Below are 113,046 nucleotides of genomic sequence, written 5' to 3'. Positions count from 1 at the left end.
GAGCCAGATCCTGCACCGCGAGGTCCACCGCGACGGACGGGCCTACGTCCGGCTGTCCACGCAGGTCAACGACCGCGCGTACCCCACCGACGGCCGGATCCACGAGGTGCGCGAAGGCGACCGGACCACCCCGCTCGTCCTCGCCGTGGGGCCCATGCTCGACGTCGTCCTCGCCGCGACCCGCGACCTGCCCGTGCGCGTGGCCGGCACGAGCACGCCCCACCCGCTGGACACCGCCGGGCTGCGGGCGCTCCTCGGACCCGCCGACGCGCTCGTCGTCGTCGAGCCGTACCTTGCCGGGACCAGCGCGGCAGCCGTCGCCGCGGCGCTCGCGGACCGGGCGGTGCGCGTGGCGCACGTCGGGGTGCCACGAGAGGCGGAGCTGCGCCGGTACGGGACGCCCCGCGACCATGCGGCGGCGCACGGGCTGGACGCGGCCGGCGTCCGGCGGCGCGTGGTCGCGTTGCTCGACCAGTGCCATTCGTCCGGCGGTGGCCGTGCCGGATTCCCGCCTCGGCTGCGATGATGGGCGGGTGCGTACCATCCGGCAGAGCCACAAGCTTCGGGACGTCCGATACGACGTCCGCGGTCCCATCCTGGCCGAGGCCCAGCGCCTCGAGGCCGAGGGGCACCGCATCCTCAAGCTGAACATCGGCAACACGGCACCGTTCGGCTTCGAGGCGCCGGAGGCCATCGTCGCCTCGATGACGCACCACCTCACCGACGCGCAGGGCTACAGCGACTCCCGGGGCATCTACCCGGCCCGCACCGCGGTCGCGCAGTACTACCAGTCGCGGGGGCTCAAGGACACGGCCGTCGAGGACGTCTTCATCGGCAACGGCGTCTCCGAGCTCATCTCGATGGTGCTGCAGGCGTTCGTCGACGAGGGCAACGAGATCCTCGTGCCCGCCCCGGACTACCCGCTGTGGACCGGCGCGGTGTCGCTCACCGGCGGCACCCCGGTCCACTACCGGTGCGACGAGGAGAACGGCTGGATGCCGGACCTGGCGGACATCGAGTCGAAGATCACCGAGAACACCCACGCGATGGTGATCATCAACCCGAACAACCCCACCGGCGCGGTGTACAGCAAGGAGATGGTGGCCTCGCTGGTCGACATCGCCCGGCGTCACGACCTGGTGATCTTCACCGACGAGATCTACGAGAAGATCGTCTTCGACGACGCCGTGCACCACCACGCCGCCAAGGCGGCGGGCGACGACGTGCTGTGCCTGACGTTCAGCGGCCTGTCCAAGGCGTACCGGGTGTGCGGCTACCGGGCCGGCTGGGTGATGATCTCCGGACCCAAGGAGCGGGCGACGGAGTTCATCGAGGGACTGACGCTGCTGGCCAACATGCGCATGTGCGCGAACGTGCCGGGGCAGCACGCCATCCAGACGGCGCTCGGGGGCTACCAGTCGATCGACGAGCTCATCGTGCCCGGTGGCCGGTTCTACGAGCAGGCGATGCTCGCCGACAAGCTGCTCAACGAGATCCCCGGCGTGACGTCCGTGCGCCCGCGCGGCGCGCTCTACTGCTTCCCGCGCCTCGACCCCGAGATGTACAGGATCGACGACGACGAGGCGTTCGTCATCGACCTGCTGCGGTCCAAGAAGATCCTCGTCACGCACGGCACCGGGTTCAACTGGTTCGAGCCGGACCACTTCCGGCTCGTCACCCTGCCCGACGTCGAGGTGCTGGAGGAGGCCATCGGCCGGATCGCGGAGTTCCTGGCCCAGCGGCGGTAGCCCCGGCAGCCCCTGGTTGCCCGCGGTAGCTCCCCGTTGCCCACGGCAGCCCCGTCTGCGTGACGTCGCAGGTCGCGGAACACTTCGTCCATGGACAACGTGGACTACGACCAGTTCGTCAACGACTACGGCTGGCTCTTCGGCGGGGCAGCGATCGCCGTGTACCTCGTGTTCCTGGTCTTCGCGTTCGCGCAGTGGCCGGTGCTGCGGGAGCGGGACGCGCTGCGCAGCGGTCACGGCGGCGGGTACGCACCCCCGCGCTGACCCGTCCGGCCCCGGAGGGCGGCCCGGAGCGTGCTCCGGGCCGCCCTCGTGCTGTGCCAGGTGGCGGCCACGGGTTGGAGGGTTCCTCCAAAACGGCTCGCGCGACATTGGCACCGCCACCAGGGGGTCCTCCCCGGGGTCCACAACCTACGCTGGCGTAGGCTACGAAGGCGTAGGTTTCTCGTCCGTCGCACCGCGAACGGCGAGGAACCTCGTGCGCAGCCGGAGCAGATCAGCCCTGCCAGGGCCGCCAGCGAAGGAGACCACGTGCCGCACCGTGCCACCGACGGGGCCGACGACGCCCCTGTCGACGTCGTCCCGCTCGTCCAGCTCGTCACCCCCACGGGTGAGCGTGTCACCGAACCCGACAACTCCGGTCCGGGTTCCGCACCCGTCGACCATGCCGCCTACGCGGCGCGCGTCGCCCACCTCACCGGTGACGACCTGCGCGCCATGTACCGCGACATGGTCCTCACCCGCCGTTTCGACGACGAGGCCACGGCGCTGCAGCGTCAGGGCGAGCTCGGGCTCTACGCGCAGTCGACCGGCCAGGAGGCCGCCCAGGTCGGCCCCGCCCACGCCCTGTCCCCGCAGGACGTGATCTTCCCGTCCTACCGCGAGCACGGGATGCTGCACGTGCGCGGCGTCGACCCCGTGGACCGGCTGCGCCTCTACCGCGGCACGGACCACGGCGGCTGGGACCCGGCGGCGCACAACGTCAACGTGTACACCCTCGTCATCGGCTCGCAGACGCTGCACGCCACCGGCTACGCGATGGGCGTCCAGCGCGACGGCGCGGTCGGCACCGGCGACCCCGCGCGGGACACCGCCGTCGTCGCGTGCTTCGGGGACGGCGCGACCAGCCAGGGCGACGTCAACGAGGCGCTCGTGTTCGCCGCCGTCAACGACGCCCCCGTGGTGTTCTGGTGCCAGAACAACCAGTGGGCCATCTCGGAGCCCACCAGCCGCCAGACCCGCGTGCCGCTGTACCGCCGCGGCGAGGGCTTCGGCATCCCCAGCGTCCGGGTCGACGGCAACGACGTGCTCGCGTGCTACGCCGTGATGGCCGAGGCCGTCGAGCGGGCGCACGCCGGCCACGGCCCCACGTTCGTCGAGGCGTTCACCTACCGCATGGGCGCCCACACCACCTCGGACGACCCGACCCGCTACCGCGAGCGCGCCGAGGAGGAGTACTGGCGCCAGCGCGACCCCGTCGACCGGCTGGAGGCGCTGCTGCGCGCCGAGGGTCACTGGGACGACGCGTGGGCCGCGACGGTCGAGGCGGACGCCGACGAGCTCGGCGAGACGCTGCGCACCGGCGTCCGCGAGCTCGGCGCTCCGGCGCCCGGGACGATGTTCGACCACGTGTACGCCACCCCGCACACCCAGGTCGACGCCGAGCGCGAGTGGTTCGAACGGTACGAGTCCGAGACGGCGCAGTCCGTCGGCGCCGAGGAGGTCGCCCGATGAGCACCCAGACGATGCCGCTGGCCAAGGCGCTCACCGCCGGCCTGCGCTCCGCCCTGGAGGGCGACGACAAGGTCCTGGTCATGGGGGAGGACGTCGGCCGGCTCGGCGGCGTGTTCCGGGTGACGGACGGGCTGCAGAAGGACTTCGGCGAGCACCGGGTCGTGGACACCCCCCTCGCGGAGGCCGGGATCGTCGGGACCGCGATCGGGCTCGCGATGCGCGGCTACCGGCCGGTCTGCGAGATCCAGTTCGACGGGTTCGTGTTCCCCGCGTTCGACCAGATCACCACCCAGCTCGCCAAGCTGCACTACCGCACCGGCGGCAAGGTCCAGGTTCCCGTGGTCATCCGCATCCCCTACGGCGGTGCGATCGGTGCGATCGAGCACCACTCGGAGTCGCCGGAGGCGCTGTTCGCCCACACCCCCGGGCTGCGGGTGGTCACCCCGGCGACGTCGCAGGACGCGTACGACATGATCCGTGCCGCCGTCACCTCGCCCGACCCGGTGATCTTCTTCGAGCCCAAGGGCAAGTACTGGTCCAAGGGCGAGGTCGACCTCGCGGCTCCCGTCTCCGCGGACGTGCTCCAGAAGGCGCGCGTCGCACGGGCGGGCACCGACGTCACGCTGGTGGCCTACGGCCCGACGGTCGCCACCGCCATGGAGGCCGCCGACGCGATGGCGGCGGAGGGATCGAGCGCCGAGGTGATCGACCTGCGCTCCATCTCCCCGATGGACGTGCCCACCGTGGCCGAGTCGGTGCGCCGCACCGGGCGCTGCGTCGTCGTGCACGAGGCCCCGACCTACTTCGGCTCGGGCGCCGAGCTGGCCGCCCGCGTGTCCGAGGAGTGCTTCTACTCGCTGGAGGCGCCGGTGCTGCGCGTCGGCGGTTTCCACACGCCGTACCCCGTGGCCAAGATCGAGCACGACTACCTGCCCAGCGTCGACCGCGTCCTGGACGCCGTCGACCGCGTGCTGGCGCACTGAGACGGCGGAGACGAGACATGAGCACGCAGCGCTTCCCCCTGCCGGACGTCGGCGAAGGCCTCACCGAGGCGGAGATCGTCGAGTGGAAGGTGGCCGTCGGTGACACGGTCGCGGTCAACCAGGTGATCGTCGAGATCGAGACCGCCAAGTCGCTCGTCGAGCTGCCGTCGCCCTGGGCGGGCACCGTGACGGCGCTGCTCGCCGACGAGGGCACCACGGTCGACGTCGGACGACCCATCATCGAGATCGGTGCCGGCACGTCGGGCGCGCCTGCGGACGGCGCTGCTGTGGGCGGTGCTGCTGCAGATGGTGCGACGGCGGACGGTGCTGCTGCGGCCGACGCCGGGTCGGGTGCGGTGCTCGTCGGGTACGGGACGGGAGCGGCCGGGGGCGGACGACGCCGTCGCCGTCGCACGTCCGCCACCCAGGACGCGGCTCCGGCCGCCACCCACGGCGCGGGGCCCGCCGCGCCGGTCGCTCCGGCTCCCGCTCCCGCTCGTCCCGTGGCCGCGGTCCCGGCCCCGGCGGCGGCCCCGACCGGCCCGGCGACCCCGACCGGCCCGGAGGCGCCGGGCCCCGGCATCGTCAAGCCGATGGTGAGCGTGCCCGCTGCGGACTCCGCGACGGACGGGCCGTCGTCGACCCGCCCGCGCGTGCTCGCCAAGCCGCCGGTGCGCAAGCTCGCCAAGGACCTCGGCGTCGACCTCGCCTCGGTGCACCCGACGGGACCGGGCGGCATCGTCACGCGGGAGGACGTCGTCGCGCACGCCGAGGCGGCCGAGCCGCGCCGGCTGGCCACGTACCCCGACGACGACGCGCCGTGGGCGGCGTCGACCAACGTCTCGGACGACGGCCGCACCACCCGGGTACCCGTCAAGAGCGTGCGCAAGCGGACGGCGGAGGCGATGGTCGCCAGCGCGTTCACCGCCCCGCACGTGACGGTGTTCCACACGGTCGACGTCACCCGGACGATGAAGCTGGTGGAGAAGCTCAAGTCCGACCGCGACTTCTCCGAGGTGCGGGTCACCCCGCTGCTGATCGCCGCCAAGGCGGCGCTGCTCGCGATCAAGCGTCACCCGGAGATCAACGCGAGCTGGGACGACGCCGCCCAGGAGATCGTCTACAAGCACTACGTGAACCTGGGGATCGCGGCCGCGACGCCGCGGGGTCTGGTCGTGCCGAACGTCAAGGACGCCCATCGTCTCGAGCTGCTCGGGCTCGCCGAGGCGCTCGGTGAGCTCACGGCGACGGCGCGGGCCGGGCGGACGTCGCCGGCCGACATGGCGGGGGGCACGTTCACCCTGACGAACGTGGGCGTCTTCGGCATCGACACCGGCACCCCGATCCTCAACCCGGGCGAGGCGGGCATCCTCGCGTTCGGGGCGATCCGGCAGCAGCCGTGGGTGCACAAGGGCAAGATCAAGCCGCGCTGGGTCACCCAGCTCGCGCTGAGCTTCGACCACCGGCTGGTGGACGGCGAGCTCGGCTCGCGCTTCCTGTCCGACGTCGCGCGCGTGCTGGAGGACCCGGCCCGCGGGCTCGTCTGGGGCTGACCCCCACCGGACGGGCGGACGTCACACGGGCGTCGTCCGGGCGTGGCCCGGGGCGCGCCTAGGCTGGAGGGCATGACAGCCACGGCGACCACCTCTCGTCGCGCCCCGGCCACGGCGCGCCCGTGGTGGCTCATCGCTGCCGGGCCGGGCGCCGTCGTCGTCGCGCTGGTGGCCCTGCTGCTGGCCGGCTCGTACACCGACGCGTTCGCCCCGCTGGGCACCTTCCGCGACCCGGGCGCGGCCGTGCGGTTCGGGCTGCCCGTCGTGGGGGTGGCCACCGAGCTCGGTGTCGCGGTGACGCTCGGCGGCCTGTTCGCGGCCGCGTTCCTGCTCCCTCCGGGCCGCGCCACGGAGCGGGTGCTGTCCGTCGCCGGGTGGGCGTCGAGCGTCTGGGCCGTCGCCGCCGTCGCCCAGCTCGTCCTGGAGTACTCCTACGTCTCCACGATCTCGCTGGCGGACCAGTCGTTCGGCCAGGGGCTGTGGCAGTTCGTGCGGGACGTCGAGCTGGGGCAGATCCGGATGTGGACGATCGTCCTGGCCGCGGTGACCTCGGCGCTGGCACTGGGCGTACGCGGCCCGGTGGGTGCCCTGTGGACGGCGGCGCTGCCGATGACGGCCCTGGCGCTGCAGTCGATCACGGGCCACGCGGCCGGGGCCGTGAACCACGACCTGGCCGTCAACGCGATGCTGCTGCACCTGGTCGGCGCCGCCCTGTGGGTCGGCGGGCTGGCGGCGCTGCTCGTCGTGGTGCTCACCCCGGGCGAGGGCGGCAAGGACGACGGGCGCCTCGCCGCGACGGCGGTGACCCGGTTCTCGCCCGTGGCCGCGTGGTGCTTCGTGCTCGTCGGTGTCTCCGGGGTGCTCAGCGCCCTGATCCGCATCGAGGAGCCCGCCGACCTGTTCACGCGGTACGGCGTCCTGCTGCAGGTCAAGGCGTTGCTGCTGGTCGCCCTGGGTGGGTTCGGCTGGGCGCACCGCCGGTGGATCGTGGGCCGGCTCGACCGGGACCCGACCCGGGTGCGGCGGCTGTACTGGCAGCTCCTCGCCGGTGAGCTCGCCACCATCGGTGCGGTCTCCGGGGTGGCCGTCGCGCTGGGTTCGTCCGCGCCGCCCGTGCCGGACGCCGTGCCCGTCGACGCCTCGCCCGCCTACCAGCTGACCGGCTACGCGCTGCCCCCCGAGGCGACGGTGTCCCGCTACTTCACCGAGTGGTCGTTCGACCCGCTGTTCGCGGTGGCGTGCGTCGCGGGGGCCGTCGTCTACGTCCGGTGGGCGCTGCGGCTGCGTCGGCGCGGCGACGCCTGGCCGCTCGGCCGCACCGTCTTGTGGGTCGCGGGCATGGTCGTCATGGCGTGGGTCACCAACGGCGGCCCCGCGGTGTACGGGCACGTCATCTTCAGCGGTCACATGACCCAGCACATGATGCTCGCCATGGTGGTGCCGCTGCTGCTCGTGCTCGCGGCGCCGGTGACGCTGCTGCTGCGCGCCGTGCCGGTGCGCAAGGACGGCTCCCGCGGCCCGCGCGAGTGGGTGCTGGCGCTGGTGCACTCCCGGGTCGGGGAGTTCATGGCCAAGCCCGTCGTCGCGGCGGTGCTGTTCGCCGGCGGCATGATCGCGTTCTACTTCACGCCCGTGTTCGAGTGGGCGCTGACCAACCACGCCGGGCACGTGTGGATGGTCCTGCACTTCACGCTCGCCGGGTACCTGTTCGCCAACGCCCTGATCGGCATCGACCCCGGTCCGCAGCGTCCGCCGTACCCGCAGCGCCTGCTGCTGCTGTTCGCCACGATGGTGTTCCACGCGTTCTTCGGCGTGGTGCTCACCACGGGCACGTCGTTGCTGGTGGCCGACTGGTTCGGGAACATGGGGCGCCCCTGGGGCGAGCCCGCCATCGACGACCAGCAGCTCGGCGGGGCGATCGCCTGGGGCATCGGGGAGCTGCCCACCGTGGTGCTGGCCGTCGCGGTGGCCATCCAGTGGACCCGTTCCGACGAGCGCGAGGCCCGCCGGTCGGACCGCAAGGCCGCGCGCGACGGCGACGCCGAGCTCCACGCCTACAACGCGATGCTCGCCCAGATGGCGGAGCGCGACGAGGGGTCGGACGCCGACCGGCGATGAGTTCGGTGCAGAGCGCCCGCGTCTGACCAGGGTGCGGCCGCACGGGGCGGCGCTCTGGCTCGACGGCGCGGCCACCAGGCCCACGTGATCCCTGCCCGAGCGATCCCGGTCCGTCGGACGTGCGCGAGGTAGCACGCGCCGGTGCTTCAGGCGGCCGGCCCGGCCTGCGGGACAGCCGGTGCACGTGGTCCGGCACCGGCCCGACGGCGTCCGGCGCGGGGACGGGCGCGTCGACGACCCGCCGCACCGGCACGTGCCCGGCCCAGCCGCCGGCCGCGACGTCCGCCGGCTCGTCGACCGGCCCACCGGCCCGCACCTTCATCGAGGCCTCGCGCAGCGGGACGGCGACGACGGCGGTCGCGGCGAGCTCCTTGCGCGTCGCCGGGCGCAGGGTCGCCGACCGTCCTGGGCTCATCTGGTCGACGATCGCGTCCAGCGCACGCCGACGCTCGGTGTCGTCGACGACGAGCCGGGCCGTGCCGACGACGACGGCGGACCGGTAGTTCATCGAGTGGTGGAAGCCGGAGCGGGCCAGCACCAGGCCGTCCAGCTCGGTGACGGTGACGCAGACGGTGGCGTCCGTCGCGGTGGTCAGCCACCGTGCCGCGACAGACCCGTGCAGGTAGAGGCTCCCGCCGTCGTCCGGCCCGGCGAGGTCGACGCCGTACGCGCAGGGCAGCACCACGGGATGGTCGCCGACGACGACGCCGAGGTGGGCGACCAGGGCGTCGGCGAGCAGGGAGTGCAGGGCGTCACGGTCCGTGACCGCACGGTTGCGGCCGCGGCGGACGGTGGTGCGGGCGGTGGGGGAGAGCGTCGTCATGGCCCTACCCTGGACCGGAGGTGGCCTGCTCGGTAGGGCCACTCGACGCCGATTCGAACAGGACACTTCGTGCCGCTGCCCGTCCACCTCGACCGCAGGTCGCCCGACCCGCTGCCCGCCCAGCTCGCCCAGCAGGTGCGCCGGCTGCTGGCCCGCGGGAGCCTGCGCACCGGCGACCGCGTCCCCAGCACCCGGGCGCTCGCCGTCGAGCTCGGCGTCTCCCGGGCGGTCACCGAGCAGGCCTACGACCAGCTCGTCGCCGAGGGCTGGCTGGAGGCCCGCCGCGGCTCCGGCACGTTCGTCGCCTCGCACGCCTCGCACGCCCCGCACGCCCGGCTCGCCGGGAGCACCGCACACCCCGCGCGCCGCGCCATGCCGTCGTCCCCCGCCCTGGTGCCGCTCAGCACCGGCGAACCGTGGATCGACCCCCGCCACGCCGCCGCCTGGCGGCGGGCCTGGCGCGAGGTGTCCGCCACGACGCCACCGCGCGGCTACGGTGACGCCGCGGGCCTCGGCGACCTGCGGGCCGCGCTCGCCGCCCGGCTCGGCGCCACGCGCGGCCTGCTCGTCGACGCCGACGTCGTCCTCGTCACGGCCGGGACGACGGCGGCGCTGCGCGAGGTGCTCGCCGTGCTGCCGCCGGGTGCCGTCGGCATCGAGGACCCGGGCTACCGGGCAGCGGTGGCCGTCGCCCGCGACGCCGGTCGCAGCGTCGTCGACCTGCCCGCCGAGCGCCGGCACCACGCCGCCGACCTCGCCGGGCTGCGTGCCGTCTACGTGACGCCGGCGCACCAGCACCCGCTCGGCCGGGTCATGCCCGCCGCCGACCGCCTCGCCCTGCTCGACGCCGCCCGTGCCACGGACGCCGTCGTCGTCGAGGACGACTACGACTCCGAGCTGCGCTACGACGTCGCCCCCGTGCCGGCGCTCGCCGCCCTGGACCGGGATCGCGTGGCCTACCTCGGCACCGCCGCCAAGTCCGCGCCACCGGGGCTGCGGGTCGGGTGGGCGGTGCTGCCGCCCGGGCTGCACGAGGCCGTGCTGCGCCGTCGTGCCGTGCAGCACGCCGACGCGTCCTGGCCCTCGCAGCGCGCGATGCTGGCGCTGCTGCGCGACGGCTGGCTGGACGTCACCGTGCGCACTGCCCGCGGGGTGTACGCCGAGCGGGCGCGGCAGGTCGCGTCGCGTCTGGCCCCGTACGCGACGCCCGCGGCGACCTCCGCGGGCATGTACTCGACCTGGCTGACGTCCCGCGCCGCCGCGCACCGGGCCCGGGCGGCCGCCGCCGACGCGGGGTTCGCGCTGACGCTCCTGGAGGACCTGTGCCGCAGCGCGGCCCTGACCGGGGTGGTCGTGGGGTTCGGCGGCGTCACGGACGACGAGCTGGCCCGGGCGCTGGACGCCGTCGCGGCGGGTCTCGCGGGGCGGTCCACCGGTCGGTAGGGTCGTGAGCGCTCACACCGACGACGAAGAGGTTTCATGACGCGCAGAGCACTGGTGGTCCGCGGCGGCTGGGAGGGGCACTCGCCCCGCGAGACCACGGACCTGTTCATCCCGTTCCTGCAGGCCCAGGGCTTCGCGGTGCGCGTCGAGGAGGACGTCGAGGTCTACGCCGACGCCGCCACGATGGACGCCACCGACCTGGTGCTGCAGTGCGTCACGATGTCGCAGATCAGCGGCGACGCGCTCGCGGGGCTGCGGGCCGCGGTGGTCGCCGGCACCGGTCTGGCCGGCTGGCACGGCGGCATCGCCGACTCGTTCCGCGCCAGCTCCGACTACCTGCAGCTCGTGGGCGGGCAGTTCGCGAGCCACCCCGGCAAGCCCGAGGCCGAGCGTGCCGGGGACGCGTCGGACAACTTCCTGCCGCACACCATCGAGCTCACCGATCTCGGCCGCGAGCACGAGATCACCCGTGGCACCGACACCTTCGAGCTCACCACGGAGCAGTACTGGGTGCTGCACGACGACCTCGTGGACGTGCTGGCCACCACCACGCACCCGGCCCCCGACCACCAGCCCTGGCACCGCCCGGTGACGTCCCCGGCGGTGTGGACGCGGCAGTGGGGTGCCGGGCGCGTGTTCGTCGCGACACCGGGGCACTCGGTGGACGTCCTGCAGCACCCGAGCGTGCGCACCCTGGTGGAGAGGGGGCTGCTGTGGGCGAGCCGCACGGCGTAGGGATCGTCGGTCTCGGGGTCATCTCGGGCCAGTACCTGACCACGCTCGCCGACCACCCGGGGGTGCGGGTCGCCGCGGTCACCGACCTCGACCCCGGCCGCGCCGAGCAGGTCGCCGCCGGGCTGCCCGGCGCGCGCGTCGCGGCCGACCTCGACGACCTCCTGGCCGACGACGACGTCAGCACCGTCCTGGACCTCACCACACCGGGCGTGCACGCCGCCGTCGCGCTGGCCTGCGCGGCCGCCGGCAAGGACCGCTACGGGGAGAAGCCGCTCGCCGCCGACCTCGACGCGTCCCGTCAGGTCGTGGCGGCGGCCGCCCGGGCGGGCACCCGCGTGGGCTGCGCCCCCGACACGGTGCTGGGCACGGGCGTGCAGACGGCGCGGGCCGCCGTGGAGTCCGGGCTCGTGGGGACGCCGACGGCGGCCACGGCCACCTGGGTGTCGGCGGGCCACGAGCACTGGCACCCGCACCCGGACTTCTACTACGCCGTCGGCGGCGGGCCGCTGCTCGACATGGGGCCGTACTACCTGACGAGCCTGGTGCACCTGCTCGGGCCCGTCGCCTGGGTGCAGGGCGCGGCGTCGAGGTCGCGGGACACCCGCACGATCGCCTCGGGCCCGCGTGCCGGGCAGGCCGTCCCGGTGGACGTCGCCACGCACGTCACCGGCGTGCTCGGCCACGCCGACGGGGCGCTGTCCACGGTGACGGTGAGCTTCGACGCGGTCGCCTCGCACGCACGCCCCCTCGAGGTGCACGGCACGCAGGGGTCGCTCGTCGTGCCGGACCCCAACCGGTTCGCCGGCGACGTGGAGCTGAACCGTCTCGGCGGCGACGGCTGGGAGGTCCTGCCGCCCGGCGCGGGGTTCGTCGACGCCGGACGCGGCATCGGGCTGCTGGAGATGGTGGGTGCGGCCGGGTCCCCGGCGTCCGGTCCGGGATCCCGTCCGGCGCCGCGTGCGAGCGGCGACGTCGGCCTGCACGTCATGGAGGTCATGTCCGGCCTGCTGGCCTCGTCGGAGAGCGGTCACCGGGTCGAGGTGACCACGCAGCCCGCCGTGCCCCCGCTGGTGCCGCTCACGCCGCCCGGGGTGTGGAGGGGCTGACCTGCCCGACCGGCTCCGGACGGAGTCCTAGAACAGCGCGTCGAGCACCTTCGGGGCCAGGCCGAGCGCCGTCGTCGTGGCGAGCCCGTCCGTCACGGTGACGGTGCGCACCCCGGGCAGTGGCTCGGTGACGACGAACGGGTCGCGCGAGGTGGCGTCGGCGAGCGCGACCTCCGGCGCCGACCAGCGGGAGACCACCGTCAGGCGGTCCACCCCCAGCAGCTCGGCCGCCTCCTGCAGGAGCAGCTCGTCCACGGCCTCGGACCGGCCCGGACCGGCGGCGGGCACCCGCCCGTCCCCGAGCACCAGGGAGCCGTCCGGCTGCGCCGTCACCGTCAGGTGGACGTCGTGCTCCAGCAGGGCGGGGCGCGTCCCGCGCAGCCGCTCGCGCACCTGCCCGAGCGCCCGCGAGTGCTGGTAGGCGCTGTCGCGCAGCATCGTCGTCGCCCCCACCACGACGGGCCCGCCGGTCAGGCGGGCTCCCGCACCGGCGTCGTCCGGCACCGGCGGCGCGACCCGCAGGAGCTGGCGCCGCAGCCGGTCCAGGCGGGAGCCGATCTGCCAGAAGAGCTGACCGACGTCGTGCCCGACGGCGACGACGACCCGCTTGGCGACGACCTCCCCCGGGAGGTGCGCACGAGCGTGCAGCCGCTGCCGGCGTCGAAGGTCTGTGCCGCGGTGCCCCAGGCGACGTGCGCCTGCGGGTGGGTGTCGAGCCAGTCCGCGACGGCGGTGAGCGCCGCCGCCGGGTCGACGCGCAGGTCCAGGGGCAGGAACGCGCCGCCGAGGGCGTCGGGCACGGAGGTGCGGTCGGCGACGCTGCGGGAGTCGAGCAGGACGGCGTCGCCCGCGCGGGACGCGACGAGGTCGTCCAGGACGGCGAGCTCGTCGTCGTGCCGGGCGACGACGACGGCGCCGCACTCGCGCACCCCGAACCCGGCGTCGCGACCGAGCTTCAGCCAGCGTTCCCGCGAGGCGAGCGCGCACGACAGCGCGACGGTGTCCTGGGTGGTGACGGCGACGTGCCCGCCTCGGCGGGCAGTGGCGCCCGTGGGCCGGGCGGAGGCGTCGAGCACGAGCACGGAGTGCCCGCGGGCGTGTCCCTCGACGGCGTGGGCGAGCCCGACGGCCCCGGCACCGACCACCACGAGATCGACCTTCGCAGGGAGCGGGGGCAGGGTGCTGTCGCGGTTCACGCAGAGAATCTGCCTGAGCCGGCAGGCCTTCTCAAGCCGTCGGTGACGAACCGAGGAGGTGTTCGGCCACTGTTCACCTCGGGTTCGGCAGCCCGTTCCCCGAGGGTCGAGAACCCTGCCGGGACGGGGTCCGCGCCGGGTGCCGGCTCGGGGTGATGAGCAGGTCGACGAGCTCTTCGAGACGGCTCGGCGACTGCTGCGACGCCGCGGCGGTGGCGAGGATGGCGGCGCGGGATCCGCACACCTCGGCGTCGAGGAGCAGGTCGACGGCGGTGGGCGTCGGGACGGTGAACCGGAGCCCGAAGTGGTCGAGGAGGCGGTCCAGCACGGCCCCGACCTCGGTGCGCAGCTGCTGCTGGTTGGCCGCGTAGGAGGCCGCGACGTCGGGCTCGCGCATCGCCAGGAGCTCGAACTCGGCGTTCATGAGGCACCAGTGGCGGTGGGCGGGCTCGTCGAGCTCGAAGGACGACAGCACCCGCCGGACGGTCTCCCGGAAGCCCTCGGGGGTGGCGACGGAGTCCGCGTCGACGGTGGAGGTCATCGCGTCGAGGGCCTGGAGGTGCTCGCGCGCCTTGCGTGTGAACAGTGCGCTGAAGAGCTCCTCCTTCGAGGCGAAGTTGGAGTAGAAGGCGCCGCGCGTGAACCCGGCGGCCTCGCAGACCGTCTCGATCGACGCGGCCTGCACCCCGACCTCGGCGAACACCGTGAAGGCAGCGTCGAGCAGTCGGTCGCGGGTGCGCTCGCGGCGGGCGGAGCGCACGCTGGTGGCGTGCTCGAGGGTCACGGGCGGCCTCCTTCAGGGCTGACTGCGGACCAACTGTAGTCAATACATCGGTGTATCTGATACACCTGCGTATCGGATACAGTGCCGTATCGAACCTCCGACCGCATCACGTCGTCCTGGGAGTCCCTGTGTCCTCAGCCCTCTACTCGCTCGGCCGCTGGGCCGCTGAAGCGCGACGGCTCGTCGTCGTCGCGTGGATCGGGATCCTCGTGGTCGTCGGTGGCGGCGGCGCCCTGGTCTTCCAGGGCTTCGACAACTCGATCACCATCCCCGGGACCGAGTCCCAGGAGGCGCTCGACCAGCTCGCCGCGACGTTCCCCGAGGTCAGCGGCGTCTCCGCGCAGATCGTGGTGGTCGCGCCCGACGGCGTGAGCATCTCCGACGACGCGATCCGCGAACCCGTCGAGGACGCCGCCGACGAGATCGCCGACCTCGACGAGGTCCAGGTCGTCTCCACCCCGTACGAGGAGCAGACCGGCGCCCCCGTCAGCGACGACGACGGCGCGACCATCCTGCAGGTCCAGCTCGAGGGTGACGCCCTCTCCGTCACCGACGCCACCAAGGACTCCCTGGCCGACATCACCGACGAGCTCGCCGCCGCGCTTCCCGACGGCAGCGACGCGGCGCTCGGCGGTGAGCTGTTCTCCACCGAGCTCCCCTCCCTGAGCATCGTCGAGGCGATCGGCGTCGTCGTCGCGCTCATCGTCCTGATCTTCACGCTCGGCTCGTTCGTCGCCGCGGGGCTGCCGCTCATCAACGCGTTCGTCGGCGTCGGCGTGTCGATGCTGCTCCTGCTCGTCGCCACCGCGTTCGGGCCCATCCTGTCCGTCACCCCCATGCTCGGGCTCATGCTGGGCCTCGCGGTCGGGATCGACTACGCGCTGTTCATCGTGTCCCGCCACCAGGAGCTCCTGCGCGACGGCGTCGACGTGCGCGAGTCGATCGCGCGCTCCACGGGCACGGCGGGCTCCGCCGTGGTGTTCGCGGGCCTCACCGTGATGATCGCGCTCGTCGGCCTCGGCGTCGCCGGCATCCCCTTCCTGTCCGTCATGGGCATCGCGGCCGCCGTCGCCGTCGGGTTCGCCGTGCTCGTCTCGCTCACCCTGCTGCCCGCCCTCCTCGCCATCGCCGGCACCCGGCTGACCCCCAAGCCGAAGAAGGCGCGCAAGAACGCCAAGGGCCGCCGTCAGGCAGCGTCCACCGGCCACGAGAACCGGTTCTTCGCCGGATGGGTCAAGGCCGTCACCAAGGTGCCCGTCGCGACCATCCTGATCGTCGTCGTCGCGCTCGGCGCGCTCGCGCTGCCCGCCATGAACCTGCGGCTCGCCCTGCCCGACGCCGGCTCGCTCCCAGAGGACAACGAGGCCCGGCACACGTACGACCTCGTCGCCGAGAACTTCGGCGACGGCTTCAACGGCCCGCTCGTGGTCACCGGGTCGATCATCGAGAGCACCGACCCGCTCGGCCTCATGGAGGACCTGGCGGACGAGATGCGGGCGCTGCCCGGCGTCGCCGACGTGCCCCTGTCCACCCCGAACCAGACGGCCGACACCGGCATCATCCAGGTGGTCCCCACCGGTGCCCCGGACTCCGAGGAGACCAAGGCCCTCGTCACGGCGATCCGGGACAACCACGACTACTACCTCGACGAGTACGGCGTCGACCTGTCCGTCACCGGCTTCACGGCCGTCGGCATCGACGTCTCGGACAAGCTGGGCGCCGCGCTGCTGCCGTTCGCCCTCGTCGTCGTCGGGCTGTCGCTGCTGCTCCTGACGATGGTGTTCCGCTCGATCTGGGTCCCGGTGAAGGCGACGCTCGGCTACCTGCTCAGCGTCGGTGCCGCGTTCGGCGCCGTCACGCTCGTGTTCGAGAACGGGGTGTTCGCCGACGCCCTGCACGTCACCAAGCTCGGCCCCGTCATCTCGTTCATGCCCATCATCCTCATGGGCGTGCTGTTCGGCCTCGCGATGGACTACGAGGTGTTCCTCGTGTCCCGCATGCGCGAGGACTTCGTGCACAACGGTCGGCGTGCGCGCCTCGCCATCACCACCGGGTTCCAGGGTGCGGCGAAGGTGGTCACCGCCGCCGCGATCATCATGTTCTCCGTGTTCGTGGCGTTCGTGCCCGAGGGCGACATGACCCTGAAACCGATCGCGCTCGGCCTCGCCGTGGGCGTCGCCGTCGACGCGTTCGTCGTGCGCATGGTGCTGGTGCCGGCCGTCATGGCCCTGCTCGGCGACAAGGCGTGGTGGATCCCGCGCTGGCTCGACCGCGCGCTGCCCACGTTCGACGTCGAGGGCGAGGGCGTCGCCAAGGAGCTGCGCCTCGCGTCCTGGCCCGGCGCGCGGGCCGACGGCCGGGCCGACGCCGTCGTCGCCAGCGACCTCGAGGTCGCCGGGCCGCGCGGCCCCGGCCTGGGCGAGCCGCCGCTCGTCGGCCCCGTCAGCGTGCGCGTGCCCGACGGCGGCACCCTCGCCGTGTACGGCGACGCCACCAGCCCCGTGACCGCGTTCCTCCTCGCGGTGGCCGGACGGCTGCCCGTCGACGGGGGCGTGGTGAAGGTGGCCGACCTGGTGCTGCCCGAGCGTGCCGCCACGGTGCGGTCCCGCGTCGCCCTCGTCGACGCCGCGACCGAGGACGGCGCCCCCGCCGGCGCGGTGACCTCCGCGGTGCGCGACGGCGCCACCATCGTCGTCGTCGACCGGTCCGAGGTCGTCTCCGACCGCGCGGACCGCGAAGAGCTCGCCCGGGCGCTCGCCGGGGCGCGTGCCAACGGCGTCACCCTGCTGGTCGGGTCCACCGGCGTGTCCGTCGCCGACCTGCTGCCCGACGGCGCCGCCGCCCTCGACGTCGGCGCCGGCTGGGGAGCGCCCGCCGCGCTCACCGGCGGCGAGGTGCCACCGCCACCCCCGCGCGAGAGCCACGACGGCCACGATAGCCACGACGGCCACGAGAGCCACGACGGCCACGACGACGAAGCCCTCGGTGACGAGGCGGACGGCTCGCCGTCCGAGAACCCGAACTCGACCCCTGCGGAGGTGCGGGCATGAACCGCGTACGCCAGAACCCGTGGGCGATCGCCGCGGTCGTCCTGCTGCCCGTGCTCGTGCTCGGCATCCTGCTCGCCGCGCTGTGGAACCCCGTGGACCGGCTCGACACGGTCCAGGCGGCGATCGTCAACAACGACGAACCCGTCGAGGTGGACGGCCAGACCGCCCCGCTGGGACGGCAGCTCGCCGCCGGCCTCGTCGGCGGGTCCGAGGACTCCGACGTCAACTACGACTGGACGCTCACCGACGCCGAGCACGCCGCAGACGGCCTCGCCGACGGCACCTTCGCGGCCGTCGTGACCATCCCCGAGGACTTCTCGGCCGCCGCCACGTCGTTCGGTTCCGAGGACGCCGGCGACGCCCGCCAGGCCACCATCGACATCTCCACCCCGCCCGGTGGCCGGGTCGTGGACGACGCGCTCGCGCGGATCGTCGGCACCACCGCGACGTCCGTCATGGGCTCGACGCTCACCGAGACGTACGTCGACAACGTGCTCATCGGCTTCGGCGACCTCGCCGAGGGCATCGGCGAGGCCGCCGACGGCGCGCACCAGCTCGCCGACGGCGCCGGTGAGGCCGCGGACGGCGCGGACGACCTGGCCGACGGCGCCGGGCAGCTCGCCGACGGCGCCGACGAGTACGCCGACGGTGTCGGCCAGGCGGCGGACGGCGCCGACCAGCTCGCCGACGGCGTGAACCAGTACGCCGCCGGCGTGGGCGCGGCCGCCGACGGTGGTGTCGACCTGGCCGACGGGGCGAACCAGTTCGCCGCCGGGGTCGGGGCGGCTGCCGACGGCACCGGACCGCTGGTCGACGGCGCGGCGCAGGTCGCCGGAGGTGTGGCCGGGATCGCCGAGGGCGCCGGCCCGCTGGCCGACGGCACCCAGCAGGTCGCCGACAGAGTCACGGCGATCTCCGGGGGGATCCGCGAGAGCGCGGACGGCGCCGACGACCTCGCCGACGGCGGCTACGACCTCGCCGACGGTGCCGACGAGGTCGCGGCCGGGGTGCGGGGCCTTGCGGACCAGGCGGACCAGATCGACGCCGAGCTCCCCTCGGAAGGCGAGATCCAGGCGGGGCTCGACGACATCTCGGCAGGCTACGAGGCGAACGCCGACCAGGTCGCCGAGGCTCTGGCGCAGGCGTCCACGGCGCTGGGTTGTGACGCGGACCCGACCAGCGACGCCTGCGTGCAGCTCGCGGCCGTCGAGGAGAGCCTGACCAGCCTGTCGGACGACGTCACGGGCGACTTCGACGAGTTCTCCGACGGTCTGCTGGCGGCCCGCGGTCAGGTGACCGCGCTCGCGGACGGCACCGGGAAGCTCGCCACCGGCGCGGAAGGTGTCGCCACCGGGACGCGCGGCATCGCCGACGGCAACGCCGACCTCGCCTCCGGCCTGCGCACGCTCGCGTCCGGCAACGACCAGGTCGCCGACGGCGCGGGCGACCTGGCCGACGGCGCGGGCGATCTGGCCGACGGTGCCTCGCAGCTGGCACCCGGCGCGGCCGGGGTCGCGGGCGGCGTCGCGCAGCTCGCCGACGGGATCGGAGCGCTCGACTCCGGGGCGCAGGAGCTCGCGACCGGCGTGTCCGGCTTCGCCGACGGGATCGGCCAGCTCGACACCGGTGCGCAGGGTCTGGCGACCGGTGCGAACGGGCTGGCGTCCGGGTTCGGCCCGCTGCAGACCGGGGCGTCCGAGCTGGCGACGGGGATGTCCGGGGTGGCCGACGGCACGGACGGTCTGGCCGACGGTGTCGGCGACCTCGCCTCGGGCACGGACGACCTGGCCGGGGGCCTGGACGAGGCGGCCGACGGTATCCCGACCTACTCCGAGGACGACCGGCAGAACCTGTCGTCCGTGGTCGCGGACCCGGTGACCGCACCCGGGGTGAACGACCTGTCGACCGGGGCCACCGGACCGCTGTTCGCCGTGATGGCGCTGTGGCTCGGGGCGCTCGCCCTGCTGACGATCTTCCCGCCGGTGGTGGCGCACGCGCTCGGCTCGACGCGGTCGGCGCTGCGGCTGACGTTCGCGGCGGCCGCCGCCCCGGCGGCGATCGGTGCCGGCACGGGTGCGCTCGTCGGCATCATCCTCGCCGCCGTGGAGGGCCTCTCCCTGCTCGGCTGGGTCGGGGCGATCCTCGTGGGCGCCCTGGTGTCGGTGACGTTCGTGGCCGTGCACCTGGGCTTCCTGGCCTGGCTGGGGAACGTCGGGCGCGCGATCAGCCTGCTCATCGCGGTGATGCTCATCGGCACCGGGGTGGTCGCGACCGTCCCGGCCGTGCTGACCTCGATCGTGGACTTCCTGCCGACGGGTGCCGGGCGTGACGCCCTCAGCGCCGTCGTGGTCGACGGGGTGGGCGGACTCGGGGCCGCGTTGGGGCTGCTGGTGCTGTGGCTCGCGGTCGGGCTGCTGCTCGGTGTCGGGGCCGCAGCGCGGGCGCGCCGCACGCGGGTGTCGGTGCTCCTGCGGGGCTGAGCCCGCGGGGGCCCGACGGCCGTCCTGCGGCGCCGGGTCAGCGGCGCCGGGTCAGCGGCGCCGGGTCAGCGGCGCCGCGCCCGGCATGCTGCCAGGAGTCAGGACGGGACCGCGCGTGCCGGTGACCTGCTGCCAGCGCGCCACGAGGGTCGCGTCGGCCTTCCACCGCGACCGCGTGTCGAGGTGGATGTCCTGGCGGTAGGCGAGGAGCGCCGGCAGGTCGTGGGCGAGTGCCCAGCGGACCGCGGCGCGAACGTCGTCGGTGGTCGTCGTTCTCATCATGGGAGGAGAGGGCTGACCAGCGGCTTCGTGACGCCGTCGGGTGAACTGTCTGCCGGATTTTCCTCAGAGTTTCCTCAACTGCCGCGTTCGTCGTCGGAACGCGGTCGTCGCGGCGCGTTCGCCGCGCCGACCGCCACGTCGTCCGACAGACTCCGTGCCATGGATCTGACGGAGGCTCGCGAGACCAAGGCCCAGCTCACCGACTACGCCCGTGACCTGGCCGAACGCTTCGGCGTGACGGCGTCGGCACAGGCGTCGCCCGCGGACGGGCCGCCCGCGTCGGCCGTGCGCGCGCCGACCCTGGCGATCGGGCTGGCGCCCACCGACGAACCCGGCACCTACGGGATCGCCGTGCGCTACCGCCTCGGGGTGCCTGCCGCGCGCGCCGTCGTGCGCCGGGTCGCCGCCGAGGTCGCCGCCGTCGACGTGCGGCGCACCGGCCGGATCCGGCGGCTCGGTCCCGGCCGGCGGGGGAGCAGCCAGGAGGACGTCCTGGACCGGCGTCCCCCGGTCGCGACCGCGCTGGCCGCCGGGGAGACGGACCGGGTGCGGCCGCTGCGGCCCGGGGTCTCGATCGCGCACGTGGACGTCACGGCCGGGACGCTGGGCGGGTTCGTCGTCGCCGACCCGGCTCGCACCGGCGGGCCCGACCTGCCGGGCGGCGCCGACGCGCTCTACGCGCTCTCCAACCGGCACGTGCTCGACGGCGCACCCGGCGACGGCGTCCTGCAGCCCGGCCCGGCGGACGGCGGCAGCGACCCCGCCGACCGGGTCGGCACCGTCGCCGCCGTGGTCCCGCTCGCCGCGGGGGAGCGGGCGCAGGTCGACGCCGCCCTCGCGCTCCTGGACGACCCCGACGTGGACCTCGACTACCCGGTCGGGCGCATCACGACCACGGCCGAGGCGGTGCCGGGCGACCTCGTGGAGAAGATCGGCCGCACCACCGGGCACACCCACGGACGCGTGTCCGCGATCGAGATGGACGACGTGCTGGTCGGGTACGGCCCCGAGCTCGGGGTGCTGGCCTTCGACGGGCAGATCGAGGTCGAGTCGACCCGTCCGGGCTCGTTCTCGCAGGGCGGGGACTCCGGCTCGCTGGTGTACCGGTCGGACGGCGTCGCCGTCGGGCTGCTGTTCGCGGGCTCGGAGACCGGTGGTCCCGACGGCAGCGGCCTGACGTACGTCAACCCGATCGACGCCGTCCTCGCCGCGCTCGGGGTCGCCCTGCGCTGAGCAGCGGACCCCTCAGCCCGTCAGGCCCACAGCGGCACGGGCGAGCGGGCCTCGCCGAGGGGCACGAACACGCTGTACCGGTCGCCCCGGTAGGAGAACCGCGAGTGGATCAGGGGGACGGCGGCGGCGTACGTGCGCCGGTCGATCCGCATGACGGCGCGCGTGCCCGACATCGCCAGGAGCCGCGACTCCTCCCCGGTGGCGTCGGCGGCGGAGATCGTCTCCTCACCGCTGGTGGGGACGTGCCCGCGCCGCCGCAGCTCCGCGTCCAGCGACTCGGGGACGCCGTCGTCGAGCAGGTCCGGCGCGAGCGGCGCGGGGATCCAGGCGTCCTCCACGGCCCAGGGCTCGCCGTCGGCGGTGCGGACCCGCAGCACCCGGTGCGCGGACGCGCCGACGGCAAGGGCGAGACTGTCCGCCACCGTGGGCGGGCACGGCACCGTCGCCGCCTCGAGCACCTGCGAGCCGGGCGTCATGCCGCGGCGTCGGACCTCCTCGCCGAAGGTCGTCAACCGCATCTCGAAGTCGGCGCGCGGCGGCGCGACGAAGGTGCCCCGGCCCTGGGCGCGCTCCAGCAGGCCTTCGGCCACGAGGGCGTCGATCGCCTGGCGCACGGTGGTGCGCGAGACGTCGAACCGTTCGGTCAGCGCGCGCTCCGACGGGATCGCGTCCCCGACGGCCAGGCCGTGGGACAGCAGCTCGGACAGGTAGGCCCGCACCAGGAGGTGCTTGCGCGTGCCCGGGGCGGCGCGTGGCGTCCCGGGGGTCGTCGACGGGGAGGGGAGCGTCGTCATCCGGCCGCGCCGTCCGTCCGTACGGTCAGCAGGGGGGTGCCCGCGGCGACGACGGCGCCGGGCGCGGCCGCCGGGTCCACCTGGTCGGCCCCGGACTCGAGCAGCACCACGGGGCAGACGGCGGAGCGCCCGCCGGCCCGCACGGCGTCCGGGTCCCAGTGCACGACGACGTCGCCCGCGGCGATGCGGTCACCCTTGGCCACGTGCAGGGTGAAGCCCTCGCCGGCCAGCTCGACGGTGTCGATGCCCAGGTGGACCAGCACCGCGGCGCCGCCCGCGTGCTGCAGCACGAACGCGTGCGGGTGCAGCGAGACGACCGTGCCGTCCACCGGGGCCACGGCGACGCCGTCGGCCGGTTCGACGGCGGTCCCCGGCCCGACCATCTGCTCGGCGAACACGGGGTCGGGCACGGCGGTGATCGCGACGACCGTGCCCGCGACCGGCGAGCCCACGGTGAGCGTCATTCGTCCTCCTCGTCCACCGGGCGTGCGGCACGCCCTGTTGACACAGGGTGCCCTATCGGGAACTCTGCGATCCAACAGGCCGGTGCGTGCGTCGTCGTCGACGTGCGCGAGGACGGAGGGGCGCCGCCGATGAGCACGACTCTGACCGGCGCGCCCGTCAGTCCTGGACGTGCCGCCGGACCAGCGGTGACGATGCCCGCCCCGGTGCCGGAGCCCCGCACGTCGAGGCTCTCCACCACGGAGGTGGACGGCGCCGTCGAACGTCTCGGCCTCGCGGCGCGCGCCGTGCGCGACGAGCTCACCGAACGTGCGGCGGCCGCCACGGGGACCGCTGCCGACCTGCTGGCCGTGACCGCCGCGATGGCCGCAGACCCGGCGCTCACCGCGGACGCCGAACGCCGCATCCGCGTCGACCGCCTCACGCCCGAGCGTGCGATCTGGGACGCCTCGCGCGGGATGGCCCGCCAGCTCGAGAAGATCGGCCCGCCGCTGTCGGAGCGCGCCCGGGACCTGCGCGACGTGCGCGACCGCATCGTCGCCGAGCTCATCGGGGTGCGTCCGCCCGGCGTCCCGAGACCCGACCACCCCTTCGTCCTCGTGGGCGACGACCTCGCGCCCGCGGACACCGCGACGCTCGACCCCGCCGTCGTGCTCGGCATCGTCACCAGCGGCGGCGGCCCCACCTCGCACACCGCGATCCTGGCCCGCGCGCTCGGCATCCCCGCCGTGGTCGCCGTGCGCGGCGCGGCCGACATCGACGACGGCGAGACGATCCTGCTCGACGGCGGCGCCGGCGTCGTCGTCCGCGACCCCGACCCCGCGACGGCGGCCGCGGCGCAGCAGCGCGAGGCCACCCGGCGCGCCTTCGACGGCAGCGGCCGCACCGCCGACGGCACCCGGGTCGAGCTGCTGGCCAACGTCGCCGACCCTGCCGGTGCCCAGGCCGCCATCGAGGCCGGTGCCGAGGGGGTCGGTCTGTTCCGGACCGAGTTCTCGTTCCTCGGGCGCGGCGCCGAACCGGCCGTCTCCGAGCAGGTGGCGGCCTACCGGCGCGTGCTGTCCGCGTTCGGCGGCCGCAAGGTCGTGGTGCGCACCCTGGACGCCGGCGCGGACAAGCCGCTGCCGTTCGTCACGGCCGACGGTGAACCCAACCCCGCGCTCGGCGTGCGGGGGATTCGCACCGCGGACCGCCGCCCCGGGGTGCTGGACCGCCAGCTCCAGGCGATCGCCGCCGCGACGGAGGCCGAGAACGCCCACGTGTGGGTGATGGCCCCCATGATCTCCACCGCCGGCGAGACCGCCGACTTCGTCGCCGCGTGCGCGCGGCACGGTCTGAACACCGCCGGGGTCATGATCGAGGTTCCCGCGGCGGCCCTGCGCGCCGAGTCGATCTTCGCCCACGCGGCGTTCGGCTCGCTGGGCACCAACGACCTCATCCAGTACACGATGGCGTCCGACCGGATGCTCGGCGAGCTCGCCGGGCTGCAGTCCCCGTGGCAGCCCGCCGTGCTCGACCTCGTGCGTCTGGCCTGCGAGGGAGCAGCCGTCCACGACCGTCCGGTCGGGGTGTGCGGCGAGGCTGCGGCGGATGCGACCCTCGCGCCCGTGCTCGTCGGGCTGGGCGTGCGTTCCCTGTCCATGACGCCGCGGGCGCTCGCCGACGTCGCAGCCGTCCTGCAACGGGTCGACCTCGACCGGTGCCGCGAGCTGGCCGACCTCGCCCTCGGCTCCGACGACCCGATCGCGGCCCGCCGCGCCGTGCGCGACGCGATCCGGCCGGTGCTCACCGACCTGGGTCTGTGAGCACCGGGCCCGCCGCGAGGAACTCCTCCAGCACGTCCAGCGCGGCGCTCGCGTCCTGAGCGTCGGCGGCGTCGTCGGGCACGTGCAGCGTGACCGGGGTGCCGGCGTCGGCCCCGAGCATCATGACCGCCAGGATGCTGGCGGCGTCGACGGGCTCGCCCGGCTCGTCGCCCGGACCGCCCGAGCCGCCCGGGCCGCTCGAGCGGGAGATGCGGACGGGGACGGGCTGGTCGGCGGCGAGGCGGGCGAAGCGCGCGGCGGTGCGGGCGTGCAGCCCCTCGGGTATCCCCACGACGGTGTGGCGTTCCATGGGGGCATTCTGCCCGAGCGCTCCGGCCGGGTCCCGCCGGGCCCCGTCACGACGACGGGCGGTCCGCGGTGGCGAGGGCGTCCGCCAGCGCGTCGAGCCGGGCGAGCACGTCCGGTGCGTCCACGACGTCCGACCCGTCCGCGACGGCGTCGTGCAGGGTCAGGACCTGGTGGTGCAGCGCCTCGCGGACGGACGGGCGGGTCGCCGACCGCTCGAGGCGTCCGAGCAGACGCAGCGCGGCATCCAGCGCGACGGGCGCGCCGAGGGCGTAGGTGCGCACGGCCGTCACCACCGACGTCACCAGCTCCGCCGCGGTGGGCCACGGCACGACCAGGCGGACCGTGCCGCCGTCGTCGGTGCGGCCCCGTGGTGCGGGGGCCCGCTCGACGACCATGACCAGGCCCTCGCCCAGCGCGTCGAGGGCGGACGCCGCGGTGTACGGGTCGTTGGTGCCCGGCGACAGGGCGCGCACCGCCATCTCCGTGAGGTCCTGCACGGCGAACACGACGTCCTGGTACGGGGTGCGGGAGGGGCCGGTGGCGACGTGGTCGTGCACGGCGTCGGTGAGCTCGTCCACGTCGCCGCGCACGCGCGCCAACGGCTCGCCCGCCACGAGGTGGCAGCCCGGAGCGACCAGCAGGTCGATGCGTCCCTCGGCCGCGCGCGCCCGGCGCACCAGCGCGTCGAGGTTGACGTGCTGCACGTAGCCCGAGCGTCGCGACGTCACCACGCTGCCGTCCTCGACCGGCTCGGCGTCGACCTGGTCGGTGGACCACGCGGTGGGGAACACGGCGTCGATCGCGGCGACGAGCTCCTCGCGCAACCGGTGCTGGAGCGTCGTCACCTGGACCGACTGCGCGATGTGGTGGATGAAGAACACGAGCACGGCGACGTTCAGCACCGCCAGCACGATCGCGAGGTGCACGGCGACCGTGGGGACGAACATGCCGACGCCCTCGGAGTGGACGTCGCCGAGCACGACGAGCGCGTAGAGGAAGGTGGCCGTGAAGACCGCGAGCACGGCCTGGTTCGCGCGGTCCGCCATGAAGTTGCGGACCAGGCGCGGACCGTACGCCGACGACGTCGTGGCCATGACGGAGATGGTGATGGAGAACGACGTGGCCGCCACCGTCAGGACCGACCCGGCGATGGCGGTGAGCACGGCACGTCCGCCGTCCGCGCTGAGGGTGTCCATCAGCGGCAGGTCGGTGAGGCCGGCGTCCTGGAGCGCACGGTCCAGCGTCACCACACCCTTGGCCGCGACGAGCGCGAGGACGCCCAGGACGGTGGGCAGGAACCAGAACGACTCCCGGGCGCGCGTGAGCCGCTGGATGAGCATGGGTTCACGGTACGGGGCGTCCAGGTCGGGTGAGGTCCGGAGCGGGCGCGGTCGACGGCGAGCTCGACACCGTCGAGCAGTCGCTGGAACGTCCGCTCGACGCCGAGCGGGCGCTGTTCGCCGGCGACGTCGGCGATCCCGTGGTGGCCTGGGGCGTGCTCGCCGCGGCGATCACCTGCGCCGTCGGCCTCGTCGTCGGGATCCGGGCGACCCGCCGCCTCACGTGAGGCGGCGGGCCGCCGTCAGGATGGCCGGGCGGCGCGCCTCAGCGGCCGGTGTTGTTCATCTCGTCCGGGTGCGAGCCGATGCGCTCGCCCCGGTCGAGGGCCGTGATGTCGGACAGGTCGGCCTCGGTGAGCTCGAAGTCGAACAGGTCGAAGTTCTCGGCGATGCGCGCCGGGGTCACCGACTTGGGGAAGATGATGTCGCCGCGCTCGAGGTGCCAGCGCAGCACCACCTGGGCGGGGGTCTTGTCGTGCTCGCCGGCGATGCGGACGATCGTCGGGTCCTCCAGGACGGCGCCGCGGCCCAGCGGGGACCACGCCTCGGTGAGGATGCCGTGCTCGGCGTCGAACGCGCGGACCTCCTCGTTGCCCAGCCACGGGTGCACCTCGATCTGGTTCACGGCGGGGACCACGGTGGTCTCCTCGAACAGGCGGCGCAGGTGGTGCGGCTGGAAGTTCGAGACGCCGATGGCGCGTGCGCGGCCGGACCGGTAGATCTCCTCCAGGGCGCCCCACGCCTCGGCGAACTTGCCGACGGCGGGCAGCGGCCAGTGGATGAGGAACAGGTCGACGTGGTCGACCTGCAGCTCCTGCAGCGACTGGTCGAACGCCGTCAGTGCGTCGTCGTGCGCGTGGAAGGCGTTGTTGAGCTTGCTGGTGATGAAGACCTCGTCCCGCCCCAGGCCGGAGGCGGCGAAGGCGTCGCCGACGCCGCGCTCGTTGCGGTACATCTGCGCGGTGTCGATGTGCCGGTACCCGGTCTCGAAGGCCGTCAGGACGAGGTCGCGCGTGTCCTCCGGCGGGATCTGGAACGTGCCGAAGCCGAGCTGCGGGATGGACGTGCCGTTGTTGAGGAGCAGGGTCGGGATCGTCTCGTTGGTCATCTGCCCATCGTGACCACATCCCGGCGCAGGGCGCGACCCGACCGCCGCGTGATCCATCTCGCAGCGCTCCCTGGACGCCGGGGGCACAATGGAGGGAGCACCAGGAGGTGTCCGATGGTCACGATGAACGAGGCTCGCTCCGCCAAGGACGCGCTGCGCCACTCGCTCGAGCACGTCGACGGCGTCCAGGGCGTCGGGCTCGCCCAGCGCGGCGACGCGCACGACTGGGTGCTGCAGGTGAACGTCGCCAGCGTGCGGGTGCGCAAGGACGTCCCGCCCGACGTCGACGGCGTCCCGGTGCGGGTGAACGTCGTGGGGGCGGTCACCGCGCTCTGAGCCGGGGCAGGCCCACGCTGCGGGCGGACCCGTGGCACGGTGGTTGCGCTCTGCATCGACCAATGTCAATATAGAGACATGTCAATACAAGCCGTGGGGCCCTCGCGCCTGTCGACGCTCGACCGCTGGCTGCCGGTGTGGATCGGCCTGGCCATGGTCGGCGGTCTGCTGCTCGGCCGGTTCGTCCCGGCCGTGGCGGACCTGCTGACCGCGCTGGAGGTCGGCGGTGTCTCCGTGCCGATCGCCCTCGGCCTGCTGGTCATGATGTACCCCGTGCTCGCCAAGGTGCGCTACGACCGCGTCGCCTCCGTCACGGGGGACAAGCGGCTCCTGGTGAGCTCGCTGGTGCTCAACTGGATCGTCGGCCCGGCGCTCATGTTCAGCCTCGCCTGGATCTTCCTGCCCGACCTGCCCGAGTACCGCACCGGGCTGATCATCGTGGGACTCGCGCGCTGCATCGCGATGGTCGTCATCTGGAACGACCTGGCCTGCGGCGACCGCGAGGCCGCCGCGGTGCTCGTGGCCATCAACTCCGTGTTCCAGGTGGTCGCCTTCTCCGTGCTCGGCTGGTTCTACCTGACCGTCCTGCCCGGCTGGCTCGGTCTCGACACCCAGGGGCTGGACGTCTCGCTGTGGCAGATCGCGCTCAACGTGCTGGTCTTCCTCGGGATACCGCTCCTCGCCGGGTTCGCCTCGCGCCTGCTCGGCGAGCGCGCCAAGGGCCGCGAGTGGTACGAGGAGACGTTCCTTCCCCGCATCGGCCCCTGGGCCCTGTACGGCCTGCTCTTCACCATCGTGCTGCTCTTCGCGCTGCAGGGTGAGCAGGTCACCTCCCACCCGCTCGACGTCGTGCGGATCGCCCTGCCGCTGCTCGCCTACTTCGCGATCATGTGGGGTCTGGGGATGGTGCTCGGGTACGTCCTGGGGCTCGGGTACGCACGCACCACGACGCTCGCGTTCACCGCGGCCGGCAACAACTTCGAGCTCGCCATCGCCGTGGCGATCGGCACCTTCGGTGCCACGTCCGGCGAGGCGCTGGCCGGCACCGTCGGCCCGCTCGTCGAGGTCCCCGTGCTGGTGGGCCTGGTGTACGTGTCCCTCTGGGTCGCCCGGCGCTGGTTCGGCGTCGACCCCTACGCCGCGCAGACCCCCGACGGCGGCACCCACGAGAGCCCCCACGAGCTGGACCAGGTGAAGCCATGACCGCCCAGGACGCCGGCACGCTCCTTCCCCTGACGGTCCGCGACCCCGGTTGCGGACCCCGGATCGAGTCGCACGCGATCGGCACCGAGGTCGCCGGGGTGGTCGCCGCCGCGCTCAAGGCGCTCGCCGACCCGCTGCGCCTGCGCATGCTGTCCTTCGTCGCCACGGCCCCCGAGGGGGAGGCGTGCGTGTGCGACCTGGCGGAGCTGACCGACGTCTCCCAGCCCACCGTGAGCCACCACCTCAAGGTGCTGCGCGACGTCGGCGTCCTCACCTCCGAGCGGCGCGGCACCTGGGTCTGGTACCGCATCGCCCCGGGCTACCAGGCCGCGACCAGCACGCTGCTGGAGTCGTTCGCGCCCGCCGCGCTCTCCGCGCTCGGCGAGCGTCCCCACCTGGGCGGGCTCGACGACGCCGACGCCGCCCTGGACCACCTCGCGGCCGACCTTGCGGCGAGCCGTCCCGAGCTGGGCGCCGACGTCGTGCTGCGCACCGTGCGCGAGTCGTACACCGCGCTCGCCCGGTCGGCCAAGGTGTCTGCCCACCTGCTGACCCTCACCGAACGGTTCGCCCGCCAGCGCCTCGCCGACCTCTCCCGCCCGTCGCAGGGGTCCCGCCCGCAGGTGCTGTTCGTGTGCGTCGCCAACGCGGGCCGCTCCCAGCTCGCCGCCGCCCTCGTGCGCCACTACGCCGGCGACGCCGTCGTGGTCCGCTCCGCCGGGTCCACCCCGGCTGCGGACGTCCACCCGGCCGTGCTGCCCGAGCTGGACGCGCTCGGCACCGCCGAGGCGTTCCCCAAGCCCCTCACGGACGACGCCGTGCGCGCCGCCGACGTCGTGGTCACGATGGGCTGCGGCGACGTGTGCCCGGTGCTGCCGGGCGTGCGCTACGAGGACTGGCTCGTGGGCGACCCCGCGCTCGCCTCCCCGGCCGGGGTCGCCGCCATCCGCGACGAGCTCGACGCGCGCGTGCGCGCGCTGCTGGCCGACCTCGTGCCCGACCTCGACCTGCCGGCCTGAGCCGAGCCGACCGTCACCTGCCCGACCGTCACCTGCCCGAGCGGCACTGCCCGACCATCACCGCCCGACCATCACCGCCCGACCATCACCGCCCGGGCGTCCTCATCCCTGATCGGAGAACCGTGAACGACACCACCACCTCGCCGTCCGCCCTGTTCGTCTGCGTCCACAACGCCGGACGCTCCCAGATGGCCGCAGGGTTCCTGCGCGTGCTGTCCGGCGGCGCCGTCGAGGTCCGCTCGGCCGGGTCGATGCCCGCCGACCGGATCAACCCCGTCGCCGTCGAGGCGATGGCCGAGGTCGGCGTGGACATCACCGCCGAGCAGCCCAAGGTGCTGACGACCGAGGCCGTGCAGGCCTCGGACGTCGTGATCACCATGGGCTGCGGCGACGCCTGCCCGATCTTCCCGGGCAAGCGGTACGAGGACTGGAAGCTCGACGACCCGGCCGGTCAGGGCATCGACGCCGTGCGTCCCATCCGCGACGACATCGAGCGCCGTGTGCGCGAGCTGCTCGCGTCCCTCGACGTCACACCGGTTCCGCTGCCGTCGGCCTGACGCCGAGCGTCACCACCTGCGGCGCGGTGCCGCAGCACGATCCCGCCGGGGCCGCGTCGTCGGCCTCGGCGGTCTCGTTCCCCAGGGCGAGGTCGCTGGAGCACACGCCGGTGGCGGGCAGCGCCAGCTCGACGGCGTCGGCGGCGGCCCGGTCCCCGGCCAGCGCGGCCGCGATCGAGCGGACCTGCTCGTAGCCCGTGGCCAGCAGGAACGTCGGGGCGCGTCCGTAGGACTTCATGCCGACGACGTAGAACTCGTCGTCGGGGTGGGCGAGCACGGCCTCGCCGTGCGGGGGCACGGTGCCGCACGAGTGCTCGTTCGGGTCGATGAGCGGCGCCAGCGCCCGGGGCGCCTCCACGACCGGGTCGACGTCGAGGCGCACCTCCCGCAGCATGTCCAGGTCGGGACGGAACCCGGTCGCGTTGACGACGGCGTGCACGTCCAGCGAGAGCGGCTCGTCCTTGACGGTGCCGAGCACCTGTGCGCCGTCGGCGCCGGGGACGAGGCGCTCGATCGACACGCGGGTCAGCAGGCGCAGACGGCCGGCGTCGACGGCGTCGCGCAGACGGGTGCCGAGCAGCCCGCGGGCGGGCAGCTCGTCGTCGGTGCCGCCGCCGAACAGCCGGCGCGGCGACCCGCCCCGGATCGCCCAGGTGATCGTGGTGCCGGGAGTGGTCTCGGCGAGCTCGACGAGGCTGAGCAGCGTGTTCGCCGCGGAGTGACCCATCCCCACCACGAGCGTGTGGCGGCCGGCGAAGCGGTCGCGGTCCACGCCGAGGACGTCGGGCAGGGGTCCGGTGACGACGTGGGCGGACTCGGCCTCGCCCGTCGCCGCCAGGCCGCCCGCGCCGACCGGGTTGGGGGTGGAGAACGTCCCCGAGGCGTCGATCACGGCACGGGCGAGGACGTCGGACACGCGGCCCGCGGCGTCGACGGTGCGCAGGCGGTACCCGCGGCGCGTGCGGCCCAGCGACCGGGTCTTGTCCGCGCCGTCGCGGGTGACGGCGAGCACCCGGGTGCCGGTGCGCAGGCGGTCGGCGAGGGCGTCGGTGGCGGCCAGCGGGCGCAGGTAGCCCTCGACGAGCTCGGCGCCGGTGGGCAGCTCGTCGGGGTCGGGCTCGGTCCAGCCGGTGGGGGCGAGGAGGCGGCGTGCGGCCGGGTCGACGTCGTACCGCCAGGGGGAGAAGAGGCGCACGTGCCCCCAGGACGCGACGGCGGAGCCCGCCGCCGGGCCGGCCTCGAGGACCAGCGGTTCCAGCCCGCGTTCCAGCAGGTGCGCCGCCGCTGCCAGCCCCACCGGGCCGGCGCCGATCACGACCACCGGCAGCTCGTTGCGAGCGACCTCGCTCATCACCACTCCTCACGTCGGAAGCATCGAGAAACTTCGATGCAACGATGCTCACCCATGTATCGAAGAATGTCAATGCGTGAGAGGATGGTCCTCATGACAGCGAGCACGCCGCTACCTCTCGTCGCACCCGGTGCGTCAGCAGGGTGCTGCGCCCCGCCCGGCGATCCGCTCGTCGGCAGCGACGCCGCGCAGGCGCTCGCCCGGTCGTTCAAGGCGCTCGCCGACCCCACCCGCGTCCAGCTGCTCGCCCTCGTCGCCGCCAGCCAGGGCGCCGAGGCCTGCGTCTGCGACCTCACCGCACCCGTCGGGCTGTCCCAGCCCACCGTCAGCCACCACCTCAAGATCCTCGTCGAGGCCGGGCTGCTGCGTCGCGAGCAGCGCAGCCGGTGGGCCTACTACTCCCTCGTGCCCGACGCCGTGGCCACCCTCGCCCGTTCGCTCACCGACGTGGCGCGCACCGACGCCTGACCCCGGCCCCTCAGGGGGCCCCGCCGGGAGAAGATGGTCCCGTGAGCACCCCGCACCCCCTGCCCAAGGTCCGCGCGTCCGAGCTGGTCGGACGCGGCTGGCTGAACACCGGCGGCCGCGACGTCACCCTCGCCGACCTGCGCGGGAAGATCGTCGTGGTCGACTTCTGGACCTTCTGCTGCATCAACTGCCTGCACGTCCTGGACGAGCTGCGTGAGCTGGAGGAACGCCACCGCGACGTCCTCGTCGTCGTCGGCGTCCACTCGCCCAAGTTCGCGCACGAGGCGGACCCCGTCGCGCTCGCCGCCGCCGTCGACCGCTACGAGGTGCACCACCCCGTCCTCGACGACCCCGAGCTCGTCACCTGGGGCGCGTACACCGCCCGCGCCTGGCCCACGCTCGTCGTCGTGGACCCCGAGGGCTACATCGTCGCGCAGATGGCCGGCGAGGGGCACGCGTCCGCGATCGAGGCCATCGTCGACGAGCTCGTCGTCGAGCACGACCAGAAGGGCACCCTGCACCGCGGGGACGGCCCGTACGTGCCGCCCACGCCGGAGCCCACGACCCTGCGCTTCCCCGCCAAGGCCGTCACCCTGCCCGGCGGGAACCTCCTCGTCGCCGACGCCGGGCACCACTCGCTCGCCGAGCTCGCGCCCGACGGCGAGACCCTCGTGCGCCGCATCGGCTCCGGCCGGCGCGGGCTCGCCGACGGCGGCGTGGGCCCCGACGGCACGCACGCCGCCCGGTTCAGCGAGCCCGACGGCCTCTGCCTCGTCCCCGAGGAGCTGCGCCGCACGCTCGACTACGACGTCCTCGTCGCCGACACCGTCAACCACGCCCTGCGCGGCGTCCGCCTCGACGACGGGCACGTGGTCACCGTCGCGGGCACCGGCGAGCAGTTCATGGTGGGCGGCCGGCAGAACGTGCACCCCGCGGACGCCGCGCCCCGCGCCCACGTGCACACCGAGACGCTCCCGGCGACGCAGGTCAACCTGTCCTCACCGTGGGACGTCGCCTGGTCGGCCGCCCTCGGTGCCTTCGTCGTCGCGATGGCGGGCCACCACACGCTGTGGGCCTTCGACCCGGGCGCCGACGGCGGCCACCCCGGCATCCGGCTCCTCGCCGGCACCATGAACGAGGGCCTCGAGGACGGCCCCGGCGCCACCGCCTGGTTCGCACAGCCCTCGGGGCTGGCGCCCGCGCCCGACGGGACGCTCTGGCTGGTCGACGCCGAGACCTCCGCGCTGCGCCAGGTCGCGCCCGTCGGGGCCGCCGACGTCGAGGTGCGCACCGTCGTCGGGCAGGGACTGTTCGACTTCGGCCACCGTGACGGCACCGCCGACCAGGCGCTCCTGCAGCACCCGCTCGGCGTGGCCGTGCTGCCCGACGGGTCCGTCGTCGTCGCCGACACCTACAACGGCGCCCTGCGGCGGTACGCCCCCCACGACGGGCAGGTCACCACCCTCGCCACCGGCCTCGCCGAACCCAGCGACGTCGTCGTGCAGGTGGGCGACGACGGCATCCACCTGCTGGTCGTGGAGTCCGCCGCGCACCGCCTCACCCGCCTCGCCCTGCCGACGGCGCTCGCGGGGGAGGTGCTCGACGCCGGAGCCCACCGGGTCGCGCGTGCCGCCACCGCGCTCGCGGCGGGGGAGGTCCGCCTCGAGGTGCCGTTCGCGCCCGCCCCGGGCCAGAAGCTCGACGACCGCTGGGGCCCCTCCACGGAGCTCGCCGTCGGCGCGACCCCGCCGGAGCTGCTGCTCGACGGCGCCGGCACGGGCACCGACCTGACGCGCGTCCTGCGCCTCGACCCGACCGTGGCCGAGGGCGTGCTGCACGTGACCGCCAAGGCGGCCTCGTGCGACGTCGTGCCCCTCGGGCCGGACGGGGAGCCCGACCCCGAGGTCTTCCCCGCCTGCCACCTCGCCCAGCAGGACTGGGGCGTGCCCGTCCGCGTGGGCGAGGACGGCGAGAGCGTCCTGACGCTGCCGCTGCGCGGCTGACGGGCACGCCCGGGACGGGCGGCCCGCAGCGGCAGCCGATGAGAGGTATGCCACCGCGTCCCGCCGGGTGGAGAGCGTCCGAAACGATAAGATGACGTCTCGCCCCGCCCCACGACCGGACGGAGCCTCGATGCTTCCAGTGCTGCTCTTCACCTTCCTGCTGGCGCTCTGTGCGCCCCTGCTCGTGAGGTGGATGGGCAGGCATGCCTTCTGGGTCCTGGCCCTCGGCCCGGCATCGGCGGCGGCCTACGCCCTGGCGAACACCTCCCGCGTCCTCGCCGGTGACTACCCCGAGGTCAGCGTGCGCTGGGTGCCCGGCCTGGACCTCTCCATCGACGCCCGGCTCGACTCCCTCGCCTGGCTGATGATGCTCGTCGTCGGCGGTGTCGGCGCCGTCGTCCTGCTGTACTGCTCCGCCTACTTCTCCCGCGACGCCCTCGGCACCGGGCGCTTCGCCGCCGTGCTCACCGCGTTCGCCGGCGCCATGGTCGGGCTCGTCACCGCCGACGACCTGCTCATGCTGTTCGTCTACTGGGAGCTGACGACGGTCTTCTCCTACCTGCTGATCGGCCACTACGCGGACCGCAAGGCCTCGCGCCGCGCCGCCATGCAGGCCATCGTCGTCACCACCGCGGGCGGCCTGACGATGCTCGTCGGCCTCATCGTCCTCGGCGTGGACACGGGCACGTGGCGGATCTCCGAGGTCGTCGCGAACCCGCCCACCGGCACCGCCGCCGTCGTGGCGGCCGTCTGCCTGCTCGTCGGCGCGGCCACCAAGTCCGCCCTCATCCCGTTCCACTTCTGGCTGCCCGCGGCGATGGCGGCACCCACGCCGGTGTCCGCCTACCTGCACGCCGCCGCCATGGTGAAGGCCGGGGTCTACCTCGTGGCCCGCTTCGCGCCCGGGTTCGCGGACCTGCCCGTGTGGCAGTGGTCCGTGCTGGTGCTCGGCGGCGGCACCCTGCTGCTCGGGGGCTACCGGGCCCTGCGCCAGCACGACCTGAAGCTCGTGCTGGCGTTCGGGACCGTGTCCCAGCTCGGCCTCATCATCCTGCTGCTCGGGCTCGGCACCCGGGCGCTCGCGCTGGCCGGGCTCGCCCTGCTGGGCGCGCACGCCATGTTCAAGGCCGCGCTGTTCCTCGTCGTGGGCGCCGTCGACGTCGCCACCGGCACCCGCGACCTGCGCAAGCTGTCGGGCCTGTGGCGCACCATGCCCGTCACCGCCGCCGCCGGTGTGCTCGCCACGGTCTCCATGATCGGGGTGCCCGTCTCCGCCGGCTACGTCGCCAAGGAGGCCGCGCTCGAAGGCCTCTGGCACGACGTCACCCACGGTGGCGGCGCCCTGGAGATCCTCGCCCTGGCCGCCGTCGTCCTCGGGTCCGTCCTGACCGTCGCGTACGGTCTGCGGTTCGTCTGGGGCGCGTTCGGCACCAAGCGGACGCTGCCCGACGGCGTCCCCGAGCGCACGGTGGTGCGCCGCCAGCCGTGGCTGCTCGTCGCGCCGCCCGCCCTGCTCGCCGTGCTCGGCATCGTCGTCGCGTTCGTCCCGGCCACCGGTGAGGCGCTGCTGGCACCGCACGCCGACCTGTACCCGACGGGGGAGCCCGGCCACCTCCTCCTCTGGGCCGGTCTCACGCCCGTCCTGGCGATCACCGCCGCGATCCTCGTGCTCGGGACGGTGCTGTTCTGGCAGCGCGAACGGGTCGAGTCCTGGCAGGCAGGGCGCTGGTCGCCGCCGGCCGCGGACGTCCTCTACCGCCGGTCGATGCGCCGTCTGGACGACCTCGCCGCCGACGTCACCGCCTTCACCCAGCGTGGTTCGCTGCCGTTCTACCTCGGCATCGTCCTCGTGGTGCTCGCCCTCGCGCCCGGCATGGTGATCGCCTCCGGGCTGGTGACCGGCACCACCGTCCCGGTCGACCTGCGCCCCTGGGACGAGCCCGCCCAGGCCGCCGTCGTGGCGATCGTCGTCGTCGCGGCGATCCTGGCCACCCGGGCACGGCGACGGCTCAAGGCCGTCCTGCTCGTCGGTGTCGCCGGATACGCCAACGCGGCCCTGTTCCTGCTGCACGGCGCCCCCGACCTCGCGCTCACCCAGGTGCTGTGCGAGACGGTGACGCTCGTGGTCATGGTGCTGGTGCTGCGCCGGATGCCGCCCTACTTCACCGACCGTCCGCTCGCCGGCAGCCGCTGGGTGCGTCTCGTGCTCGGGGTGGTGACCGGCGTCGTCATGATGGCCCTCACCGTCGCCGCCCCGCTGGCCCGCAGCGCGACGCCCATCAGCGTCGACTTCCCCGCCGAGGCCGTCGACTTCGGCGGCGGGAACAACATCGTCAACATCACCCTGGTGGACATCCGGGCCTGGGACACGGTCGGCGAGATCTCCGTGCTGCTCGTCGCCGCGACCGGCGTCGCGTCGCTCGTGTTCCTGCGCCAGCGCACCGGCGAGGTGCTGCGGCTGCAGCGCGCACCTGACGGCGACGACCGCTCGTCCGCCTACGACCGGACCGTGTGGCTCGCCGCCGGGCGCACCCTCGCCCCCGAGCGCCGCTCGGTGATGTTCGAGGTCATCACCCGCACGATCTTCCACTCGATGATCGTCTTCGGGCTGTTCCTGCTCTTCAGCGGGCACAACGCCCCCGGCGGCGGGTTCGCGGCCGGGCTCCTGGTGGGCATCGCCCTGGCCGTGCGGTACCTCGCGGGCGGGCGGTACGAGCTGGGCGAGGCGATGCCCGTGCGACCCGGCCTGCTGCTCGGGACGGGGCTGTTCCTCTCCGCGGGCGTCGGGCTCGCGGCGCTGCTCACCGGCAACGCCGTCCTGGAGAGCTTCATCATCGACCTCGAGGTCCCCGTGCTGGGCAAGGTCCACCTGGTGACGTCGCTGTTCTTCGACATCGGCGTGATGCTCGTCGTCGTCGGCCTCGTGCTCGACCTGCTGCGCACCCTCGGCGCCGAGATCGACCGACAGGGCGAGCTGTCCGGACGAGAGCTCGAGAACAGCGGGGGCGAGACGCGATGATCGTCCTGCAGAACACCCCGTCCGCCGTCCTCGTGCTGGCCGTCGGCGTCCTCTTCGCCACCGGCGTCTACCTCCTGCTGGAACGCCCGCTGACCCGCGTGCTGCTCGGGTTCGTGCTCATCAGCAACGGCGTCAACCTCATGCTGCTGGTGGCGGGCGGCAAGGCGGGCGCCTCGCCCATCGTGGGCAACGCCCCCGCCGACGAACCCATGTCCGACCCCCTCGCCCAGGCGATGACCCTGACGGCGATCGTCATCACGCTCGCGCTGACCGCGTTCATCCTGGCGCTCGCCTACCGGTCCTGGCAGCTGCACGGTCACGACGAGGTCGCCGACGACGTCGAGGACCGCCGGGTCGCCCGGCACGCGGCCCTCAACGCCCCCGCCTACGAGGACTCCGACGCCGAGGAGACGGGCGAGACCCTCGACGAGGCAGCCGCCCAGCTCTACGACGAGGTCGCCGGTGACGACAAGCACGAGGGAGGCCCGCGATGAACCCGACCACCTGGTCGATCTGGGTCCCCGAGACGCTCGTCCCGCTGCCCGTGCTCGTGCCGCTCTTCGCCGCCGGCCTCACCCTCGCCCTGCACCGGTACGCCAACGTCCAGCGCGTCATCAGCGTCACGGCGCTGGCGCTGACCACCGCGGCGTCCGCCGGGCTCGTCGTGCTCGCCGACTCCGGCCCCGTCGTCGTCGACGTCGGCGGCTGGTCGGCGCCCGTGGGCGTCAACCTCGTCGCCGACCGGCTGTCCGCGCTCATGCTCACCGTCAGCGGCGTGATGCTGCTGTGCGTCCTGCTGTACTCGCTCGGTCAGGGCGTGCCCGAGGACGAGGACGAGGCGTCCGACCGGCGGGTCGGCAACCTGATCCCCGTCGCGATCTTCCACCCCACCTACCTGGTCCTGGCCGCGGGCGTGTCCAACGCGTTCCTCACCGGGGACCTGTTCAACCTGTACGTCGGGTTCGAGATCCTGCTCGCGGCGTCCGCGATCCTGCTGACCCTCGGTGGCACCGCCGAACGCATCCGCGCGGGGTCGGTGTACATCATCGTCACGCTCACGTCGTCGGTGCTGTTCCTCGGGGCCGTGGCGCTGATCTACGCCGCGACGGGCACGGTCAACATGGCCCAGCTCGCCGAACGGCTGCCCGAGATCGACCCCACCGTGCGCACCGCGCTGCAGCTCCTGCTGCTGCTCGCGTTCGGCATCAAGGCGGCCGTCTTCCCGCTGTCCTTCTGGCTGCCGGACTCCTACCCGACGGCGCCCGCCCCCGTCACCGCGGTGTTCGCCGGCCTGCTCACCAAGATCGGCGTCTACGCGATCCTGCGCACCCAGGTCCTGCTGTTCCCGCCGAACGAGCTGATCGACAAGGGGCTGCTGGTCGTCGCGCTGCTGACGATGGTCGTCGGGATCTTCGGCGCCGTCGCGCAGAACGACGTCAAACGGCTGCTGTCCTTCACCCTCGTCAGCCACATCGGCTTCATGATCTTCGGCGTCGCGCTCGCCACCGAGGCGGGCACGGCGGCGGCGATCTTCTACGTCGTGCACCACATCTCCGTCCAGACCGCGCTGTTCCTCGTCGTCGGGCTCGTCGAGCTGCGCGGCAGGTCGACGTCGCTGGACCGCCTCGGCGGCCTCGCCCGCCTCGCGCCGATGCTCGCCGTGCTGTTCTTCGTGCCCGCGCTCAACCTCGCCGGCATCCCGCCGTTGTCCGGGTTCCTCGGCAAGGTCGGCCTGCTCACCGAGGGCGTCCGGGACGGCTCGGGGCTGGCGTGGGCGCTGGTGGTGGGGTCCGTCGTCACCTCCCTGCTCACCCTCTACGCCGTCGTCAAGGCGTGGAACAAGGCGTTCTGGCAGGCCGCCCCGCCCGAGATCGAGGAGCACATGACGCTGCCGCGAGGCATGGTGCTGCCCGCCGGGGCGCTCGTCGCGTTCGGTCTGGCCCTCACCGTCGTCGCCGGACCCCTGTACGGCTACGCCGAACGGGCGGCCGAGGCCTCGATGGACAACCACTCCTACGTGGACGCCGTGTTCCCCGGCGGGGCCGACCGGGGGACCGGCCAGTCCGACCAGGTGACCGACGCGACCGAGAAGGGGGAGGCCCCGTGATCGCGCGCGCGCGCCGCCGGCTGCGCCGAGCGCTCTCCCAGTGGCCCGCCGTCCTCGGCCAGGCGCTGGTGTGGGTGCTGCTCTGGGGCGACCTGTCCTGGGCGAACGTGATCGGGGGCGCCGCCCTCGGCCTCGTCGTCCTCGTCGTGTTCCCGCTGCCGCACGTCGGGTTCCGGGGGCGGGTGCGCCCCCTCGCGCTGGGGACGCTGGTCGCGCGCTTCACCGCGGACCTCGTCGTCGCGTCGTTCCAGGTCGCCGTCATGGCGCTGCGCCCCGGCTACACGCCGCACGGAGCCGTGGTCCAGGTGCGCCTGCGCAACCCCGACGACGTGTTCCTCACCATCACGGCCGTGCTGTCCACCCTGGTCCCCGGCACGCTCGTGATGGAGACCAAGCGCCGCACCGGGCTGGTGTACCTGCACGTGCTCGACATCGACCGGTTCGGTCCCGCGGACGAGGTGCGCCGTGACGTCCTCGCCCTCGAGGAACGGGTGCTGCGGGCGTTCGCGCCCGACGACGTCCTCGTGCGCTGCGGGCTGCGGGACGAGGCCGGGCCCACGGGGCCCACGGGGTCCACCGGGTCCACCGCATCGACAGGTCAGGAGGACGGACGATGATCGTGGTCCTCGTGATCGCCGCCGTGCTGGTCGCCGTCGCCGCCCTGCTGGCGCTCGTGCGGGTCGAACGGGGCCCGTCGATGCTCGACCGGGCCCTCGGCGTCGAGCTCCTCGCCTCCAGCCTCGTCGGCGTCATCGCCATCGAGGCGGCATGGCTGCGCCGCACCGAGACCATCCCGATCCTCGTCGCGCTCTCCCTCGTCGGGTTCGTCGGGTCCGTCGTCATCGCACGCTTCGTGGCGCGCGAACCCGACGAGGACGCCGAGGTCGACGACCGCACCGGGTACGAGGAGGATCCCGCGGCCGACGACCCGGGCGTCCCGCCCCGCCCGGACGACACCGCGAAGGAGGACCGCTCGTGACCGACGTCGACCCGGGGTTCTGGACGACCGTCGCCGACGTCGTCGCCGCCGTCAGCCTGCTCGCCGGCGCGTTCCTGACGTTCGCGGCCGCCGTCGGGGCCCTGCGCTTCCCGTCGCTGATCGCGCGCATGCACGCGATCACCAAGCCGCAGGTCCTCGGGCTGATCCTGCTGCTGCTCGGGCTCGCGCTGCGGGTGCGCAGCTGGTCGGCGGTGTCGATGCTCGCGCTGGTCGTCGTGTTCCAGCTCGCGACGGCACCCGTCGCCGCCCACCTCATCAGCCGCGCCGGCTTCCGCACCGGCAAGATCGACGAGTCCGAGTTCGCCCCGAACGAGATGGGTCCGTCGGACGCCGACGCGAACTGACCGGCCCGCCGGCCCGCCGGTCGGCTCGGGCCGGCGGTCGGCGGCCGGCCGCTTCAGGCCAGCCCGGCGTCGCGCGCGACGAGGGCCGCCTGCATGCGGGACCCGACGCCCAGCTTGGCCAGCACCCGGGACACGTGCGTCTTGGCCGTCGCCTCGGTGACGACGAGCTCTGCGGCGATGCCCTGGTTCGACAGCCCTCGGCCGAGCGCCGTCAGGACGTCGAGCTCGCGCGGCGTGAGGTCCGCCAACCGAGGGTCGTCGTCGTGCCGGGACGGCGGCGGGCCGGGCGCGGTGAGGCGGGCCAGCACCCGCCGCGTGACCTCCGGGGCGAGGACGCCGTCGCCCGCGCCGACCCGACGCACGGCGTCGACGAGCGCTGCGGGCTCGGCCGTCTTGAGCAGGAACCCGGCCGCCCCCGCGGCCAGCGCGCCGTCCACGTCGTCGTCCAGGTCGAACGTCGTCAGCACCAGGACGTCCGCCAGACCCTCGGCGGTGATGGTCCGCGTCGCGGCGATGCCGTCGGTGCCGGGCATGCGCAGGTCCATGAGGACGACGTCGGGCCGCAGCGCCCGCGCGTTGGTGACGGCCGCGTCGCCGTCGGCCGCCTCCCCGACCACCTCGACGTCGTCCGCGGCGTCCAGCAGCATGCGCAGCCCGGCGCGGATCGCCGCATGGTCGTCGGCCAGCAGCACCCGCACCGGAGCGGTCCGTCCGCTCGCACCGGTCGTCGTCCCTCCCGCGGCGGTCATGGCAGACCCTGCGGCGTCCGCGGGATGTCGGCCCGCACGCGCCACGTGCCGTCCGCCGTCGGACCCGCCGTGAACGTGCCGCCGAGGGCGTGGGCGCGCTCGCGCATCGTGATCAGACCCGTGCCCGCACGCAGCGCCGGCTCGTCGAGGGGCGCGGGCGTCGTGGCCAAGGTGCTGCGGACGTCGAGCACGACCGCACCGGCCCCCTCGTCCACGTCGACCCGCAGCCGGACCGGCTGTGCGGGCGCGTGCTTGCGCGCGTTGGTGAGGGCCTCCTGGGCGATCCGGTGCAGGGCCTGCCCGACGGCGGCAGGCACCTGCTCGGCGTCCGGCAGGTCCGCCTCCAGGCGGACGTCCCCGCCGGCCTGCCGGGCGCTGTCCACGAGCGAGCCGATGGCTGCCAGCCGGCCCGGTGCCGCGAGCGGGTCACGAGGCGCGTCGGTGCGCAGCAGATCGATCATGGAACGCATCTCGCGCAGCGAGTCCAGCGAGCTGGCCCGCACCTGGGTCAGCGCGGCGCGGTCGCGGTCGCTGTCCGGCGGGGACGCGAGCACCGCGCCGGAATGGATGGCGATGGTCGACAGGTGGGAAGCGATGACGTCGTGCAGGTCGCGCGCCATCGCCGCCCGCTCCGCCTGGACCGCCTCCTGACGCTGGGACTCCGCGAGGCGTGCGAGGTCGGCGGCGCGCTCCCGCTCGAGCTCGGCGGTCCGGGCGGCCTCGTCGGCGCGCGCCCGCTCCAGGTCGGCCAGCTCGGTCTTCTGGCGCACGTTGTCCGCCCACCACATCGGCACCAGCAGGATGGCGCCGAGCTGCAGCGCCGCGAACACCACGACGCGCAGGTCGCGGGTCATCTCGCCGGCGACGACGGCGGCGGCGACGGTCAGCACCCCCGCGACCGTCCACAACCAGGTGCGGGTGCGCGCCCCGCAGCGCAGCATCGCCGAGAACTGCAGGTCCCAGAGCACGAGCAGCACGGCCAGGCTGCCGCCCCACGACAGGTCCACGAGGGTGATCGCGACGCCGCCGAGCAGCGCCAGGACAGGGCGGGCCCGCTTCACCGCGACGATCAGGCAGCCGAGCGCCAGGAGCGCGAGCCGCCCCCACGGCGGCGCGCTGCCGTGCCACAGGTCGAATCCCGGGGCCACGTCCACCAGCCCGATCGCCAGGAGCAGGCTCCCCACCGCGAAGATCGTCACCGCGTCCGCGACGTCGGAGCGCCTGCCCTCGCCCCGCAGCCGGCGCAGCACGGACGGCGTCCCGGGCGCGGTGGAGGGCTCGACGCTCACCCTGACATCCCAGCACAGGGCCGCCGGGCGTGTATCCCTCGAACGATGTACCCCGCCGACCTGCCGGGATACCTCCTGCGGCGGACGATCCGGACCGGCGCGGCGCGCCAGGGTCGTCGCATGGACCTTCCCGTGGACCTCGGCGGTGCCGAGGGTGCCGGACCGGCCGTGCTCGCCGGGGTGCTGGCCGTGCTCGCCCTGGTCGACTCGACGAGCTTCGGCACCCTGCTCGTGCCCGTCTGGCTGCTGCTGGCCCCCGGGCGCCTCCGCGCCCGCCGGGTGCTCGCGTACCTGGGTGTCGTGGCCGGCTTCTACCTGCTGGTGGGAGTGGTCGTCATGGTCGGCGGGGGAGCGTTCCTCGACCGCTACGGGAGCGTGCTGGACTCGCGCCCGGCGGTGCTGCTCCAGCTCGTCGCCGGCATCGGGCTGTTCGCCCTGAGCTTCCGCTACGACCGCAAGCACGTGGCCCGCCGCGCCGAGACCCGTCGCGCCGACGGTCGCGAGGACGGGCCGGGCCGTCTCGTGCGGTGGCGGGAACGGGCCCTGGGCACCGAGGGGCGCAGCGGGTCCGTGCTGCCGCTCGTCGGGCTCGCGCTGGGGGCGGCGGGCCTCGAGGTCGCGACGATGCTGCCCTACCTCGCGGCGATCGGCCTCCTGACGACGTCGGACCTCGCCACGGTGCCCGCCGTGGGCGTGCTGGCCGCCTACTGCGTCGTCATGGTGGCGCCCGCCCTGCTGCTCCTGGCGGGCAGGCTCGGGGCGGCGCGGGCCGTGGATCCCGTGCTGCGGCGGCTCCAGGGGTGGCTCACCCGCAACGCCGCGGAGATGACGAGCTGGGTGCTCGGCATCGTCGGGGTGCTGCTGACCCTCGACGCGGTCGGGCGGCTGGGCTGGACCTGACCCGCGGCGGTGCTCAGGGTGCCAGCAGGCCGAGGAGCTCGTCGAGCGAGTCGACGACGTCGACCCGCTCCGCCTCCGGGCGGGTCGCGTGGAGGTAGCCCCACGGGCCGCGACGGATCAGCACGGGCCGCATCCCGGCGTCGGCGGCGGGCAGCACGTCGTTGTCGAGGCGGTCGCCGACGTACGCGATCTCGGACGCCGCCGCGCCGCAGAGGTGCGCGACGCGCTCGAAGAACTCCGGGTCCGGCTTCTGGGTGCCCCACTCGTCGGAGGTGCGGATCGCGTCGACGGGCAGGTCCATCGCCTCCAGGGCGGTGCGGGCCTGGGGCGGCTGGTTGCCGGCGACGACGACGGCGAGCCCGGCCTCGTGCAGGGCCGCCAGGGCCGGGCGGACGTCGGGGTAGAGGTCGTCGGCGTCGAAGTTCTCCCGCAGGCCGTCGGGGTCGTCGTCGGCCCAGCGGGCGATCTCCGCCGGCAGGTCGATGCCGGGGCGCACGAGCCGGAAGGCTTCCTCCAGCGGACGGTCGGAGGCCGCGCACGCGCCGATCAGGCCGAGGAACGTGCCGCGGGGGACGCCGAGCCGGTCCGCCCACCGGCTGAAGATCCGCGTCTCGTCGATCAGGGTCTCGCCGACGTCGAACACCACCGCACGCACCATGTCGGCGAGCCTATCCGCCCTGCTGCACCCCGCCGCCCGCTCCCACGTCGTCACTGCGGCGTCGTGACGGGGGCAGGACGCCGCCGGGCAGGCGGGCGGGGAGAGGGGAAGACGTGTGGGTGACGGGGAGGACACCCCACGGGTGGCGCAGGGTTCAGCCGAGCGGAGTAGCGTGTTCAACGTTCGTACAGGTCCCCGACCTAAGGTGATGAGCATGGACCGACCGACGATCCCCGTGACGCTGTCCACAGCCTCGGTCTACCCGCGACGCGCGCCGTTCGCGTTCGAGGTGGCCGCGCAGATCGGCTACGACGGCGTCGAGGTGATGGTGTGGTCCGACCCGGTGACGCAGGACGTGAAGGCCCTCGAGCGACTCGTCGCGGAGACCGGGATGCCGATCCGCTCCATCCACGCCCCGACGCTCCTGGTGAGCCAGCGCGTGTGGGGCCGATCGCCCGCGGAGAAGCTGGCCAAGGCGGTCGACATGGCCGGTGAGCTGGGCGCCGGCACCGTCGTCGTGCACCCGCCGTTCCGGTGGCAGTACCGGTACGCGCGCGGGTTCGAGGAGCAGGTCAAGCTGCTCAACGAGAGCGGCCCGGTGACGGTCGCGGTGGAGAACATGTACCCGTGGCGCCCCCACTCCCGGCTGGACCGGGAGCTGAAGGCGTACCTGCCCGGCTGGGACCCCGCCGAGCACGGCTACGACGCGGTGACCCTGGACCTCTCGCACGCCGCCATCGCGCAGCAGGACGGCATGGAGCTGCTCGACGTGTTCGGTGACCGGCTGCGCCACGTCCACCTCGCCGACGGCACGTTCAACGTGCGCGACGAGCACCTGGTGCCGGGGCGCGGCGACATGCACTGCGACAAGGTGCTCACCGAGCTCGCACGCCGCGGGTTCACGGGCGACGTCGTGCTGGAGATCTCGACGCGCAAGGCGCGCACGGCCCACGAGCGGCACGCCGACCTCGTGGCGAGCCTGGAGTTCGCCCGCGCCTACCTGTCGCCGGTGCCGGTGTCGTACACGCCGCCGCCGCCGGAGCACCGGCACCTGCCCGCCGACGCCTGGTGATCCTCCGGCCGCCGTCCTGGGCGTCAGGCGGCGGTCGTGAGCGTCAGGCCGCCACCGAGGGGCGGGCGCCGACGGCCCGCAGCACGAAGGTCTCCGCGGCGCGGATGGTCCGCTCGCGGGCCTGCTCCTCGTCGGGGATGAGCCGCCCGGACAGGCACGCGTTGACGAGCTGGACGGTGGGTTCGAGGTCCTGCGGCGGGAACGCGCCCCGTTCGATGCCGTCGTGCAGGATCCGCTTGAGGATCGACTCGACGATGCTCGCGTGCTCGCGCAGGCGCGCCTGCGTGGAACGGGACAGCACGGTGCGCAGGTCGGGCCCGGGGGCGAGGTGGAACACCCGGGTGAGCTGCGCCTGCTGGCGGATGTAGGTGCGCAGCTGGGCGACGGGGTCGTCGACCTCCGCGAGCGCCCGTTCGAGGGTGTGCGCGTACTGCTCCGTCTCGTGCGTGATGAACCCGAGCAGCATCGCCTCCTTGTCGGCGAAGTGGTTGTAGACGGCGGTGCGTCCCACTCCGGCTGCCTGGGCGATGTCGGCCAGCGTGATCGTGTCGAAGCCTCGCTCGGCCATGAGCGTGGACAGGGCCATGAACAGCTTGTGCCGGGTCATCTGGCGATGCTCGTGAAGACTGTTGCCGATGATCTTGGGCATGCTGACATCATAGGCACCGCGTGTCAGGACCTCCGGGGTATCGTCCGCGATGTGACTCATGCCACCGACAACGACCCCGCACAGCCCGACGGCCGTCCCGGCGGCATCGTGCCGGACACCAAGGACTGGACCTGGGTCGTCGCGGATCCCTGTCCCGAGTGCGGTTTCGAGCCCACCGACGTCGTCCCGAGCGCCGTCGGGAGCGTCGTGCGGTCCACGCTCCCGCGCTGGCGCGAGGCGCTGTCGCGTCCCGACGTGCGCACCCGCCCCGTCCCCGAGACGTGGTCCGCGCTGGAGTACGGGGCCCACGTGCGGGACGTCTTCACGATCTTCGACGCCCGGCTCGCGCTCATGCTCGGCACGGACGGCGCCGAGTTCGACAACTGGGACCAGGACGCCGCCGCGCTGGAGGGCCGCTACGCCGAGCTCGACCCCGCCACGGTCTCCGCCGAGCTCACGGCGGCCGGCGAGGCCGTGGCCGCCCGCTTCGACGCGGTGGGTGCGGACCAGCTGGAGCGCACCGGTCTGCGGTCGAACGGCTCGACGTTCACGGTGCGCACGTTCGGCCGGTACTTCGTGCACGACGTCGTCCACCACCTGCACGACGTCGACGCCTAGCCCCCAGGACCTGAGCCCGCGCCACCGGCTCGTCGTCGCACCGTGGAACGTCACACGCCGGCAACATCGCGCGCGTCCGCAGGGGGTATTTTGCGGGCATGTCGTACGTCCAGGCCCTGGTCCCCGCGGAGCACGCGTCCAACCACCTCCTCGTCCTGCCGGGAACGCCGGGGCCGCAGTCCCTCGTGGAGCTGGCCGACGCCTGGTTCGCCGACGTCCGCTGGCTGCGCGAGCCCCGGGTCGTCGAGGCGGTGCGGCGCGCCACGGGTGCACGGTTCCGGGGGATCGCCGTCTCGGAGCCGCCCCGCACGGAGCCGGGCGTGCTGGGCATCGGTGCGGAGCACGGGGCGGCCGGTCCCTTCGAGGTCGCACCGGAGGCGTCCCCGCAGGCGGGTCTGACGGGCCCGTCGACGGCGTTCGCCCTGGGGCGGGTGGACGGCACCTTCGACGCGCGCACGGGGCGGCCCACCTCCCTCGACGACCGGGACGGCATCGCGCGGGCGTTCGCGGCCGGGCTGCCGGAGGGTGAGGAGCTCCGGCTGGTCCAGTGGGGCGTGGCCGTCGCGCGCAAGCTCGGTGGCGTGGTCCTCGCGGACGGCCGCCACCTCCTGCGGCCGGATCCGGCGGGGGCGGTGGACCTGACGGTCTACGCAGGCCGGCAGCTGTCCGCCGAGGACCTGCTGGCTCTCCTGAGGGCCCAGGTGGCGACGGCGCAGGCCGACACCTCGCCGTCGGCGTCGGGCCCGGGGCGCGTCCGGATGCTCGGCCGCACGCCCTACGACGGCACCGTCGTCGTGGAGGCGGAGCAGGTGGACCGGGTGCCGCGGGTGCTCTCCGGGCTGGAGCCGCGGTCGTACGGCCCGCACGTCGTGCGCATCACGTGGGTGCCGCAGGACCCGTACGAGCTGAGGACGGAGGTCCCGTCCGGGGTGCACGCGATCGCGAGGGCGCGGATGCGGGCCGTGGTGGCGCGGCTGGCGCTGCACGTGTGCGCCACGGCGGGCGGCACGGTGGTCGACGACGGCGCGTTCGTGGCGACGACGGCGCAGATCGAGCAGCGCACGTCGGAGCAGACGCCGGGGACGGTGCGCGCCTGGGTGTGATCGGTTGTCCACAGGCTTGTGGACGGCTGGTGCCTTCTGTCACACACGGTGTCCCCGCAGGTGGGGACTGTCGTGCCCACGGGTGCGGACGGTCGTGCGCAGGGGTCGGGGAGCGACCTGGACATCCCGCCCAAGAGGTCCCGAACCGCGGATTCCTGCGGATTCCGGCCTGCGTGGTGCAGGGGTGCCCGGCGTCGTCGGGTGAGGGCGGCTGCCCTCGGGTGCGGTTCGGTGGGCGGTCGGTGGGAGCGTTTGTCCACAGATTCTTTCCACAGCGCTGTGGATGGTGTGGGGATTCCGCGGGTCACGTTGTGGACGAACCTGTGGCCGAGAATTCACGTGCCCGTAGGGCTTGCCGCGACCGGTTCACGGGTCTAGAAACGTCGTTAACAGTCTCGCCGGTGAGCACCTCGACGAGACGACGGTCGACCGGAGAACGACGGGCCGATCCGCACCAGGTGCGGGCCGCGGGTGACGACGCGGGTGTCTGGCGGGGCCGGAAGACCACCCATGTCCGGGTCTCTGCGGAGAACGGGGTGGACGGGACGACGACGCACCAGGTCCCGGACGGCCCGGCAGAGCGCTCGGGGCCGTGACGTCGACACGGCGCCCCGCCAGCGATCGCGTGGGGAACATGGGCTGACCGAGGCCCCCGGAACCCGGGGGCCTCGGCCGTACCTCTCGGTCGTACCTCTCGGCCGTCCCTCAGGACGCCGTCGGACGTACGCTCCCGACATGAGCAATCTCGAGACGCGGCCCGTCGAACAGGTCTGCGCGCCCGGTGAGCCCAAGGCCGCCGTCGAGATCCTCGGCCCCCGTGACGTGCCCCTCGGCGGCCCGCGCGCCATGACGGTCCGGCGGACCATCCCGCAGCGGCAGCGCTCGCTCGTGGGCGCCTGGTGCTTCTGCGACCACTACGGGCCGGACGACGTCACCTCGTCCACCGGGATGCAGGTGCCACCCCACCCCCACACCGGGCTGCAGACGGTGACGTGGCTGTTCGACGGCGAGATCCTGCACCGCGACTCCGTCGGCTCCGAGCAGGTGGTGCGCCCGGGCGAGCTCAACCTCATGACCGCCGGGTGGGGGATCTCGCACTCCGAGGAGTCGCCCGCCCAGCACCCGCCGCTGCTCCACGGCGTCCAGCTGTGGACGGTGCTGCCGTCCTCCGCCAAGGACACCGACCCCACGTTCGAGCACCACGGCGACCTGCCCGTCGCGGACGTCGCCGGCGCAAGCGTGCAGGTGTTCATGGGGTCGTTGCACGTCGACGGCCAGGACCTGGTCTCCCCGGCCCGCACCTGGACCCCGCTCGTCGGAGCGCAGGTCGACCTGGAGCCCGGCACCACCCTGACCCTCGACGTCGACGCGGACTTCGAGCACGGCCTGCTCGTGGACACCGGGGAGGTCACCCTCGACTCCGAGCCCGTCCCGCCCCACGCGCTCGGCTACGCCGCCCCCGGACGCCGCACGCTGACCCTGCGCGCCGGCGCGGCTCCCGTGCGGGCCGTGCTCGTGGGCGGGACACCGTTCACCGAGGACGTGGTCATGTGGTGGAACTTCGTGGGACGCACCCACGACGAGATCGTCGCCGCACGCGCCGCGTGGGCGCAGCAGGTGGACGACCGCCCGGACGGCGCGACCGGCTACGCCCCGGGGGCACGGGAGGGACGGTTCGGGCAGGTCGACGGCTACGCCTCCGGCCCGCTGCGCGCCCCGGCGCTGCCCGACGTGCGGCTGCGTCCCCGGTCCCGCTCCTGACGGACCCGACCCCGACGCTCCCCACGCCCGACCGGTCCCGGCAGGGCGGCCGTCGCCGGAGCCGGACCGCTCAGCGGAACGTGACCTTCAGCTTTGCGTTCTTCATCCCGCCGGACACGTTGACCAGGCTGATCTTCAGCCCGCCGGTGCGGGTCGTGAACGTCTGCCCCTCCCACATCGTGGAGCGTCGGTTCGACTCGCGACCCATCGGCACGATCAGGTGCTCGCCCGGATACGCCCAGGTCGAGCTCCCGCCCGCCACCCGGCTCACCGTCACGCCGTAGCGCACCGTGTAGGCCCGGTCCAGGCGGTACGGGATCCGGGCGTACGGGTACCGCACGTCCGGGTCCTTGCGCCGCAGCTCGATCTCGTAGACCGATCCGCTGCGCGGGTCGCGGACCCGCACCAGCGTGGGCCGCTTCGTGTCCCGGTCCCGGGCGGTGAGCAGCACCGTCCGGCTGCCCGACGACCCGCTGACGTACCTCTGCTCGCTCGACGGCAGCACCCCGAGGTGGCGCTGCTGCGCGCCGGACAGTGCGGGCACGCCCGTCGCGGCGAAGTCCGCACCCATGAGGTCCAACGGGTCCATCCCCTCGGCCGCGCCGCAGTCGTCGCTGCGGAACCCACCGTCCGCGACGCCGTCGCACCAGCCCACGCCCGAGTGCTCCAGACCGAGGTTGTGGCCCAGCTCGTGCGCCAGGGTCGCGACACCGCGCTGGTACTGCTGGTGCTTCCACCGGTCCTTCGACGCCGCGCCGTCGGGCCCGCCCGCGAGCGAGAACGTCCACCCGCCCGGAGAGTCGCGGCCGGCCTTCGAGGGGAGCGACCCCAGCCCGATCGTGCCGCCGCACGTGGTGGCGTAGCGGGAGCCGCCCGGACGGTCGCCGCTGCGGTACGGGTACAGGACCACCAGGTGCGCGCGACGGTCGGGCCCACGCGTCGACGACGTGTACCAGCCCGTGCCGTAGTGCTTCGCGCCGCCCCGCTTGACCTGCTGGACGATCTGCTTCGTGCTGCGGCACGCCCCGTCGCCGGTGCTCACGCGCTGCACGGAGCCCGTGCGCACGAACGTGATCCTGTTGCCCGACTGCTCGCGCCAGTACGACGACACCTCGGACAGCAGCCGGTCGACGTCGGAGTCGCGCAGGTACCGCTTCACCTGGCTCTTGGTCATGCCCTTCGGGGTGGCGACGGCGACCTGCACGGTGTGGACACGCTTGCTGGTCCGTGCCGCCTGCGACAGCGCCCGCACACCGTTGTTCGCCGACCGGACGGCACGCGTGGAGTCCACCGACGACTCCCAGGTGACGGGCGTCCCGCCGTGCGGGTCACGCACCTCGGGGGAGGCCGCGGCCGCCCCGACGTCGACGAGCAGCAGAGCGCCGGCGACGACGCCGATGATCCCGGACCGCCAAGACATGTGAGCCCCCCGCGTCGACCTCGACTGCCCGGAGCGTAACCAGCGGTTGCTCCGAGCGCGCGTCGAGCCGAGGACGTCGTCGGATGAAACCTGCGACACCCGGGTGAACCCGCACCGGCATGGTCGGCACGCGACCCCACGGACCGCACAATAGGACGTCGTCCCGACCCGGAGCATCCAGTGAACCCCACCCGTACCCCGTCCGCCGCCCGCCCCCTGTGGCGGCGACCCACGTTCGTCGTCGGCCTCGTCCTGCTCGCCCTCGTCGCCGTCGTCGGCCTCGCCGCCGGTGACGCCGCCACCGCCCTGACGCTCGTCCTCGTCTACGTGCTGCTCTCGGCGCTCGCGGGCGCCGTCGTCGGCTGGACGTGGTGGGGGACGCGCGGGCGGGGCAGGCTCGTCGGGATCGCCGGGGCCGCGGTGGTGGCGCTGTTCGTCACCGCCGTCGTCGCGTCGCCCGACGACGGCGCCCCGGCCGCCGTCGACGCGGCGGGCGCCGCCGTGGCCGCCGATCCGGACCCCAGCGGGACGACGACGCCGTCCCCGTCCGTCTCGCCGTCGTCCTCCCCGACGCCGGAGGCGTCACCCGGGCCGGGCGCAGCCGACGACGAGGCCTCCGGTCCGGCCGCCGTCGGTACGGCGCTGGCAGCCCTCACCGACGTGCCCGTGAAGGGCCGCGCCCCGAAGACGGGCTACGACCGCGACGAGTTCGGTCCGGCGTGGTCGGACGTCGACCGCAACGGGTGCGACACCCGCAACGACATCCTCGCGCGCGACCTGACCGGTGAGACGTTCGAGCCCGGCACGCACGACTGCGTGGTGCTGACCGGGACGCTGGCCGACCCGTTCACCGGCACCGTCATCGCGTTCCAGCGCGGGCAGGCGACGTCGACGGCCGTGCAGATCGACCACGTCGTCGCGCTGTCGGACGCCTGGCAGAAGGGTGCCCAGCAGCTCGACGGGACCGACCGCGAGCTGTTCGCCAACGACCCGCTCAACCTGCTCGCCGTCGACGGCCCGAGCAACGGGGCCAAGGGGGACGGCGACGCCGCGACGTGGCTGCCGCCGCACAAGGCGTTCCGCTGCGAGTACGTCGCCCGTCAGGTCGCGGTGAAGCTGACCTACGAGCTGTGGGTCACCCGCGCCGAGCACGACGCCATCGCCGACGTGCTGTCCACGTGCCCCGACGAACCGCTGCCCGCCGGCGGGCTCGCACCCGACGTCTCGCCGACGGCGACGGCGGCCCCGCCCGCCGCGGAGCCCGAGCCGGAGCCGGAGACGGACGCGCCCGCCGCCGTCTACTACGAGAACTGCACCGCCGTGCGCGAGGCCGGTGCCGACCCGATCCGCGAGGGCGAGCCCGGCTACGCCCGCCATCTCGACCGCGACGGCGACGGCGTGGGCTGCGAGTAGGAACGACGAGAGCCCCCGGACGTGGCCGGGGGCTCTCGTGCTGGAGCGGGTGACGGGAATCGAACCCGCGCTATCAGCTTGGGAATCTCAGGGAGCAGGTTCCCGGGTCCCTGGAGTCAACCCAGGTCCGTTGGAATCTTGCCGTTCCATCGTACGGCCGCTGCCGGTCGTTCCCTGTCCGTGACACCCCGTAGTGGCACGTAGTGGCACGTCGTGCCCTCCAGACCTGGTCAGGGCGAACCGATACGAACGGACCTCACTCGACTGGTGCGTCGAACTGGCCGGCCAATAGGATCGCCGCATGTCGACGGAGCCGCAGTCAACGGAGCTTCTACACGTTTGGCATGTCCCGGTGGTTGGGGGCGGCTCCATGGACCTGCCGGCAGTGGCGGGCGGTGTGACGACTATCGTGGGCGCGAATGGCGCCGGCAAGTCCGCGCTGGCTACCAACCTGCATCAGCAGGCCCCGGCCGAGACAACGCGACGTTTGATCGCTCATCGTAAACTGTGGTTCACGCATTCAGGGCCAGAAATTAGTTCTGCGCAGCGAGAGCAGACAAGCCAGAATGCCCAGAACTTCGACCGCAGGCCGGACTCCAGATATACCGACAGGTACGCGGATAGTCGAACAAGCATTGCTTTATTTGATTTGGTCGGCAAGGTAAGTGATCAGCATCGACAGATAGTGGAAGCCCAAGACGGCGGAGCCAGTTGGGAGGAGGCTCAGGCCGCAGTTGGTGAGCGATTGCTGACAAGTCTGAACCGAATTCTTGAGGGCGCAGGACTATTTGTCAGCGTTGAGATCACCGAGCGCCAGACCTTCAATGCGCGGCACCGCGATGTTGGTGTCGTGTATCCGATCTTCCAGATGTCAGACGGGGAGAAGAGCGCGCTCCTTCTTGCGGCTGAAGTTCTGACGGCTCCGGCGGGCGGAATTCTCATCATCGATGAGCCAGAGCGTCACCTTCACCGTTCGATCTCCGCTCGCCTCATTGAGTCCGTCGTGGCGGCACGGTCGGATTGTGCTTTCATCATCCTGACGCATGATCTCGATCTTGCTGCAGCGTTGGGAGACTACGGATCGACGTATGCGGCTATCGGGGTCAAGTGGAGCGGAGATCGAGCCGCTGCGTGGGACGTCCTTGAAGTTTCGGCTGGGGAGCAGCTCCCTGAGTCAGCGCGTCGGGCGATCCTTGGCGGCAGGAAGCGGATCCTCTTCATCGAGGGGGATCACGGAAGTGTCGACCTTCGGTTGTACCGAATCCTCTATTCTGACTGGTCGCCGGTTCCTGCTGGAGGGTGCAACGAGGTAATTCGAGCGGTCAAAGGACTACGTTCTAGTTCTCAGCATCATTGGCTGACCGCAGTTGGCTTGGTCGACGGCGATGGTCGCGAGACGGCCGAGAGGGATCGATTGCGCGAGAGCGGGATTCTTCCACTCCCGATCAGTGAAGTAGAGAACTTCTACTACCTGCCCGAGGTCTTAGAGGCGGTTGCTGGAAGGCAGTCGATGACCCTTGGAGAAGACCCCGGTCAACTCGTGGAAGTCGCGGTAGAGAATGCTCTGGGTGAGTTGGGATCCGCCGGGACCCTTGAGCGACTCGCAGGAAATTTGGCAAGAGATGCCGTGACGCGACAGTTTGTAGACTATCTACCCAGCGAAGTCGGCGAAGAGGATGTGACGGTGACTTTCCCCTCGCCGTACGTCAGTATATTCGCGCGGGTAAAGCGGCTGCACGAAGATGGGGATTACGCTGGATTGATTCGTGAGTTGCCCATCCGGAACACTGGGGTGCGTGCAAAGGTTGCGAAGGCGCTCGGCTTCGCAAGTATTGCGCACTACGAGAACGCGGCGCGCACGGCTATCGGGTCTGACGAAGCCCTGCGAAGCGTCGCGCGTGCTGGAATCGGCGCGCTGCCCGAATAGAGGACTACGGCTGGACGGGTCTAGCGTTGTTTCTCGGCAATGCGCGTAATTAGGCGTCGCAGCTCGGGTGCTGCGGGTCCGTCCATCGCAGGGTGTACCGGGGTCAGTTGACGCACTCGTCGCCGACGATCTCGGCGACGAGGTTGTCTAGTTCAACTCCGGCCGGGCTCTCGGCGAGGTGGGCCCGCACTGCACGGCGCTGAACTACGAAGTTGGGCGTGGAGAATTTGAACCGCCCTGGGTCTGATGGAGGCTCTGGTCATTTGATTCCGACCAGGGCTTCGTGGCCCTGCTGCTTAGCGTAGAACCTCCCTTCGAACTCGACGGGCGGCAGGTCGCCGAGGTAGCCGTGCAGCCGCTGGTGGTTGTGCCAGTGGACCCACCCGAGCGTCGCGAGCTCGACGTCCTCCACGGTCCGCCAGGGCCCGGACCGGGCGGGTCCGCGGATCAGTTCGGCCTTGTAGTAGCCGTTCACGGTCTCGGCGAGCGCGTTATCGTACGAGTCGCCGACTGTCCCGATCGACGGCGTCGCGCCGATCTCCGCGAGCCGCTCGCCGTAGCGCAGGCTCGTGAACTGGGCTCCGGCGTCGCTGTGGCACCGCAGCCCGGTCAGGCGGGTGCCGCGAGACCAGCGGGCCATCTCGATCGCGTCCAGGACCATCTCGGTGCGCATGTGCCCGGCAGCCCGCCACCCCACGATCGTCCGCGAGAACGCGTCGATGATGAAGCACACGTACGCCATGCCGGCGAACGTCGGGACATAGGTCAGATCGGTGACCCACAGCTGGTTCGGAGCCGTCGCTGTGAAGTCCCGCCTGACGAGGTCCGGGTGCCGGGCCGAGGTGGGGTCGGGGCGGGTGGTCCGCACCCGCTTCGTCCTGACCGCGCCCTGGATCCCGAGCCCGCGCATGAGGCGGGCGACCTGGTCACGACCGACGTCATGCCCGGCCCTGCGTGCCGCCTTCCACAACTTCCGTGCCCCGTAGACGCGGTAGTTGTCGTCCCACAGGGTGCGCAGCATCGGGCCCACCTCGGCGTCGCGGCCCGCACGCGCCGAGGGCGGGCGGGCCTTGGCGGCGTAGTACGTGCTCACAGCCACCTGCACCCCGGCTGCGCGCAGCACGGTGCAGATGGACTCGACTGTGAGACGCACGCCGCCCGCGACGTCGCCGCGGTTGGCGTCGATGAAGGCGACTACTTCCGGTGTTGGCGGTCGAGCTCCGCCCCGAAGAAACTTGCGGCCCGCTTCAGTATTTCGTTCGCCCGCCGCAACTCCCGGTTCTCCTGCTCGAGCTCCCGGATCCGCCGCGCTTCGGCAGTGGTGATCCCCGGTGCGTGCCCGGCATCGATCTCGGCCTGCTTGACCCACTGGCGCACCGACTCGACCCCGTAGCCCAGCTGGGTCGCGACCCGCTGCACCGTGCCGTGCTCGGTCCCCAGCTCCGCGCGCAGGGTCCGCACCATCCGCACCGCGGCGGCCTTCTCCTCATCCGAGTACCGCCGCGTCTGCGGCTTGCCCGGCGTCTGCTCCTTCGGCATGGCTCCATCCTCGTTTCCAAGGTCAGGAACCTCCAACAAACCCAGGGCGGTTCATTCCGTCGCCGCTAGGGAGATCCCCCTTCGGCGCGCCCAGGCGCGGATCTGCGCGTTGATCGCGGAGGGAGCCTCGACGTGGGCGCGGTGGTGCGCGATCGCTCGCGCCCTGGACTCGGCGACCACGAGATGCATCCACTCTCGTGTCAAGGCTGGAGTCAAAGCTCGTAGCGGTGTCGCGCTGAGGTCGACTGCACCAAATTGGGCCTGTGAGCCGGCGATCGGTCGATCGATCCACTGGTCGCACAGGCGTAGGTCGAGTTGCCTGGTCGAGTCGCGGATGTCCGTGCGCGTCGTCAGCCAATGGCGAATGAAGGCGCCCACAGGCTCGGTGCCGGCGTCGACGTCGATCCACATCGTGCTGCCAGCCTGTGCGACCAGGCGGGCAAGGACACGTTCGGCTTCGATCTTGGTGCGATGGGTGCCGTGGGCCCGCATCTTGCCGTCGGGCCCGGTCAGTCGGACCTGGTAGGTACCGGCCTTGGTGACGCGGATGCTTCCGACACTGCGGCGTCGGGCTGTGGTCTTGCGGGGCATCGAACTCTCCTCCGAGGAAGCCCTAGTGGCACGTAGTGGCACATGGGTTGTTTCTCAGAGGCCCGGGCCTGCCCGGTGGTTCCCTCCCGCAGGGTCGCTGACCTGCGTGTTTACTGCTGGAGCGGGTGACGGGAATCGAACCCGCGCTATCAGCTTGGGAAGCTGAAGTTCTACCATTGAACTACACCCGCACGGTCACGCCGTCGGCCCGCAGGACCGGCAACGATGCGCGCACCGGTGATCATACCCAACCCGGCGCTCAGGACCGAACCGAGGCGCTGACCGGCGCGTTCACGCCGCGTCGCGGGCGCCGCGCACCCCCTCGACGGCCGCGTGCGCGAGACCGGGCCGCGTCCCGGCGTCGTGGGGGCTACCGTGTCCACCGTGCTGCTCTCCGACCGCGACATCCGCGCAGAGGTCGACGCCGGCCGCGTCGAGCTGGACCCGTACGACCCGTCGATGATCCAGCCGTCGAGCATCGACGTCCGGCTCGACAAGTACTTCCGGCTCTTCGACAACCACCGGTACCCGTTCATCGACCCGTCGCAGGAGCAGCCCGAGCTGACCCGCCTCGTCGAGGTCGACGCCGGCGAGCCGATGGTGCTGCATCCCGGCGAGTTCGTGCTCGGCTCCACGTACGAGTCGGTCACGCTGCCGGACGACGTCGCCGCCCGCCTGGAGGGCAAGTCGAGCCTCGGTCGCCTGGGCCTGCTCACCCACAGCACGGCCGGGTTCATCGACCCGGGGTTCTCCGGGCACGTGACCCTGGAGCTGAGCAACGTCGCCACGCTCCCGATCACGCTGTGGCCGGGCATGAAGATCGGCCAGCTGTGCTTCTTCCGGCTGTCCTCCCCGGCGGAGCACCCGTACGGGTCAGACGCGTACGGGTCGCGGTACCAGGGCCAGCGCGGCCCCACGGCCAGCCGTTCCTGGAAGTCCTTCCACCGCACGGACGTATGAGCGCCCACCACCGGGACGGGCGACGGCGTTACGCGAGCTCCCGGCGTGCCGGTACGGTGACCTCGCCTGTCACCTCGAACCGGACCCGGAAGGAGCTGCGCCAGATGGCCCAGTCCGCTCCCTCGCCCCTGCCGCGTCTGCCGCGGTCGACGACGCAGGGCCATCAGGCCCGTCACGTCCTCGCCGTCGGGGACGACGTGTTCGTGGACGAGGTGGAGGTGCTGGCGCTGTCACGGTTCCTCGGCACCCGCTGGGACGTGGTGCCGTCCGACCTGCCCGGTGCGGACCTCCCGGCCGGCCGGATCGCCGGCCCGGGGGAGCCCGGCGTCCTGCGCCTGAGCCGGCACAGCCACGTCTACGGCCCGTACGCGCCGCAGGGGGACGGGTTCGAGCTCGGTGTGCCGGGACGCGCCGCGATGGTGTTCGACGTCGTGACGCCGCGGGAGCGCTGGGACGACGCCCCGGTGCCCGGCGGCGGCGACCGTGACGGGCTCGCCCGAGCGTTCCCGGCGGGGCTGCCGAACCGTGAGGAGCAGCGGGTCGTGTCCTGGCTGGTCGCGGCCGCCCGCCGCCTCGGCGGGTCTGTGCGTCTCGACGTGGCCGGTCTGTGGGACCCCGCCGAGCAGGCCCGCCGTGCCGCGGGTGCCGGCGTCGTGCTGACCCCGGACCCGGGTGCGTCGGTCGACCTGACGGTGTGGTCCGACGTCTGGCTCGACCCGCAGGCCGCCCACCGGGTGCTGCAGGCGGTGCACCTCCGGGTGGTCCTGGCCACGCAGGGCGCCGACTACCAGGGCCCACCGGCGGGGATCGCGGAGAAGCCGCTGTACCCCGGGGAGAAGATGGACCCGGAGCTGCGCCGCGAGCTGCACGCCCGCGCCGACGACCACGACATCGAGGCGCTGCGTGCGCCGGTGGTCCTCGACGGCTACGGCCTGACGATCGACCTGGGCCACGACGGCTACGTGACGGTCGAGGTCAACGGCGAGGAGGTCCTGCCGCTGCTCGTCAAGGAGCTGCCGTGGGCCTCCAACGGGGCGATCTGCTACCGCGTCGTGTGGGACCCGCCGGACCTGTTCGAGGCGCAGATGGAGTTCCCGCAGCCGGCTCTCGTGGTGGCCCGCAAGCGTGCGGCGGACCTGGTGGGGCGGATCGCGGCGACCCTGCACTCCGCCGTCGGCGGGGAGATCGCCGACGAGGCGGAGTTCCTCCTGGCGCCGGAGGACCTGGCCTGACGCGGGCCCGGGCCCGGGCCCGGACGCGGGTGGGGGCCCGGGCGCGGGCGAGGTCGAGCCTGAGCCGAGCCCGCGTCAGGCGGCCCGTTCGCGGGACAGCAGCGACTCCTTGACGGCGAGCCCGTAGCGGAACCCGCCCAGGGTGCCGTCGGAGCGCAGCACCCGGTGGCACGGCACGAACAGGGCCGCCGCGTTCTGCGCGCACGCGCCGGCGGCGGCGCGGACGGCGGTGGGCCGCCCGGCCCGGGCCGCGTACTCGGTGTACGTGACGGGCGCGCCGGGAGCGACGTCGCGCAGCACGTCCCAGGCGTGCTCGCGGAACTCCCCGGACCGCTGCCGCACCGGGACCCGGCCGACGGCCTCGAGGTCGCCGGCGTAGTAGGCGCGCACCGCCGCGACGGGGCCGGCCGTGGCCGGGTCGTCGTCGGGCACGGGCGTCACCTCGGTGGGCCGCAGCCCGGGGTGCACGAGACCGACGAGCGCCTCGACGTCCGTGGTCCAGCCCGCGGCCAGCACGACGCCGTCGTCGGCGACGAGCGTGAACGGGCCGTCGGGGGTGTCGAACGTGGTGCTGACCGTCATCGGGTCCTCCTCTGGGTGCTGCGGGCGGCGGCGGCCGCCGCGTGCCACAGGTGGCGGGCTGCGTACGAGCGCCAGGGCGCCCAGGTCGTGGCGTGCGCGGCGAGGGCGCGCGGGTCGTCGGGCAGGCCGAGCGCACGGGCCCCGGCGCGCAGCGCGACGTCGCCGTCCAGCCACACGTCGGGGTCGCCCAGCACGCGCAGGGCGACGTACCCGGACGTCCACGGTCCGATGCCGGGTCGCGCCTCGAGCGCCGGCCGCAGGCTCGCGGCGTCCGCCCCGACGTCCACGGTCAGGTCGCCGTCGGCCAGGGCGCGGGCCGTGGCGGTGACGGTCGAGCGCTGCCGGGTGGGCAGGGCGAGGTGCGCGCCGTCGTCGTCGGCCACCTGGGCGGCGGTCGGGAAGAGCCGGGTCAGGCCGGGGATCGTCGAGGCCCAGGGGGTGCCGACGGCGGCGGCGAGCCGGGACAGGTGGGTGCGGGCCGCCGCCACGGAGATCTGCTGGCCGACGATCGCGCGGACCACCAGCTCGTGCGCGTCCACGGACCCCGGGACCCGGATCCCCGGGACGGCCGCGACCGCGGCGGCGAGGGCCGGGTCCACGGCCAGCGCGGTGTCGACGGCCACCGGGTCCGCGTCGAGGTCGAGCAGGCGGCGCACCCGGGCGACGGCGGTGGCGACGTCGGCGAGCGACGCGAGCTCAAGGCGCAGCACGACGCGACCTGGTCCGACGTCGGCGCCCGCCGAGGCCTCGAACGCGCCCGGGCCGTGGGGGAGCATCAGGGTGCGGGCGTACCGGGCGGTGACGCCGGGCGCGCGGGGAGAGCCGGGGGAGCCGGGGGTGCCCGGGGTCGTGACGTCGGCCGCCTCGACGCCCTCGACCGCCCGCGCACCCAGGTAGCGCAGGGTGCCGACGCCGTCGAACGGCTCGCGCACGGGCAGCGCGAGTCGCAGCAGCACCGGCGTGCCGGCGGCACCGGTCGCCGGGTCGGCACCGCACCACCGGATCGGCGGACCATCGCGCCGAACCGGTGGCGCAGCGCCGACCCGGGCGCGGCGCTGGAGATCGCTCGGCGTCGTGGCGAACACGGCGCGGACGGTGTCGTTGAGCTGGCGGATGCTGCCGAACCCGGCCGCGAACGCGACGTCGGACACGGACAGGGCGGTGCTGGTCAGCAGGTCCCGGGCCGTCTGGGCCCGTCGGGCGCGGGCGAGGGCGAGCGGCCCCGCGCCCAGCTCGGCCGTCAGGACACGGTGCAGATGGCGGGGCGTGTAGCCGAGCCGGGCGGCCAGGCCCGGGACGCCCTCGCGGTCCACGACGCCGTCGGACACCAGCCGCATCGCCCGCCCCGCGAGGTCGCCCCGCAGGTCCCAGGCGGGCGTGCCCGGTGCCGCCTCGGGCAGGCAGCGCCGGCACGCGCGGAACCCGGCGTCGTGCGCGGCAGCGCTCGTGAGGTAGAAGGCGACGTTCTGCGGCTTCGGGGTGCGGGCCGGGCAGGACGGGCGGCAGTAGATGCCGGTGGTGCGCACGGCCGTGAAGAACTGCCCGTCGAAGCGGGCGTCGCGGGCGGCGATCGCCCGGTAGCGCTCGTCGAAGGTGGTGTCGGCCATGGCCCTATCGTGACCCGCCCGACGCCGGGGTGGCCAGCGGGATTCGGACATGCCGGTGGGGAGCTCCGGATGCCGACCGGTGTGCTGCGGAGTAGAACCGGGGCATGGCTTCGACGGCGAGCGGCGCACCGGCGCTGAAGACGATCACGACGGACGTCCCGGCACGTCTGGACCGCCTGCCGTGGTCCAGGTTCCACTGGATGGTGGTCATCGGGCTGGGCACGGTGTGGATCCTCGACGGGCTCGAGGTGACCATCGTCGGCAACCTGTCCGACGCGCTCAAGAGCCCGGACGGGCTGGGCCTGACCAGCTCCGACATCGGGCTCGCCGGTGCCGTCTACGTCACCGGGTCGTGCCTGGGAGCACTGGTGTTCGGCCAGCTCACCGACCGGTTCGGCCGCAAGAAGCTGTTCATCCTCACGCTCCTGGTCTACCTCGCGGGCACGGTGCTGACCGCGTTCTCGATGAACCCCCTGTACTACTTCGCGATGCGTTTCGTCACCGGGCTGGGGCTCGGCGGGGAGTACGCCGCCGTGAACTCCGCGATCGACGAGCTCATCCCCGCGAAGTACCGCGGCCGGATCGACATCCTCATCAACGGGTCCTACTGGCTCGGCGCGGCCGGTGGTGCGCTGCTCACCATCCCCCTGCTCAACCCCGACCTCGTGCCGGCCTGGATCGGTTGGCGGCTGTGCTTCGCGCTCGGGGCGGTGCTGGGCCTGTGCATCCTGTTCGTGCGGCGCAACGTGCCCGAGAGCCCCCGGTGGCTGTTCATCCACGGGCGCGAGGAGGAGAGCGAGAAGATCGTCTCCGGCATCGAGGAGCGGGTCGTCGCCGACACGGGCGAGACGCTGGACGACGCCGGGACCAGCATCACCGTCAAGCAGCGGCACACGATCTCCCTGGCACGGGTGGCCCGGACGGTGTTCCGCGACTACCCGCGCCGCACGGTCCTGTGCCTGGCGTTGTTCATCGGCCAGGCGTTCCTGTACAACGCGTTCTTCTTCACTTTCGGCGACACGCTGCAGACCTTCCTCGGCGTGGACCAGACCGGCGCCTACATCGCCCTCTTCGCCGTGAGCAACTTCCTGGGTGCGCTCGCCCTGGGTCCGCTCTTCGACAGCGTGGGCCGGGTCAAGATGATCTCCGCGACCTACATCAGCTCCGGCGTCCTGCTCGCCGTGGCAGGACTCGTGCTCGGCGGGCTGTCCGCGTGGACGCTGACCTTCTTCGGCATGGGCATCTTCTTCATCGCGTCCGCGGGCGCCAGCTCCGCCTACCTCACGGCGAGCGAGATCTTCCCCATGGAGACCCGCGCCCTGTGCATCGCGTTCTTCTACGCGATCGGCACCGCGATCGGCGGCATCTCCGGCCCGCTGCTGTTCGGCCGACTCATCGAGGCGGCCGGCGAGTCCGGTGACATCACCGGGATCGCCGTCGGCTACTACATCGGTGCGGCACTGATGATCGGTGGTGGCGTCGTGGCGCTGTTCCTCGGGGTCGGCGCCGAGCGCAGGTCGCTGGAGGACATCGCCGAGCCGATCTCGGCGCAGGACGCCCGCGACGAGTGAGGCGCTGCCGGTGGGGACGGCCTGGCCGGACGTCCCGGGCCAGGACGGCTAGACGACGAACCGCAGCCAGTCGGTGACGACCCCCAGGTACTCCTCGGACGCCGACCCGGCGGACAGCGACAGGTCGTGCGCGCCGCCCCGGATCGAGACGAAGTCGACGTCCCAGCCCAGGCGGGGTGCGATCCGGCGGATGTGCTCGACGTCGAGCACCGTGTCCGAGGTGAGGTGCTCGCTGGTGGTGGACCGGTCCGAGGCGAGCACCAGGACGGGGATATCCAGGTCGAGGCCACGGGCGAGCCGCCGCTGGGCGCGCCGCACCGAGCGGAACCAGGCCGCCCGGACGGGGAACGGGGCGTGGGGCTTCCACGCCGGGTCGAACTCCCACGGCCCGCCGTGGTCGAGGTGCAGGGCGCGGGCGTAGTCGTCGCCCAGGTGGGAGAGGACGGCGCGGGGCGCGAGCGGGGCGACCGTCTCCGCCAGGGCGACGGCGGACCACCGCAGGGGGCGGCGGGCGTTGTGCTCGAACCAGGGGCTGTTGAGCACGAGGGCCTCGGCCCTCCCTTCGCGCGCCGACGCCCACAGCGGCGCGATCAGCCCGCCGGTGGAGTGGCCGAGCACCACCAGCGACGTGTGCCCCGCGGCGCGGACCACCTCCGCCGCCGCGTCGAGGTCCTGGGCGTACACGGCGATGTCGGGCACGAGGTTGGGGTCGCCGCCCGCGGCCACGTGCGCGTCCCAGGACCGCCCGTGGCCGCGCAGGTCGACGGCGTAGAACGCGACGCCGGCGTCGGCGAACGCCCGCGCGACGTGCGGGTGGAAGAAGTAGTCGGCGAACCCGTGCACCGCGAGGACGGCGACCTGCGCCGGCGAACCCTGCGGGGCCACGGACGGCACGTGGCGCACCAGCGTCGCCTCCGCGCCGGCCGGCAGCGGCAGCGTGCGGGCCTGGAAGCCGTCCCCGAGCAGGTCCGGCACCCACGGCGTGTCCGCCGTGGCGACGTCAGGAGCTGCGGGGTCCGGGGCGTCGTCCTGTGCGGCGGTCATGGGCCGAGGCTACCGAGCCTGCTCGGTGCCCGCTGCGTGCCCGCTCCGTGCCCTGCCCGCGGGCGGCAGGGGTCCGCCCGCGGGCAGGCTCAGCGCAGGCTCAGCGCGGGCCCTGCGAGGGGTCGGTGGGGCCGTGCGGGCCGGAGGGGTCCACCGGCGGCTGACCCGGCTGGTGGGTGGGCGGCTGCTGGCCGAAGACGTCCTGCGGGTCGGAGGACACGGGGGTCGCGGTGGCCGCGGCGGTGCGGTTGTGGCGCACGACCAGGGTGATGACCGTACCCAGGACGGCCAGGCCGACGACGAGGGCGAGCACGAACACCCACACGGGGGTGCCGGAGTCGGTGGCGGCCGTGTCCTCGGCGTCGTCCATGCCGGTCATGCCGTCGGCGGTCTCGTCGGCGTCCTGGGGTGCGACCTCCTCCGCCGACCCCTCCGTCGCCTCCTCCTCGGTGGGTGTGGCCTCCTCGGCGGTTGCGGCGCCGTCCGCGACGGCGGAGCCGCGTGCGGAGATCTCGTTGCGCTCGCCCATCGTGGGCTCCCAGGTGACGGTGTTGCCGTCCACGGTCCCGTTGGTCTCGCCCACCGCGCCGGGGAAGGTCACGGCGATCCGCATGAGGAACGAGTCGAGGATCTCGGCGGGCATCTCGGCGGTCTCGCCGGTGCTCTCGTCGGAGAGGTCCATGACACCCTCGACGACGTACTCGTCGCCCTCGCGCGTGATGGACAGGTCCTCGTCGGTGCCGATGCCGTCGAGCGGCTGGTCGGTGTAGTTGACCTGCACGCCGGTGTACTCGCCGTCGGCGTACGGCTCCTGGGAGGAGCCCTCGGGCAGCTCGCTGGTGAGGCCGTCCTCGCCCTCGTTCGCCATGTCCCACATCTCCTGGGGGTCCATGTCGAGGGACTCGGCGAACTCGTCGGAGATCGCCATGACGACCGTGCCGGAGACGGTGTCGTCCTCCGACAGCGTGAAGCCCATCTCGACCTTCATGCAGCCGGCGAGGGTGACGAGGCCGACGGCGGCGAGCGCGGCACCGAGGGCCGCGCGGGCGCGTCGGCGGGGGCGGCGGGAGGTGGCAGGGCGGGCAGGAGGTGCCGGGAGGATGCTCACGGTTCCAGCATCCCGCACCTCGGAGGGCCAGGCACCCCTGGTCCGCCCCTCGGAACAGGTTCACCCGGCGGTCGCGCGAGCAAACTTGAGCGGAATAGACTCAACTTTGATCCCGTTGATCCCAGCAGGACGATCCGACACGACGATGGTCCGACTCGACGACCCCGACACCCGGACCCGGAGGACCCATGGAGACCAAGTTCACGACGATGTCGCAGCAGGCCGTCGGCGACGCCGTGGCATCGGCGTCAGCGGCAGGAAACCCTCAGCTCGAACCCGCCCACCTGCTCGCCGCGCTCCTCACCCAGACCGGCGGCGTCGCCGTCGGTCTCCTCGAGGCCGTGGGCGCCGACGCCCAGCAGGTCGGGCAGCGGACCCGCGCCGCCCTCGTCGCCCTGCCCACGGCGAGCGGGTCCGGCGTCGCGCAGCCCACGCCGTCGCGCGCCATGCAGAGCGTCCTGACCACCGCCACGCAGGAGGCCGAGGCCCTCGGTGACGAGTACGTGTCCACCGAGCACCTGCTCATCGCGATCGCCGCCGGCTCCTCGCCCGCCGCCCAGGCCCTCACCGCGGCCGGCGCCACCGCCGACGCGCTGCGCGGCGCACTGCCCGCCGTGCGCGGCTCCGGACGGGTCACCAGCCCGAACCCCGAAGGCACCTACAAGGCGCTCGAGCAGTACGGCACCGACCTCACCCAGCGCGCCCGCGACGGCCGCCTCGACCCCGTCATCGGGCGCGACGCCGAGATCCGCCGCGTCGTGCAGGTGCTGAGCCGCCGCACCAAGAACAACCCCGTGCTCATCGGCGAGCCCGGCGTCGGCAAGACCGCCGTCGTCGAAGGGCTCGCGCAGCGCATCGTCGCCGGCGACGTCCCCACCTCCCTGCAGGGCAAGCGGCTCGTCGCCCTCGACCTGGCGGGCATGGTCGCCGGCGCCAAGTACCGCGGCGAGTTCGAGGAACGCCTCAAGGCCGTCCTGGAGGAGATCACCGCGTCCGACGGCGAGGTCGTCACCTTCATCGACGAGCTGCACACCGTCGTCGGGGCAGGCGCCGGGTCCGACGGCGCGATGGACGCCGGCAACATGCTCAAGCCGATGCTCGCCCGCGGCGAGCTGCGCATGGTGGGCGCCACCACCCTCGACGAGTACCGCGAGAACATCGAGAAGGACCCCGCCCTCGAACGCCGCTTCCAGCAGGTCTTCGTCGGCGAGCCCACCGTCGAGGACACCGTCGCCATCCTGCGCGGCCTCAAGGAACGCTACGAGGCGCACCACAAGGTGACCATCGCCGACTCCGCGCTCGTCGCGGCCGCCGCGCTGTCCGACCGGTACATCACCGGCCGCCAGCTCCCCGACAAGGCCATCGACCTCGTCGACGAGGCCGCCTCCCGCCTGCGCATGGAAATGGACTCCTCGCCCGTGGAGATCGACGAGCTGCAGCGCGCCGTCACCCGCCTCGAGATGGAGGAGGTCGTCCTCAAGGACGCCGAGAACGGCGGGGACGCCGCCTCCGCCGACCGCCTGCAGAAGCTCCGCGCCGACCTCGCCGACCGTCGCGAGGAGCTCGCCGCGCTCACCGTCCGCTGGGAGTCGGAGAAGGCCGGGCACAACCGCGTCGGCGACCTGCGCGCCCGCATCGACGAGCTGCGCACCGAGTCCGACCGGCTCCAGCGCGACGGTGACCTCGAGGCCGCCGCCCGGCTGCTCTACGGGGAGATCCCGCAGGTCGAACGCGAGCTCGCCCAGGCCGAGCAGGACGAGGCGACCGTCGCCCAGGCGGAGACCGTCGCCGACGAGGCACCGATGATCGCCGACAAGGTCGGCGCCGACGAGATCGCCGAGGTCGTGGCCGCCTGGACCGGCATCCCCGCCGGACGCCTCCTGCAGGGCGAGTCCGAGAAGCTGTTGAGCATGGAGGACGTGCTCGGCGAACGCCTCATCGGGCAGCGCGACGCCGTGCGCGCCGTGTCCGACGCCGTCCGGCGCGCCCGCGCCGGGGTCGCCGACCCCGACCGGCCCACCGGGTCGTTCCTGTTCCTCGGTCCCACGGGCGTCGGCAAGACCGAGCTCGCCAAGGCGCTCGCCGACTTCCTGTTCGACGACGAGCGCGCCATGGTGCGCATCGACATGTCCGAGTACGCCGAGAAGCACAGCGTGGCGCGTCTGGTCGGTGCGCCGCCGGGGTACGTCGGCTACGACGAGGGCGGCCAGCTCACCGAGGCGGTGCGGCGTCGTCCCTACTCCGTGGTGCTGCTCGACGAGGTCGAGAAGGCGCACCCCGAGGTGTTCGACATCCTGCTGCAGGTGCTCGACGACGGCCGCCTCACCGACGGTCAGGGTCGCACGGTCGACTTCCGCAGCACCATCCTGGTGCTCACGTCGAACCTGGGCTCGCAGTTCCTCGTGGACCCGGCGCTCGACGACGACGCACGCCGCGACGCCGTCATGGCCACGGTGCGCGCCGCGTTCAAGCCGGAGTTCCTCAACCGGCTCGACGACGTCGTGCTGTTCGACGCGCTGAGCCTGGACGAGCTGGGCCGGATCGTCGACCTGCAGGTCGCGGCGCTCGCGCGGCGGCTCGCGGACCGGCGCATCACCCTGGAGGTCTCGGCGGCCGCTCGCGAGTGGCTGGCGCTGGAGGGTTTCGACCCCGCGTACGGGGCGCGGCCGCTGCGCCGGCTGGTGCAGCGCGAGATCGGTGACCGGCTCGCGCGGCGCCTGCTCGCCGGCGAGGTGTCCGACGGGGACGCCGTCGTCGTCGACCGCGACGCCGATGGCGACGGGCTCACCGTCCGCTGACCGTCTGCCCCGACGGCGGCCCGGCAGCCGCCCGCACGATCGACGGCAGCCTCTCCTGAGCTCTGCGGAACGCGGAACAGGCGGCCGCGCCGGCCGTCCCGAGGGACGACGGGCGCGACCGCCTGTTCGGCGACGCGCGCTGGACGACGCCGAGCGTCAGACGCGGATGAACGTCGGGTTGCTCTGCCACATCTTGCGCTTGATGACGCCGGTGCGCGGGTTGCCGGCCTCGATGACCTTGCCGTTGCCGGCGTAGATCGCCACGTGACCCGGCGTGTAGACGATGTCGCCGGGCTTGGCGTTGCTGCGGGAGACCTTCTTGCCGACGCTCCGCTGCGCGGAGGACGAGCGCGGCAGCGTCTTGCCGGTCGCCTTCTTGTAGACGTAGGAGGTGAAGCCGGAGCAGTCGAAGCCACGCGGGCTCGAACCGCCGTAGACGTAGCGGGCGCCGACGTACTGGTGCGCCACCGAGACGACCTTCGACCCGTTGGTCGCCTTCGGGTTCACCTTGACGGTGCGGTGGGTCTTGACCTTCTGCAGGCCGGTCGACTTCGCCGGGACGACGGTCAGCCGGATCTTGTTGCGGCCGGTGTCGTACTTGCCCCACGTCGGCTTCAGCCGGGCGATGCCGTTCTTGTTGAGCTTCTTGGTGTTGACCTTCTTGCCGTCGATGAAGATCTTGACCTGGCCCTTGACGGCCTTGCCGTTCGAGGTCGCCTTGACCGTGTACTTCGGGCGGGTGTTCTTCTTGCCCTTCGTGCCGGTGGTCCGCGAGAGCGAGACCTTGACCGAGGGCTTCGACGACTTCTTCGCCGCCGCGAGCGAGCCGACGGCAGCCTGCGAGCTGACGTTCGCGGTGGTCGGCGCGGCGGTCGCGGTACCTGCACCGGCGACGAGCGTGCCTCCGGCGAGAGCCGCCGTCAGCGACATGGCCAGGGCGGCGCGGCGCAGAGGGGACGGGTGGGGGGATTTCGCGCCGTGGCGCGGGGTGTTCAGGGCAGGGGACATCTCAGGACCTCTCCAGCCTGCGAGATGAGCTGTCGGGTTAGGCCGAGAAGTGGTGGCCCGCCGTCGTGGGACGGCTGCACCCCGAGGGCGACGCGGACGTCGTCCGAAGTGGTTCTCCCGCTGCTGCCGTAGGGAAAGGCGTGGCGCCTGGTCCGCCGGCAGCACTTGGCTGCGGACCGTCGCATCACCCTGCTGGGACGCCGGGCGACCCGCGCACGCTAACGATCCGTTCACATCGATCACAATCGAGTAACGGAGGAAGTTCGGGGGCGATCGTGAAGCTCAGGTGAAGGACTTCGGCCGCGATGACATGACGGACGAGGCGGGCACGGCGGTGTTTATCGGCACCAAACAGGACGGATCGAGATGCCTCTTTGTCGTGATATCGCGGGCATCACGGCCGCGATGACCCGGTGGGGAGCGATGTCCTCGCTGGTCAGGGTTCTTCACACATCAGGGTGGCCGCCGTCACTCCAGCAGGTTCCCGGTCGCCTTCTCGCTTCCGACGGCCAGGCAGAGACCTGCACGGTCACCGTCCTGCCAGGACTCCTCGGTGGGCGCCCACACGACGAACGACCACGAGTCCGCCGCCTGCCGTGCCTGCGACCCGAGGAGATCCGCCGAGCAGTTCGTGGCGGCCCTCCTCGCGGCGACGTCGTCGCCCGGCCATACGGCGTCCGGCGCGGCGTCGGTGCGCCCGACGACCTGGGCCGCGTGCGGATCCGCGCACGGCACCACCTCGACCGACGTCACGACGTCGGACGCCGGCAGGTCGGCGACGCACGACCCCAGCACCAGCTGCACGGCGTTGACATCCCGGGGGGCGTCGACGTCGGCGGGGACCGGTGCCCACGCGCGCTCGTGAGCGCCCGACACCGCGGCCGAGACTCCCGCCGCCAGCCCCACGACGACGACGATCAGTCCCAGGGTGCCCGCGACCCAGATCCGTGCGCGGCGCCGGGCCGCGGCCCGTTCCGCCGGCGTCGGGCCGTCCGGCGCGCCCCAGCGGTCGCCGTACGGCACCTGTGACGGCGGGACCGGTGCGGCCGCAGCCGCACCGGGGTACGCCGTGCTCCCGGACGCCGTGCTCCCGGACGCCGTGCCCGCCGGCCCCGTGGCAGGGTCGACGCCGGGCACACCGGGACCTGGCACACCGGGACCTGGCGCACCGGGACCTGGCGCACCGGGACCTGGCGCACCGGGACCGGGGGAGGCGAACGACAGGTCGTCAGGTCGTTCGGTCATGGGCACAACCTATCCGGGTGCAGGCACGACCGGGTGGCGACGGGGTGCAGGTCGGCGCGCACCGTGCGTCACGCCAGGTCGAGGACGACGGGCACGTGGTCGCTCGCGCCCTTGCCGCGGCGTTCGTCGCGGTCGATCTGCACGCCGGTGACCCGGTCGCGCAGCGCGGGCGAGGCGTACGCGAAGTCGATGCGCAGGCCCTTGTCGCGGGGGAACGCGAGCTGCTGGTAGTCCCAGTAGGTGTAGGTGTGGGCCGCCGGCAGGTGCTCGCGGGTGACCTCGGTGTACCCGGCGTCGACGAACGCCGCGAAGGCCGCCCGCTCCGGCTCCGAGACGTGCGTGTGCCCGGCGAACGCCGAGGCGTCCCACACGTCGGTGTCGAGTGGCACCACGTTCCAGTCGCCGAGGAGCGCCACCTGCGCTGCGGCGTCCTCGGCCAGCCAGGACGCGGCGTCCGCCCGCAGCGCCTCGAGCCAGGCGAGCTTGTACGTGTAGTGCGGGTCGGTCAGGGTGCGCCCGTGCGGCACGTACAGCGACCACACGCGCACGCCGCCGCAGGTCGCGCCCAGCGCGCGCGCCTCGACGCGCGGGTCCGTGCCCGGCTTGCCGAAGGTCGGCTGGCTCGCGAACGACGCCGCCACGTCCTCGAGGCCGACGCGCGAGACGAGCGCGACGCCGTTCCACTGGTGGTAGCCGCTCACCGCGACCTCGTAGCCCGCCGCGGAGAACGCCTCGACGGGGAACTGGTCCTCGCGGCACTTCGTCTCCTGGATCGCCAGGACGTCCGTGCCGGAGCGTTCCAGGAACGCCAGCACGCGGTCGAGTCGGGTCCGGATCGAGTTGACGTTCCACGTGGCGATACGCACGCACGCACCCTAGGGCCATAGAGTGCCCACATGGGAACCGCGCTCGTCACCGGCGCCACCGCCGGCCTCGGACTGGAGTTCGCCTGGCAGCTCGCCACGGCACGGCACGACCTGGTGATCGTCGCTCGCGACGTCGACCGGCTGGAGCAGGTCGCCGGGCAGATCCGTGCCGCCGCCGGCGTCACCGTCGAGGTGCTGCCGGCGGACCTCTCCGTGCCCGACGACGTCGCCCGCGTGGCCGAGCGCCTCGCGGTCACGGGCGACGTGCCCGACGACGCCCGCCGACCGGTCGGCCTGCTGGTCAACAACGCCGGCTTCGCGCCCGCGCAACGGTTCGTCGGCGGGGACGTGGAGGTCGAGCTGCGCGCGATCGACGTGATGGTGCGCGCCGTCGTCCAGCTCAGCCACGCCGCTCTCGGGGCGATGACGGGGCGCGGGCGCGGCGCGGTGCTCAACGTCGCCTCGGTGGCCGCGCTCACCACGGGCGGGACCTACTCGGCCGCCAAGGCCTACGTGCGGTCCTTCACCGAAGGGCTGGCCGCCGACCTCGCCGGCACCGGGGTGACCGCCACGGCGCTGTGCCCCGGGTTCGTGCGCACCGAGTTCCACGACCGGGCGGGGCTCGACATGACCGACGTGCCGGAGATCGGGTGGCTGGACGCGCCGTACGTCGTCGCCCAGGCCCTGGCGGACGTGCGTCGCGGCACGGTCGTCTCCACGCCGTCGGTCCGCTACAAGGCAGGTTCGGCCCTGCTGCGCGTTCTCCCGCGCCCGGCGGTGCGGGCCATCGGTCGAATCCGCTGAAACGGGTGGCTTCCGCCACCGTCCGCCCGCCCGGGCGGGCGCGATGGCGCGGACGCTCCTAGCCTGGTCGGCATGAGCGAGTCACCGGCCGTCCCCCGGCGCCGCGACGACCCGGGCGAAGTCGCGGACGACGGCCCGTTCGACTACCGGGACCTGTTCGACGCGCTCGCCGTCCCCAAGGTGGTCCTGGACCCCGACCTCGTCGTCGTCGACGTCAACCGCCGGTACGTCGACACGCTCGGGCTGCCCGCCGAGGGCCTCGTCGGACGCCCGCTGACCGACCTCCTCGAGAGCCTCGAGGGTGACGTGGACGACGTCGTCCCGTTGCTCGTGGAGTCGCTGCACGCCTGCCTGCGCACCGGGCTGCCCCAGTCGGTCGGGCCCATCCGCTGGGACCTTCCCGATCCGCGCCGGCCCGCCGGGCCCCGGTGCTGGATGGTCATGGTGCTGCCGGTGACGCACGTCGGGCAGCACCAGGTGCGCGGGCTCGTCGTCCGGATCGACGAGATCGACCCTGCCGACGTCGCCGACGACGACGGCACGCTCGCCGGCCGGCGCTTCTGGAGCACTGCGATGAGCCGTGACCGCCAGGGGCTCGCCCAGGAGCGGGAGTCCGCTGTGGCGCTGCAGGCGTCGGTGCTGACCAAGCCGCCCACCGTGCCGGGGCTGACGCTGGACGTGCGCTACCAGCCGGCGAACCGGTTCGCCCGCGTCGGCGGTGACTGGTACGACGTCGTGGCGAGGCCTTCGGGGAGGACCGTCCTGATGATCGGCGACGTGTCCGGGCACGACGTGTCGGCCGCGGCGACGATGGTCCACCTCAAGGGCATCGTGAGCACGATCGCGGTGGAGGCCGGCGGCCTGCCGGACGAGATCCTGCGGCGCAGCGAGCTGGCAGCGCAGGTGCGGGGCATTCACTCGTTCGTCGCCGTCACCGTTGCCGTCGTCGATCCGCCTGACGCCCGTGGTGCGCGGCGTGTGAGATGGGCACGTGCAGGGTCGATGCCACCGATTGTCCATCGTCGTGACGGACGGGCGGAACTGCGGAACGAAGGGCCTGGCGCTCTTCTCGGACTGCGGCTGGATCGCGAACGTCCGCTGTCCGAGACAGTGCTGGAGCCGGGGGATGCGATACTGCTCTTCACCGACGGGCTCGTCGAGCGGCGCGACGAGCGGCTGGCGAACTCGTTGGAGGCGCTGCGCGGCGGTCTGAGCTGGCTCACGGACGTGCCGCCGAACCGGCTGTGCGACACGGTCCTGACGCGCACTGACGCGGCACACAGCGCAGACGACGTCGCGCTCGTCGTCGCACACGTGGACGAGCAACCCGGCGAGCAGCCCGACGAGCAGCCCGACGAGGCCCCGGACGCCCCGTCGCTACGATGAGAGCCGTGAACTCCACCGACCAGGCCTTCGGCCCCACGCCCCGTGAGCAGCTGCTCGAGCTCGTCCAGGAGATCGCGGTCGTGCACGGCCGGGTGACGCTCTCCTCCGGCAAGGAGGCCGACTACTACGTCGACCTGCGCCGGGTCACCCTGCACCACCGCGCCGCGCCGCTCATCGGGCACGTGCTGCTCGACCACCTGGAGGAGGCGGGTCTCGGCACCGCCGAGGTGGACGCCGTCGGCGGTCTGACGCTCGGCGCCGACCCCATCGCGACCGCGCTGCTGCACGCCGCCGCCTCCCGTGGCCAGGAGCTCGACGCGTTCGTCGTGCGCAAGGCCGCCAAGGTGCACGGCATGCAGCGCCAGATCGAGGGTCCGGACATCGCCGGACGGCGCGTCGTCGTCCTGGAGGACACGACCACGACGGGCGGGTCGCCGATCACGGCGATCGAGGCCGCGCGCGCGGCCGGTGCCGAGGTGCTCGCCTGCGCGACGATCGTCGACCGCGCCACGGGCGCCGGCGAGAAGATCGAGGCGCTGGGCGTGCCCTACCACTACCTCTACGACTTGGCCGACCTGGGCCTGGACGGCTAGTCGGACGCCCTCGACGAGGTCGGCCGGTCAGACGCGCTCGACGAGGTCGGCGATCGAGTCCACCACGTGCGAGGGCCGGAACGGGTGCTGGTCGACCTCCGCGGCCTCCGTCGACCCGGTCAGCACGAGGAAGGTCTCCAGCCCGGCCTCGATGCCGGCGACGACGTCGGTGTCCATCCGGTCGCCGATCATGGCGGTGGTCTCCGAGTGGGCGTCGATGCGGTTGAGCGCCGACCGGAACATCATCGGGTTGGGCTTGCCCACGTAGTAGGGGGCGCGGCCGGTGGCGGCCGTGATCATCGCGGCGACGGCACCCGTGGCGGGCAGCGGCCCCTCGGGCGACGGACCGGTGGTGTCCGGGTTGGTCGCGATGAACCGTGCCCCGCCCTTGACCAGCCGGATCGCCTTGGTGATCGCCTCGAACGAGTACGTCCGCGTCTCCCCGAGGACGACGTAGTCCGGGTCGGTCTCCGTCAGGGTGTACCCGGCCTCGTGCAGGGCCGTCGTCAGGCCCGCCTCGCCGATGGCGTGCGCTGAACCGCCGGGCACCTGGTCCGCGAGGAACGCGGCGGTCGCCATCGCGGACGTCCAGATCGACTCCTCCGGGACCTCGATGCCGGCGCGGGACAGCCGTGCGGCGAGGTCGCGCCCCGTGAAGATGGAGTTGTTGGTCAGGACGAGGAACGGCCGCCCCGCGTCGCGCAGCGCGGCGATGAACTCCGGCGCGCCGGGGATGGCCTTGCCCTCGTGCACGAGGACGCCGTCCATGTCGGTCAGCCAGCACTCGATCTTCCGGTCGCTCATGTCCTCACGGTAGTGCGTGCGCGCGGACCCCACCCCACCGGCGCGACCCCCACAGGGTCTGCACAACACGCCGCCCTGCGGCGGCGGCGAGGGCAATAGGCTTCCCGGGATGACGAACCAGAACCCGGAGCTCTCCGACACCGGGGCGGTGCGCCGGCACGCCGCCCCTCCCACCGGAACGCCGTGGCGTGCGGCGCCGGGGCTCGCGCTGCGGGGCGGGCTCGTCGGCATGGCGGAGTCCGTGCCGGGCATCTCCGGCGGCACGATCGCGCTGGCCGTCGGTCTCTACGACCGGCTCCTGGGCGCCGCCAGCGGCGTCGTCCACGCCGCCCGCGAGCTGGTGGCGGGCGTCGTCCGGGGTCATGGGCTGCGGCCGGCGCAGCGGGCGCTGCGCGCCATCGACTGGAGCTTCCTGGTCCCCGTCCTCGCCGGCATGGTCGTGGTGCTGCTGGCCTCCCTCAGCCTCGTCGCCCCGCTGCTCGAGTCGCAGCCCGTGCCGATGCGGGCCCTGTTCTTCGGCATGATCGCGGTGTCCGTCGTGGTGCCGCTGCGCATGATGCCGCGCCGGTTCCGGGCGCTGGACGCCCTGCTGATGGTGGTCGCCGCGGTCGCGGCCTTCGCCCTGACGGGGCTCCCTCCCGCCGAGGTCGCCGAGCCGTCGCTCTGGTACGTCGCGCTCGGGGCGGCGCTGGCGATCAACGCCCTCGTGCTGCCGGGGGTGTCCGGGTCGTTCCTCCTGGTGGTCCTCGGGCTGTACGTGCCGGTCCAGCAGGCGATCTCCGACCTCGACCTCGCCTTCGTGGGGGCCTTCGCCGTCGGCGCCGCGATCGGCCTGGCGAGCTTCGTCAAGCTGCTGCACTGGCTGCTGGAGCACCGCCGCCAGGGCACGATGGCGGTCCTCGCCGGGCTGATGGTGGGCTCGTTGCGCGCCCTGTGGCCCTGGCAGGACGACGCCGGCAACCTCCAGGGTCCGCCGGAGACGGGGATGCTCGGCGTGGTGATGCTCGCGTTCGCCGGCGCCGTCATCGTCGGGGCGCTCGTCTGGTGGGAGGCGGCCCGCGCCGCCGAGCACGAGTGACGACGCCCGAGGAGGTCGGCGTCGGCCCGTGGGACGGTCCCTGGCCCGACGACGCCCGCTACGACCCGGAGCTGCTGACCCACGGCGACCGGCGCAACGTCGTGGACCGCTACCGCTACTGGACCCTCGAGGCGATCCGCGCGGACCTCGACGCCCGTCGCGCGCCGGGGGCCAGGCTGCACGTCGCCATCGAGAACTGGGCGCACGACCTCAACATCGGCTCGGTGGTGCGGACCGCGAACGCGTTCAACGTCGCCGGGGTGCACGTCGTGGGCCGACGGCGCTGGAACCGCCGCGGGGCGATGGTCACCGACCGCTACCTGCACGTCTCCCACCAGCCGGACGCCGGCGCCCTGGCACGCTGGGCGGCCACGGCAGGCCCCGACGGCGGTCGCCTGCCCCTCGTCGGCATCGACAACGTGCCCGGGTCGGTGCCGCTGGAGGGCCGCGAGCTGCCGTCGTCGTGCGTGCTGCTCTTCGGCCAGGAGTCCACCGGGCTGACACCCGAGGCGCAGGAGGTGTGTGACGTCGTCGTGCACATCACCCAGCACGGGTCGACGAGGTCGCTCAACGCCGGCGCGGCCGCGGCGATCGCCATGCACTCCTGGGCGCTGGCGCACCTCTGAGGCGGCCGGGCCGGGCCGGGCGCGCCGAGACGTCCGGACCACCCGTCTCACCCAGTGTCCGCTGATGTGACGCCCGCCTCGCGGACGTGAGAAAATGTCGGGTGCATGCGGGCACCGCCCGCCCCCGGTAGCGATCAGGGGTGCCGACGACGCCCGCTGCGTCCCTCGTACGCCCCCTCATTGGAGTACCGCAGATGCCTATCGCAACCCCCGAGGTCTACGCCGAGATGATCGACCGGGCGAAGGCCGGCAAGTTCGCCTACCCCGCCGTCAACATCACGTCGTCGCAGACCGTCACCGCCGCGCTCCAGGGCTTCGCCGAGGCGGAGTCCGACGGCATCATCCAGGTGTCCGTGGGCGGTGCGGAGTACGCCTCGGGCTCCACCGTCAAGGACCGCGTCAGCGGTTCGCTGGCGCTCGCCGCGTACGCCACCGAGGTCGCGAAGAACTACTCGGTGAACATCGCGATCCACACCGACCACTGCGTCAAGAAGAACCTGGACTCCTGGGTCCGTCCGCTGCTGGCCCTGGAGGCCGAGCAGGTCAAGGCCGGCAAGAACCCGACCTTCCAGTCGCACATGTTCGACGGCTCGGACATCCCGCTGGACGAGAACCTCGTCATCGCCGCCGAGCTGCTCGAGCTGTCGCAGGCCGCGCGCACCATCCTCGAGATCGAGGTCGGCGTCGTCGGTGGCGAGGAGGACGGCCACGAGGCCGAGATCAACGAGAAGCTCTACACCACGGCCGAGGACGGCCTGGCGACGGTCCGCGCCCTCGGCGCCGGCGAGAAGGGCCGCTACCTGACGGCCCTGACCTTCGGCAACGTGCACGGCGTGTACAAGCCGGGCGCCGTCAAGCTGCGTCCGGAGATCCTCGCGGACATCCAGCAGGCCGTCGGCGCCGAGATCGGCCAGGAGAACCCGTTCGACCTGGTGTTCCACGGCGGCTCGGGCTCCACGGCCGAGGAGGTCGCCACGGCGGTCGACAACGGCGTGATCAAGATGAACATCGACACCGACACCCAGTACGCGTTCTCGCGTCCGGTCGCCGGGCACTTCTTCACCAACTACGACGGCGTCCTGAAGGTCGACGGCGAGGTCGGCAACAAGAAGGCCTACGACCCGCGCGCCTGGGGCAAGCTGGCCGAGGCCGGCATGTCCGCCCGCATCGTCGAGGCGTGCCAGTGGCTGCGTTCCGCCGGTCACAAGATGTGACCGTCCCGCACGCCACGGCGCGCGAGACATGACGAAGGCCCCCGAGCTCACGCTCGGGGGCCTTCGTCGTCCGCGCTGGCTTGCGGCGCTGCACGACGTCGCGCCAGGTCAGCTCGGGGCGGTCGTCACGTCCAGGTCGACGCCCGGGTCGTCGTCGACGATCTCCAGGAGCTCGCCGATGCGCGTGACCTCCAGCAGGAAGCGGACCGTGGGCGGGGCGCGGAGCACGCGCACCCTGTGCGGGCTGCGGGACGCCAGCCGGGCGAGGAAGGCCACGCCGGAGGAGTCCATGAAGGTGACGTGGTGGGCGTCGATCTCGACCGGGAGCCCCGACGCCTCGGCGTCGGAGATGGCCTCGCCGAGGTCTGCGCTGACGTCGGCGTCGATCTCGCCCGAGAGGACGACCCTGGCGCGCGACGATCCCACGATGACGTGGATGCTCGCGGGGTCGCCGATCTGGGGCGCCGTGGGCTCGGCAGCGCCCCCGGTGGGGCGTGGTGCCGTGTTCGATCCGTCCTGCACGGTGCTCCTTCCTCGAGCGTGATGCTCACCTCGTGTCCCGGCGGGCACCAATCTACGGTTGAATGTGCTTCGAATGCACCAACTTGGCCGACATCCGCTGTCTCCGGAGGGGGTATGACCGATTTGCCCGGGTCCCCGAAGGCGCTGATGCCGGTTTCCGCCGCGCAGCTCGCCCAGGCGCTCGCGGTGACGACCGTGCCCGTCTTCATCACGGGTCCGTGGGAGGCGGGCATGCCGGTGCTCTGGGTCAACGCCGCGTTCGTCGATCTGTCGGGCGTGGGTGCTGAAGACCTGGCGATGCTGGGTCCGCACGCCCTGCTCGCTCTGGTGGAGGACGACCCCAACCGGGCCGCGACGCAGGCCGACCTCATGGCCGGACGCCCGATGCGCCGCATCGTCAGCGCGCGGCGCCGGACCGGTGGCGCCACGTGGCTGCAGGTCGACGTCAACCCGCTGCCGGGCGAGGAGGGCGAGCCCGTCTACTGGGTGGGCGTCACCACGGACGTCTCGGAGTACGTCGACCAGCAGGCCGCCCAGCTCGCGTCGCTGGAGGTGGAGCGTCGTCAGCGGGCGGACCTCGACCTCGTGGCGCAGTCCACCGAGCTGCTGGGCGACCTGGAGTACCCCTTCGCGCTCCGGGACATCGCCGACCTGCTCAGGTCGCTGGTGCCGTGGGCGGGCTTCTACCTCAACGACGACGGTCTGCTGTTCGCCGACGGCGTCGACGTCGCCTCGCCCCCGTCCGGGCGGGGGCGTCGCCACGCCCGGTTCGTCGCCGACCACTGGGCTGGCGACCGCCTCGAGGACCCCGAGGAGCAGGAGGGCGTCGACGACCGGCCGACCTCCGCCGGCACCGACCGGGTGCAGGACCTCCTGGACGGCGTCGTGGACGGGCCCGTGCAGCTCGACCTGGAGCGGTCCTACCCGCCGCACTCGGCGTCGGGCTGGCTGCGCCGTGACCTCCTGCGGCGGGTGGTCGACGAGACGGGTGCGATCCCATCGCGGGTCGCGGTGCACGCGGTGGCCGGGCGACGACGGGTGCTCGGCCTGCTCACGACCTGGCACTCCGAGGCCTCGGGCCCGGGCCCCGACCAGCTGCGCACGCCCCCGCCGGACCACGTCGTCACCGTGGTGGAGGTCGTGGCGCGCCGTGCCGGCACCGCCATCGACAACGCCCGGCTCTACGCCCGCGAGCACCGGCTCGCCGAGGCGCTGCAGCGGGCGATGCTCCCCGAGCAGGCCGACGTCACCGGGCTGGACGTGTGGACGTACTACGCCCCGAACGCCGAGCACGCGCAGGTCGGGGGCGACTGGTACGACGTCCTGCAGATCTCCGACCGCACCGTGGGGCTCGTCATCGGGGACGTCGTCGGGCACGACGTCGAGGCCGCCGCCGCGATGGGCCAGCTGCGGTCCGTCGTGCGCGCCTACGCCTACGAGCTCACCACGCCCGGCATCGTCCTGAACCGGGTGGACCAGCTCGTCGCGGGCATGCGGGTGCCCCGCCCGGCGTCGATGGTGTACGCGGCGCTGCACCACGAGCCCGACGAGGACTCGTGGACGGTGGAGTACACCCGCGCCGGGCACCTGCCGCCCCTGCTGCTGCGGGACGGCACGGTCCGCCAGCTCACCGCGGCGAGCGGCATGCTCGTCGGCTTCGGCGGGGACGTGCGCACCACCGCGCGCGAGCCCCTGCACCGCGGCGACGTGCTGCTCTTCTACACCGACGGGCTGATCGAGCGACGTGACCGTTCGTTGAAGATCGGCCTGAACGCCCTGGTGGACATGTCGGAGCGGATCGCGGCGCGCGACGCGGCGGGGGTGGGGGAGGAGCTGCTCTCCCGCCTGGCTGACGCCCCCGAGGACGACGTCGCGATCGTCGTCGTGCGGGTGCCTGACCCGGAGGCGGACGACCAGGTGACGGCGCTGAGCCCGCGGTCGCGCCGCTGGCTGCTGCCGAGCGAGCCGGCCTCCATCGGGCGGGCCCGGCACGCGGTGCTGCGTACCTGCCAGGCGTGGGGGTTGAAGGACTCCGCCGCGGCGGAGCTCGTCGTCTCGGAGCTGGTCGCCAACGGCGTGCTGCACGGCTGGGGCAACATCGCGCTGCGCCTGTACGACACGGGTGACGGCCTGCGGATCGAGGTCGAGGACGCCAACCCGGCCCCGCCGGTCGCCACCGACGGGCACCCGAACCGCCTGGGCGGGTTCGGGATGCAGATCGTCGAGCGGCTGGCCGACTGGGGCTGGCGGCCCTCCGGCTCCGGCAAGCTGGTGTGGGCGAAGCTGCGGCCCGCCCTGGCGGAGGACCGCCGGGAGGTGTGACCCCGGCGGGTCAGCGCAGCGCCCGCACCTCGTCCACGGACGTCGCGGAGTCCTGCAGGAACGTCGTGCAGCGGGCGGCCTCGTCCGTCTCGCCGATGCGCTCGGCGGACTCGGCGAGCGCCAGCAGCGCCCGCAGGAACCCCTGGTTGGGGACGTGGTCGGCCGGCACGGGGCCCTGACCGCGCCAGCCGGCACGGCGCAGCGCGTCCAGGCCGCGGTGGTAGCCGGTCCGGGCGTAGGCGTACGCGGTGACGGCGTGCACGACGTCGTCGCCGCCGTCGAGCGTCTGCTCGGCGAGCACCGCCCACGCGAGGCCGGCGGCGGGGTGCTCGGCGGCGAGGGCGGCGGGGTCGCCGCCGGCGTCGAGGCTCTCGCGCACGGCCGCGTGGTCGTCGGGCAGCAGGGTCGGTGCGGGGCCGGGGAGCAGGTTGTCCCGAGGGATGGAGTGGCTCATGGCCGTATTCTCCCAGCCGACGGGCCGGAACCACCATCGCGCGGGTCGTTGCGCGCGTGGGGGCGGCTGCGCACGGGTAGGCTCGGGCGCATGATCGAGATCGCGACGTCCTCCACGACGACGACGCTCGTGATCGCCGGTGACCTCGACCTCGCCGAGAGGGAGCAGTTCCCCGAGATCACGGCGCGCGTCGTCGGTCTGCGCCGTCAGCTGCTCGTCCTCGACATGTGTCGCGTGACGTTCATGGACTCCACCGGTGCGGCGTTCCTCATCTCCCTCGCGGACTCGGGACGCAAGCGTGGCGGCGCCACGGTGCTGCGCGGCGCCGACGAGCGCGACCTGTTCGTGCTGGAGGTGTGCGGCGCGCTCGACCTCTTCCGCGTCGACGCCGACCACCGGTGCGAGCAGACGGCACAGCCGGGCGGCAGCGGCGCCATCCCGCTCCCGCAGCGTCCGCGCCCCGCCTGAGCGCGGTGCTCCCTGGCCGACAGGTCATGGACGGGTAAACTCTGCCGAGGCCCGGTGGAAGCCCTCGGGCCTGTCGAATTCACGAGGAGAGTTGATCCCATGCCAGCGGTGGTGCTCGTCGGGGCTCAGTGGGGTGATGAGGGCAAGGGCAAGGCGACGGACCTGCTCGGGGACCGCGTCGACTATGTCGTGAAGTTCAACGGCGGCAACAACGCCGGGCACACGGTCGTCATCGGTGACGAGAAGTACGCGCTGCACCTGCTGCCCTCGGGAATCCTGTCGCCGGGGGTCACGCCCGTCATCGCCAACGGTGTCGTGGTGGACATCGAGGTGCTGTTCGAGGAGCTGGACGACCTGAACGCGCGCGGGGTGGACACCTCGAAGCTGCTCGTGTCGTCCGGCGCGCACGTCATCGCCAGCTATCACCGCACCATCGACAAGGTGACGGAGCGGTTCCTGGGCAAGCGGCGCATCGGCACCACGGGTCGTGGCATCGGCCCGGCGTACGCCGACAAGATCAACCGCGTCGGACTGCGCGTCGCGGACCTGTTCGACCCGAAGATCCTCGCGGAGAAGGTCGAGGGCTCGCTCGACCAGAAGAACCACCTGCTGGTCAAGGTGTACAACCGGCGCGCCGTCGAGGTCGACGAGGTCGTCGAGGAGCTCCTCGGTCTCGCCGACCGTCTCAAGCCGATGGTCGCGGACACGGGCCTGGTGCTCAACCAGGCGCTCGACGCGGACAAGACGGTCCTCTTCGAGGGCGGCCAGGCGACGATGCTCGACGTCGACCACGGCACCTACCCGTTCGTGACGTCGTCGAACGCCACCGCGGGCGGCGCGGTGACGGGTTCCGGCGTCGGCCCGACGCGCATCGACTCCATCATCGGCGTCATCAAGGCGTACACCACGCGCGTGGGCGAGGGCCCGTTCCCCACCGAGCTGTTCGACGCCAACGGCGAGTACCTGCTCAAGACGGGCGGCGAGTACGGCGTCACCACGGGCCGGGCCCGGCGCTGCGGCTGGTACGACTCCGTGATCGCCCGTTACTCGGCGCGCGTCAACGGCCTCACCGACCTTGTCGTCACCAAGCTGGACGTGCTCACCGGCATGGAGAAGGTCCCGGTCTGCGTCGCCTACGACGTCGACGGCACCCGCTACGACGAGATGCCGGACGACCAGTCCGCGTTCCACCACGCCAAGCCGATCTACGAGGAGTTCCCCGGCTGGTGGGAGGACATCTCGCACTGCCGCACGCTGGAGGACCTGCCCGCCAACGCCCGCGCCTACCTGGACGCGCTGGAGGACATCTCGGGCTGCCGCATCTCCGCCGTCGGCGTGGGGCCGCGCCGCGACGAGATCATCCCCGTCCACGACCTGGTGCACGCCCGCGCATGACGGCACCGGCACCCGTCGAGGACCTGGCGCCGACGGGGGTGCTGCGTGCGGTGGTCAACCTCGGCAACCCGGTGCTCGCCCAGGGCACGCCCGACGCCCCTGCCGGCGTCACCGTCGACCTGGCCCGGGAGCTGGCGGACCGGCTCGGGGTGCCGGTCCACCTGACCTGCGTGGACGCCGCACGGGACTCGTTCGCCGCCGTGCGTGACGGTCTGGTCGACGTCGGGTTCCTCGCGGCCGAGCCGCAGCGTGCCGAGCACGTGGTCTTCACCGACCCCTACGTGCTGATCGAGGGCGTGTACGCGGTGCCGGCGTCGTCCTCGCTGCGCCGCGCGGACGACGTCGACGCGCCGGGCGTGCGGATCGGCGTCAAGGAGGGGTCGGCCTACGACCTGGCGCTGACCCGGACGCTGCGGCACGCTCGGATCGTGCGGGGAGCCGAGGGCACCGCCGTGCTCGAGGCCGGTGCCGCCGACGTCGCCGCCGGCATCCGCCAGCCGCTCGTGCGCTGGGCCGAGGCGCGCGGACGGACGACGATCCTGGAGCCCCGCTTCACCGAGATCCGCCAGGCGGTCGCGACCGGGCGGGAACGACCCCGGCACGCCGTGGCCTGGCTGCGCGAGAACCTCGCCGACCTGGTCGCCTCCGGGTTCGTGGCCGACGCCCTGGCCGCGTCGGGCCAGGACGCCACCGTCGCATCCTGAACGGACGGGGCCCGGGTCCCGCAGGACCCGGGCCCCGCCGGCGGGGATCAGCCGGTCACGCCGTGGCGCAGCGTGCCCCGTCGACGGTGAACGTCGACGGCGCCGCGCCGGTCCCGCTCACCTGCAGGCCCAGCTGGACCGAACCGCCCGGTGCGAGGGCGGGCTGCCAGGCGAAGGAGCTCGCCGCGATCGTCGTGCCCGACTGGGCCCAGTCGGCCGACCAGCCGTTGACCAGCGCCTGGCCCGTCGGTGCCTCGAACTCCAGGAGCCAGCCGTCCCAGGCCGTGGCACCGTCGTTGGTGATCGTGACGTTCGCGGTGTAGCCGCTGCTCCAACGGTTCTCGACGCCGAACGCGACGGTGCAGGCGCCCGTGGCGCCACCTGCGGCCGTGGTGACGGTGACGCCCGCCGACGCGGCCGAGGTGTTGCCGGCACCGTCCCGGGCGCGCACGGTGAACGTGTACTCCGTGCCCGGGCTCAGACCCTCCACGGTGAGGCCGGGGGTCGACGTCGTGGCGACGACGTCACCGCTGCCCGTGTCGACCACCTCGTAGCGCGCCACCCGGGTGTCGTCCGTCGACGCGCTCCAGGTGAGCTGCGCCGTCGTGCCCGTGACGTCCCCGGCGGCGAGGTCCTGCGGCACGGACGGCGCAGTGGTGTCGCTGCCGCCGGCAGCGACGTCGCTGAGGGCGACGCCCGTCGTCGAGTCGTACCCGCCCAGGGGAACCTGGTGGTCCAGGGAGACGAACTTGCCGTCCTCCTGCCACAGCGACGGCTTCAGCAGGGCGTACTTCTCCTCGTCCCACGAGTTCCAGTCGTTGAGCAGCAGCCCTCCGGTGTCGCCGGAGTTCGGGTTCAGGCACCAGAACGTGTGGTGCAGGCGGTAGTCGACGATGGCGTCGCGCAGCGCCTCCATCCACTTCTGGTTCTCGGCGCCGTCGAGGAATCCGCCCCACTCGCCGATCAGCAGCGGCGAGGTGCCGTCCTTGTGCAGGTACAGCCAGTTGGGGTCCCAGACGTCGTTCTCGAGGCTGTCCCGGTCCCAGTCGTCCCCCTCGAACCAGGTCTGCTCGAACACCAGCGGACCGTAGTCGTGGGGGAGTACATGATCTGGGCGTCCAGCCCGCCACCGACCTCGACAGGGTGGTCGGCCGCGCCGCGCAGGTTGCCGCCCCACCAGTTCGCGTAGTAGTCGTCCTCGTCGGTGGACGTCCAGTTCTCGCCGTCACGCGGGTAGATCTCGATGCCCTCGACGAGGATCAGCAGGTTCGGGTTGATCGCGAGGATCTTCTCGGCCGCGGTCTCGGCGACGTGCTTCCAGTTCTCCTCGTCCGTCGAGTCGTCCCACTTCGCCCGCGGGGACTGGGACTGGTTGCCGTGCGGCTCGTTCTCCAGGTCGGCGGCGACGATCGTGTCGTCGTCCTTGTACTCGTCCGCGAGCCACTCCCAGCCGGCGTAGAAGTCCTCGGTCGACACCTCGCTCGAGTACCACATGGGGTACACGTGGCCGGAGTTGTCGGCCTCGGCGCTGTGGACGTCGACGAGCACCTTGAGCCCGTACTTCTCGCAGAGGCCGAGCCAGTAGTCGAAGATCTCCTTGTTGTCCATCCCCGTCAGCTCCGGGTTGGCGGCGGTGTTGACGTTGGGGACCACCGTCTCACCGTCCTTCCACTCCACGAGCAGCTCCGTCGAGACGGGGACGCGCACGAGGTTGATGCCGCGTTCGGCCATCTGCCGGGTGATCGTCTCGATGTTGCCGGACCACAGGCCGTGGAAGACCCGCTCGCTGGCGTTGAAGCCGAACCAGTTGGCGCCGGTCATCCACACGGGGTTGCCCGCCGCGTCGACGACCTGGTTCCCGTCCGTGGTGAGCCAGTCGTCGCCGTCGGTGGCCGGCGACGCCGCCACGGCGCCTGCGGCGGCCGGGACGGCGCCGGCCGGAGGTGCCGCCGTCGCTCCCTGGGCCGCGGACAGGGCGCCGCCCACCAGGGTGAGGGTCGCCGCGGCAGCGGCGAGGCGGTGCGTGGTCCGCCGGGGTGATCGGGGTGTTGTCACAGGACATCTCCGTCGGTGTCGTGCAGGGGTGTGGTCACGTGCAGGTGTCGCCGGGCCCTGGCGAACTGGTCAAAGTTCGCCCTGGTGCCGCCACGAGATCCACCGGCTGAAACCTTTAGTCGTCGACCCCGGTACCGGGGAGGCGCTATCCCGCGACGACGGCACCCACGGCGGGGCACCTACACTGAACGACCGTGAAGATCCTCGTCGTCGGGAACGGTGCTCGCGAGCACGCCATCGTCCACGCCCTGGCCTCCGAGTCGTCGGCGGGAGGCGCGCCGCACGAGCTGCACGCCGCCCCCGGCAACCCGGGCATGGCCCGCCAGGCCACGCTGCACGCCGTGGACGCCGTCGACGGCGCCGCCGTCGCGACGCTCGCCGCGGACCTCGGTGCGGACCTCGTCGTCGTCGGCCCCGAGGCGCCGCTCGTCGCCGGCGTCGCCGACGCCGTACGTGACGCCGGAGTCCCCGTGTTCGGGCCGTCCGCCGAGGCGGCACGTCTCGAGGGCTCGAAGGCGTTCGCCAAGGAGGTCATGGCCGCCGCCAACGTCCCCACCGCGATGGCCCGCGTGTGCACCACCGTCGACGAGGTCGCCGACGCCCTCGACGCCTTCGGCGCCCCGCACGTCGTCAAGGACGACGGCCTCGCCGCCGGCAAGGGCGTCGTGGTCACCTCCGACCGCGCCGAGGCGCTCGCCCACGCCGAGGCGGCGCTCGCCGCCCGCGGGGCCGACGGCGTGGTCGTCGTCGAGGAGTACCTCGACGGCCCCGAGGTGTCCCTGTTCTGCCTGTGCGACGGCACCACCGTCGTCCCCATGGTCCCCGCGCAGGACTTCAAGCGCGTCGCCGACGACGACGCCGGCCCCAACACCGGCGGCATGGGCGCCTACACCCCGCTCGACTGGGCGCCGCAGGGCCTCGTGGGCGAGGTCGTCGACCGCATCGCCCAACCCACCGTCGACGAGATGGCGCGGCGCGGCACCCCGTTCTCCGGCGTGCTCTACGTGGGGCTCGCCCTCACCTCGCGCGGGACCCGCGTGGTGGAGTTCAACGCCCGGTTCGGCGACCCGGAGATCCAGGCCGTGCTGACCCGCCTCGACACACCGCTGTCCGGCGTCATGCTGGCGGCCGCACGCGGCGAGCTCGCCGAGCAGCCCCCGCTGCACTGGTCCGACGACGCGGTCGTCAACGTCGTCGTCGCCTCGCACGGGTACCCGCAGGGCCCCCGCTCGGGGGACGCGATCACGGGCATCGACGACGCCGAGGGGCTCGCCGACGTGCACGTGCTGCACGCCGGCACGGCGCTCGCGGACGACGGCACCCTGGTCTCCGCGGGCGGGCGCGTGCTGTCCGTCGTGGGGCGCGGGGCGGACCTCGCGGCCGCGCGGGCGGCGTCGTACGCGGGCGTCGCGCGGATCGGGCTGGCCGACTCCCACCACCGCACCGACATCGCCCTGAAGGCTGAGCGCGGCGAGGTCGCCGTCCCCTGACGACGCCTCCTTCGGCGTGCGCCCGGTGACCCCTGCGCAGGGGCCACCGGGCGTTCTCGGTCAGTCCCGGACGTGCGCCAGGACGAGCTCGACGAGCCCGGGCAGGGAGCTCTGCTCCGGTGCGCGGTCGTAGTTCCCGGTCGTCTGCACCACGACGAGGTCGTGCCCGGGGAGCACGTGCAGCCGCTGGTCACCGTTGCCGATCCCGCCGACCCACCGGTCCGGCCCCGTGCCGCCCAGGTACCACTGGTAGCCGTACCCGCTGCCCCAGGTCGTCGCCGTGCGACCGGTCAGCATGCGGTCGACCCAGGCGGACGGGACGACCTGCACGCCGTCCCGGGCCCCGCCGTCCTGCACCAGCCGACCGATCCGGGCCAGGTCGCGCGGCGCCAGGCGCAGTCCCGAGCAGGCGACCGGCACGCGCTCGGGCGTGGCGATCCACTCCGCGCCGCCGATGCCGAGCGGGGCGAGCAGCCGGGTCCACGCGTACTCGTGCAACGGCACACCGGTGCCGCGAGCGATCAGGTGGCCGATCACCTCGGTGGTGCCGCCGCAGTAGTTCCAGGCCTCGCCCGGCGGTCCCTCGACCGGCCGCTCCAGGGCGTAGCGGTACGGGTCCGGTGCGAGACGCATCGCGATCTCGCCGTTGCGCGGGTCGCGGTACGGCGGCCGTTCCCACCACTGCAGCCCGGTGGTCATCGTCAGGGCGTGCTCGATCGTGATGCCGGTGCGCCGGGGATCGGCGACCAGGTCCGGGTACTCGGGGAACTGGGCCATCAGGGGTGCTGACACCTCGGGGACCTCGCCGTCCGCCAGGGCGATGCCGTACAGCAGGGCGACGACGCTCTTGGACACCGAGCGCACGTCGTGCAGCGTGTGCGGGCCGAAGTCCACCGTCCCCAGCGGCCGCCCCATGCGGTGGTCCCTGCCGCGCCCGTACCACTCCGCGACCAGCTCGCCCCGGTGGACGGCGACCACGCCGTGCAGCCCGGGCGTCCCGGCGGCGAACCGCGCGACGGCGGCGCCGAGCGCCGGGTCCGGGCCGTCGTCGGGCACGGGCCAGGGGGCACCGGGGCGTCCGTCACCGACAGCCAGCACCGGGTTGAGCACGAACCGTCGCAGCATCGAGAGTGGGCGCACAGGCTCGAAGGTAGCGTCCCGGCCACCGCTGCGCGGCAGATGGACACCGCCGGATCGCGGTCGCGCAGGGATGGGAGACTGGGCGCCGTGACGGACTCTCGCAACGCCTCGACCACGCCCGCCGACGCCTTCGCCGGCGGACCGCTCGACCTGCCGGGATGGACGCACGTCTACTCGGGCAAGGTCCGCGACCTGTACTCCCCGGACCTGCCGGCCCTTGGCGGCGTGCACCCCCTGGGCGACGTCGTGCTGGTCGTCGCGTCCGACCGCGTGTCCGCGTACGACCACGTGCTCAGCCCGGGCATCCCCGACAAGGGCGTGGTGCTCACACAGCTCAGCCTGTGGTGGTTCGAGCAGCTCGCCGACCTCGTGGACAACCACGTCGTCTCGGTCGAGGCGAGCGCCGAGCCGGGCGACGGGCTGGTGCCCGACGTCGTCGCGGGACGCGCCATGATCTGCCGCCGCCTGGACATGTTCCCCGTCGAGTGCGTGGCTCGCGGCTACCTCACCGGGTCAGGACTGGCGGAGTACCGTGCCGGGGGCCAGGTCACGGGCATCCCGCTGCCCGCCGGTCTGGTGGACGGCTCCCGGCTGCCGGAGCCGATCTTCACCCCGGCGACCAAGGCCGAGGTGGGCGAGCACGACGAGAACGTCACCTTCGACGAGGTCGCCCACCGGATCGGTGGCGACGACGCCGCCCGGCTGCGGGACCTGACCCTCGCCGTCTACGCGCGGGCGGAGGAGATCGCGCGCGAGCGCGGCGTGATCCTGGCCGACACGAAGCTGGAGTTCGGCACGGTGTCCGGCCCGGACGGTGAGCGGACGATCGTGCTGGGCGACGAGGTGCTCACCCCTGACTCGTCGCGGTTCTGGCCTGCGGACGACTGGGAGCCGGGCCGTGCCCAGGCCAGCTTCGACAAGCAGTTCGTGCGCGACTGGCTCACCTCCGACGCCTCGGGCTGGGACCGTGCGGGCGACACCGCCCCTCCGGTCCTGCCGGCCGACGTCGTGCTCCGCACGCGCGAGCGCTACCTCGAGGCGTTCGAACGGATTACCGGCTCGGTGCTCTGACGCGCCCCGGGCTCTGCGGAGGCCCTGGGCTCTGCCGCGGCCCCGCTGCGAGGCGGGCGCCGGTGGAGAGGCGTGCGCCCCGTCGGTTCCCGGGCGGGGACCGACGGGGAGCGCTCAGCGTCCGCTGCCGGCGATGCTGCCCTCGAGCATGCTGCCGTCGTAGGCGATGATGCCGCAGATCATCCGGCGGTCGCCCACGGCCCAGGTCAGCTCCGTGGGGGAGAAGTAGAGGATGTCGAGCTCGGACTCCTCGTACGGCGCACCGACGTAGTCGTCGAACGTGCCCAGGCACTGCTCCTGGGCGATGGTGTCCATCCCGTCCAGGCCGGGGAACTCGTCGGCCGTGATGTCGTGGACGACGTAGGTCTCGGCGGTGTGCGGGACGGCGCAGTCGACGTGCTCCAGGGGGTCGCCGCTGGTGAGGTCGGCCGGCGGCTCGAAGCAGTCGCCGACGGCGAGGTTCGTGCCGGTCGACTCGTTGAAGCCCTCGGTGTAGCCCTCCGCGAACGTGTCGCGGAACGTGTCGCTGGACAGCAGCGCCATGGTGCCGGCGATGATCAGGCCCCACACGAGCGTCGAGACCGCGCCGAGGACGACGCCGGTGATCGCGAAGCCGCGACCGCGGCGGGCGCCGTTCTTCGTGCGGACGATGCCCGCGATGCCCAGGCCGAGCGGGATCAGCGTGAGGGTGAGCAGCCCGGTCACGAACGCGGCGATCGAGACGCCGTCGAGAGGGGCGCGCTGGTCCCAGGCGGGAGCGCCGTATGGCGCCGGGGTGCCGTAGGGCGCGGGGGTTCCGTACGGCGCGGGGGCGCCGTCGGACGTCGGGACCCCGTACGGCGCCGGGGCCTCGGTCGTCGTGGTCGGGGCTCCGCCGTGGGCGGGCTGCGCCGACACGTGGGCGTGCGGGTCGGCCTGCGGGCCGGGGTGCTGGTCGGGGCGAGGAGTCGGCGCGGCGAAGGGGTCGCCGGGCGGCTGAACGGTCACTGAAGGTCTCCTGACTGGCGGTTCGCGCCGAACCTAGCGGGTCGGGCCGACATCACGACAGGTCAGGCGCGACGTCGTGACCAGGGTGTGACCTGACGCGTCCTGCGGCCGGTCGGCCGCGGGTAGACTGGCCCGCGGAATCCCCGCCGTCGTGCTCCCGCCCGCTACGTGCGCGCCCGTCGTGGCGCGGTAGTACCGGGATCTCGGAGCGGCGGTACCGCGCAGAGCACCTGAGGAGCCCGAAGTGGGACGCGTCGTCGTCGAGGTCATGCCGAAGCCCGAGATCCTGGACCCCCAGGGCAAGGCCGTCGTCGGGGCGCTGCCGCGCCTCGGCTTCACGCAGTTCTCCGGAGCCCGCCAGGGCAAGCGGTTCGAGCTCGAGGTGGACGGCGACGTCACGCCCGAGGTGCTCGAGGCGGCCCGCCAGGCCGCCGAGACGCTGCTGTCGAACCCGATCATCGAGGACGTCGTGCGCGTCGCGGACGTCTCCGAGGAGTCCGCCGGGGCGGTGGCCTGATGGCCGCCGGCACCCTGGCGTCCGCACGGATCGGGGTCATCACCTTCCCCGGCACGCTCGACGACCGTGACGCCGCCCGGGCCGTGCGTCTGGCGGGCGGCGAGCCGGTGTCGCTGTTCCACGCCGACGGTGACCTGCAGGGCGTCGACGCCGTGGTGCTGCCCGGCGGGTTCTCCTACGGCGACTACCTGCGCGCCGGGGCGATCTCCCGCTTCGCGCCCGCGATGGACGCCGTCGTGGACGCCGCGAAGGGCGGGATGCCGGTGCTCGGCATCTGCAACGGGTTCCAGGTCCTCACCGAGGCGCACCTGCTGCCCGGCTCGATGGTGAAGAACGACCACCTGCACTTCGTCTGCCGCGAGCAGGTGCTCGCCGTGGAGAACGCGGACACGGCGTGGACGAACCAGTACGCCCCCGGCCAGCAGATCACCATCCCGCTGAAGAACCAGGACGGCCAGTTCGTCGCCGACGAGCGCACCCTCGACGAGCTCGAGGGCGAGGGCCGCGTCGCGTTCCGCTACGTGGGGAACAACCCGAACGGGTCGCGACGCGACATCGCGGGCATCGCCAACGCGGCCGGCAACGTCGTGGGCCTCATGCCGCACCCGGAGCACGCCGTCGAGCCGGGCTTCGGCCCCGAGGCGGCCGACGGGTCGCGCACCGGCGTCGACGGGCTGGGCTTCTTCACGTCCGTGCTCGCCGCGCTCGTCGCGGCCTGACGACCTCGGAGCTCAGCATGAGTGTCGACGTGCGCCAGGCCGCGGCCTTCGAGGAGCGTCCTGACGCCCGCCCGGTCGGGGCGCCCGACGGCGGCGAGGGCGTCGAGATCGTCGAGGTCCCGTTCGACGACGCGGACGCGGTGATGATCCGCGCCGAGGCCGTCGCGGAGCTCGGGCGCCGCTACGGCGGGGACGACGACGCGCACGAGGTCATCGACCCGGCCACGATCGTGATGACGCTGCTCGCCCGGGTCGACGGCGTCACGGTCGGCGGCGGCAGCATCCGCGACGTGTCCGGCACGGACGACGGGCGCGGGCGGGGGACCCTGCACCCGGCTGCCACGGGCGAGGTCAAGCGCGTGATCGTGCTTCCCGGGCACCGGGGCCGGGGCATCGCCCGCACCCTCATGGCCGAGCTGGAGCGTGCGGTGCGGCAGGTCGGCTTCCGGCGCCTGGTGCTGGAGACCGGCACGGCGCAGCCGGAGGCCGTCGCGCTGTACACGACGCTCGGGTACGAGCCGATCGAGTCGTACGGCCGGTACGCGGGAGAGGCCGACCAGCTCTGCTACGGCAAGCCTCTCTGAGGCGTCCGGGGGCGTGCCCCCGGTTTCACTCGGTACCTCGGACTTCGTTCGGCAGTTCAAACTGCCGAACTGAGCAGGAGTGCCGAACGAAGCTGCGCCCCTCAGGGCGCGCGGGGTCGCCCGCCCGTTCAGCGCAGCAGCGGCCTGACCTCGTCGCCGAGGAACGTCGCGAACGCCGCCAGGTCAGGCTCGTCGGCGGTGGGCTGGATGGCGACGACCGTCGCCCCGGCGTCGGCGAGCGCCCGCACGGCCGCGGCGATCGTCCCCGCGTCCCCGGCGGCGCCGACGCCGCGCCCGGGGCCCGACCCCCACACCGGCAGCTCGGCGTCGAGGCGTTCCTGGGCGCGCGGACCGGTGGTCGCGATGAGCGTGGCGTGCACGTCGGTGAGCTCGCGCCCGACGGCGGACGCCGCGTCGTGCGCCGTCGTCGCCGCCGCGCGGACGTCGTCGGGCGTGAGCGCGTTGGCGAGGATGAGCGCGTCCCCGACCTCGCCCGCCAGGGCGAGCGTCCGCGGTCCGACGCCGCCCAGCCACACCGGGACCGGCGTCGTCGGCGGCCAGTCGAGGCGCACGGCGTCGAGCGTGACGTAGCGGCCCGACGTCGTCACCTCCTCGCCCGCGAGCAGGGCGCGCAGGGCGAGGGTGTGCTCCTGCAGGAGCGTGAGCGGGGAGTCGACGCGCACCCCGGCCTGCGCCATCCACTCCTGGACGCCGTGCCCGACGGCGGGGACGAACCTCCCGGGGAACAGCCGCGCGAGGGTGGCGACCTCCATCGCCGTGATCGCGGTGCTGCGCAGCGGGACGGGCATGAGCCCGAGGCCCACCCTGATCCGGTCCGTCCAACCGAGCGCCGCGGCCGCGGCGGCGAGCCCGCTCTGCTTGAAGCAGTCCTCCCAGACCCAGAGGTCGTCGAGGCCGGCGGACTCGGCCGCGCGAGCCAGGGCGCGCAGCGTCTCCGGCGGATGGGTCGGCACCGACGCGATGCCGAGACGGACGGGCGCGAGAGCGTCGGGGGTCATGGGACCACCGTGCCACGCACCGCCCACAGCGGCTCCCGGACCGCGCCGCCCGGTCAGCGGCGCAGGTAGGCGAGCTGGACCGCCACGGACTGCCGGGCGGCGGGCAGCACGGACGGGTCGACGTCGGCGTAGACGTGCGCGGTGACGGCGTCGACGCCGGCATCCTCGCCGAGCACCGCCAGCGCCGCACGGACCTGAGCCAGCCGGTCCAGCCGGTGGGTGCGGTAGGCCCGCACGGCGACGCCCAGGTCCTCGATCTCGGGGCCGTGCGCCGGGACGGCGAGACGGGCGTCGCCGACGGCCTCCAACGTGTCGAGGCTCGCCAGGTAGTCCGCCAGGGAGCCGTCCGGCTCGGTGAGCACCGTCGTGCCGCGCCCGAGCACCGTGTCACCGGTGAGCACCACCGGGGTCTCGCCGGGGCCCGTGACGACGAACGACACCGAGTCGCCGGTGTGTCCCGGGGTGGCCAGCACCTCGACGCGCAGCCCGGCGGCCTCGATCGTCTCGCCGTCCCGCAGGGGGCCGCCGCCGTGGCAGTGCTCCGGGTCGGCGGCGCGCACCGGTGCTCCGGTGCGCTCGGCCAGGCCGGCGGACCCGGCCGTGTGGTCGGCGTGCCGGTGGGTGACGAGCACCAGGGCGACCGGTCCGGCCGCCGCCAGGGCGTCGAGGTGCGCGGCGTCGTCGGGCCCCGGGTCCACGACCACGCACGACCCCGCACCCGGCGCCCGCAGCACCACCGACCGGGTGCCGTCCAGGGTCATCGGGCCAGGGTTGTCCGCCCGCAGCACGGACACCGACGGCGTGAGGGTGCGCAGAGTCATGCCGTCATCGTGGCACGGTCACGGTCACGGACACGCTGGACCGGCCGGCGGGCCGAGCGCCGGATCGCTCCGGTCAGCCGACGTCGGGCGCGGCGTACGTCAGCCAGCGTTCGTCGACGACGTACCCCGACCGGGCGCTCGCGGCCAGGATTCCCGTGTTGTCGGCCGAGCCGCCCGTGCGGAAGCGCCGGGCGCCGTCGTCGAGCATCGCCAGGACGGAGGCGGCCTTGACCGCCGACGCGAGCCCGCGGCGGCGGTGCGAGGGCGCGACGACGGTGCGGTCCGTCTCGACGACGTCCCCGTCGCGATCGACGATCGTCATGGCGACCAGCACGCCGTCGTCGAACGCGCCGAAGCTGCGCCGAGCGCCCCTGGCCGACGCCGTGCTGCGGGTCAACGGGGTGTGCGCGGTCGCGGGGCCGCCGGGATAGTCCTCGGCGGTCCGTGCGTCCAGGTCGAGCACGGCCTCGACGTCGCCCTCGTCGAGCGGGCGCACCTCGAGGGGCGCGACGGCACCGACCAGGCCGCGGAGCCGGACGACGTCCGCCCCGTGGGCCGTCAGCTCGGCACCGAACGACGTCGCCACGACCGTCCAGCCGGCCGCCTCCAGCGCTTCACGGCGCGGGTCGTCGTCGCGCACGACCTCCGTGGCCGAGTGCCGGGCCGCCGCGCTCACGAGGCCAGCAGCTCCAGGGTCTGCACGCGGCCGGGCGTGGCGTCCAGCGGCTCGCCCGCGTAGGTCCCGGCGACGGGCACGACCATGACCTCGTCGACCCCGTGGCGACCGGCCAGCCGGGCGATCTCCGCGCGGACGGTCTCCGGCTCGCCGACGAGCCAGCGGGAGCGCATGTCCTGCACCATCTGCTGACCCAGGCCGTCCAGCGGGTCGGCGAGCGCCTCCTCGACGGTCTCGGAGCGGCCCATCGGGCGCCCGGTGCGCAGACGCGCCATCGCGCGCAGCTGTGGCGTCGCGCGCTCCTCGGCCTCGGCGAGGGTGGGGGCGACGACGGCGTTGACGGTGAGGAACGTGCGCGGCTCGGGGTGCACCTCGCTCGGGCGGTAGCCGTCGCGGTAGAGGGCCAGCACCTCGTCGATCCCGGCGCCCGAGAAGTGGTTGGCGAACACGTACGGCAGGCCCAGCTCGGCGGCGAGCCGCGCCGAGTAGTCGCTGGAGCCGAGCAGCCAGACGGTGGGCGCGGCCACGGCGGCGGGCGTGGCGTGCACGTCGTAGACCTTGCCGTCGGTGAGCCGCAGGCGGGCACCCTCGGGGTCCATCAGGGCGAGGATGTTCTGCACGTGCTCGGGGAACCGGTCGACGTCGGACGTCGGGCCGGAGGCTCGCAGCAGCGCGGTCACCACAGGGTCGGAGCCCGGTGCCCGACCGATGCCGAGGTCGACGCGCCCCGGAGCCAGCGCCTCCAGCGCGGCGAACTGCTCGGCGACCACGAGCGGCGCGTGGTTCGGCAGCATCACACCACCGGAACCCACGCGGATGCGCGACGTCTGCGCGAGCGCTGCCGCGATCATCACCGGCGGCGTCGACGCCGCGACGGCCGGCATGTTGTGGTGCTCGGCGAACCAGTAGCGCTCGTAGCCGAGGTCGTCGGCGCGGCGCGCCAGCGCGATCGAGGACGCGAGCGCCTGGGCGCTGGTCTGACCGGTGCGGACGGGCACGAGGTCGAGGACGGACAGGCGGGGAGCGGTGGTGGCGTTCATCGCCTGGGTCAACCGGCGGGGCAGTGGTGACTATTCCGGGTCCCCCGTGTCGCGGCCCCGCCGTGCTGCGGCGTCCACAGGAGATCGGCGTCGCCGGGTGAATTGCGTCGATATGGACCCTGGTCGACCTCGTCATGATCATCGTCGGCGCGTTCCGCGACAAGGAGGGCCGCGTCCTCAAGCAGTGGACCTGACCCCCTGAAGACCGCCACGCCTGACGGTCGCCGACCGCCTGGTCGGCGACCACGGTCAGCCCGGGAGCGGGTCGCGCAGGCCGCTCGCGCGGCGGACGGGACGGGCGACGGCGGCGCGGACGGCGTCCGCGGTGCCCACGACGCGCACGTGCTCGCTCGCCCGGGTGACGGCGGTGTACAGCAGCTCGCGGGTGAGCAGCGGCGACGTGGGCGCAGGCAGCACCAGCGAGACGTGGCGGAACTGGCTGCCCTGCGCACGGTGGACGGTCATGGCGTGCACGGTCTCGACCGGCGGCAGCCGGTGGGTGCGCACCCGCAGCGGGTCGCGCGGGTCGCCGAACGCCGCGACCACGCCGTCGCCGTGGGCCACCACGACGCCCGTGTCGCCGTTGTAGAGGCCCACCTCCGCGTCGTTGCTGGTCACCAGCAGCGGACGGCCCACGACCCACGGTCCGGCCGACCCGCCGCGCCCGGCCCCGGTGGCCTCCTCGACCCACGCCTCGACCTGTGCGGCCCAGCGGGTGACGCCGACCGGCCCGCGCCGGTGCGCCACCATCACCCGGTGCCGGGAGAGGGCGTGCAGCGCGCCGTGCGGGTCACCGTCGCGGGCGGCCGCCACGAGCAGTCGACCTGCCTCGACGGCGTCGTCGCGCACACCGCGCACGTCGTCCTCGGTCAGTCGGTCGGTGTCCGTCTCGACCAGCTCGACCCCGTCGACCCCGGCCCGCAGGATCTCGACCGCCTCCTCGCCGCGGCCCTCCCGGACGGCGCTCGCCAGCGGCAGGATCGCCGACCGCGCGCCCTGCCGGTGGACGGTCACGAGCCCGACGACGCCGTTGCGCAGCCGGTCGGGCTCGTCACCGGTCAGCGGCACGACGTCGGCCTCGGCCGCGGTCGCGGGATGCACCGACCCGATCGGCGGCGCGCCGGCGATCGAGGGACGCTTCACGAGGTCGCCGAGCACGGCACCCGCCTCGACGGAGGCGAGCTGGTCCGGGTCCCCGACCAGCACGAGCCGCGCGTCCGGGCGCAGCGACTCCAGCAGCCGCGCCATGAGGGACAGCGGCACCATCGACGTCTCGTCCACGACGACGACGTCGTGCGGCAGGTGGTGCCCGGCGTGATGCCTGAACCGGGTCGCGCTGCGGTACCCGAGCAGCCGGTGGACGGTCGTCGCCACGGGCTCCCCGGTCCGGGCGCGGTCGGCGGGGTCGAGGTCGGCGACGACGTCGCGCACCGCCTCCTGGAGGCGGGCGGCCGCCTTGCCGGTCGGCGCGGCGAGCGCCACGCGCAGCGGTCGGGCGCCGTCCTGCGCGGCGCGGTCGTCGCCTGCCGCCGGGCTGCTTGCCGCTGGGCCGCCCGTCGATGCGGGGCGTGCCGCGTCCCCGCCCGCGACGTCGTGGACGACGGCGAGCAGCCGCGCGACCGTCGTCGTCTTGCCGGTGCCCGGACCGCCGGTCAGGACCGTGACGCGACGTCGCGCCGCGTGCTCGGCGGCGAGCCGCTGGCGGGTGTCGCCCTCGGCCGGGAAGAGCCGGGCCAGGGCTGCGGCCAGCCGGTCGGCGTCGACGTCGAACGGCTCGGCCGTGACCCGACCGTCCACCAGACGCCGCACCGTGAGCTCGTCACGCCAGTAGCGGTCCAGGTAGAGCCGACCCCCGACCCATCGCACCGGCAGGTCCGCCGGGCCGCCCACCCCCACCGACACCAGCGGGCTCGCCTCGATCGCGGCGACCCAGGCCGCGTGCTCCGGCCACGGGGACTCCCGCCCGCCGGAGGTGTCGTCGCCGGCGTTGCCGACGTCGCCGGCGCTCCCGCCGGTGCTGGTGCTCCCGCCCGCTTCGACGCCGTCGTCCTCGGGCCGGGCGAGCGCCGCGAGCTCGACCGGGTCGCCCGGTCGCACGCACACCGACCCGCCCCGCAGCGCCCGGACGGCCAGCGCGACGGCGAGCAGCACCCGCTCGTCGGCCTCACCGGTGAGGCGGCCCAGCCGTGTCGCGACGTGCACGTCGGTGGACGCGACGATCCCGGCGGCGTTGAGCTCGCCCAGCAGGCCCCGGGCACCGGCGGCGGTGCGGACGTCACCGACCACGGCGTCGGCGCTCATGCGGCCTCCTCGCTGCGCAGCGCTCCCCGGTCGAGCAGGTCCGAGAGCGCGGGCACCAGGCCCGCCGGCGGCACCCACGCGACGACGCCGTGCGGTGCGCCGTCCGGCCCGACGGGGGTGTCGGGCCCGCACATGCCGCGCACGAACAGGTAGAGCCCGCCGCCCAGGTGCACGTCCGGGTCGTACCCGGGCAGCCGCCAGCGCAGGTAGCGGTGCAGCCCCACCAGGTACAGGACGAGCTGGAGCGGGTAGTGGGCGCGGAGCATCGCGTCGGCCGTGGCCCCGGGACGGTAGTCGTGGGCCGTCAGCGGTGCGTCGAAGGCGCCCAGCCGGTTCGTCTTGTAGTCGACCACCAGGAACCGTGGCCCGCCGTCGTCACCGGTCACCCGCACGACGGCGTCGATGGACCCGGTGAGGTAGCCGCGCAGCACGGCGGGGTGCGGGTCCTCCGCCGCGAGGTCGGCGAGCATCGCCGGATAGCCCGCGAAGACGTCGTCGGCGCCGAGGTGCCGGCCGAGCAGCGCCGCGACGTCGGCGAGGGTCGCGCCCGGCCTGCCGAGGGACGCTCCGGCGGGAGCCCCGGCGGGCACAGGGCCTCCGGCGATGTGGTCGCCCCCGGCGAGCGGCAGCTCGAACTCCAGCTCGGCGAGACGGTCGCGCGGGTGGACGTCGGCCAGCGTCCGCCCGGAGGCGAGCGGCCCGAGCGGGGTGCGGGCGACGACCGCGAGGGCGGCGGCGAGGCGGGCGGGATCGGTGCCGGGCAGGCGGGACGAGGCTGCCGCCCGGGTGCAGTGCGCCAGCAGCTCGGCGTCGAGGTCGGCCGCGGCCGTGTCGACGTACTCCAGGACCTCGTGGACCAGCGTGCCGAACGCGGCACCGGCGGGCAGGTCCGCCATCGGCGACGGCAGGTCGGCGCCCGCCCCGGTCCCCGCGTCGTCGGGTGCGCCGACCGGCAGCACGTCGTGCGCCTGCTCGGCGGGCTCGTCGGTGACGACGGCGCCCTCCGGCTCCGAGGTCACCCCCGCCGGGGCGCCCGCGCCGGACCCGCTCCCGGTCCCGGAGCCGGACCCGCTCGCGGGGCCGGACCCGGCGGGACCGTGGTGCGCCCCGGCGGTGAGCGCCGTGTACGACGCCCGCCGCCAGGATGCGTCCGGCAGCCGACCTCCGGCGGACACCCCGAGCGCGGGCAGGTCCCGCACGGACGGCTGCCAGCGTGCGGTCGGGACCTCGGCCGGCACCTCCTCCACGGCGACCGTGCCGCCGGAGCGCGCGGCGAGAGCGTCGAGCGCGGCACGGGCCTCGTCGTCGCGCATCTGGCGCGACGACGCCTGCTTCTCCGGCTCCCCGCCCAGGACCCGGTCCGCGAGCAGCACCCGCGTGAGCGCACCCTTGGCGGAGTTCGACTTCGACGGCGCCCAGTGCGCCACCACCTGGTGCCGGGCCCGGGTGAGGGCCACGTACAGCAGACGCAGGTCCTCCCCGGCGTCCTCCCGGCGGCTCCGGTCGAGGGCGGCGTCGTAGCCGGGCGACGCCGGGCCGCCGACGTGCAGGGTGCGCACCCCGTGGTCGTCGTGGAAGCGCAGCACGTCCGGTGTGGACGGCTCCCAGCGGTCCCACGCGTACGGCACGTACACGACGCCGAACTCGAGGCCCTTGCTGGCGTGCACGGTGACGACCTGCACCGCCGCGGCGTCCGTCTCCAGGCGGCGGCTGCGCTCCTCGTCGAAGTCGACCTTGGCCTCGCCGATGCGGCGCCGCAGCCACGCCGTGAGCGACTGCGGCCCCAGCCCCTCGGCCAGCGCCGCGGCGTGCAGCACCTCGCCGACGTGCCGCAGGTCGGTGACCTGCCGTTCCCCGGTGGTGAGGCGCAGCAGCCGCTCCGCGAGGCCCTCCCGGGTCACGGCCTCGTGCAGGGCCGCGACGCCGCGGGTGGCGAGCAGCCGCGCCCAGCGGCGCACCGTGTCCGACAGGTCGTCGTGCGCGGCGTCGTCGGCGCCGGCGAGCCGCGCGGCGTCCCAGCCGACGAACGGCGTCAGCGCCAGGGCGGACGCCCGGGCGTGCGCGCCCGGCTGCTCCAGGGCGTCCAGCAGCGTCAGCCAGTCCCGGGCCGACGGCGTCGCGAACACGCTCGACAGCCCCGAGACCACCGCCGGGACGCCCCGGTCGGTCAGCGCCCGGCGCACCATCTCGGCCTGGACGTTCGTGCGGGTCAGCACCGCGACGTCGCGCGGCTCCAGCGGCCGCCGTGCCCCGCCGTCCTCGACGGCGTCCCGACCCAGGCGTGCGGCGACGTCCGCCGCGACGTCCTGCGCCACGTGCGCCCGGGGTGCGCCGACGGCGGGCACCGCCCCCGCCTTCAGGCCGAGCGAGCGGCTCGTGACGTGCCGCAGCCGCAGCGGCGCACCGCCGTCGAACCGGGCCTCGTGCGCGGCGTCGACCGCCCGCACGACGATCCGCGGGTCGCCGAGCGCGACGTCGCCGAGCACCGTGTGCAGGGCGTCCAGCAGCGGCCGGTCGCTGCGGTAGGACGTGCCGAGCGTCGCCACCTGCGTGGCGTCGGCCTGCGCGTCGAGGTATGCGACGACGTCGGCACCACGGAACGCGTAGATCGCCTGCTTCGGGTCGCCGATGAGCACGAGCGTGCGGTGGCCGTGGAACGCGGTGCGCAGGATCTCCCACTGGACGGGGTCGGTGTCCTGGAACTCGTCCACCATGACGACCCGGAACCGGGACCGCACGCGTGCGGCCGCCGTCGGGCCGTGCACCGGGTCGGTGAGGGTGTCGCGCAGCAGCACCAGCAGGTCGTCGTAGTCCATGAGGTGCTGCGCGCGCTTGCGGCGCAGCGTCTCGGCGCGGGTGTCCGCGGCCACCCGGTGGCGCAGGGTGCCCACCGACGTCGGCCCGCCGCCGCCCGGCTCGACCGGGACGAGGTTCGCCTGGTGGTCGCTGACGGCCGCCCTGCCGACCTCGCCCGCGAGGCTCGGCGTGAGGGCCGGGTGCGCCTCGTCGGCGAAGCGCCGCACGTACAGGTCGTCCGACACCTCCCGGACGAGGTCGGCGACGTCCGGCACGAACGTCGCCGCGGGGTCGACGTCCGCCGCGATGCCGAGCGCCACCAGCATCTGCTGGCAGAACCCGTGCGTCGTGGTGATGGTCGCCGCGTCGAGCTGCGACAGGGCCACGGCCAGCCGCCCCCGGCGGCGGTCGATCTCGTCGCCGTCGACGGCGGCGAGCAGCGCGACCAGCGGGTCGGGGTCCGACGCCGGGTCGTCGGTGCGCAGCGCCCGCTCCGTGCGCACCAGGCGGTCGCGCACACGGTCGCGCAGCTCCGAGGTGGCGGCGCGCCCGAACGTCACCAGCATGAGGTCGCGCAGCTCGGCCGCGCCCTCGGCGACGTACCGCGTCGCCAGGGCCGCGATGGTGAAGGTCTTGCCCGTCCCGGCGCTCGCCTCCAGCACCGTGGTGCCCTGCGGCAGCGGTCCGTGGACGTCGAACACGGAGGTCATGAGGTCCCCTTCTCCTCGCGTTCCAGCAGCGGCTCCCACACGCGGCGTGCCAGCGCCCCGAACCGGGTGGTCTCGCCGGGCAGGGTGCGGCGGTCGTCGTCGGTGGGGACGCCCACGAACGTGTCGAGCGCGACGCCGGGGCCCCAGCAGAGCACGTGGTAGGCGTCGGTCTTCTCGAACCCGCCGCCCCACGTGTACCGGGCCTCGCCGAGCGCCGCGGCGGCGTCCACCGCACCCCGGTCCCGGGTCACCGCGTAGGCGTGCGCCGCCTCCGGGGGCACCGGCAGCGGTGCGCGCGCGGCCTCGGCGCGCAGCCGCACGAGGTCGTCGAGCAGGCGCACCGCCTCGGCGTGCTCCGGGGCGGCGATCCGGCTCCACGCGGCGCGCGGAGCGGACACGGGGGCGCGTCCGATCGTGCCCGTCTCCCAGGACGTGCCCGGGTGGGCCGCGGCGAGGGCGAGCACCTGCACCCAGGAGCGCAGCCGGTGCTTCGGCGCCAGCTTCGAGTACTCGGCGCGCACCACCCGCTCGCCGTGCACGCCCGGCACGGTCCCGACCACCGACACCCCCGAGGGCAGCGTCACCGCGAGGTCCACCGCCCGCGCCTCGCCCGTGGACATCGCGCTCGCCGCCGTGGCGTGCAGCGGGCGCACCCGGTCCATCACGGTCGTCAGCGCGGCGAACCCGAGCCTGCGCGGCGGCGCCTGCCCGCGCCGCCACTCCGCCTGGAACACCTGCTGCGGGTCGGCGCCCGCCAGCGTCGCGGTGAGGATCCGGTCCCCGGCGCCCCACCCGACCAGCGGGTCGAGGCTCAGCGGCAGGCGGTCGTCCACCTCGTCGGCGTCGAGCGTGAGCCGCACGCCCAGGCACTTGGTGACGAACCAGCGCACCGGGTGCTCCAGCACCGCGACGAGGTCGTCGAGGTCGACCTCCGACCCTCCGGGCGGCTCGACGGCTAGCGGCTCGGTGACGAGCAGCCCCGGCGTCGCGCGGTCGCCGCGCCCGGCCACCGCCCCGGCGAGCGCGGCGTCGTCGTGGCTGAACGGCCCCGGCGTCCCCAGCGCGCCCGGCACGAAGTTCGGCTCGCCCACCGCCTGCAGCGGGTGGCGCACCACCACGTGGTCGCGAGCGGGCCCGCCGGCGGGGGCGACGGCGATCCGGTCGAGGGTGTCCAGGAGCTCCGCGACGGGCACCGCGGGAGGTCGCACCGCTCCCGTGCGCTCGTCGGCGCCGGTGTGCAGCACCACCAGGTGCTCGGCCGCGGCGCCGACCGCGTCGAGGAAGATCTGCCGGTCCTCGGTGCGCCGGTCGCGCTCACCGACGCACGCGGCCCGGGCCAGCAGGTCGTCGCCGTCGGGGGAGGCCGAGCGGGGGAACACGGTGTCGTCCATGCCGAGCAGGCACACCACCCGGTGGGGCACGGCCCGCATCGGCTCCAGCGAGCACACCGTCAGCGCGCCGGTGCGGAACCCGGAGCGCGTCGGACGGCCCGTCAGCCGGTCGGCGAGCAGCGCTCGCACGTCCTCCAGCGCGAGCCGGGACCCCGCGTGCGTCTCGCCCGACGTCCGCACCGCGCCGAGCACACGCCGTGCCTGGGCCGTCTGCCAGGCGTCGTCGGGTGCCGGATCCGTCAGCAGGGTGACCGCCCGGTCGAGCGTGTCCAGCCACTCGCCCAACGGGCGGCTGCCGGAAAGGCCCGCCAGCAGGTCCGTGAGACGCGTGACGAGCTCGGTGAAGCGGCCCGCCACCTCGACGTCCGTCGACCCGACGTCGTCCAGCGGCAGCGCCGCCCCGACGAATCGGGCGTCCTCCTCCGCCATCGCCACGCCCAGCAGGACCCGGTCGAGCGCCGCGTCCCACGTGCCCTGCCGCACCCGCGGGTCGATGCCGAACCGCTCGCGCCGCGTGCCGTCCTCGCCCCAGCGCACGCCGACCTCGACGGCCCAGGCGCGCCACCGGTCGAGGTCGTCGTCGGTGAGCCGGAAGCGACGTCGCACCGGGGCGGCGGCCGCGAGGTCGAGCACGTCCGAGGCCGTCACCCGACCGTCCGCGAGCCGCAGCAGGGTCGCCACGACCGCCAGCACCGGGTTCACCGCGCCGGCGCCCCGGTCCGCGAGGCTGACGCGCAGCCGCTGCCCGGGATGTCCCCCGACCGTGCCGTCCGCGACGGAGCCGAACGTCGCGGTGACCAGCGGGGCGAACGTCTCCACGTCCGGGCACAGCACGACGACGTCGCGCGGCTCCAGCGTCGGGTCGGCGGCGAACAGCCCGACCAGCACCTCGCGCAGGACCTCGACCTGGCGGGACCGGCCGTGGCACGCGTGCAGCTGCACGCTGCGGTCGGCCGCGTCGAGCCGCAGCGGCACCGCGGGGTCCGGTTCGTCCGCGCGCAGCGACGCCTGCAGCGCGCCCAGCAGCGTGGCCGGGGGCGCGGGGGCGGCGTGGTGCACGACGGCGACCCCGGCGCCGGAGAGGTCGGGCACGGGGACGTCGGGCACGGGGAGGTCGGATACTGCGGTGAGGCGCACCTGCAGCTCCACGGAGTCCCGCGCCGTCGACGTCAGCAGCGGGTGGCGGGAGACCGCGGGGAGGTGCTCCCGGCGCAGCACGCCCGGACCGGGCACGGCGACGTCGGGGAGGGTGGCGGCGACCGCGTCCCACAGCGCCGGTGACGGGTGCGGCAGCCACAGGTGGACGTCCCGGTGACGGGCGAGGGCGAGCAGCACGCGCCGTTGGTCCTCCGGCAGCCGGGTCGGCCCGAACACCGACAACCGGCCCGGCAGGTCCACGACGTCGGGGTCGCGCTCCAGGGCGGCGACGGCGTCGGTGAGCACCTCGGCCGGGCCTGGCGCGTCGAGCAGGTCGCGGACCCGCCGCCACAGCGCCGGCTGCCACGTCAGGTCGGCGGGGACGGCGTCGCCGACGCCGTCGGTCGTGTCCCCGGCCCGCCAGGCCACGAGCACAGAGGGGCGCTGCCGGGCGTACCCGCTGAACAGGTCCGCGACCCGCTGGGCCAGTGCCACCCGGCGCGACCGCCGCACCGCGTCGTCCGGCCCGCCCACGTGGCGCGCCAGCGGCGCCGCCCACGGCTCGTCCAGGGAGGCGTCCACCACCTGCAGCACCGGCCACACGAGGCGCTCGCGGCGCCACGGGTCGTCGTCCGGATCCACGCCCGTCACGGCAGCCACGGCCGACGCGACGAGCCGGGACGGCGAACCGAAGTCCACGTTCGCGCACACGCCCGCGCCCCTGCCGTCGTCGCCCAGGTGGTGCGACAGCCGCTGCGCGAGCCACCGCTCCACGCCGCGCGTCGGCACCGCCACGACGTCCGGGGTGAACGGGTCGTCCGGCGGGTCCGCCAGCACGCGCGCCAGGGGCGCCACGAGCGCGTCGGCGCGCTCGGACCGGTGGATGTGCAGCACGAGGACAGGCTAGGGGCGGGCGCCGACAGGCGCGTCCCGGGGCGAACGTGCCCGCCCGCCCCCGATGGCGGCGGGAGGGTCAGGCGTGCAGCGCCTGCGTGACGTCCTCGATGAGGTCGAGCGGGTCCTCGAGCCCGATCGACAGGCGCACCGTGGTCTCGTTGATGCCGACGGCGGCGCGCCCCTCGGCGCCGAGACGCCGGTGCGTCGTCGTCGCCGGGTGCGTGACGAGCGACTTGGAGTCGCCGAGGTTGTTGGAGATGTCGACGATGCGCAGGGCGTCCAGGAACGCGAAGGTGCGCTTCTTGGCGGCCTGCGCCGTCGTGCCCTCGTCGACGGCGAGGTCGAACGTCACCACGGTGCCGCCACCCGACTGCTGGGCCTTGGCGAGCTCGTGCTGCGGGTGCGAGGCCAGGAACGGGTAGCGCACGCCGGTGACCTCGTCGATCCCGTCGAGGGCCTGCGCGACCTGCAGCGCGGCGGCGTTCTGGGCGCGCACGCGCAGGTCGAGCGTCTCGAGGCCCTTGAGGAGCACCCAGGCGTTGAACGGGCTGAGAGACGGCCCGGTGTGGCGCAGGAACGTCTCGACCGGGCCGCCGACGAACTCCTGCGAGCCGAGGATCGCGCCACCGAGCACACGGCCCTGACCGTCGATGTGCTTGGTCGCGGAGTACACGACGACGTCGGCGCCGAACTCGAGCGGCTTCTGCAGGATCGGCGTGGCGAACACGTTGTCGACGACGACGACGGCGCCCGCGGCGTGCGCGAGGTCGCAGACCCGCTGCATGTCGACGAGGTCCTGCATGGGGTTCGACGGCGTCTCGAAGAACACGACGTCGGCGGGCGTGGCGAGCGCCTCGGCCCACTGGGAGTCGACGTGGCCGTCCACCAGGTCGACCTGCACGCCCCACTTGGCGAGGATCTCGGAGTAGATGACGTTGGTGGAGCCGAACAGCGCGCGGGCGGAGACGACGCGCGACCCGGCCGAGACCAGCGCCGCGAGCGTGGTGAACACCGCGGACATGCCGGTGGCGGTGGCGTAGCAGGCCTCCGCGCCCTCGACGAGGCGCAGCCGCTCCTCGAAGGTGCGCACCGTGGGGTTGCCGTAGCGGGAGTACACGAACCGCGAGTGCTCGCCCGCGAAGGCGGCCTCGGCGTCGGCGGCGGAGTCGTACACGTAGCCCTGCGTGAGGAACAGGCCCTCGGAGGTCTCGTTGAAGTCCGAGCGGCGGTGCCCGCCCCGCACGGCGAGCGTGGCGGGGCGCACCGTGTCGGGCAGGGGGCGGCGTCCGGCGCCGCCCAGCAGCTCGGGGTTGGCGCCGGGCCCGGTGGGGATCTCGAGGCGGCTCATCGGTCGTACTCCCCGCAGGGGAGGCCGGCGACCTTCCAGCCCTCACGGTTGCGGACGCCGTCGAACCCGGGGGAGCCCTCGAAGCCCTGCAGCACGTTGTAGGACGGTCCGACCCCGGCCGACGTGGCCAGGCGCGCCGCCCCGATGGAGCGCTGGCCGGACCGGCACAGGAACACCACGGGGCGGCCGGCGGTGACCCCCGCGGCCTCGAGCTCGGTGAGGAAGCCCGGGTTGGGTCGGCCGTCGCCGGTCACCCACTGGGTGAACACGACCTGCTTGTCGAGGCCGGCGACGTCGGGGACGCCGATCTGGCGCCACTCGCCCTCGGTGCGCACGTCCACCAGGACGGCGTCCGGGTCGGCGGCGAGCAGGTCCCACGCCTGCTGCGGGGTGATGTCGCCGGCGTAGCCCTGGGCGGGCCGGGGTTCAACGGTCGCGGTCATCGCGTACTCCTCCATCGGTCGTGGCGGTAGCACCCGCGCCCGGTCCCGCGACGTCGTCGTCGTGCGGCGCGCCCGACGGCGACGACCCGGTCCCGCAGGGTTGCTGCGGCGTCGACGTGCCACGTCACTCGGCCGCTCGGGATGGTCAGGGCGATCGTACGACACCATGTCCGGTGGGTGGACAGGTGTCTCAGATCGGCCCGACCGATCCGTCGGGGGCGGTGTCCGACGTCGTCATGGTCCGCGGCGACCCGTGCCCCCGCGGCGTCCGGATCGTGAGACATCGCGGCCACTGGTTGACACCCCCGGCGTCGCTGGTGACCATGGATGTCAGGTCATGAGCGCCAGCGCGAAGCCCCGGCTCGCTGGCCGGCAACCCTCCCCTCGCGGCGGGGTGCCCCGGGTGACGACCAGGCGCGACCCCGGCCGGTGTCGCGCAAGCGCGGGGAGGCCACCTCCCCGGGACACCAGGAGGACGCCATGACCACGCTCACCGAGACCCGCGCCTGTCAGGTCGACAGCGTCGCCGACCTCGCCCCCGTGCTGCCGGTCGTCGGTCACGACACGCCCGCCCCGCTCGTCGACGGCCGCACCGTGCCGTACGCGAACCTCGACGTCGCCGCCTCGGCCCCCGCCCTGCGATCGGTCGCCGACCGGATCACCGCCACGCTGCCGCTGTACGCCTCGGTGCACCGCGGCGCCGGCTACCTCTCGCAGGTCTCCACGGCGCTCTACGAGCAGTCGCGGCGCACCATCGGCGAGTTCGTCGGCGCGCGGTCCGACGACGTCACGATCGTCGTGCGCAACACCACCGACGCGCTCAACCTGCTCGCGGGCTGCGTCCCGGCGTCCGACGACGGCGCCCCGGGTCGCGTGCTCGTCCTCGACATCGAGCACCATGCGAACTTCCTGCCGTGGCAGCGCGAGGCCGACGCCACCGTCGTCACCGGCCGCGACACCGCGGCCGCCACCGTCCAGGCCCTGCGCGCCGAGCTGGCCGCCGGCGCGGCGGCCGGCCGCGGCTACGCGCTCCTCACCGTCACCGGCGCGTCCAACGTGACCGGCGAGTGCCTCGACGTCGCAGCGCTCGTCGCCGCCGCGCACGACCACGGCGCACGCCTCCTGCTCGACGGCGCCCAGCTGGTGCCGCACCGGCGCTTCTCCCTGGAGGACACGGGCGTCGACTACGTCGCGTTCTCCGGGCACAAGACGTACGCGCCGTTCGGCGGCGGGGCCCTCGTGGGCCGCCGGGACTGGCTCGACGCCGGCACCCCCTACCTGGCCGGTGGTGGCGCGGTGCGCCGCGTGCGCACCGACGCCACCCAGTGGCACGAGGCCCCCGCGCGCCACGAGGCCGGCTCGCCCAACGTGCTCGGCGCGGTGTCCCTGGCCGCCGCGTGCCAGGCCCTCGCCGCCGTCGACGCCCAGGAGCTGCGCGAGCACGAGGACGCCCTGCGTCGCCGTCTCGTCGCCGGCCTGGAGGCGATCGACGGCGTCGACGTGCTGCACCTGTGGCCCGATGCCGCCGACACCGTGGGGGTCGTGACCTTCACCGTCGCCGGCTGCGACGCCGGGCTGGTCGCCGCCTACCTGTCGGCCGAGCACGGCGTCGGCGTGCGCGACGGCCGGTTCTGCGCCCACCCGCTGCTCGCCCGGCTCGGGTTCGACGGCGGCGCCGTGCGCGCGTCCGTCGGCATCGGCACCGCCGGCGAGGAGGTCGAGCGGCTGCTCGCCGCCGTCGCAGAGCTCGCCGCCGACGGCCCCCGGGCGCGCTACGACGTCGTGGACGGGCTGTGGATCGTCGTCGACGACCCGCGCCCGGTCCCCGCGGGGTCCGGCCTGGAAGGGCTGCTCGCCACCGCCGCGCTCGGCGCGGAGGACGCGGTCGGCTGCCTGCCCGACTGACCTCCGCGGCGCCGGCTCACCAGACCGGCGGGCGGTGCTCCGGCCAGCGCAGCACGTCCTCGAGCTGACCGGCGACGGCCAGCAGCGTCTCCTCCCCGCCCGGCCGCCCGATGATCTGCACCCCCATCGGCAGGCCGTCCGCCGTGCGGTGCGTCGGCACCGTGATCGCGGGCAGCCCCGCCACGTTGAGCCACGACGTGAACGGCGTGTACCGGCACTGCTGGGCGAAGTTGCGGTCCGGGTCGTCCGCGTCGAACCAGCCGAGGGGCCGTGGCGTCATCGCCAGGGCGGGCGTCACGACCACGTCCAGGTCGCCGAACCCGGCGATCAGCCACCGCTCGAACGCGACGAGCGTGCGCAGCGCCTCCACCAGCTCGCGCGCGGGGACCTGGCGTCCGCGCCGGATCAGCCACGCGGTCAGCGGCTCCAGGCGGTCCAGGGTCGCGTCGTCGTCCACGGGAACGGCCGACGCGCCCGCCATCCACAGCGTGCGGAAGGCGTCGCCGTACCCCGGCGCCGGGTCCCACGAGTGCGGCTCGACCTCGTGACCCAGCCCGGTCAGCGCCCTGACCCCCGCGTCGAGGGCGGCGTGCGCCTCGGGCGAGACCTCGACGTCGTAGTAGCCGTCCCACGCCGACCACGTCGTGACGCCCACGCGGAACCGCGCACCCGCCCCCGCCCCCGGTCCGCCGGCCCCGGCGACCTCCCCGCGCTGCGCCGCCGCCAGGTAGGCGCCGGCGGGCGCGACGGGTGCCCGCAGCGTGTACCGGTGCGCGGCCGTGCCGTCGGGACGACGTCGGAGCATCCCCTCCAGCAGCAGCGCCGTGTCCGCGGTGGTGCGGGCGAGCGGGCCGTTGACCACCAGCCCGCCCGGCGCCTCCTGGCCGGACCCGGTCGGCAGCAGGCCGCGCGACGGCTTGAGCCCCACCACCCCGCAGGCCGCCGCCGGGATGCGGACCGAACCGCCGCCGTCGGACCCGGGAGCGAACGGCAGCAACCCGGCCGCCACCGCCACCGCCGCCCCACCGCTGGAGCCGCCCGCCCCGCGCGAGGTGTCCCACGGGTTGCGCGCGACCGGCCCGACCAGGGGCTCGGTGTACGCGGGGAACCCGAGCTCGGGCGCCGTCGTGCGCCCCAGGCTCACCAGGCCCGCGTCGTCGAGGTCCGCCACGACGTCGTCGCTGACCTCCGGGACGAACCCGACCATCGCCCGGGACCCGAAGCTCGTGGGCACCCCGGCGCGGCTCCACAGGTCCTTGTCTCCGCTCGGCAGCCCCCACAGGACGCCCGGCGGCGTGGCCGCGCCCAGCCGGTCCGCGCGCTCCCGGGCGGCGTCGGGCGTGACCAGGCAGAACGCGCCCAGGTCGGCGTTGCGCGCCTCGACGCGCCCCAGGAAGTGGTCGGTGACCTCGGCCGGGGTCAGCTCGCCCGCGCGCAGGCGGTCGCGGAGCTCGACGGCGGTCTGCTCGTGCAGGGCGTCCATCCCTCGACCCTACGCGGCCCCGTCCGGCTCCTGTCACCCTCCCCGGGGTGGGCGCCGGGGGAGGCTAGAGCGGCACGACCTCGCCGCTGAAGTGCCGCCGCCCGCGGCGGGCGTTCCACCCCACGTAGCCGAACCCGTCGGGGTGGGTCGACAGCTCCGGCATGACGGCGACGTCCACGGTGCCGGGCAGCAGCACCGGCTGGGAGAAGTCCACCGTCCAGCGGTACGTCTCGCCACGGGCCTGCCCGACGTCGGCCAGGGCCCTCGCCGCGGTGTACATCCCGTGCGCGATGGCGCGAGGGAAGCCGAACGCCTTGGCCGACAGCGACGACAGGTGGATGGGGTTGCGGTCACCGGACACCGCCGCGTAGGCGCGACCCGTCCCCGGGCCGAGCGCCCAGCGCCCCGTCGGCAGCGGCGCGACCCATCCCGGCGCCACGGGCGAACCCGCCGACTCGGCATGCTGCCCCGGGCCCGCCGCCTCGGCGCCGGAGGTGCTGCCGGGAGCATCGGGTGCCGTGAACCCCTTGGCCAGGTACGTCGACACGCCCCGCCACAGCGGACGCCCCGACCCGTCGGTCCCGTCGCGCCAGATCTCCGCGACGAGGTCGACCTGCACGCCCCGGCGGTGCGGGGTGAGGTTCTCCGCCCACGCGCGCACCTCCAGCACGTCGCCCAGCGCCACCGGGCCGTTCAGGTCCACCCGGTTGGCCAGGTGGACCATCCCGAGCAGCGGCAGCGGGAAGTCGGAGCGCACCATGACGGCCGTGGCCAGCGGGAACGCCAGCACGTGCAGGTACCCGGCAGGCAGGATGTCCACGACGGGCTCGTGCAGCAGCCGCTGGTAGTCGTGCAGGTGACCCCGCAGACCCGCCGTCGGCACACCCGTCACGCGCAACGCCACCGCGGGCAGACCGAGCACGTGCTCACCGTGCTCCGCGTCGGACGACCCCCGGGCCGTGCCGATCACCGGCAGGGAGGGCAGCACCCGCCCCGCCGCGATCCGACCCGACGCCGCCGCGCCGCGCGCGTACAGCCCGCCGAGCCCGGGCAGCGTGGGCTGCGACTCGACCTGCAGCACCTGCCCGGTGCTGGTGCGCCACGGAGCAGCGGTCACTGGCCCACCAGGTGCTGGCCGCAGACCCGCAGGACCTGCCCGTTGACGCCCGCCGCCTCCGGGGAGGCGAGGAACGCGATCGCCTCGGCGACGTCCACGGGCTGCCCACCCTGGGCGAGCGACGGCAGACGCCGCGCCACCTCACGGGTGGTGAACGGGATGCGCGCGGTCATGTCGGTCTCGATGAAGCCCGGCGCGACGGCGTTCGCCGTGCCGCCGGTCGCCGCGAGCAGCCGCCCCGTCGCACGGGTGTGCCCGATCACGCCCGCCTTGGAGAACCCGTAGTTCGTCTGCCCCTTGTTCCCCGCGATGCCGGAGGTGGAGGCGAGCGACACGATGCGCAGCCCCTCGATCCCGGCGCCGAGCAGGGTCTCGTTGATGCGGAGCTGGGCCGCGAGGTTCACCGCGACGACCGGCTCCCACTGGGCGGGCTTCATGTTGGCGAGCAGCTTGTCCCGCGTGATCCCGGCGTTGTGCACGACGACGTCGAGGCGCCCGTGGCGCTCGCGGGCGTGGTCGAGGATGCGCTGCCCGGCGTCGTCGGCGGTGACGTCGAGCTGCAGGGTGGTGCCGCCGATGGCGTTGGCGGTCGCCGCGAGGGCCTCCCCGGCGGCGGGCACGTCCACGCACACCACGGTGGCGCCGTCACGGGCCAGGGTGCGGGCGATGGCGGTGCCGATGCCGCGGGCGGCGCCGGTCACGACGGCGACCTGCCCCTCCAGCCGGCCGTCCCGGCCGATCGCCCCGGCGACGGCTGCGGTGTCGGCCGGGCCGACACGCAGCAGCTGACCGTCCACGTAGGCGCTCCTGGCGGAGACGAAGAACCGCAGCGTGGCCAGCACCGACGGGTGGCCCACCTCGACGTCGTCGACGAGTACGACGCCGTTGGCGGTGGCACCGCCGCGCAGCTCCTTGCCGAGCGAGCGCACGACGGCGTCGACGCCCTGCCGGGTGGCGGCCAGCGCGGGGGCGTCGGACTCGCCGGGCGCCCGCGACACGGTGACGACGCGTCCGGACCCGGCGAGGCGGCGCAGCGCCGATCCGGCGGCGAGCAGCGGTTCGGCGACCGCGGTGGGCTCGGCGGCCTCGGTGAGGACGACGACGACGGCACCCCAGCGGACGTCGTCGCCGGCGTCGCGGCGCACGTCGACGTCCCAGCCGAGGAGCACCTGGGAGAGGGCGTCGGCGTCGGACTTGGAGGCGCTGTCGGCCACGACGAGGACGGGCCCGGCGGTCAGCGGGTCGCCCGCGCGGTAGCGGCGCAGGATCGCGGGGCGGGGCAGGCCGAGCTTCTTGGCGAGGGTCTTGGTGAACCCGGAGTTGACGGCCTGGGCGTAGCGGTCGGTCATGGTGGCTCCTTCCGGGCTCAGACGGACTCGAGGACGGCGGTGGCGCCGAGGCCGCCGGCCGCGCAGACGGACACGAGCGCCCGGGCGGGCCGACCCGTCTCGGCGGCGCGCTGCGCGAGCAGCTTGGCGGTGGTGGCGACGATCCGGCCGCCGGTGGCGGCGAACGGGTGGCCGGCGGCGAGCGAGGAGCCGGTGACGTTGAGGCGGTCGCGGTCGACGGTGCCGAGCGCGCCGGGCAGGCCCAGCTCGTTCTTGCAGTAGTCGTCGTCGGCCCAGGCCGCGAGGATCGTGAGCACCGTGGAGGCGAACGCCTCGTGGATCTCGACGAGGTCGAAGTCGGCCAGCGTGAGCCCGTTGCGGGCGAGCAGGCGCGGGACGGCGTGCGCGGGTGCCATGAGCAGACCCTCGTGGCCGTGCACGTAGTCGACGGCGGCGGTCTCGGCGTCGACGATGCGGGCCAGGACGGGCAGGTCGTGGGACTCGGCCCACTCGCGCGAGCCGAGCAGCACGGTGGAGGCGCCGTCGGTCAGGGGGGTGGAGTTCCCGGCCGTCATGGTGGCGGGGGTCTCCAGGGAGCGCCCGAACACTGGCTTGAGGCCGGCGAGCTTCTCGAGGGAGGTGTCGGCGCGCAGGTTGTCGTCGCGCGTCAGGCCGCGGAACGGGGTGACGAGGTCGTCGAAGAACCCGGAGTCCCACGCGGCGGCGAGGTTGTGGTGGCTGGCCAGGGCGATCTCGTCCTGCGCCTCGCGGGTGATGCCCCAGCGGGCGGTGGTGATCGCCTGGTGCTCGCCCATGGACAGCCCGGTGCGGGGCTCGTCGGTGGCGGGCACGAGGGGCTTGAGGTCGGCGGGGCGGAGCCTGGCCAGCACCTTGAGGCGGGCCTGGAGGGTCTTGGCGTGCTGCGCCTCCAGCAGGACGCGGCGCAGCCCTTCGCTGACGGCGACGGGTGCGTCGGAGACGGTGTCGCTGCCGCCGGCGACGCCGGAGTCGATCTGCCCGAGGCGGATCTTGTTGGCCACGGTGATGGTGGCCTCGAGCCCGGTGGCGCAGGCCTGCTGCAGGTCGAACGCCGGCGTGGCGGGGTGCAGGGAGGAGCCGAGGACGGACTCGCGGATCAGGTTGAAGTCGCGCGAGTGCTTGAGCACGGCGCCGCCGACGACCTCGCCGAGGCGTTCGCCCTGGAGGCCGTAGCGTGCGACGAGCCCTTCGAGGGCGGCGGTGAACAGGTCCTGGTTGGAGGCGTCGCCGTACTTCTTGCCGGCGCGGGCGAACGGGACGCGGTTGCCGCCGACGACGACGGCGTCGCGGACGCCGGCCGGGCCTGCGGCGGGGCGGGCGGTCTGGCGAGTAGCCACAGCGTGCTTCCTTACACTGGTCGAAACAGGTGAGACTCACAGTACCTGATACTGTGAGTCTCGTGAGTCGAGTCACAGAGGACGGCCGATGACGGTCACGACGAACGGGCGGTCAGCCCAGC

The 113,046-nt window shown here is 73.9% G+C and carries 98 protein-coding genes, 1 tRNA gene, 2 pseudogenes and 2 riboswitches (2 of these 103 only partly in view); of the genes and pseudogenes, 55 read left to right on the top strand and 46 right to left on the bottom strand.

Annotated features, from left to right (window positions below):
- The 7 genes from ACNHYB_RS10065 to ACNHYB_RS10035 form a co-directional block, all read left to right on the top strand.
- A protein-coding gene (locus tag ACNHYB_RS10065) for a transketolase family protein (RefSeq protein WP_418275206.1) crosses the window boundary here: on the top strand, nt 1–526 show its 3' portion. 449 nt of this gene lie to the left of the window's left edge; the window shows 526 of its 975 coding nt (coding positions 450–975); its start codon lies beyond the left edge, outside the window; its stop codon occupies nt 524–526.
- A gap of 7 nt (nt 527–533) precedes the next feature.
- Complete coding sequence (locus ACNHYB_RS10060; RefSeq protein ID WP_418275205.1) at nt 534–1,748, top strand: pyridoxal phosphate-dependent aminotransferase; 1,215 nt, start codon at nt 534–536, stop codon at nt 1,746–1,748.
- 90 nt (nt 1,749–1,838) lie between these two features.
- Complete coding sequence (locus tag ACNHYB_RS10055; RefSeq protein ID WP_418275204.1) at nt 1,839–2,012, top strand: hypothetical protein; 174 nt, start codon at nt 1,839–1,841, stop codon at nt 2,010–2,012.
- Between the two features lie 267 nt (nt 2,013–2,279).
- A complete protein-coding gene (gene pdhA / locus ACNHYB_RS10050) occupies nt 2,280–3,482 on the top strand; it encodes a pyruvate dehydrogenase (acetyl-transferring) E1 component subunit alpha (protein ID WP_418275203.1) in 1,203 nt (400 codons plus the stop codon).
- Nucleotides 3,479–4,465: an alpha-ketoacid dehydrogenase subunit beta gene (locus tag ACNHYB_RS10045; RefSeq protein WP_418275202.1), complete on the top strand. Its 987-nt coding sequence runs from the start codon at nt 3,479–3,481 to the stop codon at nt 4,463–4,465. Before pdhA ends, ACNHYB_RS10045 begins: the two co-directional genes overlap by 4 nt.
- 17 nt (nt 4,466–4,482) lie before the next feature.
- On the top strand, nt 4,483–6,018 hold the full coding sequence (locus ACNHYB_RS10040; protein ID WP_418275201.1) for a dihydrolipoamide acetyltransferase family protein: 1,536 nt from the start codon (nt 4,483–4,485) through the stop codon (nt 6,016–6,018).
- A gap of 72 nt (nt 6,019–6,090) precedes the next feature.
- Entirely contained in the window at nt 6,091–8,136 is a 2,046-nt protein-coding gene (locus ACNHYB_RS10035; RefSeq protein WP_418275200.1) for a cytochrome c oxidase assembly protein, read from the top strand.
- 373 nt (nt 8,137–8,509) lie between these two features.
- Here ACNHYB_RS10035 and ACNHYB_RS10030 read toward each other — a convergent pair.
- Nucleotides 8,510–8,959 (bottom strand): annotated as a pseudogene (locus ACNHYB_RS10030) (pyridoxamine 5'-phosphate oxidase family protein); the annotation flags it as partial.
- 69 nt (nt 8,960–9,028) lie between these two features.
- On the opposite strand from ACNHYB_RS10030, the gene ACNHYB_RS10025 reads away from it, so the two are divergent.
- Genes ACNHYB_RS10025 through ACNHYB_RS10015 form a run of 3 tightly spaced genes read left to right on the top strand, consistent with a single transcriptional unit; the run spans nt 9,029 to nt 12,243 of the window.
- Nucleotides 9,029–10,402: a PLP-dependent aminotransferase family protein gene (locus ACNHYB_RS10025; protein ID WP_418275199.1), complete on the top strand. Its 1,374-nt coding sequence runs from the start codon at nt 9,029–9,031 to the stop codon at nt 10,400–10,402.
- 36 nt (nt 10,403–10,438) lie between these two features.
- Nucleotides 10,439–11,137, top strand: coding sequence for a ThuA domain-containing protein (locus ACNHYB_RS10020; protein WP_418275198.1), 699 nt, complete (start codon nt 10,439–10,441; stop codon nt 11,135–11,137).
- Entirely contained in the window at nt 11,116–12,243 is a 1,128-nt protein-coding gene (locus tag ACNHYB_RS10015) for a Gfo/Idh/MocA family protein (protein ID WP_418275197.1), read from the top strand. Before ACNHYB_RS10020 ends, ACNHYB_RS10015 begins: the two co-directional genes overlap by 22 nt.
- 27 nt (nt 12,244–12,270) lie before the next feature.
- On the opposite strand, the gene ACNHYB_RS10010 is transcribed toward ACNHYB_RS10015, so the two are convergent.
- The 3 genes from ACNHYB_RS10010 to ACNHYB_RS10000 form a co-directional block, all read right to left on the bottom strand.
- Nucleotides 12,271–12,747 (bottom strand): hypothetical protein, encoded by a 477-nt coding sequence (locus ACNHYB_RS10010; RefSeq protein WP_418275196.1) that lies wholly within the window; start codon nt 12,745–12,747, stop codon nt 12,271–12,273.
- The gene (locus tag ACNHYB_RS10005) at nt 12,714–13,439 is read right to left on the bottom strand and encodes an FAD-dependent oxidoreductase (RefSeq protein WP_418275195.1); all 726 of its coding nucleotides are present in this window, start codon (nt 13,437–13,439) and stop codon (nt 12,714–12,716) included. The genes ACNHYB_RS10010 and ACNHYB_RS10005 overlap by 34 nt, the downstream gene beginning before the upstream one ends.
- Before the next feature lie 73 nt (nt 13,440–13,512).
- Nucleotides 13,513–14,223 (bottom strand): TetR/AcrR family transcriptional regulator, encoded by a 711-nt coding sequence (locus ACNHYB_RS10000; RefSeq protein WP_418275194.1) that lies wholly within the window; start codon nt 14,221–14,223, stop codon nt 13,513–13,515.
- Between the two features lie 128 nt (nt 14,224–14,351).
- Between ACNHYB_RS10000 and ACNHYB_RS09995 the strand changes: the two genes are divergently transcribed.
- On the top strand, nt 14,352–17,273 hold the full coding sequence (locus ACNHYB_RS09995) for an MMPL family transporter (protein WP_418275193.1): 2,922 nt from the start codon (nt 14,352–14,354) through the stop codon (nt 17,271–17,273).
- Nucleotides 17,270–19,753, top strand: coding sequence for a YhgE/Pip family protein (locus ACNHYB_RS09990; protein ID WP_418275192.1), 2,484 nt, complete (start codon nt 17,270–17,272; stop codon nt 19,751–19,753). Before ACNHYB_RS09995 ends, ACNHYB_RS09990 begins: the two co-directional genes overlap by 4 nt.
- 51 nt (nt 19,754–19,804) lie before the next feature.
- On the opposite strand, the gene ACNHYB_RS09985 is transcribed toward ACNHYB_RS09990, so the two are convergent.
- Nucleotides 19,805–20,032, bottom strand: coding sequence for a hypothetical protein (locus tag ACNHYB_RS09985; RefSeq protein ID WP_418275191.1), 228 nt, complete (start codon nt 20,030–20,032; stop codon nt 19,805–19,807).
- A gap of 162 nt (nt 20,033–20,194) precedes the next feature.
- Between ACNHYB_RS09985 and ACNHYB_RS09980 the strand changes: the two genes are divergently transcribed.
- Nucleotides 20,195–21,268, top strand: coding sequence for a hypothetical protein (locus tag ACNHYB_RS09980; RefSeq protein ID WP_418275190.1), 1,074 nt, complete (start codon nt 20,195–20,197; stop codon nt 21,266–21,268).
- A 20-nt stretch (nt 21,269–21,288) separates the two neighbouring features.
- On the opposite strand, the gene ACNHYB_RS09975 is transcribed toward ACNHYB_RS09980, so the two are convergent.
- Nucleotides 21,289–22,062 carry a GntR family transcriptional regulator gene (locus tag ACNHYB_RS09975; protein WP_418275189.1) on the bottom strand — a complete coding sequence of 258 codons (774 nt, stop codon included), beginning with the start codon at nt 22,060–22,062 and terminating at the stop codon, nt 21,289–21,291.
- The gene (locus tag ACNHYB_RS09970; protein WP_418275188.1) at nt 22,059–22,526 is read right to left on the bottom strand and encodes a PTS sugar transporter subunit IIA; all 468 of its coding nucleotides are present in this window, start codon (nt 22,524–22,526) and stop codon (nt 22,059–22,061) included. The genes ACNHYB_RS09975 and ACNHYB_RS09970 overlap by 4 nt, the downstream gene beginning before the upstream one ends.
- Before the next feature lie 129 nt (nt 22,527–22,655).
- Here ACNHYB_RS09970 and ptsP point away from each other — a divergent pair, with 129 nt between their 5' ends.
- Nucleotides 22,656–24,329, top strand: coding sequence for a phosphoenolpyruvate--protein phosphotransferase (gene ptsP, locus ACNHYB_RS09965; protein WP_418275187.1), 1,674 nt, complete (start codon nt 22,656–22,658; stop codon nt 24,327–24,329).
- Here ptsP and ACNHYB_RS09960 read toward each other — a convergent pair.
- Both ACNHYB_RS09960 and ACNHYB_RS09955 read right to left on the bottom strand, forming a co-directional pair.
- The gene (locus ACNHYB_RS09960; RefSeq protein ID WP_418275186.1) at nt 24,310–24,639 is read right to left on the bottom strand and encodes an HPr family phosphocarrier protein; all 330 of its coding nucleotides are present in this window, start codon (nt 24,637–24,639) and stop codon (nt 24,310–24,312) included. The two genes, ptsP and ACNHYB_RS09960, sit on opposite strands and share 20 nt — an antisense overlap.
- Before the next feature lie 46 nt (nt 24,640–24,685).
- Nucleotides 24,686–25,978, bottom strand: coding sequence for a DUF2254 domain-containing protein (locus ACNHYB_RS09955; protein ID WP_418275185.1), 1,293 nt, complete (start codon nt 25,976–25,978; stop codon nt 24,686–24,688).
- A 29-nt stretch (nt 25,979–26,007) separates the two neighbouring features.
- Between ACNHYB_RS09955 and ACNHYB_RS09950 the strand changes: the two genes are divergently transcribed.
- Complete coding sequence (locus ACNHYB_RS09950) at nt 26,008–26,205, top strand: hypothetical protein (protein WP_418275184.1); 198 nt, start codon at nt 26,008–26,010, stop codon at nt 26,203–26,205.
- 38 nt (nt 26,206–26,243) lie between these two features.
- On the opposite strand, the gene ACNHYB_RS09945 is transcribed toward ACNHYB_RS09950, so the two are convergent.
- Nucleotides 26,244–27,086 carry an aldo/keto reductase gene (locus ACNHYB_RS09945; protein WP_418275183.1) on the bottom strand — a complete coding sequence of 281 codons (843 nt, stop codon included), beginning with the start codon at nt 27,084–27,086 and terminating at the stop codon, nt 26,244–26,246.
- A gap of 114 nt (nt 27,087–27,200) precedes the next feature.
- Between ACNHYB_RS09945 and ACNHYB_RS09940 the strand changes: the two genes are divergently transcribed.
- From ACNHYB_RS09940 to ACNHYB_RS09925, 4 genes are all read left to right on the top strand, one after another.
- The gene (locus ACNHYB_RS09940) at nt 27,201–27,422 is read left to right on the top strand and encodes a hypothetical protein (RefSeq protein WP_418275182.1); all 222 of its coding nucleotides are present in this window, start codon (nt 27,201–27,203) and stop codon (nt 27,420–27,422) included.
- A 78-nt stretch (nt 27,423–27,500) separates the two neighbouring features.
- Nucleotides 27,501–28,625, top strand: a complete 1,125-nt coding sequence (gene arsB / locus ACNHYB_RS09935; protein WP_418275181.1) for an ACR3 family arsenite efflux transporter — start codon at nt 27,501–27,503, stop codon at nt 28,623–28,625.
- Entirely contained in the window at nt 28,622–29,644 is a 1,023-nt protein-coding gene (locus ACNHYB_RS09930) for a metalloregulator ArsR/SmtB family transcription factor (protein ID WP_418275180.1), read from the top strand. The genes arsB and ACNHYB_RS09930 overlap by 4 nt, the downstream gene beginning before the upstream one ends.
- Before the next feature lie 122 nt (nt 29,645–29,766).
- Complete coding sequence (locus tag ACNHYB_RS09925; RefSeq protein ID WP_418275179.1) at nt 29,767–30,201, top strand: arsenate reductase ArsC; 435 nt, start codon at nt 29,767–29,769, stop codon at nt 30,199–30,201.
- Here the strand turns inward: ACNHYB_RS09925 and ACNHYB_RS09920 are convergent.
- The gene (locus tag ACNHYB_RS09920) at nt 30,173–31,552 is read right to left on the bottom strand and encodes an FAD-dependent oxidoreductase (RefSeq protein ID WP_418275178.1); all 1,380 of its coding nucleotides are present in this window, start codon (nt 31,550–31,552) and stop codon (nt 30,173–30,175) included. The two genes, ACNHYB_RS09925 and ACNHYB_RS09920, sit on opposite strands and share 29 nt — an antisense overlap.
- A 93-nt stretch (nt 31,553–31,645) precedes the next feature.
- Here ACNHYB_RS09920 and ACNHYB_RS09915 point away from each other — a divergent pair, with 93 nt between their 5' ends.
- The 8 genes from ACNHYB_RS09915 to mnhG all read left to right on the top strand — a co-directional run bounded on the left by ACNHYB_RS09915 (nt 31,646) and on the right by mnhG (nt 40,493).
- Entirely contained in the window at nt 31,646–32,020 is a 375-nt protein-coding gene (locus tag ACNHYB_RS09915; RefSeq protein ID WP_418275177.1) for an ArsR/SmtB family transcription factor, read from the top strand.
- 41 nt (nt 32,021–32,061) lie between these two features.
- Nucleotides 32,062–34,023 (top strand): NHL domain-containing thioredoxin family protein, encoded by a 1,962-nt coding sequence (locus ACNHYB_RS09910; protein ID WP_418275176.1) that lies wholly within the window; start codon nt 32,062–32,064, stop codon nt 34,021–34,023.
- 130 nt (nt 34,024–34,153) lie between these two features.
- On the top strand, nt 34,154–37,042 hold the full coding sequence (locus ACNHYB_RS09905) for a Na+/H+ antiporter subunit A (RefSeq protein ID WP_418275175.1): 2,889 nt from the start codon (nt 34,154–34,156) through the stop codon (nt 37,040–37,042).
- On the top strand, nt 37,039–37,536 hold the full coding sequence (locus ACNHYB_RS09900; protein ID WP_418275174.1) for a Na(+)/H(+) antiporter subunit C: 498 nt from the start codon (nt 37,039–37,041) through the stop codon (nt 37,534–37,536). Before ACNHYB_RS09905 ends, ACNHYB_RS09900 begins: the two co-directional genes overlap by 4 nt.
- Complete coding sequence (locus ACNHYB_RS09895; RefSeq protein ID WP_418275173.1) at nt 37,533–39,149, top strand: Na+/H+ antiporter subunit D; 1,617 nt, start codon at nt 37,533–37,535, stop codon at nt 39,147–39,149. The genes ACNHYB_RS09900 and ACNHYB_RS09895 overlap by 4 nt, the downstream gene beginning before the upstream one ends.
- A complete protein-coding gene (locus tag ACNHYB_RS09890; RefSeq protein WP_418275172.1) occupies nt 39,146–39,766 on the top strand; it encodes a Na+/H+ antiporter subunit E in 621 nt (206 codons plus the stop codon). The genes ACNHYB_RS09895 and ACNHYB_RS09890 overlap by 4 nt, the downstream gene beginning before the upstream one ends.
- Nucleotides 39,763–40,128 (top strand): monovalent cation/H+ antiporter complex subunit F, encoded by a 366-nt coding sequence (locus tag ACNHYB_RS09885; protein WP_418275171.1) that lies wholly within the window; start codon nt 39,763–39,765, stop codon nt 40,126–40,128. Before ACNHYB_RS09890 ends, ACNHYB_RS09885 begins: the two co-directional genes overlap by 4 nt.
- Nucleotides 40,125–40,493, top strand: coding sequence for a monovalent cation/H(+) antiporter subunit G (gene mnhG, locus ACNHYB_RS09880; RefSeq protein WP_418275170.1), 369 nt, complete (start codon nt 40,125–40,127; stop codon nt 40,491–40,493). The genes ACNHYB_RS09885 and mnhG overlap by 4 nt, the downstream gene beginning before the upstream one ends.
- A gap of 53 nt (nt 40,494–40,546) precedes the next feature.
- Here the strand turns inward: mnhG and ACNHYB_RS09875 are convergent, their stop codons facing one another.
- Both ACNHYB_RS09875 and ACNHYB_RS09870 read right to left on the bottom strand, forming a co-directional pair.
- Complete coding sequence (locus tag ACNHYB_RS09875; RefSeq protein WP_418275169.1) at nt 40,547–41,242, bottom strand: response regulator; 696 nt, start codon at nt 41,240–41,242, stop codon at nt 40,547–40,549.
- Complete coding sequence (locus tag ACNHYB_RS09870) at nt 41,239–42,531, bottom strand: histidine kinase (protein WP_418275168.1); 1,293 nt, start codon at nt 42,529–42,531, stop codon at nt 41,239–41,241. The genes ACNHYB_RS09875 and ACNHYB_RS09870 overlap by 4 nt, the downstream gene beginning before the upstream one ends.
- 120 nt (nt 42,532–42,651) lie before the next feature.
- On the opposite strand from ACNHYB_RS09870, the gene ACNHYB_RS09865 reads away from it, so the two are divergent.
- On the top strand, nt 42,652–43,431 hold the full coding sequence (locus tag ACNHYB_RS09865) for a GAP family protein (protein ID WP_418275167.1): 780 nt from the start codon (nt 42,652–42,654) through the stop codon (nt 43,429–43,431).
- Between the two features lie 13 nt (nt 43,432–43,444).
- Here the strand turns inward: ACNHYB_RS09865 and ACNHYB_RS09860 are convergent, their stop codons facing one another.
- A complete protein-coding gene (locus tag ACNHYB_RS09860) occupies nt 43,445–44,089 on the bottom strand; it encodes an HAD family hydrolase (RefSeq protein ID WP_418275166.1) in 645 nt (214 codons plus the stop codon).
- Nucleotides 44,090–44,303: 214 nt separating this feature from the next.
- Here ACNHYB_RS09860 and ACNHYB_RS09855 point away from each other — a divergent pair, with 214 nt between their 5' ends.
- Nucleotides 44,304–45,161, top strand: a complete 858-nt coding sequence (locus ACNHYB_RS09855; RefSeq protein ID WP_418275165.1) for a sugar phosphate isomerase/epimerase family protein — start codon at nt 44,304–44,306, stop codon at nt 45,159–45,161.
- Nucleotides 45,162–45,204: 43 nt separating this feature from the next.
- Here ACNHYB_RS09855 and ACNHYB_RS09850 read toward each other — a convergent pair whose 3' ends face one another.
- Nucleotides 45,205–45,810, bottom strand: coding sequence for a TetR/AcrR family transcriptional regulator (locus tag ACNHYB_RS09850; protein WP_418275164.1), 606 nt, complete (start codon nt 45,808–45,810; stop codon nt 45,205–45,207).
- Nucleotides 45,811–45,861: 51 nt separating this feature from the next.
- Between ACNHYB_RS09850 and ACNHYB_RS09845 the strand changes: the two genes are divergently transcribed.
- The 3 genes from ACNHYB_RS09845 to ACNHYB_RS09835 all read left to right on the top strand — a co-directional run bounded on the left by ACNHYB_RS09845 (nt 45,862) and on the right by ACNHYB_RS09835 (nt 49,292).
- Nucleotides 45,862–46,428 (top strand): DinB family protein, encoded by a 567-nt coding sequence (locus ACNHYB_RS09845; RefSeq protein WP_418275163.1) that lies wholly within the window; start codon nt 45,862–45,864, stop codon nt 46,426–46,428.
- Between the two features lie 98 nt (nt 46,429–46,526).
- Entirely contained in the window at nt 46,527–47,531 is a 1,005-nt protein-coding gene (locus tag ACNHYB_RS09840; RefSeq protein ID WP_418275162.1) for a hypothetical protein, read from the top strand.
- A 735-nt stretch (nt 47,532–48,266) separates the two neighbouring features.
- Nucleotides 48,267–49,292, top strand: coding sequence for a pirin family protein (locus tag ACNHYB_RS09835; RefSeq protein ID WP_418275161.1), 1,026 nt, complete (start codon nt 48,267–48,269; stop codon nt 49,290–49,292).
- A gap of 70 nt (nt 49,293–49,362) precedes the next feature.
- Here ACNHYB_RS09835 and ACNHYB_RS09830 read toward each other — a convergent pair whose 3' ends face one another.
- Nucleotides 49,363–50,712, bottom strand: coding sequence for a hypothetical protein (locus tag ACNHYB_RS09830; RefSeq protein WP_418275160.1), 1,350 nt, complete (start codon nt 50,710–50,712; stop codon nt 49,363–49,365).
- A gap of 180 nt (nt 50,713–50,892) precedes the next feature.
- Between ACNHYB_RS09830 and ACNHYB_RS09825 the strand changes: the two genes are divergently transcribed.
- Both ACNHYB_RS09825 and ACNHYB_RS09820 read left to right on the top strand, forming a co-directional pair.
- Nucleotides 50,893–52,125: a GmrSD restriction endonuclease domain-containing protein gene (locus tag ACNHYB_RS09825; protein ID WP_418275159.1), complete on the top strand. Its 1,233-nt coding sequence runs from the start codon at nt 50,893–50,895 to the stop codon at nt 52,123–52,125.
- Nucleotides 52,126–52,426: 301 nt separating this feature from the next.
- A complete protein-coding gene (locus tag ACNHYB_RS09820) occupies nt 52,427–54,052 on the top strand; it encodes an AAA family ATPase (protein ID WP_418275158.1) in 1,626 nt (541 codons plus the stop codon).
- Nucleotides 54,053–54,311: 259 nt separating this feature from the next.
- Here the strand turns inward: ACNHYB_RS09820 and ACNHYB_RS09815 are convergent.
- From ACNHYB_RS09815 to ACNHYB_RS09805, 3 genes are all read right to left on the bottom strand, one after another.
- Nucleotides 54,312–55,591 (bottom strand): IS3 family transposase gene (locus ACNHYB_RS09815; protein ID WP_418275157.1). Its coding sequence is split into 2 segments (ribosomal slippage): nt 54,312–55,288 and nt 55,288–55,591, totalling 1,281 coding nucleotides; the frame shifts between segments, so codons are not numbered across the junction.
- A 51-nt stretch (nt 55,592–55,642) separates the two neighbouring features.
- Nucleotides 55,643–56,182, bottom strand: a complete 540-nt coding sequence (locus ACNHYB_RS09810) for a hypothetical protein (RefSeq protein WP_418275156.1) — start codon at nt 56,180–56,182, stop codon at nt 55,643–55,645.
- A 117-nt stretch (nt 56,183–56,299) separates the two neighbouring features.
- Nucleotides 56,300–56,373: transfer RNA gene (locus ACNHYB_RS09805), tRNA-Gly, on the bottom strand.
- Between the two features lie 193 nt (nt 56,374–56,566).
- On the opposite strand from ACNHYB_RS09805, the gene dcd reads away from it, so the two are divergent.
- Together dcd and ACNHYB_RS09795 are read left to right on the top strand one after the other, a co-directional pair.
- Nucleotides 56,567–57,142: a dCTP deaminase gene (gene dcd / locus ACNHYB_RS09800; RefSeq protein ID WP_418275155.1), complete on the top strand. Its 576-nt coding sequence runs from the start codon at nt 56,567–56,569 to the stop codon at nt 57,140–57,142.
- A gap of 104 nt (nt 57,143–57,246) precedes the next feature.
- Nucleotides 57,247–58,374, top strand: a complete 1,128-nt coding sequence (locus tag ACNHYB_RS09795; protein WP_418275154.1) for a hypothetical protein — start codon at nt 57,247–57,249, stop codon at nt 58,372–58,374.
- Nucleotides 58,375–58,449: 75 nt separating this feature from the next.
- Here the strand turns inward: ACNHYB_RS09795 and ACNHYB_RS09790 are convergent, their stop codons facing one another.
- The gene (locus tag ACNHYB_RS09790; RefSeq protein WP_418275153.1) at nt 58,450–58,956 is read right to left on the bottom strand and encodes a methylated-DNA--[protein]-cysteine S-methyltransferase; all 507 of its coding nucleotides are present in this window, start codon (nt 58,954–58,956) and stop codon (nt 58,450–58,452) included.
- Nucleotides 58,953–60,563 (bottom strand): Ada metal-binding domain-containing protein, encoded by a 1,611-nt coding sequence (locus tag ACNHYB_RS09785; RefSeq protein ID WP_418275152.1) that lies wholly within the window; start codon nt 60,561–60,563, stop codon nt 58,953–58,955. Before ACNHYB_RS09785 ends, ACNHYB_RS09790 begins: the two co-directional genes overlap by 4 nt.
- Before the next feature lie 104 nt (nt 60,564–60,667).
- On the opposite strand from ACNHYB_RS09785, the gene ACNHYB_RS09780 reads away from it, so the two are divergent.
- The gene (locus ACNHYB_RS09780; protein WP_418275151.1) at nt 60,668–62,134 is read left to right on the top strand and encodes an MFS transporter; all 1,467 of its coding nucleotides are present in this window, start codon (nt 60,668–60,670) and stop codon (nt 62,132–62,134) included.
- 48 nt (nt 62,135–62,182) lie between these two features.
- Here ACNHYB_RS09780 and ACNHYB_RS09775 read toward each other — a convergent pair whose 3' ends face one another.
- Together ACNHYB_RS09775 and ACNHYB_RS09770 are read right to left on the bottom strand one after the other, a co-directional pair.
- Nucleotides 62,183–63,178, bottom strand: coding sequence for an alpha/beta hydrolase (locus ACNHYB_RS09775; RefSeq protein WP_418275150.1), 996 nt, complete (start codon nt 63,176–63,178; stop codon nt 62,183–62,185).
- Nucleotides 63,179–63,278: 100 nt separating this feature from the next.
- A complete protein-coding gene (locus tag ACNHYB_RS09770) occupies nt 63,279–64,286 on the bottom strand; it encodes an LppM family (lipo)protein (RefSeq protein WP_418275149.1) in 1,008 nt (335 codons plus the stop codon).
- A 188-nt stretch (nt 64,287–64,474) separates the two neighbouring features.
- On the opposite strand from ACNHYB_RS09770, the gene clpB reads away from it, so the two are divergent.
- Entirely contained in the window at nt 64,475–67,084 is a 2,610-nt protein-coding gene (clpB, locus tag ACNHYB_RS09765; RefSeq protein WP_418275148.1) for an ATP-dependent chaperone ClpB, read from the top strand.
- 156 nt (nt 67,085–67,240) lie between these two features.
- Here the strand turns inward: clpB and ACNHYB_RS09760 are convergent, their stop codons facing one another.
- The 3 genes from ACNHYB_RS09760 to ACNHYB_RS09750 form a co-directional block, all read right to left on the bottom strand.
- Complete coding sequence (locus ACNHYB_RS09760) at nt 67,241–68,014, bottom strand: C40 family peptidase (RefSeq protein WP_418275147.1); 774 nt, start codon at nt 68,012–68,014, stop codon at nt 67,241–67,243.
- Nucleotides 68,015–68,095: 81 nt separating this feature from the next.
- Nucleotides 68,096–68,237: riboswitch (cyclic di-AMP (ydaO/yuaA leader) on the bottom strand.
- 323 nt (nt 68,238–68,560) lie between these two features.
- Nucleotides 68,561–69,337 (bottom strand): septum formation family protein, encoded by a 777-nt coding sequence (locus tag ACNHYB_RS09755; RefSeq protein WP_418275146.1) that lies wholly within the window; start codon nt 69,335–69,337, stop codon nt 68,561–68,563.
- A 68-nt stretch (nt 69,338–69,405) separates the two neighbouring features.
- Nucleotides 69,406–70,203, bottom strand: coding sequence for an exodeoxyribonuclease III (locus ACNHYB_RS09750; RefSeq protein ID WP_418275145.1), 798 nt, complete (start codon nt 70,201–70,203; stop codon nt 69,406–69,408).
- Between the two features lie 30 nt (nt 70,204–70,233).
- Here ACNHYB_RS09750 and ACNHYB_RS09745 point away from each other — a divergent pair, with 30 nt between their 5' ends.
- The 3 genes from ACNHYB_RS09745 (at nt 70,234) to pyrE (ending at nt 72,986) form a co-directional block, all read left to right on the top strand.
- The gene (locus ACNHYB_RS09745) at nt 70,234–71,007 is read left to right on the top strand and encodes an SDR family NAD(P)-dependent oxidoreductase (RefSeq protein WP_418275144.1); all 774 of its coding nucleotides are present in this window, start codon (nt 70,234–70,236) and stop codon (nt 71,005–71,007) included.
- Between the two features lie 72 nt (nt 71,008–71,079).
- Nucleotides 71,080–72,393: a PP2C family protein-serine/threonine phosphatase gene (locus ACNHYB_RS09740; protein ID WP_418275143.1), complete on the top strand. Its 1,314-nt coding sequence runs from the start codon at nt 71,080–71,082 to the stop codon at nt 72,391–72,393.
- Nucleotides 72,390–72,986, top strand: a complete 597-nt coding sequence (gene pyrE, locus ACNHYB_RS09735; protein ID WP_418275142.1) for an orotate phosphoribosyltransferase — start codon at nt 72,390–72,392, stop codon at nt 72,984–72,986. Before ACNHYB_RS09740 ends, pyrE begins: the two co-directional genes overlap by 4 nt.
- 27 nt (nt 72,987–73,013) lie before the next feature.
- Here pyrE and ACNHYB_RS09730 read toward each other — a convergent pair whose 3' ends face one another.
- Nucleotides 73,014–73,790, bottom strand: coding sequence for an HAD-IIA family hydrolase (locus ACNHYB_RS09730; protein ID WP_418275141.1), 777 nt, complete (start codon nt 73,788–73,790; stop codon nt 73,014–73,016).
- Nucleotides 73,791–73,899: 109 nt separating this feature from the next.
- Between ACNHYB_RS09730 and ACNHYB_RS09725 the strand changes: the two genes are divergently transcribed.
- The 3 genes from ACNHYB_RS09725 (at nt 73,900) to fbaA (ending at nt 76,708) form a co-directional block, all read left to right on the top strand.
- A complete protein-coding gene (locus tag ACNHYB_RS09725; RefSeq protein WP_418275140.1) occupies nt 73,900–74,868 on the top strand; it encodes a DUF368 domain-containing protein in 969 nt (322 codons plus the stop codon).
- Nucleotides 74,865–75,494: a TrmH family RNA methyltransferase gene (locus tag ACNHYB_RS09720; RefSeq protein ID WP_418275139.1), complete on the top strand. Its 630-nt coding sequence runs from the start codon at nt 74,865–74,867 to the stop codon at nt 75,492–75,494. The genes ACNHYB_RS09725 and ACNHYB_RS09720 overlap by 4 nt, the downstream gene beginning before the upstream one ends.
- 194 nt (nt 75,495–75,688) lie before the next feature.
- Complete coding sequence (fbaA, locus tag ACNHYB_RS09715; protein ID WP_418275138.1) at nt 75,689–76,708, top strand: class II fructose-bisphosphate aldolase; 1,020 nt, start codon at nt 75,689–75,691, stop codon at nt 76,706–76,708.
- Between the two features lie 108 nt (nt 76,709–76,816).
- On the opposite strand, the gene ACNHYB_RS09710 is transcribed toward fbaA, so the two are convergent.
- Entirely contained in the window at nt 76,817–77,230 is a 414-nt protein-coding gene (locus ACNHYB_RS09710) for an STAS domain-containing protein (RefSeq protein ID WP_418275137.1), read from the bottom strand.
- Nucleotides 77,231–77,377: 147 nt separating this feature from the next.
- Here ACNHYB_RS09710 and ACNHYB_RS09705 point away from each other — a divergent pair, with 147 nt between their 5' ends.
- Nucleotides 77,378–79,552: a SpoIIE family protein phosphatase gene (locus tag ACNHYB_RS09705; RefSeq protein WP_418275136.1), complete on the top strand. Its 2,175-nt coding sequence runs from the start codon at nt 77,378–77,380 to the stop codon at nt 79,550–79,552.
- Between the two features lie 10 nt (nt 79,553–79,562).
- Here ACNHYB_RS09705 and ACNHYB_RS09700 read toward each other — a convergent pair whose 3' ends face one another.
- Nucleotides 79,563–80,006 (bottom strand): DUF3151 domain-containing protein, encoded by a 444-nt coding sequence (locus ACNHYB_RS09700; protein ID WP_418275135.1) that lies wholly within the window; start codon nt 80,004–80,006, stop codon nt 79,563–79,565.
- Between the two features lie 90 nt (nt 80,007–80,096).
- Between ACNHYB_RS09700 and ACNHYB_RS09695 the strand changes: the two genes are divergently transcribed.
- The 3 genes from ACNHYB_RS09695 to ACNHYB_RS09685 all read left to right on the top strand — a co-directional run bounded on the left by ACNHYB_RS09695 (nt 80,097) and on the right by ACNHYB_RS09685 (nt 82,573).
- Nucleotides 80,097–80,474, top strand: a complete 378-nt coding sequence (locus ACNHYB_RS09695; RefSeq protein ID WP_418275134.1) for an STAS domain-containing protein — start codon at nt 80,097–80,099, stop codon at nt 80,472–80,474.
- Nucleotides 80,475–80,573: 99 nt separating this feature from the next.
- A complete protein-coding gene (locus tag ACNHYB_RS09690; RefSeq protein WP_418275133.1) occupies nt 80,574–81,869 on the top strand; it encodes an adenylosuccinate synthase in 1,296 nt (431 codons plus the stop codon).
- Nucleotides 81,866–82,573: a transporter substrate-binding domain-containing protein gene (locus tag ACNHYB_RS09685; protein WP_418275132.1), complete on the top strand. Its 708-nt coding sequence runs from the start codon at nt 81,866–81,868 to the stop codon at nt 82,571–82,573. Before ACNHYB_RS09690 ends, ACNHYB_RS09685 begins: the two co-directional genes overlap by 4 nt.
- 55 nt (nt 82,574–82,628) lie before the next feature.
- Here ACNHYB_RS09685 and ACNHYB_RS09680 read toward each other — a convergent pair whose 3' ends face one another.
- Nucleotides 82,629–83,489 (bottom strand): cellulose binding domain-containing protein, encoded by an 861-nt coding sequence (locus ACNHYB_RS09680; protein WP_418278026.1) that lies wholly within the window; start codon nt 83,487–83,489, stop codon nt 82,629–82,631.
- Nucleotides 83,478–84,394, bottom strand: a pseudogene (locus tag ACNHYB_RS09675) (glycoside hydrolase family 5 protein); the annotation flags it as partial. The pseudogene ACNHYB_RS09675 and the gene ACNHYB_RS09680, both read right to left, overlap by 12 nt.
- Nucleotides 84,395–84,822: 428 nt before the next feature.
- Here ACNHYB_RS09675 and purD point away from each other — a divergent pair.
- Nucleotides 84,823–86,118 (top strand): phosphoribosylamine--glycine ligase, encoded by a 1,296-nt coding sequence (gene purD, locus ACNHYB_RS09670; RefSeq protein WP_418275131.1) that lies wholly within the window; start codon nt 84,823–84,825, stop codon nt 86,116–86,118.
- Between the two features lie 60 nt (nt 86,119–86,178).
- Here the strand turns inward: purD and ACNHYB_RS09665 are convergent, their stop codons facing one another.
- Entirely contained in the window at nt 86,179–87,258 is a 1,080-nt protein-coding gene (locus ACNHYB_RS09665; protein WP_418275130.1) for a serine hydrolase domain-containing protein, read from the bottom strand.
- Between the two features lie 87 nt (nt 87,259–87,345).
- On the opposite strand from ACNHYB_RS09665, the gene ACNHYB_RS09660 reads away from it, so the two are divergent.
- The gene (locus ACNHYB_RS09660) at nt 87,346–88,329 is read left to right on the top strand and encodes a phosphoribosylaminoimidazolesuccinocarboxamide synthase (protein ID WP_418275129.1); all 984 of its coding nucleotides are present in this window, start codon (nt 87,346–87,348) and stop codon (nt 88,327–88,329) included.
- 114 nt (nt 88,330–88,443) lie between these two features.
- Here the strand turns inward: ACNHYB_RS09660 and ACNHYB_RS09655 are convergent, their stop codons facing one another.
- On the bottom strand, nt 88,444–89,316 hold the full coding sequence (locus ACNHYB_RS09655; RefSeq protein ID WP_418275128.1) for a septum formation family protein: 873 nt from the start codon (nt 89,314–89,316) through the stop codon (nt 88,444–88,446).
- 244 nt (nt 89,317–89,560) lie between these two features.
- Here ACNHYB_RS09655 and purS point away from each other — a divergent pair, with 244 nt between their 5' ends.
- Genes purS through ACNHYB_RS09640 form a run of 3 tightly spaced genes read left to right on the top strand, consistent with a single transcriptional unit; the run spans nt 89,561 to nt 91,136 of the window.
- Complete coding sequence (gene purS / locus ACNHYB_RS09650; protein ID WP_418275127.1) at nt 89,561–89,833, top strand: phosphoribosylformylglycinamidine synthase subunit PurS; 273 nt, start codon at nt 89,561–89,563, stop codon at nt 89,831–89,833.
- Nucleotides 89,833–90,552, top strand: coding sequence for a phosphoribosylformylglycinamidine synthase subunit PurQ (gene purQ / locus ACNHYB_RS09645; protein WP_418275126.1), 720 nt, complete (start codon nt 89,833–89,835; stop codon nt 90,550–90,552). Before purS ends, purQ begins: the two co-directional genes overlap by 1 nt.
- 17 nt (nt 90,553–90,569) lie before the next feature.
- Nucleotides 90,570–91,136 (top strand): GNAT family N-acetyltransferase, encoded by a 567-nt coding sequence (locus ACNHYB_RS09640; RefSeq protein ID WP_418275125.1) that lies wholly within the window; start codon nt 90,570–90,572, stop codon nt 91,134–91,136.
- 128 nt (nt 91,137–91,264) lie between these two features.
- Here ACNHYB_RS09640 and ACNHYB_RS09635 read toward each other — a convergent pair whose 3' ends face one another.
- From ACNHYB_RS09635 to ACNHYB_RS09595, 9 genes are all read right to left on the bottom strand, one after another.
- Nucleotides 91,265–92,155, bottom strand: coding sequence for an LLM class flavin-dependent oxidoreductase (locus ACNHYB_RS09635; RefSeq protein ID WP_418275124.1), 891 nt, complete (start codon nt 92,153–92,155; stop codon nt 91,265–91,267).
- Between the two features lie 53 nt (nt 92,156–92,208).
- Complete coding sequence (locus ACNHYB_RS09630) at nt 92,209–92,976, bottom strand: MBL fold metallo-hydrolase (RefSeq protein ID WP_418275123.1); 768 nt, start codon at nt 92,974–92,976, stop codon at nt 92,209–92,211.
- A 73-nt stretch (nt 92,977–93,049) separates the two neighbouring features.
- Complete coding sequence (locus ACNHYB_RS09625) at nt 93,050–93,652, bottom strand: GNAT family N-acetyltransferase (RefSeq protein ID WP_418275122.1); 603 nt, start codon at nt 93,650–93,652, stop codon at nt 93,050–93,052.
- Entirely contained in the window at nt 93,649–94,692 is a 1,044-nt protein-coding gene (locus tag ACNHYB_RS09620; protein ID WP_418275121.1) for an LLM class flavin-dependent oxidoreductase, read from the bottom strand. The genes ACNHYB_RS09625 and ACNHYB_RS09620 overlap by 4 nt, the downstream gene beginning before the upstream one ends.
- A gap of 249 nt (nt 94,693–94,941) precedes the next feature.
- On the bottom strand, nt 94,942–96,993 hold the full coding sequence (recD, locus tag ACNHYB_RS09615) for an exodeoxyribonuclease V subunit alpha (protein WP_418275120.1): 2,052 nt from the start codon (nt 96,991–96,993) through the stop codon (nt 94,942–94,944).
- Nucleotides 96,990–100,499: a UvrD-helicase domain-containing protein gene (locus ACNHYB_RS09610; protein ID WP_418275119.1), complete on the bottom strand. Its 3,510-nt coding sequence runs from the start codon at nt 100,497–100,499 to the stop codon at nt 96,990–96,992. Before ACNHYB_RS09610 ends, recD begins: the two co-directional genes overlap by 4 nt.
- Nucleotides 100,496–103,921: an exodeoxyribonuclease V subunit gamma gene (recC, locus tag ACNHYB_RS09605; RefSeq protein ID WP_418275118.1), complete on the bottom strand. Its 3,426-nt coding sequence runs from the start codon at nt 103,919–103,921 to the stop codon at nt 100,496–100,498. The genes ACNHYB_RS09610 and recC overlap by 4 nt, the downstream gene beginning before the upstream one ends.
- A gap of 79 nt (nt 103,922–104,000) precedes the next feature.
- On the bottom strand, nt 104,001–105,272 hold the full coding sequence (locus ACNHYB_RS09600; protein WP_418275117.1) for an O-succinylhomoserine sulfhydrylase: 1,272 nt from the start codon (nt 105,270–105,272) through the stop codon (nt 104,001–104,003).
- Nucleotides 105,269–105,715: a rhodanese-like domain-containing protein gene (locus tag ACNHYB_RS09595; RefSeq protein WP_418275116.1), complete on the bottom strand. Its 447-nt coding sequence runs from the start codon at nt 105,713–105,715 to the stop codon at nt 105,269–105,271. Before ACNHYB_RS09595 ends, ACNHYB_RS09600 begins: the two co-directional genes overlap by 4 nt.
- 333 nt (nt 105,716–106,048) lie before the next feature.
- A riboswitch (SAM riboswitch) is annotated at nt 106,049–106,164 on the top strand.
- A 31-nt stretch (nt 106,165–106,195) separates the two neighbouring features.
- Between ACNHYB_RS09595 and ACNHYB_RS09590 the strand changes: the two genes are divergently transcribed.
- The gene (locus tag ACNHYB_RS09590) at nt 106,196–107,620 is read left to right on the top strand and encodes an aminotransferase class V-fold PLP-dependent enzyme (protein ID WP_418275115.1); all 1,425 of its coding nucleotides are present in this window, start codon (nt 106,196–106,198) and stop codon (nt 107,618–107,620) included.
- Nucleotides 107,621–107,636: 16 nt separating this feature from the next.
- On the opposite strand, the gene ACNHYB_RS09585 is transcribed toward ACNHYB_RS09590, so the two are convergent.
- The 4 genes from ACNHYB_RS09585 to ACNHYB_RS09570 all read right to left on the bottom strand — a co-directional run bounded on the left by ACNHYB_RS09585 (nt 107,637) and on the right by ACNHYB_RS09570 (nt 112,924).
- Nucleotides 107,637–109,103, bottom strand: coding sequence for an amidase (locus ACNHYB_RS09585; protein ID WP_418275114.1), 1,467 nt, complete (start codon nt 109,101–109,103; stop codon nt 107,637–107,639).
- A 64-nt stretch (nt 109,104–109,167) separates the two neighbouring features.
- Nucleotides 109,168–110,220: a MaoC/PaaZ C-terminal domain-containing protein gene (locus ACNHYB_RS09580; RefSeq protein ID WP_418275113.1), complete on the bottom strand. Its 1,053-nt coding sequence runs from the start codon at nt 110,218–110,220 to the stop codon at nt 109,168–109,170.
- On the bottom strand, nt 110,217–111,569 hold the full coding sequence (locus ACNHYB_RS09575) for a 3-oxoacyl-ACP reductase (protein ID WP_418275112.1): 1,353 nt from the start codon (nt 111,567–111,569) through the stop codon (nt 110,217–110,219). Before ACNHYB_RS09575 ends, ACNHYB_RS09580 begins: the two co-directional genes overlap by 4 nt.
- A 17-nt stretch (nt 111,570–111,586) precedes the next feature.
- Entirely contained in the window at nt 111,587–112,924 is a 1,338-nt protein-coding gene (locus ACNHYB_RS09570; protein ID WP_418275111.1) for an acetyl-CoA C-acetyltransferase, read from the bottom strand.
- A gap of 88 nt (nt 112,925–113,012) precedes the next feature.
- Between ACNHYB_RS09570 and ACNHYB_RS09565 the strand changes: the two genes are divergently transcribed.
- Nucleotides 113,013–113,046, top strand: partial view of a TetR/AcrR family transcriptional regulator gene (locus ACNHYB_RS09565; RefSeq protein WP_418275110.1) — the start only. Its footprint extends 683 nt past the window's final position; 34 of the gene's 717 nt are visible here — the first part of the coding sequence; the start codon lies at nt 113,013–113,015; its stop codon lies beyond the right edge, outside the window.

Origin of the sequence: Isoptericola jiangsuensis (assembly GCF_048320105.1) — a bacterium.
Classification (GTDB): domain Bacteria; phylum Actinomycetota; class Actinomycetes; order Actinomycetales; family Cellulomonadaceae; genus Isoptericola; species Isoptericola jiangsuensis_A.
Note: the sequence above shows the minus strand (reverse complement) of the source record. Positions and strands in the feature narration are given on the sequence as shown.

Excerpts from the sequence above, each read along its gene's own strand:
- ACNHYB_RS09960 (WP_418275186.1), bottom strand. The coding sequence starts at position 24,639 with ATGGAACGCCACACCGTCGTGGGGATACCCGAGGGGCTGCACGCCCGC.
- ACNHYB_RS09600 (WP_418275117.1), bottom strand. The coding sequence starts at position 105,272 with ATGAGCCGCCTCGAGATCCCCACCGGGCCCGGCGCCAACCCCGAGCTG.
- clpB (WP_418275148.1), top strand. The coding sequence starts at position 64,475 with ATGGAGACCAAGTTCACGACGATGTCGCAGCAGGCCGTCGGCGACGCC.
- ACNHYB_RS09745 (WP_418275144.1), top strand. The coding sequence starts at position 70,234 with ATGGGAACCGCGCTCGTCACCGGCGCCACCGCCGGCCTCGGACTGGAG.
- ACNHYB_RS09695 (WP_418275134.1), top strand. The coding sequence starts at position 80,097 with ATGATCGAGATCGCGACGTCCTCCACGACGACGACGCTCGTGATCGCC.
- ACNHYB_RS09855 (WP_418275165.1), top strand. The coding sequence starts at position 44,304 with ATGGACCGACCGACGATCCCCGTGACGCTGTCCACAGCCTCGGTCTAC.
- ACNHYB_RS09635 (WP_418275124.1), bottom strand. The coding sequence starts at position 92,155 with ATGACCCCCGACGCTCTCGCGCCCGTCCGTCTCGGCATCGCGTCGGTG.
- ACNHYB_RS09700 (WP_418275135.1), bottom strand. The coding sequence starts at position 80,006 with ATGAGCCACTCCATCCCTCGGGACAACCTGCTCCCCGGCCCCGCACCG.
- ACNHYB_RS09685 (WP_418275132.1), top strand. The coding sequence starts at position 81,866 with ATGACGGCACCGGCACCCGTCGAGGACCTGGCGCCGACGGGGGTGCTG.
- ACNHYB_RS10045 (WP_418275202.1), top strand. The coding sequence starts at position 3,479 with ATGAGCACCCAGACGATGCCGCTGGCCAAGGCGCTCACCGCCGGCCTG.
- ACNHYB_RS09885 (WP_418275171.1), top strand. The coding sequence starts at position 39,763 with ATGATCGTGGTCCTCGTGATCGCCGCCGTGCTGGTCGCCGTCGCCGCC.
- ACNHYB_RS09955 (WP_418275185.1), bottom strand. The coding sequence starts at position 25,978 with ATGCTCATCCAGCGGCTCACGCGCGCCCGGGAGTCGTTCTGGTTCCTG.
- ACNHYB_RS09785 (WP_418275152.1), bottom strand. The coding sequence starts at position 60,563 with ATGGCCGACACCACCTTCGACGAGCGCTACCGGGCGATCGCCGCCCGC.
- ACNHYB_RS09725 (WP_418275140.1), top strand. The coding sequence starts at position 73,900 with ATGACGAACCAGAACCCGGAGCTCTCCGACACCGGGGCGGTGCGCCGG.
- ACNHYB_RS09705 (WP_418275136.1), top strand. The coding sequence starts at position 77,378 with ATGCCGGTTTCCGCCGCGCAGCTCGCCCAGGCGCTCGCGGTGACGACC.
- ACNHYB_RS09640 (WP_418275125.1), top strand. The coding sequence starts at position 90,570 with ATGAGTGTCGACGTGCGCCAGGCCGCGGCCTTCGAGGAGCGTCCTGAC.
- ACNHYB_RS09980 (WP_418275190.1), top strand. The coding sequence starts at position 20,195 with ATGGATCTGACGGAGGCTCGCGAGACCAAGGCCCAGCTCACCGACTAC.
- ACNHYB_RS09900 (WP_418275174.1), top strand. The coding sequence starts at position 37,039 with ATGATCGTCCTGCAGAACACCCCGTCCGCCGTCCTCGTGCTGGCCGTC.
- ACNHYB_RS09930 (WP_418275180.1), top strand. The coding sequence starts at position 28,622 with ATGACCGCCCAGGACGCCGGCACGCTCCTTCCCCTGACGGTCCGCGAC.
- ACNHYB_RS09760 (WP_418275147.1), bottom strand. The coding sequence starts at position 68,014 with ATGTCGCTGACGGCGGCTCTCGCCGGAGGCACGCTCGTCGCCGGTGCA.
- ACNHYB_RS09970 (WP_418275188.1), bottom strand. The coding sequence starts at position 22,526 with ATGACGCTCACCGTGGGCTCGCCGGTCGCGGGCACGGTCGTCGCGATC.
- ACNHYB_RS09835 (WP_418275161.1), top strand. The coding sequence starts at position 48,267 with ATGAGCAATCTCGAGACGCGGCCCGTCGAACAGGTCTGCGCGCCCGGT.
- ACNHYB_RS09585 (WP_418275114.1), bottom strand. The coding sequence starts at position 109,103 with ATGGACGCCCTGCACGAGCAGACCGCCGTCGAGCTCCGCGACCGCCTG.
- ACNHYB_RS10055 (WP_418275204.1), top strand. The coding sequence starts at position 1,839 with ATGGACAACGTGGACTACGACCAGTTCGTCAACGACTACGGCTGGCTC.
- ACNHYB_RS09730 (WP_418275141.1), bottom strand. The coding sequence starts at position 73,790 with ATGAGCGACCGGAAGATCGAGTGCTGGCTGACCGACATGGACGGCGTC.
- ACNHYB_RS09860 (WP_418275166.1), bottom strand. The coding sequence starts at position 44,089 with ATGGTGCGTGCGGTGGTGTTCGACGTCGGCGAGACCCTGATCGACGAG.
- ACNHYB_RS09975 (WP_418275189.1), bottom strand. The coding sequence starts at position 22,062 with ATGACGACGCTCCCCTCCCCGTCGACGACCCCCGGGACGCCACGCGCC.
- ACNHYB_RS09820 (WP_418275158.1), top strand. The coding sequence starts at position 52,427 with ATGTCGACGGAGCCGCAGTCAACGGAGCTTCTACACGTTTGGCATGTC.
- purQ (WP_418275126.1), top strand. The coding sequence starts at position 89,833 with ATGGCCGCCGGCACCCTGGCGTCCGCACGGATCGGGGTCATCACCTTC.
- ACNHYB_RS09865 (WP_418275167.1), top strand. The coding sequence starts at position 42,652 with ATGGACCTTCCCGTGGACCTCGGCGGTGCCGAGGGTGCCGGACCGGCC.
- ACNHYB_RS09985 (WP_418275191.1), bottom strand. The coding sequence starts at position 20,032 with ATGAGAACGACGACCACCGACGACGTTCGCGCCGCGGTCCGCTGGGCA.
- ACNHYB_RS09990 (WP_418275192.1), top strand. The coding sequence starts at position 17,270 with ATGAACCGCGTACGCCAGAACCCGTGGGCGATCGCCGCGGTCGTCCTG.
- ACNHYB_RS09780 (WP_418275151.1), top strand. The coding sequence starts at position 60,668 with ATGGCTTCGACGGCGAGCGGCGCACCGGCGCTGAAGACGATCACGACG.
- ACNHYB_RS10040 (WP_418275201.1), top strand. The coding sequence starts at position 4,483 with ATGAGCACGCAGCGCTTCCCCCTGCCGGACGTCGGCGAAGGCCTCACC.
- ACNHYB_RS09790 (WP_418275153.1), bottom strand. The coding sequence starts at position 58,956 with ATGACGGTCAGCACCACGTTCGACACCCCCGACGGCCCGTTCACGCTC.
- ACNHYB_RS10020 (WP_418275198.1), top strand. The coding sequence starts at position 10,439 with ATGACGCGCAGAGCACTGGTGGTCCGCGGCGGCTGGGAGGGGCACTCG.
- ACNHYB_RS09620 (WP_418275121.1), bottom strand. The coding sequence starts at position 94,692 with ATGAACGCCACCACCGCTCCCCGCCTGTCCGTCCTCGACCTCGTGCCC.
- ACNHYB_RS09590 (WP_418275115.1), top strand. The coding sequence starts at position 106,196 with ATGACCACGCTCACCGAGACCCGCGCCTGTCAGGTCGACAGCGTCGCC.
- ACNHYB_RS09630 (WP_418275123.1), bottom strand. The coding sequence starts at position 92,976 with ATGACTCTGCGCACCCTCACGCCGTCGGTGTCCGTGCTGCGGGCGGAC.
- ACNHYB_RS09875 (WP_418275169.1), bottom strand. The coding sequence starts at position 41,242 with ATGACCGCCGCGGGAGGGACGACGACCGGTGCGAGCGGACGGACCGCT.
- ACNHYB_RS09850 (WP_418275164.1), bottom strand. The coding sequence starts at position 45,810 with ATGCCCAAGATCATCGGCAACAGTCTTCACGAGCATCGCCAGATGACC.
- ACNHYB_RS09680 (WP_418278026.1), bottom strand. The coding sequence starts at position 83,489 with ATGGAGGCGCTGCGCGACGCCATCGTCGACTACCGCCTGCACCACACG.
- ACNHYB_RS09945 (WP_418275183.1), bottom strand. The coding sequence starts at position 27,086 with ATGACCAACGAGACGATCCCGACCCTGCTCCTCAACAACGGCACGTCC.
- ACNHYB_RS09940 (WP_418275182.1), top strand. The coding sequence starts at position 27,201 with ATGGTCACGATGAACGAGGCTCGCTCCGCCAAGGACGCGCTGCGCCAC.
- ACNHYB_RS09810 (WP_418275156.1), bottom strand. The coding sequence starts at position 56,182 with ATGCCCCGCAAGACCACAGCCCGACGCCGCAGTGTCGGAAGCATCCGC.
- ACNHYB_RS09775 (WP_418275150.1), bottom strand. The coding sequence starts at position 63,178 with ATGACCGCCGCACAGGACGACGCCCCGGACCCCGCAGCTCCTGACGTC.
- ACNHYB_RS09740 (WP_418275143.1), top strand. The coding sequence starts at position 71,080 with ATGAGCGAGTCACCGGCCGTCCCCCGGCGCCGCGACGACCCGGGCGAA.
- ACNHYB_RS09575 (WP_418275112.1), bottom strand. The coding sequence starts at position 111,569 with ATGACCGACCGCTACGCCCAGGCCGTCAACTCCGGGTTCACCAAGACC.
- ptsP (WP_418275187.1), top strand. The coding sequence starts at position 22,656 with ATGAGCACGACTCTGACCGGCGCGCCCGTCAGTCCTGGACGTGCCGCC.
- ACNHYB_RS09895 (WP_418275173.1), top strand. The coding sequence starts at position 37,533 with ATGAACCCGACCACCTGGTCGATCTGGGTCCCCGAGACGCTCGTCCCG.
- ACNHYB_RS09690 (WP_418275133.1), top strand. The coding sequence starts at position 80,574 with ATGCCAGCGGTGGTGCTCGTCGGGGCTCAGTGGGGTGATGAGGGCAAG.
- ACNHYB_RS09905 (WP_418275175.1), top strand. The coding sequence starts at position 34,154 with ATGCTTCCAGTGCTGCTCTTCACCTTCCTGCTGGCGCTCTGTGCGCCC.
- arsB (WP_418275181.1), top strand. The coding sequence starts at position 27,501 with ATGTCAATACAAGCCGTGGGGCCCTCGCGCCTGTCGACGCTCGACCGC.
- ACNHYB_RS09920 (WP_418275178.1), bottom strand. The coding sequence starts at position 31,552 with ATGAGCGAGGTCGCTCGCAACGAGCTGCCGGTGGTCGTGATCGGCGCC.
- ACNHYB_RS09915 (WP_418275177.1), top strand. The coding sequence starts at position 31,646 with ATGACAGCGAGCACGCCGCTACCTCTCGTCGCACCCGGTGCGTCAGCA.
- ACNHYB_RS09795 (WP_418275154.1), top strand. The coding sequence starts at position 57,247 with ATGGCCCAGTCCGCTCCCTCGCCCCTGCCGCGTCTGCCGCGGTCGACG.
- ACNHYB_RS09755 (WP_418275146.1), bottom strand. The coding sequence starts at position 69,337 with ATGACCGAACGACCTGACGACCTGTCGTTCGCCTCCCCCGGTCCCGGT.
- ACNHYB_RS09840 (WP_418275162.1), top strand. The coding sequence starts at position 46,527 with ATGTCGTACGTCCAGGCCCTGGTCCCCGCGGAGCACGCGTCCAACCAC.
- ACNHYB_RS09610 (WP_418275119.1), bottom strand. The coding sequence starts at position 100,499 with ATGACCTCCGTGTTCGACGTCCACGGACCGCTGCCGCAGGGCACCACG.
- ACNHYB_RS09830 (WP_418275160.1), bottom strand. The coding sequence starts at position 50,712 with ATGTCTTGGCGGTCCGGGATCATCGGCGTCGTCGCCGGCGCTCTGCTG.
- pyrE (WP_418275142.1), top strand. The coding sequence starts at position 72,390 with ATGAGAGCCGTGAACTCCACCGACCAGGCCTTCGGCCCCACGCCCCGT.
- fbaA (WP_418275138.1), top strand. The coding sequence starts at position 75,689 with ATGCCTATCGCAACCCCCGAGGTCTACGCCGAGATGATCGACCGGGCG.
- ACNHYB_RS09595 (WP_418275116.1), bottom strand. The coding sequence starts at position 105,715 with ATGACCGCGACCGTTGAACCCCGGCCCGCCCAGGGCTACGCCGGCGAC.
- ACNHYB_RS10035 (WP_418275200.1), top strand. The coding sequence starts at position 6,091 with ATGACAGCCACGGCGACCACCTCTCGTCGCGCCCCGGCCACGGCGCGC.
- recD (WP_418275120.1), bottom strand. The coding sequence starts at position 96,993 with ATGAGCGCCGACGCCGTGGTCGGTGACGTCCGCACCGCCGCCGGTGCC.